The organism is Rudanella paleaurantiibacter (genome assembly GCF_009184635.1).
Classification (GTDB): Bacteria; Bacteroidota; Bacteroidia; order Cytophagales; family Spirosomataceae; genus Rudanella; species Rudanella paleaurantiibacter.
In genome coordinates this window covers 57,672-173,014 of sequence record NZ_WELI01000003.1, presented here as the reverse complement: position 1 = coordinate 173,014, position 115,343 = coordinate 57,672, and the positions used below count along the sequence as shown (strand labels likewise).

Genomic DNA, 115,343 nt, shown 5'->3' with positions numbered 1-115,343 from the left:
CCTACCTCCTGAAAAACATTGTAAATCAGCCCTGAACAGTCAATGCCCGACATCGTGTTGCCGCCCAGCCGGTACGGTACACCCGTGTACTTGCGCGCCACCCGCACCACCGTGGGCACGTAGGTGCGCTGGTAGGTTTTGGTATCGACAACTTTACCGGTCGGGGCGGCTGGTTTGCGGTTTGCGGTAGTTGGCCGTGAGGTAGGGGCGGGGCCCGACGACGGACCGAACAAACTACATGACGACAGGCTAAGTAACAAGGTAAGGCCAGTGAGGCCCGACGGGACAAGGGCCCGGATGGTGGTTGGCAGCATACGGGATACGAATAGTCAGTGGCACTGAACCGGACAAAGCCGAAAAGGGATGTGACTTCGTCCGGTTCAATGCTTCAAAAGAATCAAAATTTCATGGTCAACGCAATACGTTTGCGGGCTAAATCCACTTCTGTAACGCGGACTTTTACTTTCTGGTACACTTTTACCACCTCGCGCGGATCTTTTACGAACTGATTGGAGAGTTGCGAGATATGCACGAGGCCGTCCTGCTTCACCCCAATATCGACAAAGGCCCCGAACGCGGTCACGTTGGTTACCACACCGTCGAGGACCATGCCCTCGTGCAGATCCTCCATCGTTTTGATGCGCTCATCGAAACTGAACACCGACAATTGTTCGCGGGGGTCGCGGCCGGGTTTGTCGAGCTCGGCCACAATATCGCGCAGGGTAGGTAAGCCGGTGGTCGGAGTTACGTACCGTTCGGGCCGAATCTGCTTACGGAGTTCGGGTTTACGGATCAGGTCGGCAACGGTGGTGTTGAGGTCGGCGGCCATACGCTCCACAACGCCATAGCTTTCAGGATGAACAGCGCTGTTGTCGAGCGGGTGTTTGCCGCCCTCGATGCGTAAAAAGCCTGCGCATTGCTCGTAGGCTTTGGGCCCCAGCCGGGGTACTTTTTTCAGTTGATCGCGGCTTTTGAACGGACCATTCTGCGCCCGAAACTGCACGATATTCTGCGCCAGCTGCGGCCCCAGCCCCGACACGTACCGGAGCAAATGCGCACTCGCTGTATTGAGCGACACGCCCACGGAGTTTACGCAGCTCATGACCACATCGTCGAGGCTATTTTTAAGGGCCGACTGATCAACGTCGTGCTGGTATTGGCCCACCCCAATCGATTTTGGGTCGATTTTAACCAGTTCGGCCAGTGGGTCCATCAACCGGCGACCAATGCTGACGGCCCCGCGTACGGTCACATCCTTATCGGGAAACTCTTCGCGGGCTACGTCCGAAGCCGAATACACCGATGCGCCCTGTTCGCTCACCACAAAAATGGCGATGCTCGCATCGAGGCCGAGGCCCCGGATAAACGCTTCGGTTTCGCGGCCGCCGGTGCCATTACCAATCGCGACCGCTTCGATTTGATGCTGTTTGACCAGACGCCGGACCGTTTCGGTGGCCTGTTGCTTCTGATTGTCAGACAGAAACAGGTGGAGTAATGTATCGGCCATGAGGTTGCCCTGCGCATCGATCACTACGGTTTTGCAACCGGTTCGGTAGCCGGGGTCAATGGCCAGTACGCGTTTTTGGCCCAGCGGAGGGCTCAGGAGCAGTTGCCGGAGGTTATCAGCGAAAATCTTGATAGCCTCGCCGTCGGCTTTCTCCTTCGACTTGTTCCCAAATTCGGTTTCAATAGAGGGTTTGATCAGGCGTTTGTAGCTGTCGCGGATTGCTGTGGCTACCTGATCTTTGCTGGCTGGAAGCCCCCTCAGAAATTGCCGTTCGAGCCGTTCGATAGCGGCCTCTTCATCGGGGCTGATGCTGACACTCAGAAACCCTTCGGCTTCGCCCCGGCGGATGGCCAGCAACCGGTGCGAAGGTACCCGGCGCAGGGGCTCGGCAAAGTCGTAGTAGTCTTTGTATTTGACGCCTTCGACTTCTTTGTTCTTTTTGACCACCGACCGTACAATGGCTTCGCGCTCAAATAGGTTACGAACGCGTTGGCGGGCGTCGGCATCTTCGTTGATGCGTTCGGCGATAATGTCGCGGGCTCCCTGTAGGGCGTCGGCAATGGTCGGCACCTGATCGGTCAGGAATCGGCCGGCGGCCCGCTCGGGGTTAGCTTCGGTTTGGGCAAAAATGACGTTGGCCAGCGGTTCGAGGCCCCGCTCGATGGCGATGGTTGCGCGGGTTTTACGTTTCTGCTTGTAGGGTAGATACAAATCTTCCAACTCCGTCATGGAGTCGGCGGCTTCTATTTTTTTCTGGAGTTCGGGGGTAAGTTTCCCCTGTTCGTTGATGGATTTAAGAATGGCTTCCCGACGTTTGTCGAGTTCCTGCAAACGTCCGTAGGTGTCGCGGATGGCCGTGATCTGTACTTCATCCAGACCGTTGGTGGCTTCTTTCCGGTAACGGGCAATAAACGGCACGGTGGCTCCGCCGTCGAGGAGTTCAATCGTATTGGCAACCTGCCGGGTGTTCAGGTTCAGTAGGCCGGCAATGCGCCCTTCGTAATTTGTTGGGGTCATGCCGCAAAAATAGTCAGAAAGGGGCTTTGGTATATGCGGGTAGCGTCATTGAGGAGGATAGTCCGTTGCCGTTGATTTATTCAATAATAGCTATATGGCTGACGCACGGCCCTTCGACAGGCTCAGGGTGACCTCGACCTTGAATCAGAATGGCAGAGTCAAATAAGTCGTCACCCTGAGCCTGTCGAAGGGCCGTGCGTCAGCTTTTTTAAACGTCACTCACATAATCTGCTCTCAAACTCCTACTTCTTCTGCTCCGACAGGAAGGTGATGAGTGAGGCAAATTCTTCGTACGAAAGAGAGTTGGCTAAGCCAGAGGGCATCATCGACGAGTCTTGCTCTTTTCGTGAAAGAATGTCGCTTGCCCGGATGGTGTACACGTTGCCGGCAATATCGCGCAGTACAACGCGGTCGGCCGACTCTTCCGACACAAAGCCCACGTAGCTCTTGTTGCCTTTCGCTTTGATCTCAACCGTGGCAAAACCCTGTGAGATCGACGCGTTGGGCTTCAGAATCGACTCGGCAATCTGATCGCGGGTCATGATCGAGCCGATTTGGCCCATAAACGGCCCCTTCATTTTTTCGCTCTTGCTCAGGCTATGACAGGCCACACAGCCCTGTTGCATAAACAGCTCGCGGCCTTTGCGGGAGTCGCCTTTGATGCTGGCCATAGCGAGCATTACATCTTCAATGGAGGTGTTGCCAATCTGCCCTTTCTGGTTCTTGATTTTCTCCAGATCAATTTTGGTTTCGATTTTCGTTTCCTCCAGAGCAACGGGTTCGGCGCCTTTGAAGTCGGCAATGTCGAGCCGATAGCGCTCGTTCATGTCTGTAAAGGCCAATTTACCAGCTGCGTCGGCTTTGGCCCATTCAGCTTTCAGCAACGACTCAATGGCGGGTGAGCCCTCCCAGGTAATTGCTTTGTAGTACGGGCCGTGGGTGTCGGGCCGGGTGCTCCACCACCAGGAAGCATCGTACGGGGCTTCTTTTTTGTACAGACGCGCGGCCGTATGCAGAATCTGGCTTTTCAGTTGTGGGTCGGTTATGCGGCCGTAGGCGGCTACCAGGCCGTAGGCGGCTTCGGGCGTGTGCATGTACCGCAAGGCCCACAAAGCCAGTGTTGAATTAGACGAGCCGATGGCCCCCAAACAAGCGTCGACAGCGTTGAGCTTCACCAGTGACCGCACGGCCAGGTGAGCCGGTACCAACGATGCGTTGGGCGTAGCGTGTGGGCCTTCGGTGCCTTTGGCAGGTGCCACAAACGAACTCGGAACGGCTACCCGCAACAGGGCCGAAGCGGCTTCTTTACGCTCCAGACGGCCCAGGCCAATCAGTGCGGCCACCTGAACCCGTTCGGTTGGCGATTGGGCGGCTTGCAGGAATGGCTCCAACGGTACGTTGCTCACCACCGGTTTTCGGTCGGCGAGGGCACGAAGGGCAAACTCCTGCATGGGGGCATCGTTCGTGAGCTTGACCAGGTTCGCGATGCCTTCTTTACCGGTCAGTTGGGCGTAGGTGAACAGACCCGCTACCCGGCAGGCCAGAGGAAGGTTTGTGTCCGACGCTATTTTCCAGGCGGCTTTGGTGGCCTGCTTGGCGGGGCGGGTGAGCAACTCCTGCGAGGCATTCAGCCGGGCCACAGCACTTGGAGAGGCCAGGAGGTTCGCCAATTGTTTGACCGATGCTTTTTTCAGGTCGGGGAACGCTTTGTACGTCCAGTTCTGGGGCACTACCCGCACCACATAGCCCTTATTGGGGTTGCCCGTATAACCAGCTCCATTCCAGGCAGCTAAGTACAGGCGGCCGGAGCCGTCGACGTCCACGTCGGTGATTTGCGGCAGCTTGATAAATTCTTCTTCCTTCTGCGTAAAACTGGCTTTGTCGGGCGTCACGCGGTGAATGTAAAGTTGATTACGACCCCAGTCGGCCATCATCGGCACCTGATTGTATTTGGCGGGCCAGGTGGGTTCGTCCATGAACAACGAGCCTGTTCCAGAGCCGCCCCCCACATCGACCAGTGCGGGGATAATTTCATCCGTAAAATGCTTAAACAGAACCGGGTAGCCGTACTCGGCCGACTGAATCTGGTGGCTGAACCGGATGTTCCAGCCGCCCCCGTCGTTAGTGTTGTCGCGGGTGAAAATATTCATGTACGGGTCGATCGCCACGTCGTAGATGTTACGCATACCGTGCGAATACACCTCCATTTCGGTACCATCGGGCCGTACGCGCACAATACCTCCGCCGAGCATGGTGAGCTTCTTCCCTGACCGGTCGACGGCATCGTGGAAACCAAAGTCGCCCACGGCGATGTAAATCCAGCCATCGATACCCATCCGAATGCCGTTGGTGGCATGGTCGACACCCCGTTGCTGGATAAACTTCACGTTGCTGATGTGCTCAACCAGTGGTTTTGAGGGGCCATCGGCAACACCGTCCCCGTTTTTGTCATCAAACACAACCAGATCCATCCCGGTCGCTTTGCCATCGGGCGAGAACGTGGCATGGAGCACAAACACCCGGTCGCCGAGGGCAATAATGCCGCGCGGGTTATTGACTTTCGCGAACGTTGTGTGCGCGTCCATCGTCCCGTCGTTATCCTTGTCTATCAGCTTGATAATACTGCCCATGTCGGGCTTTTTCCCCAGCGATCCCTGCATGTCGACGCCCACAAATACCTCACCGGTTGGAGCAACCGCCAAACAGGCCGGACTGGGCGTGAGGTCGGGACCGGTGAACTGAGTTAGCTTGAGGTCGGCCGGGAAATCGTCTTTACGAACGGATGTCCGGGGCGTTTCTTTGGTCGGGCGAAGGTCGGTGTTGAGTTGGAAACCGAAGGCCAACAGAAAGGCTGTCAGGAAGCCAAAGGAGATTTTTAACATGGTTTAGCAGTAACCGTAAGGGTTTTTAACTAAACCAGTTTTCGGGCAAATCCTAACCTCGACTGGCCGATGTTTCTGTGGGTACAATACCTTAAACCCTTTCTGCGCGATTGCCTTGTCGTAGAAGAAAAAGGCTGACGCATAGGCCTTCGACAGGCTCAGGCTGACCTTCAAGTTGAGAGTATCCAGTCAGCCTGAGCCTGTCGAAGGCCTATGCGCCAGCAATAGTATTTACTTATTTCAGGGCTACTCCCGTTTTTCAACACGTTTCGTTACACTCCTGCCGCATCTCGAATGACGGTGCAGGCTTCATGAATCTGTTCTTCGGTGATGATGAGTGGCGGGGCAATGCGCATTGAGTTGTCGCAAAACAAAAACCAGTCGGTAATGACGCCCCGCTCGATGGCGCGGTCAATAACCGGTTTGAGCACCGCAAACGAATCGAACTCGGCCGCCAGCATCAGCCCTTTACCCCGAACGGCCCGAATCCCTGGCACGTCGGCGAGCAACTGTCGGAAAAGCTGCCCTTTCGCTTCGGCCTGCGCGTACAGTTTTTCGTTGCGAATCACGTTCAGCGTTGCCAACGAGGCCGCGCACGAAACCGGGTGCCCGCCAAACGTGGTGATATGCCCCAGAATCGGGTTGTTTTTAAACACCACCATAACCTCAGGCGAACTGATAAACGCACCGATGGGCATACCGCCCCCCATGCCTTTGGCGCACACCAGTACATCGGGCACCACGGGACCGAAGCCCTCAAACGCCCAAAACGTGCCCGTGCGGCCAAATCCTGTCTGGATTTCGTCGAAAATCAACAGAGTGCCGGTGTCGGTGCAACGTTGGCGAACGGCCTGTAGGTAGGCCGGGTCGGGCACGCGGATACCCGATTCGGCCGACACAACCTCGATGACAACGGCGGCCGTACGACGGGTGATGTGCTCCAGATGGGGCAGGTGTCCGTAGCGAATATGCCGAACGTCGGGTAGGAGGGGACGGTAATTGCGTTTGAAATTCTCGTCGCCTGAGAGCGAAAGAGCCCCCTGCGTAGCGCCGTGGTACGCGTTGAAACAGCTAATAATTTCGGTACGACCGGTAAACCGCTTGGCCAGTTTCATGGCTCCTTCAACGGCCTCGGTGCCTGAGTTGGTGAAATACACGTTGCTCAGCTTGCCATGTGGGCCTGTGTACGGGCTCAGTGTATCCGCGAGGGCCTGGGCGAGCTGCGTTTGGGGTGTCTGCACATACTCGCCGTAGACCATCAGGTGCAGGTATTTGTCCAGTTGGTGTCCAATGGCTTCCAGTACGTTCGGATGCCGGTGCCCTACATTGCTTACACCAATGCCCGAAATCAGGTCCATGTACCGTTGGCCAGAAGCGGTGTAGAGATACACACCCTCGGCGCGCTCAATTTCGAGGGCAAGCGGGAAATCAGAGGTTTGGGCAACGTGCTGGAAAAATAGCTGGCGATGGGTCATGTTGTTAATGAGTAATGCGTAATGAATAATGTATGGTGGGGGGGGACCCGGCATTATACATTATTCATCAGATGCGTTACAACCCTTTCGGGCCGATTAGACTCTTGTCTGTAACGAAACCTCAACACCTTCTTTCATGAAAACAGTTCTGCTTACCCTGTTGCTATCCGTACCTCTTTCCCTATCTGCCCAAAAAAACGCGGCCCCGCTTGATTCGAGCCGTACCACCTTTTCGATATTTCTGCGAGATGGGGGGCAGTATGTCGGTCGCATTATAAGCCGGGATAGCCTCAAGGTAGTGGTTCGGCGGCAGGGTGGGGGGCTGTCGTACCTGGCCCCGGCCGATATTACCCGGATTGAGCCGTACCAGTCTGCCGTGCGGAACCGGGGCCGTAACCTGTACGCCGTGACCCTGACCGATGGCACTATCTACACGGGGCAGATTCGGGAGCGGACCGAGAGTCGGGTGGTCATTCGTCGGCGCGGTGGAGAATCCATTCTGTCGCCCGCTGAAATTACCCGTATTGAACCCCTGAGCGAAACGGCTCCGGCCGATGTGGTTATCCCGACTGCAGGAGAGCCCAACCAAAACCCCTCGGCCCGTGGCGAGAACGCATACCCGTGGCTGCTCAACAGCCAAACGGCTATTCCGCTCAAGGCCGGGCAGGCCACCTACCGCAACATTTGGGTTTTGTACAACGAAGTGGCAGTGGGTTTGTTTAATTTTCTCACGCTTCGGGCGAGTGTGACGCCTTCGTTCGGTGGGTCAACTTTTTACAACAGCACCCTCTACACCCGACCGGCGGCCGGGCTTAAACTGAGTATTCCGCTGGGGTCGGTGCACCTGGGCGGAACCCTGGATTATCAGTTTTTTGAAGGGTGGCGATACGCCCAATTCAGCAGTCGACGGACGTATCGGCGGCAACGGACGTTGGGCGGGATGGTAACATTCGGTGGGACAAGCCGCAATCTGACCCTCGGGTACACGTCGGTCAAGGCCGATATTGGCGAGGCCGACCGACGTTCGCTCGATATTGGCTTCGTAGCTCCGCTCGGACGCCGGGTTTCTCTCATCTGCGACAACCGGGTGTTACTCACGCGGGAGAGTTACTGGGATGGCCATTTCAGTCAGGTATCGGCGGTTTTTCGGCTCAATCGGGCTCGGCATGCGTTTGATCTTGGCGCCCTGATTCCTATTCGCGACGAAGACCGGCTCCGCGTGTTCCCGTTGCCTTACCTGGGCTACAACCTGCGGTTATCACGCCGGTAGAGACGCAATATTTTGCGTCTTTGCCTCTCAGTTGATGAGGGAAACACGTTGGCTACAGGAGACGCAAAATATTGCGTCTCTACGGGAAGAAATGTTACGTCTCTACGGGAAGAAACAGACCGTTCCGCCGACCCAGTCTTTGTTTTTGTTAAAGTTGACCCCAATCATTTCACCCCGGCTCAGTCGGGCCAAATTTGTGGCCAGAATGGGCTTTTCGGCGGAGTCGGGCCACACCAGCAACATACGGATTTCGCACTTCACCAGTCCGTCGGGCGATTGAATGACGGGCTCGTATTGCACCTTCCGTTGCAACAGGAAGTTACCGCGTTGGTCGGCCGGAATGGCGTCGATGTCGGCGGGCGTCACGTGTATTTTGACGCCGGCCCCGGCAAACGAAAACAGGGGTTTTAGCACGTAATTCTCCAGATCGGCGGGGGGCGTCTCCAGATCGCTCAAAAAATAGCTTTGGGGAACAAATTGGCTCTCCAGCAAAGGGAGGGTGTACTTGCTGATGCGAAAAAACCAGTTGGGATGCCCCACCCACGTCACGTCTACGTCGTCGGTGAGGTTGAATTCGGTCTGGAGGTTGGGGTAATTTTGGAGGTCGTCGAAGATCAGCCGGTTGTAAATACGCTTGATGTCGATTCGCCGACCGTCTTTTTCGTAGTATAGTTTCCGGCCATCCTTGCGGATTCTGGTCAGGCAAACCGGCGCAACACCCAGATACTGGCGGGTGAGTTCGAAATCGATGCGGGTTTTCTGCTGTTCGGGGTAAATCTCAAGCAGAATCACTTGTTCGGGGTCACAATCGGCCACGATGGTCTGACGCAGCAAGTCGAGGTAAGCCGCCCGGTCGAGGCCGTTGAACAACGGCGACACCTCGTCGGGAATGGGGTAAAACTGCCGGAACTTCTCGGGCAGGTACGCCTGAAACCCGAAAAGCGACGGAAAGCCCTGTAATTCGATCAGTTGTGGTTCGAGTGAGCCATCGGCTGCCCGGCAAACGGCAAAGTCGACGGCCAGAAATGTGGTATGGCCGTTTTCGTTCGGTACACGCTGATCTGCCGGAATAGCTCCCTCAGTGCGGGCTTTAAAGTCGGGGGCGGTAATCACCTCGACAATATCGGCGCAGGCCTGTTTTAGCTTGTCGCCGAGGTCTTTCGGGACAAAAACAGGGGTTTCGGCCACCCTAAAATCGAGCAGGCCGGGCATATCGTTCTGAATCGACTCCAAAAAAGCCCCGTATTGCGCGGGGCTAAAGGCCTGATTGAATACCTGGCGAACGGGTTGCAGCATAGGAAATGAGCGGATAGGGCTAATACTCGAAGGTCGACTGGCGCTGGGTCTGGATAGCATGGCGCAAAAAGCCCGGCAGCACCACCGATTCGGTTAGCTCAATTTTGTTAGGGTCTTGTAAATAAGCGACCATTTCGTCGTACTTGGCCTGCCCGTGTACCGACACAATCTGGTCGCGTTTTTCGTCGGTCATGAAGTAACGTAGCATCCCCTCACCGTCGGCCTCCGGGTGAAACTGGGTCCCGAAAATTTCGGGTCCGAAGCGCACGGCCATCACGGCCCTGGGCAAATCGACGTGGGGCCGAATTTTTTCCAAACACAGAATCTGCGCGCCAATCTCATCGAATCGCTCCAGATTAGGCTCTGTGAGCTGGTAATCGCGGGAGTCGACGGCGTAAAATGGGTCGGGTAAGCCGCCGAAAAACGGTTCGGCGTACCCGTCGTCGGTTCGGTGCATCGGAAAAATACCGAACGAGGTCGACCGACGCTTGCTGATGGTGCCCAGTCCCAGGTGCCGGGCTACCAGTTGAAACGAGTGGCAGATCAGAAACAAGGGTTTTTTGGGTTCCTGCGTCCGATTCCACGTAAACAGCTCGTCGATCAGGTCGAAGTACGGTTCCTCCCAGGCTTCGTTGAGGGGTAGCGGGCTTCCGGGGCCACCAGTCGAAATGTACGCGTCGTAGTGGAGACCGGGCAGGTGCACCTGATCGGGGGTTTTCCCCGCCCGAACATTGAACACATCGAAGTGAAGCGGCACCCGCACCTGGCCTTCTACCATGCGGATAATCTGCTGAATACAACGCATGCCCTCGTTGGCATGGTTGTCGTACATATCAAGGATAGCGATTTTCATCTCACTTTTCCTAACTACCTCACGCCGAAGGAAGTTTCCGCAACAATGTAATCCACAACCTGTTTGAGGTCGCCGGTTTGGTTGAAAACAGCCAGCTGCCGGTCGGCACCCGTACCCATTTCGAGCATTTTAAGCACGTACTCGCACTCCTGTCGGCTACCTAGTTCATCTAGTACATCGTCGATAAAATCGAGCAATTCATGAATCAGGCTGTGCGTAGGCACTTCTTCCTGCTTACCGAAGTCGATGAGCTTGCCTTCGATGCCGTACCGGGCGGCCCGCCACTTGTTTTCGCTAATCAGAATGCGCCGATAGGGCCTGAAATTGAGGTTTTGCCGGTGGAGTTTAGAAATTTTAGCCACCAGCGCCTGCATGATCGCAGCCAGGCAAACCGTTTCATCGACCCGCATCGGGACGTCGCAAATTCGGAACTCGATGGTGTCGAAGAACGGGTGCAACCGGATGTCCCACCAGATTTTCTTCCCGTTGTCGATACAACCCGTTTTCACCAGCAGGGCAATGTACTCGTCGTACTCGGCCGCCGACGAGAAAAAGTCGGGGATACCCGTGCGCGGAAATTTGTCGAACACCTTGGAGCGGTACGACTTGAAGCCGGTGTTGCGCCCGCGCCAGAACGGCGAGTTGGTCGACAGGGCGTAGATGTGGGGCAAAAAGTAACGGACCGCGTTCATGATCTGAATGCCTTCGTTGCGGCTGCTGATGCCCACGTGTACGTGCAAGCCAAAAATCAGGTTCGACCGGGCCACGTCGCGCATTTCCTCAATCAGCTGATCGTAGCGTTCGTTGGGCGTGATGAGTTGCGCCTGCCAGTCGGAGAAGGGGTGCGTGCCGGCGGCCGCCACCTTCAGGTTCTGCTTGTCGGCCAGCTCGATAATCTCGCGCCGGAGGTAGGTCACCTCCTGCCGGGCTTCGTGAATATTGTGGCAAATATTGGTGCCTACTTCCACTACGGCCTGGTGCATTTCGGCCTTTACGCGCTCCTGAAGCACTATTTTGCCTCCTTCAACGAGCTTCGACATGTGCGACCGAAGCTCGCGGGTTACGGGGTCAATGGTCTGGAATTCTTCCTCAATACCAAGCGTAAATACGTGCATTCAATGGGTTGGTTTAAAGGTCAGTTGATGGTAAGATTCTGGGGACTTAGCTGAATGGAATGTGTAATGAACAGTGTAAAATGTGTAACGAAAAAGTTGATTATCAGCTGATAAATCAATTATTCATTATGCATTTTACATTGTTCATTCACATAAACCCCAAACCTCTTTACTTTTTCGCCTTTTTAGGGGCGGCTTTCTCGGCTTTGGGGGCCTCGGCTTTTTTCGCCTTCGGTTTGGCTTCTTTGGCTGGTTCGCTGCTTGCGGCCGGGCTCTGAATACCAACCGGGCCGGTACCCGTTACCGAGCCCCGTACAAACGTACCCCAGGTGAGGTTGTCTTTGCCCGCCTGCACCCGCTTGGCACGCTCAATAGCCATATTAGCAGCAGCCTCTACCACCCACTCAAAGTTTTCCTGACCTACCGAGTTTACGTCGGCATCGGGCGCAGGGTTGCAGAAATCGATGGCAATGGGCACCCCGTTGCGTACGGCAAACTCCACCGTGTTGAAGTCGTACCCGAGGGCGTGGTTGAGCTTCAGCACATAGTCGGTCATGGTTTCGAGGAGCTTCTTGCCCGCATCGCCCGTGGTTTTCATCTCGGCGGCATAGCGCAGGTGATGGGGGTTGCGCGGCTCGTAGGGCATAATCCGGACGTCTTTGCCGCCAATGCAGTAGCACCGGAAGTAGTCTTCAAAGTCGATAGCTTCCTGATAGAGCATCACGAGTTGCCCGGTTTCGTCGTAGGCCCGGAACATCTGCTCCGGGTTGTCTACCTTGTACACGCTTTTCCAGCCACCGCCCGCGTGGGGTTTCATAAACGCCGGGAAGCCGATATGCTCGAAAATGGCGTCCCAGTTCATGTGGCCGAGGTTCCGAAACGAGTTGTGGTTCGTGTCGTCGGGGCGCTCTTTAGAAGGCAGCAGAATGGTTTTGGGTACCGGAACACCCAGCTGAACGGCCAGGGCATTGTTGAAAAACTTCTCGTCGGCAGCCCACCAGAACGGGTTGTTGATAACGGCTGTGCCGGTGAGGGCGGCATTTTTCAGGAACGCCTTGTAAAACGGAACGTCCTGCGAAATGCGGTCGATGATAACGGCGTAGTCGGTTGGGACGCTTTGCTCCACACGGTCGATAAAGACAAACTCGGCCTTGAAATCGCTTTGTTTTTCGTTGACGCGCTCGACAAAGGCTTGCGGGAACGTGTTTTCCTGGCCGAACAGTATGCCTATTTTTTTCATAGTTCGTAGCAGACGGGTGTGTCTGATTGTTTTTAGGTTGTTTGTGTGTAACCTTAATTATACTCATGCCCGAAGGCGGGGCAAAAATGCCGTTTTTGTCGCGTTACCACAACCCCCAGAATAACTTGGCGGTAGGTTGAGGGTAGCGGTAGGGAATTAAAGCAACTTTTGCAGGTGATGCTCCATGTGCCCCACGTAGTCTTCGATAAGCCACGACAGGGTACGCGGAGGGCCATCACTGCCTTTTACCTGTACCTTGCGCTGCCGGGTGGCTTCGGGTAAGTCGCTGATAACGTGCACGATTTGCCGGTTCAGGGCTTGCCAGAGCGTAAGCAGATGATCGAGCGGGAGGTTCTGGTAATGGTTCGTAACGACCAGCTCGTTTTGCCGGTAGGAGGCAAACGTGTATGGCTCCGGCCCAAACTGAGCCTCGTTGAATCGTTTCAGGTTGTTCAGAGCCGAGTCGATCAGGTGGCCCAGCAGTTGTTTCCGCGACCATTTGCCGGGTTTCATGTCCAGCAGCGTTTCTTCGGGCAGGGCCGAGAGTTGCGCCGGAACCTCCTGAATATACCCGGTAAGCCGCGAGAGAGCCCCTTCGAGCGTTGAGTCGGCAGCGGTATAATGCTGATTTGGCCACATAGCAGGGTACGTTTAAGGTGTAAGGTTTAGTGTAAGGTGTTGGGGAGGCTGAACGGCAGCGGTTCAAAACTGTCGGCCCGGACCTCGGTCAAATCATGTTCAGATAGCGCGGAAACATGCTCCGCCAGACGGGCCAGTCGTGCTCACCCCAGGGCACTACGTCGAGCCAGTGGGGAATGTTCTTACGGCCCAGAATACCGGCCATTTCGAAGTTTGAGCCTTTGCAGAAATCATGCTCCGACGTACCCAGTACGATGTTCATCTTGTAAAACTCGTCGTTGTGGGCGTTCGGAATAAAGTCGGGCGGGTTGTTGAAATACACATTGTCGTCGTAGTACCCATCCATAAACGACCGAATGTCGAATTTGGCCCCCATCGAAAAGAGGTGTCCTACCTGATCGGGGTGCCGAAACGCGAAGTTCAGGGCCTGAAACCCGCCGAAGCTGCACCCGGCTACCCCAATTTTGCCCGTGTTGGTTTCGCGCTGAATATACGGCACCAGTTCTTCGCTCAGGAAGCGGTCGTACAGCACGTGGTTCCAGATACGGGCACCGGGATGCAGGTGTTTGGCGTACCAGCTATCGCGGTCAACGCTGTCGATACAGTATAGTTTGACCCGACCCGAGTTGATATGCGCGCTCACCGCGTCGATCAGTTTAAAGTCGCTCGCTTCGTAGAAACGGCCCATAGTGGTCGGGAACACCAGAATAGGGTAGCCCCAGTTGCCATAAACGAGCATTTCGAGGGTCCGATTGAGGTGGTGCGAGTAGTAAGTACGGTATTCCTGATGCAAAACGATGATAAGTTATGTTGTGATGAAATACGCCGAAAAGCCGGAGATCCGGGCTGGGTTTGGCGTGTGGTTTGCGATTGGAATTTAGTTAAAATCCTTACATGCAGCGCTACCGGGTCCGTTTACGTCTAAAAAAGCCCTTATTTTGCCGGTTGTGCGTAGCTTATTTTTGTTTATCTGTTTCTTTATGGCCGATCCCACCCCGGCATTTTCGACGACTTTAGTGACTGTCGTTCGTGACCAATCGCTGTACTCGGTGCCCCTCAATCGGAGTGTGCAACTCGATATTATTTTACCCCCTGCGTACGACGCCCACGCGCCCGAACCGTACCCGGTGCTGTATCTCAACGACGGGCAGGACCTCCCCCGGTTGCGGCTGCCCCAGGTGCTCGATTCGCTCTATGCCCAACAGGCCGTCCGGCCGTTTGTGCTGGTGGCCATTCATACGCATGCCGACCGGATTCAGGAGTACGGCACAGCGGCCCAGCCCGACTACATGAAGCGCGGCAGCAAAGCCGGGCTCTACACCGACTTTGTACTGACCGAACTGCTGCCCCACATCCATAAACAGTACCAGGTGAGTGCAGCACCAGCACAGGCCGCCTTTGCGGGGTTCTCGCTCGGTGGGCTATCGGCGTTCGATATTGTCTTTCACCATCCCGAACACTTCAGCCGGGCGGGGGTGTTTTCGGGGTCGTTCTGGTGGCGGAGCAAGGCGTTTAGCAGTGCCTACGACGATGATACCGACCGGATTATGCATACCCTCGTGCGGCAGGGAAGCTACCGTTCCGGCTTGCAATTCTGGCTGCAAACCGGCACCCTCGACGAAACCAGTGACCGTAACAATAACGGAGTTATCGACTCCATCGACGATACCCTCGACCTGATTGCGGAGCTGGAAAAAATAGGGTATCAGCGCGAGAAGCCCGGTATGGCGGGGAATGTGCGGTACGTAGAGGTCGAAGGGGGGCACCACAACCCCGAAACCTGGGGAGCTATTATGCCCGACTTTCTGACGTGGGCCTTTGGGCGGTAAGTCTCGTTGGTAGCCTGTTGGCCTGTTTATTTGTAGGGCCGAAACGGTGTTCTACATTCCGAAAAACGTCCGATTTTTACCACTAATGGGCCTTAGGTTAGGCCCATTTTTGCATAACACAATCTAAACGAGTTCGTTATGCAACGTCGTACGTTTTTATGGACAGCCGTGGCCGCTACTGCCACAAATGCACTCGCCCACACAATGGCCGCTTCGGTTCCGGCTAAGTCATTCGTAGTCAAGGCCGGTAAGGGGCGCTTTGGGGAACAAACCCGCCTGGGGGGCGTCAACCCCAACGATATTAAAGTGTCGGTCGACGATACCGGAGGGCAGTTGAGTGTGCTTGAGTACACGGGCCATCAAAAAGGTGGGCCGCCCCTGCACATTCATCCGCATCAGGACGAGATTTTCTACGTGCTGGACGGACAGTATCTGTTTCAGGTGGGCAATGAGCAGCAGACACTTACGGCAGGCGACCTGATTTTTTTGCCCCGAAACGTGCCCCACACCTTTGCCCAGCTATCCGATGCGGGCCGGTTACTGTTCTTTTTTCAACCGGCCGGAAAAATGGAAAACTATTTCCGTACTTTAGGTAAGTTATCGGGGCCGCCGTCTCCGCCGGAAGGAGCCAAAATCTTTGCCGATCACGATATGCAGGTGGTAGGGCCACCGCTGGCGATTCACTAAACCGTCTGGAACCGATATGGAAGGCATTTTCGATTACCGGCCCCCGCAACCGCTGCTACGCGATTACGTCAGGATGCTCAAAATCGTCGGCTGTTCGTTTCCGGCTTCCATGACGTCGCTGCCCGTGAAAGCTTACTGGCCCCGTGCCGAAAACTGCCTGTCGTTTTATCCGAAAGACCCGGAGCGCCAGCAGTTCGGCTACACCGAGGCAACCGTAATCAAGCCCCGGTCTATTGTGAATGGGCAGTATTCGATGGTGACCAACCGGCACGTAGGGCGCGATTTTATGGTGTTTCAGGTGCAGTTTCAGCCGGGGGCTTTGTATCGGCTCACGGGGCTCCCATCCGGCGAGCTCACGAACGCGTTTGTAGATGCCGAAGCCGTGTTTTCGAGCGAAATGAACCGGGTCGATGAGCGGCTGAGTTACTGCCGGCACTACACGGAGATGATTACCGTGGTCGAAGATTTTCTGCTGTACCTGGTGAGCCGGGCGCGGCACCCGCATCTGCACCCAATTGACCGGGCTACGCGCTACCTGCTGGAGCGCCCCGGCTCGGTTTCGCTCGACTGGCTGGCCGATCAGGCGTGTCTGAGTCAGTGGCAGTTTTACCGGTGCTTTGTCGACCGGGAAGGGGTCAGCCCTAAGTTCTACGCCCGCATTGCCCGCTTTGAACAGGCAATGAAGCTAAAAAATACGTGTCCCGACAAAGACTGGCTGAGTGTAGCACTCGAGCTGGGTTACCACGACTATCAGCATCTGGTTCGCGATTTTCGGGAGTTTACGACCCTGACACCCAACGCGTTTTTGTTGCGCGATGGTCGGTCGCCGGAGCGTACGTTTGGGGTAGCCGAAACATAAGAACAGGCCATTTAACAAGTTGTGTTATGGTGTTTATGCCCAACCTTCAGCCGCATCCGGCATTGCGGCCTTACGTGCGGCATTATCTGCTGCTGCATGCGTCGATGGCCGGTATTCCGCCGGAGCAACGCATCAAGCCCATGCCGCCCGATGCCGATCAGTCGCTTTATTTCTATCCCCGCAGCGAGGTCAAAGTCATCACCAACCGTACGTCCGAAACGCGTACATCGGCCCGGAGCATATTTGTAGCCCGTCAAACGTCGCGCATCAATATTGGGTTTGGCAATGATCACCTCATTATTCAGGTCTGTTTCCGGCCGGGCTTTCTGTATCAGTTTCTGGGTAAAGCGCCTTTTCATACCTGGCGGGATGAGGAACTGAGTGCCGAAGACTTGACCGATCGGACCATGCAGGAACTGAACGAACGGCTGGGCGAAGAAACCGATTATGGACGCATGATTGCCCTGATTGAAACCTGGCTCCTGAACAGATGCGCCCGCCTTTCGATCGATGTGCAGCCAATCGACCGGGTGATTGCGGCCCTGAGGCAGTCGGAAATGCCCCGTTCGCTCGATTGGCTGGCCGATCAGGCTTGTTTGAGCAGTCGGCAACTGGAGCGCAAATTTCAGGAGCGAATGGGCATGAGCCCCAAGTTTTATGCTCGCATTGCCCGCTTCGACCGGGCCTTCAAACTGAAAACACAGCAGCCTCAGCTCGACTGGCTTGATGTAGCGTACCAGTGTGGGTATTTCGATTTTTCGCACCTGATGCGCGATTTTCGGCAGTTTGCCGAGGTGACCCCCTCGTTGTTGCTGGCTCAGGAGATGGCTTCGCCCGATTGGTGGCGCACCGGGTAAAGTTGTCGTTTTTTTACATGTAAGCGTTCGCCGTTGGCCGGTAGGTTTGTGTCAGAAATCAAATCTATCGAACCATGAAATACCTACTCTGTGTGGGGCTGACCGTAGCCCTGTTGAACACCGCCTTCGGGCAATCGGCCGACAAAAAGGCTGACGAAGTGGCTATCCGGGCTACCATCGACGCGATGGGGAAGAGCTGGGCCAACCACAACTATGCAGATATTGCCAACTGGGCCACGCCCGACATCGACTGGGTGAATATTGTTGGTATGTGGTGGAAAGGTCGCGAAGAAGTACGCCTGGCGCATCAGGCGTTTCACGACACATTTTTCAAGAATACCCCCTGGACGCTGAAAAACGTAACCGTTCGGTTTGTGACGCCCGATGTGGCCATTGCGCACGTCCTGTCGCACATCGGGACGTACTTTCCGCCCGACGGCATCGATCACGGTACCAACAAACGCCCGGAAACCGACGATATGGCCACGCTGGTTTTGGTGAAACAAAGCGGAAAATGGCTCATTACCGCCGGGGAGAATGTCGAGATTAATGAGCAGGCTGCGGCCGATAATCCGGTAAACAGAGCCCGGCACTGAGGTGACCTACAGCCTTAATCGGAATTAAGATCAAGGTAGCACGGGTTGACTCTCGCCCGGTACTCTGTCGGGATTTGCGTAACATTGCGGTTGTAAAGCTCTTCCAACTGATTATGATGCGTCATTCTGTTTATGTGCTGAGTCTGCTCGGCTTTTCGCTCGCTTGCCGGGGGCAGCAGGCCCCTGCGCCAGCTCGATCACAAGCTATCAACACGCAACTGGTTTGGTTCGACGAATTTGATGGGAGTACCCTCGGCCGACCCGATGTGCCACGCCCCGATGCTACCCGCCCCGACACCGCCCGGTGGGCCTACGATGTGGGCGGGAGCGGTTTTGGCAACAACGAACTCCAGTTTTACACGCGCAATCGGCCCGAAAATAGCCGGATTGAAAACGGCGTTCTGATTATCGAGGCCCGCAAAGAGAGCTGGGAGAACCGGAACTATACCTCGGCCAAGTTGCGCACCAAAGGCAAGGTAGAGTGGAAACACGGCCGGGTAGAGGTGCGGGCCAAGTTACCGCCGGGTCGGGGGACGTGGCCGGCCATCTGGATGCTGGCTGCCAAAGAGCCGCTGGTGTGGCCCAACGACGGTGAAATCGACATTATGGAACACGTGGGCTATGACCCCGGCGTGGTGCACGGCACAGTACATACGCAGGCGTACAACCACGTGAAGAAAACCCAGCAGGGCAATCAGATAACGGTTCCTGATTTCAGCACGGCCTTTCATGTGTATGCTATCGACTGGACTACCGACAAAATTGACTTCCTTGTCGACGGCAAAACGTACTTCACCTTCGACAAGGAATCATACGGCAAACGGTACGAGCAGTGGCCGTTCGATCAGCCTTTTTACCTCATTCTCAATCTGGCCATCGGCGGTAACTGGGGTGGGCAGAAAGGCGTCGACGACGCTATTTTCCCCCAGCGTATGGAGGTAGATTGGGTGCGGGTGTATCAATAAAAGGAGGAAGGGGGAAAGGAGGCTATTGCCGTGGTAGTTTCGGTAAACTGTCAGGGAGTCAGGCTATTGATCCAGGCTTCTATCAGGGCTACGCCTTCCGTATGGATACTCACTCGCCCTACTTCGGGCATCATAATACCGGGGTGTACGGAGTTCATTCGGTACGTCATGATGGACGCTCGGCCCTGACCGGGGTTCACGTCGAACCGAAACGAACCTGCTCCTATGCCAGCCGCTACAGGCGATTTTCGCACGCCCCAGTGGAAGGGGTTGCGCTCTTCATGGTTCAGATACAGGCCCGACGTTGCGGCAGGCCCTTTAGGATTGTGACAATGCCCGCAGTTCACATCCAGGTATGAACGGGCGCGGCTATTGAGCGATGCGTGTTCGTTGGTCATACTCACCAATGGCGAGATACGTTCTATATCGGTTTTGGTCGCTTTGAGGTAGCCCATTTTTACCCAGCGCTCCAACTGGTTTTCGGTACCATCGGCGTAGGCTATGGGGTGGTTCAGCTGTTTCACCTTCGGGCCAATGGGCATAAATACCTCATTGCGATTGTGGCAGCTTTTGCATTGATTTTTGTTGGGCATTGCATACTGAATCTGGTGGGCCTGTCCGTATTCGTCGGTCCAGCTTACCGGAATGCGCTCACCCGTTACTTTGTAGTCGGCATCGGTCTGTTCGGCGTTCCAGCGGTAGGGATAGGCTTTCCAGGTGCCTTGGTGCTTTACCAGCAGGCGGGTTTCGAGAATGCGCCTTTCGGCGGCAGGCTTTCGGAAGTCAGCTGGATAGTAAAAATTCTTCACCAGGATAGCCTTGTCGGGGAAGTCGAGCGGTTCATCGGGAGCAGCGGGATCAAACGTAGCGGAGGTGCCTTGTGCCATCCAAACAAACCGCTTCTTAAACGCATAGTCGGTAAAAAGAGGAGCAATGGGTTCATAAACCAGCACCCGCTCGTTAGGTTGAAGGGCGTTCAGGTTACCTTTGAAGAAGCCATATTCCGACAGCCTTTTCAGTGGAAACGTTTCAAAGTCAAGTTCTCCGGGATTTGTTTGGGCGTTGTTTGGTCCCAAACAGGCATAGAAGACCGCACCGCTAAAGAGAAGCATGGCCAAGCTTAGTAATCGGAAATTTTTCATACCCAAAAAGCAGCTATTGATAGTCGCTTTACAGCACAGGAGGGGTTGTTTTGACAGGAACCGTACAGGCGTTGAACGGAGTTGCGTCCGGAAAAGCCTCAATGTCCGATAGCTTGCCACTGGCCGGTAAGCTAAACCGGGTAAAACGTAGGTCGGGGGTTTTTTCGCGGATGCAAATGGTCATTGGGTTTTTCTGCACATCGCGCCCACGGCTTTCGTCCACAATACCATCATAGACAATATCCTGGGCTTTTAAGCACTTGGTAGCAATGAGTTTGCCCATATCTTTGGTTAGGTCAGGCATACCAAACTCCCGTTCGTAGGTGTTATCATGAACGAATACGTTGGTGGTATAGGGCGACCAGCCGGGGTGTTTGGGAATTGGCAACTGCGTGATATGATAGCTGGCAATAGAAATAGCCGCTGTTTTCTGGTTGATGAGCTTATTGCCTGTAATCTCAACCTCATTGCCCGCCAGAATGACAATGCCACTGCCGGGCGGAATCATCGTGATAGCGTTGCCGTTGGCCACAGGCCCCGAATCAGCAAAGTTTTCGTGGTTGTTGTTGCGGATTGTGTTGTTGAAGACCCGCGTCCGTGAGCCAAACGCCTTTGGTAAACCCGGTAAATTGAAGACCAGAATTCCACCTGTGTTGTTTTCGGCTACGTTGTCATACACCTCGGCATTATCCGAATTTTCAATCTCGATACCTGCTACGTTTTCAAAAACTACGTTGTTCCGTACAATGATATTTTCTGATTGCCCAACGTAGATACCGGCATCCCGTGAGCGTGATACTTCGCAGCGTTCGATCAGCACGTTTTTACACTGCACCGGATAAATGCCGTACGTGCCACGCTTACCAAGGTCGCTATAGGACCAGGTTGTATTAACAGCCCTGAACGTGAGGTTTTCGCAGTGCTGTGTTTTGATGCAGTCGCCGGGGGCATCCATTACGGTAAACCCTTCTAATACCACATCGTTACCCGCAATTTTCATTCCCTCGCCCCCAGCCGGTAGGGTTTTGAACGATAGCACGGTGTTGTACATGCCTGCTCCTTTGATGGTCACATGGTTCACCTTGTCGAGAATTAGCTGGGTATTCATTTCAAAATAGCCCTCGGGGAGCTGAATGGTTTCACCCTCTTTGGCCTCAATGAACTGCTCTACCAGTTTCTCAACCTGTTCGGGTGTGGCTTTAGGTAGCTTGGTTACATCGAGTTGGGTAAGTTGTGTAGCAGACGGCTGACAGGCACACAGGCTAAAACCAGTTAGAGCGATTAACTGCCAGCGATAAATCATTTTTATCATGATCAATGCGTAGTAAGATTTAAGGGTAGGTTAGCACAATACTGAGAATTAAGTACGTACTATTTGTTCGGAACTGGAACAAGATTACAGAAAAACAGGAATATGTAGTACTTCAGAATCGGTGTACAGCCCGGTGATTTTTGTTAGAATTGAGTTGAAGTGACGTAGTACCCAGGCTATAGTGCCTCATTTTTGAGTCAATGGTCGTACGAATGAGTCAATTAGCCCGTTCTTTGTACAGAGCTATCCTCAAAGAAGTACCAGCCCATGTTACGAAACGTTGTTGTCAGTCTGTCCCGACGGGGCCTTATTCGCTTGCTCGTTGTCGGGCTGTTGTTTACGGTTTCGGCCTGTGTGCCCGATTTTCTGGTGAAAGATCCTGAGTGGGTGGTCATCGAAAAAGGCATGTACGAACCCGTTTTGAAACGGAAGGGCGGTATGCTCGTTAGCCCGCGTGAGGTGTCGGCTACGGTAAGATTTGACAGTAGCTGCATGTACGACGTGACGCAGGTGGATGAGTTCGACTACAACAAGATTTTCGGGTTAGGCTTTGTCGGGTCCGAAAACCAGCACATGGGACAGGCTCCGCATCAGGTAGACGGAGCGCGGGTGGCCTGGCGCTGGAACCCCAAACAGAACCGGATCGACCTTGGCGCGTATGTGTACGTGGAAGGCAAGCGCATCACGCAGGATCTGGGTAGCATGAAAATCAATGAGGAGCGCCGGTTGAGTATCAAAATCGACTACGAGAAAAAGACCTATCAGGTGCTCGACGGAGACCCGATTCCGTTTACGCACAAAAAAACAATTGCGTACCGGAATGGACTTTACTTCGGCGGCAACCAACCCGCTCCGCAGACGATCCGGGTTATGATTAAATATTGAGAGCGTTTCGTTCAGCATAAAGGTCAGAGATGTGCCGCTACCGGCCATCCTGACCTTTTTTTATGGTCTCAGCCCGGCAGAAAGGGCCCCGAACCCGGTAAACAGTGGGGTGTAGGTTGCCGAAAAATTCGGTGCTTACGGGCTTGATAACCAACACCAATCTCCTGATTCTTGCCTTTTGTCGAACACAAAATCCGTTGATTTCAGTACTGGACATTCGGACTTCAGACACTGGACCTTAGACTTGCTACCTTTAGATATGGAGGTCTAACGTCTAATGTCCAACATCTAATTTCCTGTACTGAGTCCTTTGTATCGCGTTTTTTTGTAAATAGCAGTAAGACAAGACTTTATCGTATGAAAACAACTATATTTAATTCGCTCGCCGGCTTTGTTCTGTTTGTGCTTCTGGGCGGGTTGCTCGTGGGCTGCGAAGGCCCTCAGGGTCCCGAAGGTCCGGCCGGCCCGGCTGGCCCCACGGGGCCTCAGGGGGTATCGGGCGTAGCTGGAGCTACCGGACTAGCAGGCCCGGCTGGCCCAACTGGTCCCGCTGGTCCGGCAGGCCCTCAAGGGCCGGTAGGAACGGCTAACGTGATTTACTCGCCCTGGGTCTCGGTCAATTTTTCGGGGAGCGCGGCCCCCTTTACGGCCAACATCAACGCTCCGCAGATCACCCAAACTGTGCTCGACCGGGCCGATATTCGGGTATATTGGCAGGAAAACGGTCGGGTAATCCCGTTGCCGTACGCTGAGGTAGTCGGTAATGTGACCTATACGGTGCATCAGCGGTTTTTTGTGGGACGCATTGAGCTAAGGGCCAGTTATCCGATCAACGCGACGCAGCAAATGCGCTACGTCATTATCCCCGGTGGTGTCTCGACCGGCGGCCGCCTGGCCTCCATCGACTGGACCGACTACGCCCGCGTAAAAGCAGCCCTCAACCTCCCCGACTAACTGTTTGACTGAGGTACGGTCAGTTCCCAGAGATGACATCTTGTTTGGAAAGATCGGGGACGCCCAGCGGTCATTTCTATTGCACCACCAGCATGCGGGTACTTTTTTGTAAGTTGGGCTGCATTTCAAGCCCAACATTCTATGCGTTACCTCTATTGTTTTCTGTTTAGCTTGCTCACGGCTCTGGTGGCGCAGGCGCAACCCCTTTTTTCGGTATCGTTCCCCGCTTCGGCTACTTCCACGGCCCTCGATGGGCGCGTACTCCTTTTGCTGGCTAAAGACGCCAAAACCGAACCGCGTTTTCAGATTAGCGATGAGGCCGACACCCAACTGGTGTTTGGCGTCGATGTCGACGGGCTGAAACCGGGGCAGGCCGCTACGGTCAATAGTTCGGCGTTTGGGTACCCGCGCAAAAGCCTGGCCGATGTACCGGCGGGCGAGTATTATGTGCAGGCCGTGCTGCACCGGTACGAAACGTTTCGGCTCAAAACAGGCCATACCGTAAAGTTGCCCATGGATCGGGGCGAGGGGCAGCACTGGAATCTGGCGCCGGGTAATCTGTACAGCAAACCCGTCAAGATTCGGTACAACCCGCGCACCAAACAGGTGATTCCGGTGGTGATGGATCAGGTAATTCCGCCCATCGAGGAGCCCAAAGACACCAAATACATCAAGCACATCAAGGTGTTGAGCAAGCGACTCACCGAGTTTTGGGGTCGGCCTATGTACCTGGGGGCGCATGTGCTGCTGCCGTACGGATTCGATGAGCACCCCAACGCCCGGTTTCCACTCTGCGTATTTCACGGCCATTTTCCGGCCGATTTCGACGGGTTCAGTGAGACGCCACCACCGGCCGACATGGACACGAGCGATTACGTGCCTCGGTTTGGTATTTACGGCTATAAAAAGCGGGTAACGCAGGAAGCCCACGATTTTTACAAACAGTGGACAAGCAAGGATTTTCCCCGAATGCTGATCGTAGAAATTCAGCACCCAACCCCGTATTACGATGATTCCTATGCGGTTAACTCGGCCAGTATGGGGCCCTGGGGCGATGCCATTATGTACGAGCTGATTCCCGAAATCGAACGGCAGTTTCGGGGGATTGGTCAAGGCTGGGCTCGCTTCACCTACGGGGGCAGCACGGGCGGCTGGGAGGCTTTGGCGGTACAGGTAATGTACCCCGATGAGTTCAACGGCTGTTTTGCGGCCTGCCCCGACCCCATCACGTTTCAGGCGTACACCGTGGTCGATATTTACAAAGATCAGAACGCCTATTACCTCGACAGCCCGCACAAGCGCACGCCCCGGCCCGGCAAACGCGACTATCTGGGGCATGTGAAATGTACGGTTGAGGACATGAATCACCGCGAACTGGCGCTGGGAACCAACTCCCGTTCCGGCGATCAGTGGGACATCTGGCAGGCGGTGTTTTCGCCACAAGGCCCCGACGGCTACCCCAAACCGATCTGGGACAAGCGCACGGGTGTAATCGACAAGCAGGTGGCGGCTTACTGGCGCGAAAACTACGATTTACTCCATATCCTGAAGCGCGACTGGAAAACGCTGGGCCCTAAACTGGCGGGTAAAATCCGGATTTACTGTGGCGATATGGACAACTTCTACCTCAACAATGCGGTGTATTTGATGGAGGATTTTCTGAAGCAAACCCGCAACCCGCACTACGGGGGCGAGGTGGCCTATGGCGACCGGGCCGAACACTGCTGGAACGGTGACCCTACGCAGCCCAACTACATCAGCCGGTTGCGGTACAACTCTATGTACGTGCCCAAAATTCTGAAGCGAATTGAAGAATCGGCCCCCAAGGGCGCGGATCTCACGAGTTGGAGGTATTAAAAATAGGGGAGAAAGGAGGAGGGAGGAAAGGAGAAAGGGAAGACCTCACTCGTTTCTTTCCTCCTTTTCTCCCTTCCTCCCTTCCTCCTCCCTTCGCCCACTCTTCGGATGTGCCTGTTCGTAGGTTTTGCGGAGTTGTTCGAGGCTGGTGTGGGTGTACACCTGCGTGGCGGCAAGGCTGCTGTGGCCAAGTAAATCTTTGATCGCGTTGAGGTCGGCACCCCGGTTGAGCAGGTGCGTAGCGAAGGTATGGCGCAATACGTGCGGGCTCTTTTTCTCCAGCGTGGTTACGAGTGTCAGGTTACGTTGTACAATACGCTGAATCAGAACGGGGTACGCCTGAATACCCTTGTCGCTCACAATCAGATACACCGAATCGGCCTCGTTACCAAAGGTTTCGGTTTTCAGACGAATGTACGTTTCCACCAGTTCGGCGAGGGAGGGTGGCATGGGCACTACCCGGTGCTTGTTTCGCTTGCCCAGTACCGTAATGGTGCGTTCGTACCGGTTAATATCGGCTACTTTCAGGCCAATCAGCTCGCTCAGGCGGATACCCGTTCCATAGAGCAGTTCAAGCACCAGCTTGTCGCGTTGACTCGCAAAGTCGAGCGGAAACTCGATTTCGTCGAGTAAGGTTTCCATTGGCTTTTCTTCCACAAAATGAGGCAGTTTCTTGCTCGTTTTGAGGGCCTGAATCTTGAGCATCGGGTCGGCCTGAATGGTTTTTCGGCGCAGCTGATACCCAAAGAAACTCCGCAGGGTGGCAATTTTCCGATTCACCGATGTACGGTCCATTTCGGCCTCTACCAACGACACAATCCAGGCCCGCACCTGCCGAAAGTCGGCCGTGAGGGGCGTTTCGAGCCCAAACTGATCGGTCAGAAATTGGCTAAACTGCTGAAGGTCTTTGCTGTAGGCCGTCAGGGTATGGTGGCTCAGGCGTTTCTCGAAACGGATGTGGTGCAGAAAATCGTCGATAGGGTTCATAAAGCGGGCGCAGAGTCGGGTACGAAGTTAATTGAGCTGGACAAAAATTGACCAACTAACAGAAAAAGAGTGTTTTGTTTAATATTTGATAGGTAAGTGTTAAACAGTTTTTAATCAATGTCCGTTTATTAACCGTAATCGCATTTGGTAGCGGTTATGCTATCTACATACAACCAAACCAATTCAAACTATCTTTCCAATGATTAGAACATCGCTTTTTCGTCGGATGGGATTTCTGATGACCGTACTCCTTTTGGGTATCGCCACGAGCTGTAAGGAAGACGAAGGCACCACGCCCCAAACCGTAACCGATTTAGTTGTTGCCGACAGCCGGTTCAGTCTGCTTGAGGCCGCTGTGTTGCGCGCCGGGCTGGGCGATGCACTCCGTACCACAAACAACATTACCGTATTTGCCCCCACCGACGAGGCTTTCCGGGCGGCTGGCTTTGCCGACGCGGCTGCCATCAATGCGGCTCCGGTAGCTACCCTGGCGGCCATTTTGCAATACCACGTGTTGCCCACGCGTGTCGCGTCGAGCGCGATCAACGTTGGCGACAATGCTCCGCAGGCCAGTCTGCTTTCGACCAACGGCACAGTGTACGTTACGCGTAACTCAGGTGGTGTTTCGGTTAATGGCGCGCGGGTAACTTCGGCAGATATTGCCGCTTCTAATGGCGTTATCCATGCCATCGACAAGGTATTACTTCCACCAGCGGGTAACCTGCTTGAAGCTGTTGTAGCGCTCAACACGGCCAATAACAACCAATACTCACTCGTGATTGCGGCCGTTCAGCGGGCCGGTGCCGCGGTAGTGGGTGCTCTGAGCACCGCAGCAGGTCCGTTTACGTTGTTTTTACCAAACAACACGGCTTTCACGGCGGCTGGTTTGGGCACCGAAGCGGCTATCAATGCGGCTAACCCGGCAACCCTTCAGGGTATTCTGCTGAACCACGTTGTACCGGCGCGGGTATTCTCTACGAACCTCGCAGCTGGTACCGTACCTATGGCTGGTGGGTCGGCTTCGACGGTAGCTATCAATGGTAACTCCGTAACTATCACCGGCCGGGGCAACGGAACGTCAGCGTCTAACGTAACCCGTACCGACATTGTCGCTACGAATGGTGTGGTACACCTGATCGACCGGGTATTGCTGCCGTAATCAGCTCCTCACCCACTTTCATAACGGGGTGTCGGCCGCTAAAAACGGTTTGGCGCCCCGTTTTGGCATAATATGTGTTGAGCTATCTGACGTTATGAACACAACACGTATCCAATCTGCCCAATCGTGGTCGTTGCTGACCTGTGCCCTGGCTGGAGCCATCTGGCTAACCAGTTGTAGCCGAGGCACTGACGTTGGGCCTGATCCCGAGCCTACACTGCCCAGTACGACCGTTACGATGCCCTCGACGGTAACGGCTACGGGCTCGCTGACCGATATTGTAAGCCGGACACCCCACCTGAGTCTGCTCAATGCCGCCTTGACCCGGGCAGGCCTGGCTGAGAGTTTCCGAACGGGGTCTCGCACCTTGTTTGCCCCCACCGACGAGGCTTTCCGGGCGGCAGGATACGCCAAATCGACGCTCGATTCGCTGTCGCCCGCGCAGGTGCAGCGGATTTTACAATACCATGTGCTCAACAGTCGGCTGGCGGTCTCGACCTTGCCAGTCAACACGCCAACGCCGGTACCTACGGCTCTGGTTACGGCTTCGATGACCTTGTTTAAAGCTTCTGACGGTCGGCTGTTTGCCAATGCTGCCCGCATTGTACAGGCCGATATTGGAGCAATGAACTCGGTCATGTTTGTGATTGATCGGCTGATGCCGGTGCCATCGCTATCGACGCTGGAACTGATTCGGGCCAACCCCGAGCTGTCCCTGTTTCGGCAAGCAATCGACCGGGCTGGGGCTACCGTACTGACGGCCTTGCAGTCGTCGGCCGAGGGGGGGATTACGGTGTTTGCACCGACCAACGCGGCTTTTCGGGCTGCGGGCTACGCTGATGCCGATGCCGTACGCAGCGCTGAACCTGCACGGTTGGCCGAGGTGTTACGGTATCATGTTGTAAACCGGCGGACATTCAGCCCCATGCTGCTGTCGGGCGATGTAGCTACCGTACAGGGTACGCCCCTGAGTATCGCGGTAAGTGAGCAGGGGGCTACCCTGACCGGGAGAGGAAACCCGGTAACAGGCGCTACATTGCTACAAACCGACCTGACAGCCACCAACGGAGTCGTACACCTTATCGACCGGGTTTTGCTGCCCACGGCGGTGAATAACTGATTTGCCTAACGGGTAAGTTAACCTGAATTATGCATATTGGCTGACGCAAGGGCCTTCGACAGGCTCAGGCTGACTGGGGGCTCTCAAGCTTCTGGTCAGACTGAGCCTGTCGAAGGCCCTTGCCGCATCGGAGGAACGGTCAGCAACCACCTGTAAGGCAAAATGATTTATTCTCTTTGAGGTAATTGCCTGAATTGTAGGTTTTTAGATAAGCTGCTTCAAAACAGTTTTAGTCGCAAATGATTATACAAAAGGTCCATCACGATTATAACCACATAATAGTGTAGTCTCCGAAAAGGGATAAACGGGAGAAATAGACAACCGTACGTGACGCCCCGCCCGACTAAATGACGCTGCGGAAGAGCAACCATGTCGGACCAGTGGTGGACGTAGAAATAATAAAACGAGCAGGAGATAACAGCCAACAACGGAAACAACACCCAGAATAGGGTGGAGTTGATCGAAAGCGCGTGCTGTACATAGCGCTCATGCCACGCGGAGATGGCTGCAAGACGGTCCTTCATACGTAATCGGTAGCGGGTATTTGGGAGCTTTACTTCGGCAGATGTGTTATCTTTACACGACATAAAGATAGGCTTTCCTGCATGGCAAAACCACAAAACAAACTGTTTCTGCTCGACGCCCTGGCGTTGATCTACCGCGCCCATTTTGCGTTTAATAAAAACCCCCGTATCACCTCAAGGGGCTTGAATACCAGCGCCATATTTGGTTTTATGAACGCCATGCTGGAGGTGCTGCAAAAAGAGAAACCGACGCATATCGGGGTCGCGTTTGATCACTCCAAAAAAACGTTTCGGCACGAACAGTTTCCGATGTACAAAGCCACCCGGCAGTCGCAGCCCGAAGATATCAGCGTGGCTACGCCGTACATCAAACAGATTGTCGAAGCCATGAATATCCCCATCCTGATTATGGAGGGCTTCGAGGCCGACGACATTATCGGGACTATTGCCAAACGGGCCTGCGCTACGGGTGAGTTTGAGGTGTACATGATGACCCCCGATAAAGACTACGGGCAACTGGTGGATGAGTGCATCCATATTTACAAACCTGCTTTTATGGGTAAAGCGGCCGAAAAACAGGGGGTAAAAGAGGTGTGCGAACGCTGGGGAATCGAACGCATCGAGCAGGTGACCGATATGCTTGGCCTCATTGGCGATGCGGTCGACAACATTCCCGGAATTCCGGGTATTGGCGAGAAAACAGCGCAAAAACTGATTACTGAATTTGGCTCGGTCGAAAACCTCATTGCTAATGCCGATCAGCTGAAGGGGAAGCTGAAAGAAAACGTGGTTCAATACGCCGATCAGGGATTGTTGTCGAAACAACTGGCGACCATTCACCTCGATGTCCCCGTGCCCTTCGATGCGGAGGCCCTGCGCCTGACCGAGTACGACAAACCCCGGCTGACGGCCCTGATGGACGAGCTGGAGTTCCGGCAGATGAAAGGCCGACTGGGTCTCGATTCGCCTGCCGACCAACCATTACCTCCAGCGTTTAAAGCGGCCGGAAACGGGCAGATGGACCTCTTTGCCGCACCTGCCCCGGCCCCATCGGGTACGGCCGACCTGCCGTTTGGCTTTGAGCCGGGCGACGCGGCCGTTGCTGATACGCCAACTCCCAAAACCCGCAAAAAAGCAGCTGCAACCGAAGCAACCCCGACCGACGCCGATGCCCCCGCGTTTCTGGACGTTTACCCCGATGCCGAAATCGAGACGGGCGCCAGCAAACCGCGCAAAACCATTCAGTCGGTCCGGCATGACTACCGGCTTGTTGATACACCCGAACTTCGCGCCAGTCTGGCGTATTTCCTGAGTAGTCAAACGGCTATTTGCTTTGATTCTGAAACCACCGCCATCGACCCCGTCGAGGCTGATTTGGTTGGTTTAGCGTTTGCGTACCGGACAGGCGAGGCTTTTTACGTGCCCGTTCCGGCCGACCGGGCCGAGGCTCAGGCAGTTGTCGATGTGTTTAAGCCCGTGTTACAGGACCCGGCGATTACCAAGATCGGGCAAAACCTGAAGTACGACCTGCTGATGCTCAAAAAGTACGGCGTAGAGGTGCAGGGAAAGCTGTTCGATACCATGATTGCCCATTACCTGATTGAGCCCGAGCAGCGGCACAACATGGACATTATGGCCATGACGTACCTGGACTACCACCCGGTTGAGATCGAAGCCCTGATTGGTAAAAAAGGCAAAGGGCAGTTGACCATGCGTGAGGTCGACGTGGAGAAAATTGTGGAGTATGCCGGCGAAGATGCCGACATTACCCTGCAATTGAAGCAAACGTTTGAGCCGTTGCTCGAAAAAGATAACCTCTTCAAGCTGTTCGATCAGGTCGAAATGCCGCTCGTGCAGGTGCTGGCCGATCTAGAGCTGGAAGGTATTCGGATTGATACCAACGCTTTGGCTGAGCTGTCGGCCACGCTCGATACCGATGTGAAGCAGGTGCAGCAGGAGATTTACGAACTGGCCGGGGAGTCGTTCAACATCGGGTCGCCAAAGCAGTTGGGCGAGGTTTTGTTTGATAAGCTCAAGCTGGATAAAAACGCCAAGAAAACCCGGACAGGGCAGTACGCTACAGGCGAGGAAATTCTGTCGAAACTGGAAGCTGAGCACGAAATTGCCCGCAAGATTCTCGACTACCGGGAGCTGATCAAGCTCAAAAATACATACGTCGACGCCCTTCCGTTGCTTATTAGCCCGCGCACGGGTCGTATTCATACCTCGTTCAATCAGGCGGTGGCGGCTACGGGGCGGCTCAGCTCAACCAACCCGAACCTGCAAAATATCCCTATCCGGACCCCGCGCGGGCAGGAAATTCGGAAGGCGTTTGTGCCCAGGTCGGAGGAGTTCCTGATTATGTCGGCCGACTATTCGCAGATCGAATTGCGGATTATGGCCGCTTTCAGTGGCGACGAAACCATGACCAACGCCTTCAACAACAACATCGACATTCATACCCAAACGGCCAGCAAGGTGTTTCATGTGGGCCTGGGTGAGGTAACGAGCGAGATGCGCCGGAAGGCCAAGACCATCAACTTCGGGATCATCTACGGGATTTCGTCGTTCGGGCTGGCGCAACGGCTGAAAATTCCGCGCAAAGAAGCGGCTCAGATTATCGAGGAGTATTTCGCGGAGTTTCCGGCTGTGAAAGCGTACATGGAACAGAGCGTTGAAAAGGCCCGTGGTTTTGGGTATGCCGAAACGATTCTGGGTCGTCGGCGGTACCTGCGCGACATCAACTCCCGCAACGTAACCGATCGGATGTTTGCCGAGCGTAACGCCATCAACGCCCCCATTCAGGGGAGTGCGGCCGATATGCTCAAGATTGCCATGATTCAGATTCACGATATGATGCGCCGGGAGCGAATGCAGTCGAAAATGATTCTAACCGTACACGATGAATTGGTGTTCGACGCCCACCGCGATGAGTTGGATATACTACGCGAACGGGTGGACCATATCATGAAAAACGCCATACCGATGGCCGTCAAGATGGATACCGGTATTGGCGTGGGTGAAAACTGGCTTGTAGCTCATTAATTCTCTTGAAACGTAAGACCTTTCTTAAACGGGCAGCCGGGTTAGCCGGGCTGCCCGTTGTCTCGCTGCCGGGGGCCAACCCCGAGGCCGACCGAATCCGGCAGGAATTGCTTGACGCCTGGCGGGCTTCCGAAAAAATATCGATTGCTACGGCGGAGCAGATGCCCGACGCCGGGTATGCGTTCCGGTACACGCCCGAGGCCATGACCTTTGCCGAGCAATGGCGGCATTGTCTATTGTACACGGTAGGGCAGTTGCAGGCCGACTTTGAGCAACCCAACCTGTACGCGGGTAAACGCCTGCCCCTCAACATGACCAAGGCCGAGGTGATGGCCGAACTGCCCCGCATGTACGCGCATGTGCGCCGGGCTATCGAAACCATCCCGGCCGAAAAATTGCTGGCCACTGTAGAGTACGGGGAGCACAAAATACCGGGTTGGCGGCTGCTGTATGTGCTCGAAAACCATATTATCCATCACCGGGGGCAGTGCGTTGTTTACCTCCGGCTCAAGGGTATAACGCCCGAAAGCTATTACGGCTGGTAAAACAGGCCGCTCTATTTTGGGGTTAGTTTGAAAACTACAATACCATGAAAACCATCCTTTTCCCGACCGATTTCACCGCATCGACCCAACATGCTTTAGACTGGGCTCTGTATTTTGCCCGCCAATACAAGGCCACGCTGGTGGTTTTGCATGTGTATCAGCCCCCCATCCCGGATGCCACCCTCCCTACCATGGGCGACCTCGGCGTGGGCGTTATGGCAACCGCCGACCTCGAACAGATTGGTCGCGAGAACCTGCAAAAGCTGGTGCAAAAACTCCAGCCGGAGGGTGTTGCCATTGAATCAGAATGGCGGATCGGGGCTGTAGAAGACGAAATTGTGGCCGTGGCCAATGAGCGCGATATTGATTTGGTTGTAACGGGCCGTAGCGCCCAAACCGGCTTTTTCGACCGGCTCGTGGGGAGTGCCGCTGCCGATGTAGCGCGGGCCGCCACCTGCCCGGTGCTGGTGGTTCCTAACTTGCCCGACGATGCGCCTGCGGCCCCTGTGCAGGTGAAACAGGTGGTGTACGCTACCCAACTGGAGTTCGAGGAACGCGACATGCTCGCGCAGACAATGGCCGTAGCACGGGTGTTTGGGGCGAGTCTGCAACTGGTGAAAGTCGACGCGGCCAACCAGCCCAACCTCTACGACGACCATCAGCTTCTCATGGAGCTACAGCGTCAGCACGGCGACCTGCCCCTCGACCTGGAAAAAGTGAAAGCCCGGTCGGTTACGCAGGGGCTTACTGAGTATCTGGAGTCGCACCCCGCCGATTTGTTGGTGATGACCACTCGTGAGCGCACCTTTTTCCAGAACCTAATCAACCCGAGTGAAACCGAACGGATGGTTGCACAGACCGACGTGCCGGTGCTGGTATTGCATGGATAGGGATGGAGGGAAAAAGGAGAAGGGAGAAAGGAAAACGACATGCTTTCTCTTTCTCCTTTTTCCCTTTTCCTTTTTCTTAATTTCCAACCATAAACACAGCGTTGGCAAACAGAAGCTTGCCGCTGTACCAGAAGCCCCGGAACAACGGGTTGTCGGCTAAGTAAACCACCGAGCCACGACCCAGCGACTGTACACCCATCGACAGGGTATTTTTCAGTTTCTCTTTGGCGTTGCTACCGGCAAAACCCGCTACGTAATTGTCGTCTTTGAGGTAGCCCACATTCCAGCCGTCTTTAAGTAACTCGAAGTTGTGCGCATCCTGCACAATGGCGTAGTAGCTGTTGCCCAGACCAAACGCAAGCGGATGGGTCGCGTCGAGCGTAATGCGATAGATACTGCCGGGTGTCTCGTCCGACACGGCATCACGCTCGCGGTCAGCATAGGTTTTCACCGAATCCGTGGCCGATTTTTTGGTTTTATCGTCTTTTTTGGCGTCTTTTTCCTTATCGGGTTTCTCTTTCAGTTCGAAGCCATCTTTACCCGCCAGGGCGTCGGCAGCCCGCTCCAGTGCAATCAGTTTGCCGCCTGCCTGCACCCATGTTTTCAGGGCCGACAGGGTTTTGTCGTTCAGAATCCGGCCGTAGGTATAGCCCGTTGGCATCACCAGTACATCGAGTTTGCTCAGGTCAATCGACGCCAGATCATTGCCTGTAATGAGCGTAGAGGGGTATTGGAGTTCCTGATCGAAATAATGCCATACCTCCCCCGACGCCGTGGGCGACATGCCTTCGCCTACCACGACACCTACGCGGGGGGCTTTCAGAGCCATCACAAAATCAGACCCAAAATCGGAGCCTTTGGTTACGAAGCCAGTTTGCACCGGGGTCAAGGTAACATTTGCTTTCTGGGCTTCGGCCTGCACAATCTGATCGAAACGGGCGCCCAGGCGCTCGTTGCCCGCCCGTGTAATCAGCAGCGTGCCCGCCGGGTACGATTGCCCGCCCAGTTCGAATGGTTTCTCGGCGGCCCGTACTTTAAGCTTTTGTTTCAGCAAACCCGCCAGCAGTTGCGCTGAGGGCATCGACTGCCAGCGCACCAGATACGCGTAGGGCGTGGCACCGGTAGTTTGCGATGTAGAGGCCGGCACCGACGCCGGGGCCACCGTACTGGCGGGCTCCAGGCGGGTGGTCAGGCCGTAGGTAGTCAGGCCAAAAGCGTAAGGCAACGACCAGGCCGTAATGTCGTACGTAACCGAATCTTCGAGGGCTGATTTTGGCTCAAACAGAATCTTGAGCAACGTTGACTTAGGTTGGTACGCACTGATAACCAGATCCTCAGGGGCCACCGCGACACCCGATTCGGTTTTCTGGGTGAAGTAATTGAAACCGCTCAGCCCGCCCGCGTTGGTATTCCCGCGCGATTTTCCGGTGGTGGCTGCTGCGGCCGCCCGTCCGTACCCGTACCGAATCTGATTTTTGTCGAGTAATTGCCGTAGCGCGTTCATCCGTCCGGCATCGCCATTGGCCTTAATTACATAGCTTTTGTAGGCCCCAATCGGGCTGGTTCGGGCTTTGTCGTAAAACTCACCAAAGGCTTTCACAATGTCGGTGCCCCGATCGGCTACCGATTCCAGCGTAGCGATACTGGCGGCCGTGTGGTGGTCGATGCGTTGCCGGAGCGTCAGCGTGTCGCCGTCGGCTTTCGTAATGGCCAAGCCAGCGCGGGTGTTGCCGCCCTGCTCGTAAGTCATGGCAATGGCGCCGTTGTACGTTGGCCAGGTGTCGCCGTAGCTGGGGTAGAACAAATCGAACCGCTCGCGGGTGTAGTAGAGCCAGCCGTTGCGGTCGAAATAGCGGCTACAATACTGCCCGATTACGTTCTGGAAATCGCGCTGAAACGGCGTAATATCCTCGTGGTAAGGTTTGGCCGAGGGCGCAAAGTAATACGGGCTTTCTACGCCCATTTCGTGAAAGTCGCCGTGTACGTGGGGCATCCAGCGGTGGTACATGGCCATACGCTGCTGGGTTACCTCCTGCGTTTGCCATGCCCAGTCGCGGTTAGGGTCGAAATAGTAGTGTGTGTACCGTCCGCCGGGCCAGGGTTCATTGTGTTCGCGGGCGAAGGGCGTAGGGTCGGCCACACGGCCCTGCATCTGATTATACCAGTTTACGTACCGGTCGTGCCCATCGGGGTTCAGATCAGGATCGAGAATCACTACCGTCGAGTTCAGGATTTTCTGCATCACGGCGGGTTGGTCGCTTCCTTTTTGTGGATCAACCAGGCCGTACAGTACCTCCATAAATGTTTCGGAGCTGACGGCCTCATTCCCGTGTACATTGTAGCTAAGCCACGCAATAGGCGTTTGGGTCGCCGATGCCGGATTTCCCTCGGCCATCCCGATTCGTTTGAGGTTATCGGTCCGAATTTCTTCGAGCCGATTCATATTGGCTTCCGAAGCGACCACGACAATCGCCAGCGGCCGACCTTCGTAGGTGGTGCCGTACGGAATAACCCGCACCCGGCCCGGCACTTGTCGGGCCACCTGTTCGGCGTAGGCCAGCACCCGATGGTGGGGCGTGTAGCGCTCACCGATTCGGTAGCCTAAAAATTCCTGGGGGGATGTTACTGTGTTTGTTGAAGTCGGTTGGGCATTGCTAAAAAAATTTAAGCAACAGAGGCCCACGACCAAAAGAGACCGAAGCATGCAGATAATGAAGTAGATGACTAAAAAAATGAATCCATCAAAAGTAGGTTTAAAACGCGCAGAAGAGAATTTTTTAAAATTTTTTTGCCCGAAATGTTGCGCGTGAAGATTTTCGCCGTACTTTTGCATCACGATTCGCTGACGCAGTCGCAGAAAAATCTGAAACACGTCAGGTCTGGTTCTTCAGACGGCCGATTCGTCTAGCGGTTAGGACATCGCCCTTTCACGGCGGTAACACGGGTTCGATTCCCGTATCGGTCACAACCAAGTGAAAAGCCCCTCCGAAAGAGGGGCTTTTTCGTTTTACCCCATTGGTCATTCGGTTTTGACGTTTCAAGGGTGTAACGCTGAGACATTTTCGTTTTTAAGCGTCTATGGACAAATTGAGACAAAATCCCCTAATTTTGACCCGCAATAAGATGAACCAGAACGGGGAATCAAATCCACTGATTTTCCGGTTCCTTTTATAAATAGGTTGTTTTTATAACTCGTTACCCCTTTTTGCTATGGCTTTTGATGTTGACATGATTCAACGTGTGTACGCCCGCCTTGGCGAACGCGTTGAAGCGGCCCGCCAGGCCGTCGGTCGTCCACTGACCCTGTCTGAGAAAATTTTATATGCCCACCTGTCGGCTGGAAACGCCACGCAGGCCCACGAGCGCGGCAAAGCCTATGTTGACTTTGCTCCCGACCGGGTTGCCATGCAGGATGCTACCGCTCAGATGGCCCTGTTGCAGTTTATGCAGGCTGGTCGGCCAAAGGTTGCCGTACCTTCAACGGTACACTGCGACCACCTGATTCAGGCTGAAGTGGGTGCCGATAAAGACCTGGACGTAGCCAAGAGCAAAAACAAAGAAGTTTACGACTTTCTGGCGTCGATTTCGAATAAATACGGTATTGGTTTCTGGAAGCCCGGTGCGGGTATCATTCACCAGGTGGTGATAGAAAACTACGCGTTTCCGGGTGGTATGATGATCGGTACGGATTCGCACACGCCCAATGCCGGTGGTCTGGGTATGATTGCAATTGGTGTAGGTGGTGCCGATGCCTGCGACGTAATGGCTGGTCTGCCCTGGGAGTTGAAAATGCCCAAACTGATTGGCGTTAAACTGACCGGCAAACTGTCGGGCTGGGCGTCGGCCAAAGACGTGATTCTGCGCGTAGCGGGTATCCTGACCGTAAAAGGGGGTACTGGCTGCATTGTGGAGTACTTTGGCGAAGGTGCCGAAAGCCTCTCGGCAACGGGTAAAGGAACCATCTGTAACATGGGTGCTGAAATTGGCGCTACCACGTCGATTTTTGCGTACGATGAGAAGATGGCCGATTACCTCCGTGCTACTAACCGGGCCGATATTGCCGATGCCGCCAGTGCGGTAGCCGCACATCTGCGTTCGGACGATGAGGTGTATGCCGACCCCGCTACGTACTACGATCAACTGATCGAAATCGACCTGAACACGCTGGAGCCGCATATCAATGGTCCATTTACGCCCGACCTTGCATGGCCGCTGTCGAACTTCGCTAAAGCGGTGAAAGAAAACGGCTGGCCCGAGAAGCTGGAAGTGGGTCTGATTGGCTCATGCACCAACTCAAGCTACGAGGACATGACCCGTTCGGCCTCGGTAGCGGCTCAGGCGGCTGCCAAAAACCTCAAAACGAAGGCAGAGTTTACCATTACGCCGGGTTCGGAGCTGGTTCGGTTCACGGCCGAGCGCGATGGTATCCTGAACACGTTTGAAGGTATCGGTGGGGTAGTACTGGCCAACGCCTGTGGACCCTGTATTGGTCAGTGGGCCCGTCATATGGACGACCCAACCCGTAAAAACTCAATTATCACGTCGTTCAACCGGAACTTCGCCAAGCGGAACGACGGTAACGCCAGCACCCACGCGTTTGTGGCATCGCCCGAAATCGTAACGGCGTTTGCCATTGCCGGTGATCTGACGTTTAACCCCATGACCGATACCCTGACCAACGAAAACGGCGAGCAGGTTATGCTCGACGAGCCGCAGGGTATTGAGCAGCCGATCAAAGGCTATGCCGTAGAAGATGCAGGCTATCAGGCTCCGGCCGAAGATGGCTCAGGCGTGGAGGTGATTGTATCGCCCACGTCGGATCGTCTGCAGCTGCTGGCTCCGTTTGCGGCCTGGGAAGGCACTGACCTGAGCGGTCTGAAGCTGCTCATTAAAGCAAAAGGGAAGTGCACAACCGACCACATCTCGATGGCGGGTCCGTGGTTGAAGTACCGGGGTCACCTCGACAATATCTCGAACAACATGCTCATTGGGGCGGTGAACTTCTACAATGAGAAAACCAACTCAGTGAAGAACCAACTGACGGGTGAGTACGGCGAAGTACCGGCCGTACAGCGGGCGTACAAAGCCGCTGGTGTAGGTTCGGTTGTTGTGGGCGACGAGAACTACGGTGAAGGCTCATCGCGCGAGCACGCGGCTATGGAACCCCGTTTCCTGGGTGTTCGGGCTATTCTGGTGCGGTCGTTTGCCCGTATCCACGAAACGAACCTGAAAAAGCAGGGCATGCTGGCTCTGACGTTTGCTAACCCCGCCGACTACGACAAGGTGCAGGAAGACGATAGCATCGACATCCTGGGCCTGACTACGTTTGCGCCGGGTGTACCGCTGACGGTTCGGCTGACCCACGCTGATGGCTCAGTGGATGAGTTCCCGGTAAACCATACCTACAACGAAGGTCAGATCGAGTGGTTCAAGGCGGGCGCTGCCCTGAACATCATTCGGATGAAGCAGGGTGCGTAAGTCGCATCCCGTATAGATTGACAAAAACTCGCTCTTCGGGGCGAGTTTTTTGTTTTCGGGTTAGCGGGTCCGAATTACCGTAAGTTGGTCGAGTAGCGCTTTGCGGGTGCCTGCCGGTAAGCTGACGGCATGTGGGCCAAGCTGAATCTGGTATTCATCGATGCGGTGTATGTTCGATAAGTTGACCAGAAGCGACTTGGAAAGCCGGTAGAATAGGGTGGGCGATAAATGTTTCTCCCAGTATTTGAGGTTTCCGGTCAGCACCAGGGGTTCGTCTGGTTTCCGGGCCGGGTTTAGTTGGTTCAGGGTGCTGTTGTTCAGGTAAAGCAGGGTATAACTCCGGGCCGCTTCCAGGTAAAAAATGTCGGGCTGGGCAACGCGTACAAAGCCATAATCGGTAGGTAGATAAATGGGGCCATCGTGCGGATTCGGATGGAGCCGATGGGGGTTGTCGAGGGCAAGTTCAATCTGTTGCAGCACCTCTCTGATGCGCAACGGTTTGTTCAGAAAAGCGGCTGGCCCGGTTGCTTTTGCCCGTTCAAAGGTGGCATCGTCGGTGGTGCCGGTCAGGTAAATAATGGTGGAGCCACACTGACGCTGAAGTACGCGCGCAGCGGCAATGCCATCGGTATGGTTGGCAAGGTGAATATCAACAATCGCCAAAGCAATCGGAGCACGTTCGATATAGCGCAACACGTCGTCGTAGGTGCGGGCAATACCAGCCACTATTCGCCCGGCGGAGCGGAGGGTCTCTTCCAGGGCAACGGCAATAGCCAGATCATCTTCAACAATCAAAACAGAATCAGGCATAGGATTCAGGCGTTTCCGGGAATGGATAGGTCAAAGGTAAGGCCGGGCGGTTGGCTAAAGCTCGCTTCGGCCCATAGTTGCTCGGTTTGCAACGCAATCAACCGCCTGCCAAACCCCGTCCGGGCGGTGCCGGGGCGGATACCCGGCCCGTTGTCCTGCACGCGCAACCGGATGCGACCGCTCTCGTGCCAGCACCGAACGGTAAGCTCAGGGGCCGGGTGGTTTGGGAAAGCGTATTTGCAGGCATTGGTCACTAACTCGTTTAGGATCAGTACAACCGGGAGTATTTGTTCGACTGAGATGGGTACCGGCTCAACCTGGCAGGTAACGGCAACGGGTTGGGGGCCGTAGCTGCGCAAAATCATCTGAATTATCTCCGGAATGATTTCGGGTAGCCTTTGCTGCTGTACAGGTGCATGGCTCAGTTTCCGATTCAGCAGGGTCATGGCCTGAATACGTATCTGACTCTCTTCGACGGCGCGCTTGGCATCTTCGTCGGTTAGCTGACTCGCCTGTAGGCTCAACAAGCCCGATATAGCCTGCAAATGGTTTTTGGTGCGGTGGCTTTGTTCGGCTAGTAATTGCTCATTTTGCTGACGGGTACGCTTGTTTTGCTGCCAAAGGTGGTAGAAAAACGCACCAGCAAGTAAAGCCACGGCCGAGAACCCCAGGGCCCCATACGTGTAATTTTGTTGGGCGGTTAGTACCGCTTTGTTAATCTTCAGTTCGGCTTCGCGTTGCTGGAGAAGCTTGTCGCGCCGACTGGTTTCGTACCCCACATTTAGTTGGGCAATTACGGCTCGTTGTTCTCTCGTCAGCTGGCGTTTTCGCAGCGAATCCGCCGTGCGGAGCCGTTGGTATGCCTGCGGCCATTGCCGGGTGGCCGCGTACCATTTTGCCCAGGCGTAATGCCCATCCGTGATCAGTTTAAGGTTTGCGTCATTAATATGGCGCATCAGGCTATCGGCTACCAGGAGGTACGTATACGCTTTAGCCGGATTGTTTACGGCCAGATAGGCGGTACTCAACGTATAGTGCAGTCCGACGATTCCGACGCCCTGCTTTGTCTTCTTGTACTCGCCGAGTGTATACTCCCGGAGTTTTATGGCCCTGAATGGGTCAGAATCAGCCAGTAACTCAGCCTGGCTTTCACGGATGCCGGCAATGTCGATTGCTCGACCGATTCTCAGCGCTATCGTTTCGGCCTGTTGCAGGTACCGGGCTGCACTGTCGAGGTCTGTTTTTTGGCGGACAGTCGGTGTATCGAGGCCGTTTTGGGCTCGTTTAAGGTGGAGGGTTCCCAGCATCCAGTAGGCACTCATCAGGCTATGCGGGTGGTTGAGCTGACGGCTGTTGGCGAGGGCACGGTTGGCATACACAAACGCTTCGGGGAAGTTGCCCATTACGGACTCATCGCTCGAGAGTTGAATAAGCACTTTGTTTAGTTGGATCGAAGGGCCCCGTTTTTCCCAGATTCGCAGCGCGAAGAGAAACCAGTTTCGGCCGCCCACAAAATCATTGGGTTCACGGGTATACTTGCCCATCAGGTAAGCGGCTTCGGCCATTGCCAGCGTATCGCGACGTTGGGAGGCCACCCGAAAGTCGGCCTTTGCTTGAGCCAGTTTAGGATGCTGCGGTGGCAGAGCCAGCCCCCGAACCGAGAAGCAAATGAATAAGATGGTGAGCAAAAAATAGCGCATACGTCACGGTGGGATTACCTACAAACTTATGTGTTAGACAGGCCTGGTGCAAGCCTAATAAGGTTTGGTGGAGAAAAAGCCCGGGTTCATAGAGTAGCCGGAGGGCATTTTGTAGCGGTGCTGTATGCTTGTGAATTAATGGCTAATTGTTGGCTTGAGCAAATGCAGGTTGTAAGCCCTAATCCGGCACTTCATTAGCCATTCGATTTACTACTCACTTTGGCTTGTTCTATGAAAATTGTCTATCTCATTATCGTGTATGTTTTAACAGGTTACGTACAGGTCAATGCGCAGGAGGTACTTACCAACGGGAGTGTTATAGCGCTCAATACGGCCAAGGTATCACGTAAACTGATTGAGGAAAAAATTAACCGCAGCACCACGCGCTTTGACGTGAGTGTGAATGGGTTGCTTGCACTGAAAACGGCCAAAGTGCCCGAGCCCCTGGCTGAGTTGATGCTTTCGCTGACTCAGTCTACGGATATCATCCAGAACAAAGACATTATCGAGTTGCACCGTGCCGGGTATGGCCGGAAATTCATTGTTCAGAAAATTCAGGCCAGCCGGTCGGCGTTTGATACCTCTACCGACGGCATGATTGAGCTGAAAACTGCCAAACTGCCCGATGCCCTGATTGAAGCCATGATGGTGGGAGGAGTCCCCCAATCTGCCCCTTCGGCTAAGCCGGTTGTAGCCAGTACCAAAACCGATACCCCCGCCAGCTCTACGAAGTCGGCCACCAAATCGCCTACGCAAACCACACCCTTCAAAGATCCACTGTACGCCAATCAGAGTAGCAGAGAGGCTGCCGCTCGTACGAAGACATCGGACGGCAAAACGGTTTTGCCAACCCAGTGCAACGCATGGTTCGACAAGTTTACCAAGAAGAACGTAAAGGCCTCCCAGGCAACCCTGCGCGGGTCCAAATTGGGGGCAAAAATCATTGTGGGTGTACTTACGGGCGGTAATCCAGGTGATGTAGGCATCGAAGATCTGGAAGTTGACCTGATTTTCCGACGGGATGGCAGCGACCTGTCGCTTGTTCTGTACGCCCGAAAACCGGGCTTAAACTTACTGGTTGTGGACAGTGACAAGCCCCTGATGTTTTTGATGCAGGATGAATCGGTGATGCAGTTCATGCCCGCCGAAAACTCCGAGAGCAGCTTTGACTGGAGTGGGGGAGGCTCCTATGAAACCGACCTGCTGATGTATTACAAACTAACCCCGCAGCAGGCGCAAACGCTGTCGAAGAAGCTCATCAAAGGCTACCGGCTCAACCTGTACAACCGAAAGTTTGTGGAAGACTCGGTCAATGAAAAACGGGCCATTCAGGTAACCATGTCGGCATCCTGTGTGCTGAACTAATTCTCAAACCCAATCACTAACGCATGAAGATCAATCTACTTATCCTCGGCCTGATGCTGGCTACCACCCTTACGTTTGCCCAGAATGTGATTCGGGTGCAAAATGGGCAGAGCCTCCAGACTATTATCGACGACCCTGCCTTTGTAGCAGGCTCGGTATTGTTACTCGACCCCGGCTCGTATGGCGATGTTATCGTCCGAAAGCGGGTTAGTATCATTGGTAGTGGGTACTTCAACGGAACAAACGAAGCCCAGTTAGAGGACGTTACGTTCAGTAGCAACAACCTCACTACTTCAGACGGGTCTTTAATTACAGGTTGCTCAATGCGCACAATTACGATCAGCAGAAGCAACATAACCGTGCAACGGTGCAGAATATATCCGTCTGGGTTCTCAACTTCGGTTGACATCGGTAATGTAAACAATGCCAGACTGGTTCAGTGCTTCATTGAGGGTGGGATTGCAATTCAGTGGGGGGCAACCAACTTCCTGATCAAGAACTCAATAATCAACGGCCGGATAGGTACAAATTTCTCATCCGTGCAGTACACAGGTGTTATCGCTTACAATACAATGACGTATGAGGCCTGTGATGTGATTTCGCTGGGTACCACAAACGTCAATGTCACGGTAGCCAATAATATCCTTGTTACGCCAGCTACCTGCAACAACGCTAACGCCCAACAGAATTACCGGACGGATATGTTTGCCTCATTCAACAATAACATTGTTCGGTTGGGCAATTACCAAAGTACCAATCCGAGCAACGTGTTTCTGAATGTGGCCAACATGGCTGGTACATTATTTACGCCCGCTGGAACATCACTGGAAGGGAAATACATGCTCTCGGTCAGCTCGCCGGCAAAAGGCGCAGGTGAGGGCGGGACCGATTGCGGGGCTTTCGGCGGGGCAGATCCCTACGTGCTGACCGGTTCGCCCGTTGGGCCCGTGATTCAGGATTTGCAGGTGCCAGCTACCGCCCGGCAAAACGAAACCATTCAGATTCGGCTGCGGGCCAAAATCCAAAACTGACCCTCGCATGAAAAGCTGGATTCTTATTGCGGGCTTATGCCTGTTGGCGGGTGCATTGCAGGCCAAAAACGGAGTATCGCAACAGGCAGTGAGTACAACACTGGTTGCGGCTGAGTACTTCTGGAACACCGATCCCGGTGTTGGAGCGGCTACTGCTCTGCCCTTACCACCGGGGGTACATGTAGATGCATTGCTTTCCATACCGACTGGGACGTTGCCGCAGGGGGTTAATTTTCTGGGCGTTCGGGTGCGGGCTGCCAATGGGCAATGGTCGCCGACCCGCCTGAATATGGTCTACATACATGCCCCTGGCACCTCAGGTGACCAAACGGTGCTCACCGACATTGAATACTTTATCAACACCGATCAGGGCTTGGGCAACAATACCATCCTGCCAATATCGCCCACGTCGGGCAGTACGCCGGTCGTGGTGAGTATTCCGTTGCCTGCTACACTCGCCGTGGGTACGCACCAGATGGGGGTACGAACTCGCACAGGGCGTGGGCAATGGTCGCAAACTATGCTGAGTCCTTTCGTGATTTTTGCAGGACAGACCGCCAATGCCATCAGCCGCGTCGAGTATTTTATCGATACTGACCCCGGCTATGGGCAGGCTACCGCCTTGCCGTTTACACCCGCCAATGGGCAGGATGTAGCCGTAACGGGCAGTACCAGTCTGAGCGCATTGGGTAGCTACAGTTTCTTTTTCCGCGCCCGCGATACCAACAACCGTTGGTCGGCACTTTACTACGTCCCGGTTAATAGTACGCTGACGGGGTGCCCGATGCAACAAACCCTCCGTTCGGGCAACTGGAACGACCCCACCATTTGGTCGTGTGGCTCGGTACCAACCGGTACGCAGGATGTACTGATCAGAACAGGGCATACGGTTACGGTGCTGAGCCCGATGGGGCGGCAGGTGTGCCGAAACCTGCGCTTTGAGGCTGGTGGAAAGCTGATGAACGGAGGAGTTTTGGGGTTTGGGCAGCCATGATAGTGACTGTATGAATCAGCTTCTCAAACGTTTAGAGAACCTAATCAGGCTAAAGCTATTAACCGTTGCAAACCATGAAAAACGTATACTTACTTCTGCTGTGTACACTGGGCTATGTCAATAGTCAGGCTCAAAAACTGACCCTACGTGACCTGGAGTTATTGCACCAATGCGATGATTCCCCTGATTGTATTACCAATTACCTTCAACCGCTTGGTTACTCACTCACCGACAGCCGTTTAGATAAAGAAAAGAGCCGTGTTGTCAGAATCTATGAAGCTACTAAAGGGAAGTTTCGAGTGGTGTTAGTCTTTCATCCTGAAAACATGACAGTGATGTACACCCCCTCAGAAAATGCGGCCTTGCAGGAGTTGACCAAAGAGCTCGAAAAGCGGGGGGTAAACTTACCAGGTCCTGATGGCGAGTCTCCAAATTACCGAATGGAAGGGATTTCATACATAGTAGGAGCATCCTACAACGGTAAGAAACTTTCTACCATACGTTTATCCTCCTTCACTGACCCTCCTCCTCAATTATTAAAAGGAGAGTCTGCCGACCATGTTCGTTTTGCTGACGCCGACGGTAAGCTGCACTATTTGAGTGAGTTTAAAGGAAAGGTAATTTACATCAATATGTGGGCGAGTTGGTGTAAATATTGTCTGGCGGAGGTTCCCGAAGTCAAAAAGATGATTAATCAATTAAAGCCCGAAGAGAGAAAAAAAGTCGTGTTTCTTTTTCTGAATGGGGAAACCGAACAAGCCCCGTGGCTGTCGGCGGTCAGAAGGTACGAGTACGACAAATACGGCCCTAATTTCCAAATTCTCCCAAAACCTTTTGGAGACCCCAAAGTCGCTTTTGTTTTGAGGGCATATCCCAGCTATACAATTATAGATAAGCAAGGGAATTTATGGAAAAACTGGGCAGAGCACCCTGGCCCGCAGGCCATTGCTGAAATTCGGAAACTCATCAGCCAATAGCTTGTATGAAGAAACTTATCCTTTATCTGGGATTGCTCAGCTATGGGGCGTTGGCACAAGTACCCGCCATACAATTTTCGCCCACGGTCAAAACAATTGATGCCGATGCACTACAGCCGTTCAGCGAAGGCTACGCTGTGGTTGTTAAGGGGGCATCGCACGCCATGATTGATACCCAGGGCAGTTTCTTTATTCCCTACAACAAATACCTCTTTGGCAGTGTGTTCAACGATAACTATTGGGCAAAAGGCAGTCTGAAAAAATTTCGGACTGGTTTTAATAACGGTCGATGTCTGATTATTGACCCGCAAAGCAGAAACACAGCTGTGATGGATAGAACGCAAAAACTGGTGGTTCCTTTTCAGTATGGTGCGTTGTATATCCTCGACAATTACATACTGCAGTTTGAGTTGGCCGGTAGCAGGAAACAACACTACCTGTGGGACGGTACTCCCATTTATGTGCCGCAAAGCAGCGCAGATACCGACGCCCGGCGTCCTCAGCTTCCCAGAGGATTTACCTTTCAAACGGCAGACATAGAGAGCCAGCGACTCTGGGCGTATGAGAATTACTACACGGGCCATAAACCTTTGTTCGCACTGACAGACTATGCAGGCCGGTTTATCACACAACCCATTTTTGAAGAAGTGATGAATTTTTCGGAGGGGTTGGCGGTGGTCATGAAACGCAACGAATTTAAGGAGGAAAAATGGGGCGTTATTGACACCAACGGCAAAAGGGTACTTAATTTTATGTATTCATACCCACCAAGCGACTTTCACGATGGGCTGTCTATCGTAATACCCAAAGACAATGATTCAGGCTTTCAGTATGCCTACATAAATCGGGAAGGCGAGCTGGTTTTCAACGTAAAAAATAACCCCAATGGCCCCAAAACCGGCCAACGCAACTACAACTGGTTTAAAGAGTTGTTTTTCAGCGATGGGTATCTTCTGCTAAAAATACCCAAAAGCTACCAGGACATTCCACCTTTACAGCGCTATGACAAAGCTGGCAATATGACTGATCTGGCACAGGCCGCCAGAGAGGCAATCAAAAAATGGGGACTCGACAAGGTTTTTAAAGACAGCTTCAACCGAAACTATACATACAGGTTAAGTTCTCTCGATCATCAGGATGGCATCCTGTATTATTCTATTTATGCGCCTGATGCGTCTTTTGATGGCCCTGGTTTTCACTATGAGGGCGGAACAGGCATGATTGATATTGCGAACGGTGAGTTTAGCCTACCACCCATATACAGTTCTTTGAAAGATTTCGACGGAACGTCGGGTCTGACATGGGCAAAGGCAAAAGTGAATGGTAAAGAGATAGAGGGCTACATCAACACGAAAGGTGTCTTTGAAATGGTGAAAAAAACAGCTCCAAAATGGTGAAACCGGTACCATGAAAACGCTCATCATCAGCCTTATTCTGTGTTTTTACTTTTCAGCAGCAAGTCAGGCGCAGACGGCCCCTTCAGGAAGTGTTGCCCGGATCAAACAACAGATAAACCGTATTTGGGACACGCATAAAGTAGAGCCGTTTGACCATGAAAAGAATGCCCGCCTTCGCGAAAGAGACCCCGATCGTGCAACCCGCGAGGCAAGTGGGTTTATTGACCGGGAACGGGTTGCCAAAGCCAAAATCCGGACTGAATTGCTGAACCTGGCGCAATCTATTGCGCAGACGAGGTCGGCAGAAACAATAGCTTATGAGTTAGGCATCCTGATGGAGATAAATCTAATTGATGATCCACTATACGGACGTGCCGAAAACGTAGTGAACCTGATCCGCACCCTGGGCAAGGTCGGCAACCAACCCTATCGAAGAGTTTCAGGAGAAGCCGAATACGTTGGCTGGACACACGCCGAGTTTTTCGACGCGGACCCCCGGCTTACCCGCATTCCTACCGAAGAGTTGGATGGAGAAACGTATTACGCCAGTGCGAGCATTCCCGCTTATTTGTCAGTGATAGGTCAAATGCTGCGCGAATACGAAACCCTCGAACACGGCAGCACCGACAGGAACGCAAACAAAGTCTATGGCGGCTACTACGGCGATAATCTTTTCAGCCACATTACCGTCCACATAAACAGCAGCGATTTCCAGAAGACCGTCAGACCCTGGTTGGCGACGACCATTCAGCAGATGAAAACACACTCATTGCGGGGAAAAATGCTCTACCATACCGGACAGTATGCGTCGGCGGCCCGCGAACTTGAGCTGGCCCTCACCGAACACCGGCAAAAAGGCTGGCGAACCGACGACCTGGAACTATATCGGTTTGCAGCCCATAGCGGGGAGTTGCTGTTACGAAACCCCGCTCTCCGTAGCGGATTGCCTGGCAAAGGGTATCCAGTGGGCTGGCAGCAACCTAAACATAAAAATGCCCGGTTGTTTGTCGTAGCTGATTTCAACGAAGATGGATTGCTTGATGAGGCTATCCTGTTGACTAACAAAGACGTAGGGTTGAATAGCGGCATGGCTATTTTTGTGTATATCAATCAACCGGATAAGAAGTATCGTGTCCAGAAAATTACAACGACTGATCTGAAGTCGGTAGGAAACCGGGTTTTTAGACTAACCCTGAAACAGGAAGGGGCCGGCAATGAGCCCATAAATGGCTTAGGGGCCACCCTGATCGGGAAGGATGAAGATTGTTGTGAAGGCCATCAGGTGGAGATACGCTGGGATAAGGCGCGTCAGCAGCTAACTTATTCCAACCTATAGACGGCTCTGAATAAACGAGTTCACTCCACCAATTCCCGCATTTGATAAAATGTTCTGTTTTACGAACGATTACTATAATTCTTGTGCCCGGCCTGACGGTGTCAATCATACCTGATTGCTCCCAAAAAAGGACATAGCGTTGGGTCAACAAACACACGGAATTGTTTGTGGCTGGGTGGGCCTATCCATGACTGTCTGGATTATGGCTGAGTAGAGAGACAGTGAATACGAAAATAGAGTATAAACTCCGAAAGCCGAATCAATGCATTGATTCAACTTTCTTTTGGGTAAGTATCTAGTTACAAATATACATCAATACAAAGAGTGTTTAGTCTATTAGATTATGGATTAAGTGGCTGATAATCATAGGCATGATTTTTGTCACTTTTCCAGAAACTTCTTGACTTGAGTGTAGGAGATACAACCACTTCAAGTGTAGTTTTAGCTGCCTGTTCATCTGTAAATATACAAGCCGCTACCACTATGAATAGACTATACTACCGACAACTGTACTATTTCTTGATTTGCGTTGGTTTGTGGCTGCCGGCTCAGGCGCAACGCAATAAATCTACCCGGCCCGTATTAACCTGTACCGTGCCCGAGTTGACTCCTGAACAGCGCAAGGCTTTGGAGAGTGAAGCTGCGTTTGCGCTACAGCTCAAACGAGCCAAGGGCAACAAAGCAACAGGGATCACCTACATACCCATCCGGCCGCATATCCTGCGTAACAGTACGGGTACGGGTGGGTTACCGCTCGACCGGTTAAACAATATTCTGGCCCGTGCTAACCGGTACTATCTGGTCAATGGCAACGGAATCCAGTTTTATTTCTGCGGTACAACGCCCGATTATATTGACAATGGCACGCTTTTCTCCAACTATGCAATTGCCAATGAGAGTACGCTGACGAGCGGACGCGACGTGAATAATGCGCTGAATATGTACTTTGTGAATACCACAAATGAGGGTTTTTCGGGGTACGCGTATTATCCGTCTAATACAGTACAAAGCACCCGGGCGATTATCGTGGGGTCACTAACGGATGCGCAACTGGGCGACCGTACCGTACCCCACGAGTTAGGCCATAATTTCAATCTGGTTCATACGCACGGGACGGGCAACTCATCTAACGAGTTGGTGACGCGTGGGGCCGGGGCCAACTGTACCACCGAAGGCGATTTTCTGTGCGACACCCCCGCCGATCCGTACGGGCGGCCGGGTCATTCAACTACGTTTGGTCCCGATGGCTGCTTGATCTATACCGGCACGGCGACCGATGCCAACGGGGCTACCTACACCCCGCCCATGAACAACCTGATGTCGTATTATGACCCCTGCCGGTATGAATTTACAGCGGGTCAGTATGCCCGGATGGATGCCGGTCTGGCTTTGCGTCAGTCGCACACAGCGTACACACTTACCTGTGCGCCCACGGTAGTGAACGCCCCGACCAACCTGCTGGCTTCCAATATTCCTACCGGGGTTGTGCTCACCTGGACTGATAATGGCACCAACGAGATGGGGTACTTTATTGAGCGGGCTACGTCGGCTGCGGGGCCGTTTATGTCCATTGGCGGGGTGGGTCCCAACACCACTACCTACACCGACCCGAATCCGCCATCGAATACGCTGGTGTATTATCGGGTTCGGCCGTCGAATAGTACCACCGGTGGAATCAGTACAGCCGCCAGTATTCAGACACTGGCCTGTCGGCCAACGTTTAGCGTGGGTTGTGTGGAAGATGATGGTCTCAACCGGTTAGTGGTCAACTCGGTTCAGTTGAGCCAGAACACCGGTTGTGCCAGTGGGGCTACCGGGTATAGCCAATATACCACCGTAACCACCAGTCTGACGCCCGGAACTGCCTTCGCCGTATCGGGTACACTCATTAGCAGTAGTTTTCCAGAAGGCGTCAGTATCTGGCTTGACCTGAACCGAAACGGCGTGTTCGACGATGCTGGCGAACGTCTGTTTGCAACTCCCAGTCTGGTATTCGGCAGCTTTTCGGGGAATCTGACGATTCCGGCGAGTGTGACGGCCGGCCCGATGGCGATGCGCGTGATTGTTGCCTACAACGCCACGCCCGCTGACCCGTGTGGTAGTTATGAATACGGTGAAGCAGAAGATTATCAGATCAATATTGTGGTGCCTTCAGGCTGTGACCCGCTGGAACCCAATGATACGTATCAAACGGCAACCCCGTTGGCCGATGGAGCCAACTACGTAAGCCCGCCTATCTGCCTCAATTCAGGTACGGATGGGGACTGGTTCCGCTGGCGAACGGTCGGGGGCGGTCAAACCTACTACATCCGGGTGCGGCCCGCTACCAATACAACATCGGGGCCGTATGCCCTTTCGGTGACGGTTTCGGGTAGTCTGCTGACGGTAACAACAGGCCCGACCACGGGAGGGCAGTCGACGGATACGTACCTGGAACTATACGCGGCTGATGGTACTACGTTGCTGGTCCAAAACGACGATTATACGGGTGCCTTTTCGCAGTTAGTGTACGCCTTCAGCGGGCCACAACCCTGCCAGCCACCCCAATACCGCTTTCTGAATACGATAAGCAACACTTCGGCCGAGGTGGGCTGGACAGCCGTATCGGGGGCACAGTACCAAATTCGGCACCGGCCCGTGGGCAGTTCCACCTGGGTTACGTCGGCTCCGGTATCCGCGTCGGCGTATTCGATTACCGGGCTTACCACCGGCACGACCTACGAATGGCAAATCCAAACCGTATGCTCGGCCACGAGTGTATCGGGTTACATGGCCTCGCTGACGTTCGTGACGGGTTGTTACGCACCGGTTAGTCAGGGGGTTACCTACCGGACTTCGACCTCGGCACTGCTATTTTGGGAAAACAAAGGCAACGGGTTACAGTACGAACTGAACTACCGCGCGGTGGGAGCCGCCAACTGGACATCGGTAAGCAGCCTGACGGCCCCGGCCTATCTGCTCACAGGGTTGACCAATACTACGGCCTACGAGTTTGGGGTCCGAACACTTTGCGGAGCCGCTGGCACATCGGGCTACTCAACGCCTACCTCGTTTACCACGCTCTGTGCGGAGCCGCAAAACCTGCAAGGGTTCGGTAATGCGCAAAGCGGTACGCAGGCGGTGGTAAGCTGGATGGGTGTTTTGGACGGACAAACCCGGTACGAAGTGCGCTACCGACCCGTGGGCGCGGCTACGTACATTACCTGGCCTGCACCGGTGACCGCAACCGCGCTGAGCTTGAGCGGACTGGTACCCAATACGACCTACGAATTTGGCGTGCGTACCCTGTGCAGCGATGGACAAAACTCGACCTTTACGGCCCCGGCTACGTTTACGACAACGGCCTGTCAGATGCCGTTCAGCCTGTTTGCCGACTTACTCAATTTACAGGGGGCTCGCCTGAACTGGAGCACGCTGGAACCGGGCATGACCTATTTTGTGCGGTATCGCGAAACGGGCTCCATTAATTGGCTTACACCCACGCCTGCATCGACCTCGGCAACATCGTACTCGTTGGGCGGGCTCATGCCGGGCGTCACGTACGAGTGGCAGGTGTACACGGGTTGTGCGGGGGCGGTGAGTTCAAGCATAGCCACCGGAAGCCCCTTTACAACACTTAGCTGTCCGGCTCCGGCAAACCTCGTTTTGGGCAATCTGGGCAGCACATCGGTCACGCTCGGCTGGACGGTGAGTCAACCGGGTGTACCCGTACAGGTGCAATGGCGCGTAGCGGGTACGACGGTCTGGAGCAGTGCTACCACGGCAGCCGGGGCAACCAATTATCTCCTGACCGGCTTAAGCGGGCAAACCACCTACGAGTGGCGTATTCAGACGCTCTGCTCGGCGGTGTACGGCTCCGTATGGGTATCGGGCGCTTCGTTTACCACCACCGACCCGGTTTGCCGACCTACTTACCTGAATGGCTGCGGTGCTGGTGATGCCCTTGTTTCGCTGGCGCTCAATGGCGAGGTACTCAGCCTGAATACGGGTTGTAGTCCGGGTGGGTTTGCCTTCTATAACAGCCCGAATACGTTTGTGCCAGCCGGGGCGTCGGTACCAATTAGTGGTACGTTTGCCGCCAGTTACGGCGAGGGGGTGACTGTGTTTGCCGACCTGAACCGGGATGGCGTCTTTGGGACCTCAGAAAAACTATACCAAACCGAATTTACAGTCATGGATCAGTTTAACGGTATCATCACCGTACCGAGTGGTACTGCCAACGGTCCGCTTCGAATTCGGGTGATGGTGGTGTACGGCATCGCTAATCCCAATGACCCCTGCGGATCGTATGATGAAGGAGAGACCGAAGACTATGTTATTACGGTTGGCGTGCCCGCAACGTACAGCCCGCGTACCCAGAATATAACCCGTAACGAAGCACTGCTGCGTTGGAACCTGCTCACTCAGGGGCTTTCGTACGAGGTGCAGTGGCGGCCCGTAGGCGGTTCAACCTGGACTACCGTACCTGCCGGAACGGCAACCACCTTGAGCCTGACGGGGCTTGCCGCCGGTACGGCGTACGAGTGGCAGATGCGCCCCGTAGGCACTGCTTCCTGGAATGGCCCGGTGAGCTTTACCACGGTAGGCTGTAACCCGCCCGTCACGTATTCGGCGGGGTCCATTACGCCCAACTCGGCTGTGGTGAACTGGCAGGCCGGGTCGGTGAACCCTTCGGGTACGCTTTTCGACGTTCGGTTCCGGGCAGTAGCCGAGGCCACCTGGTCGACGGTGTCTGGCGTAATGACTACGTCACAATCGCTCACGGGGCTGAACCCGAGTACGGCTTACGTCTGGGAAGTACGCAGTGTGTGTACCCCCGGCGAATCGTCGACCTACACGCCCGGCCCCACGTTTACCACGTTGGCGTGCCCACTACCAACCGCCCTGAATGCCAATGCCGGTTTAACCACAGCGGCTCTAAGCTGGCAAGGCCCATCGACAACGCTTTATGAAGTGCAGTGGCAGGAGCAAGCCAACCCCACGAGCTGGAACTCGCTGACCGTGACAACCCGCTCGGCTTCACTGACGGGTCTGGTGGTGAATCGGGCGTATAACTGGCGGGTACGCACACTCTGTACGGCTTTCGAAAGCTCGGCATTCACGGCCCCCGCCAGTTTTACCACCCGCTGTGCCGTACCAACGGGGCTCAGCACCGACGGGATTAATGCGTACGCAGCCCGGTTGAACTGGACAGCCGTCGGTTCTAATGCGGTGTACACCATCTCGATGCGTCCATCGGGCGGTACCTGGACGACTGCCGCAACCGACTGGCCCGCGAGCCCGTACATACTCACCAACCTGACCAATGCCACCGGCTACGAATGGCGGGTAGAGGCTACTTGTGTGGCCTCGTCGCTCACCGTTTCGTCGGGGGTAAGTAATCCACAGGCGTTCACGAGCGTGTGCCCCACGCCATCGTCGGCCAATATTTACGTCAGCGGGTTGAGTTCAGCTACGGCCTTGGCCAACTGGCTCGGACAACCCAATGGGGCCTATCAGGCCCAATGGCGACCAATAGGGGCCACCAACTGGGTGAGCAGCCCAATTGTGAACGAAGCGACGCTGGCGGGGCAGAATTATACCACACCCCTAACGAGTTTATCGGCAGGGACCGGCTACGAATTACGGGTTCGGATGGAGTGTCCCAACGGCGTATCGTCGGGCTACTCATCGGCTATCACGTTTACCACCAGCCCGACGGTTGCCTGTTCGGCCGTAGCGCCATCGTTGCTTTACAGCGTACCCGGTGCTACGCAGGCAACGTTGCACTGGGGTAGCAGCGCGAGCCCGCAGGCAGAAGTGCGCTGGCGGGCTGTCGGAGAAACCGTTTGGTTGGTGGCTTCACGGCTGCCGGGGGGCGGTTCTGTAAGCTTTGTTGCCCAAAATCTGTTGCCCAACACGGCTTATGAGTGGCAGGCAGGCGGTATGTGCGCGGGGCAAGAGGCCGTATTTAGCTCGGTGCAGACGTTCACTACGTCAAGTTGCGTCATCCCGACCAACCTGGCGGCTGCCTGTGTGCAAGCAACCGGTGCCGTGCTAAACTGGAATGGCCCGGCCGGTGCAACCTACGAGTTGCGCTACCGAATTGGTGCCGGAAACCCTGTGTCCGTCACGGGCCTGACCACCAACAGCTACGCGCTTACCGGACTGGTAGCCGGTAACTCGGTCGGGTGGGAGGTTCGGTCGGTATGTAGTGCCTCGGTCAGCTCGTCGTTTAGTGCGCCCGCGTCGGTGTCAACGGTTTGTGTAGCTCCGGCGGTTTTATCGGTGGTGCAACTGATGGCGGCCGATTCGTGCGGATATGCCCGAATCAATTGGGCGGGTTGTACGGCTGGTTTGGCGCAGTACGATCTGCAATACCGGCAGCAGGGAGCTGGTACATGGACATCAGTAGGCAGCCTTGGCAGCACCCGGTTCACCCTCGGTGGTTTGTTGCCGGGCACCGCTTACGAGTACCGGATCAATACCGCTTGCGGAGGAGGAAATAGCTCGGCGTATACGGTGGGCTCGTTTACCACGATAGCCTGCGCGTGTGTCCCCATGACCAATACCAATGGCTTGTCGGCTATCGATATTACCGCTTCGGCGGCAACGGTGCAGTGGTATGCCAATACGCCCAGTAATACCTACCGGGTTCGCTGGCGAGCCGCCGGGGCTACGGTATGGAGTACGTCGGTTGTGACAGGTACGGCACTCCGGCTTACCGACCTCACCGACAACACGACTTACGATTGGCAGATTCAGTACCTGTGCGCGAGTGGTCAATACGCCGACTATTCGCCCATTAGCTACTTCAGAACGCTCTGCAACGCCCCCCTCTCCCTGTTGGCAACGACGGTACTGGCTAACTCGGCCGAACTGAGTTGGAACGGCTTCGGGAGCGGTGTAACGTACTCGGTTCAATATCGTTTACAGGGCGTGGGTAGCTGGACAACCCTGAGTGGCATCAGCAGCGAAACGTACAGCCTGACCGGTTTGCAGGTGGGCGGCACCTACGAAGCCCAGGTAGCTACTCAGTGCGTGAGTGGCAGTATTACTACGTATGGGCCACCCATCACGTTTCAGACTATCTGCGCCGGGCCTACCTTCCTGCGTGTAGGTGACCTGACCGCTAATTCGGCCCTGCTGCAATGGCGTGGTTCCATCGACGAAACCTACGAGGTACAATGGCGAGCCGTGGGCAACACTGCGTGGAACACGGTTAGTGTTGGGCCTTTGTCGAGTACGGTCGGTTCGTTTACGCTCATTGCCCTCGATGGCGGTACGGCCTACGAATGGCGAGTGCTGAACAGGTGCGGAGCTGGCTTCTCGGAATGGGCAGGGCAGCCACTGACGTTCAAAACGCTTGCCGGTGGCCCCGGCTGTACCGGTCCGCTGACCACCGTCAAAAACGGGGACTGGAACGACCCAACCGTATGGTCGTGCGGGCGGGTGCCCACCTCGGCCGATGCCGTATTGGTGAACCATGCCGTCACGGTTTCGGCCGGAGCAACGGGGTATGCCGCCCGATTAACGTACGGGGCCGCTGCCCGGCTGACGTTTGGCGTGGGTAGTAGGCTTCGGTTGGGGCAGTAGGGGCTCTGGCGTTGTTTGGGAGTCTATTAGTTTACCAGGTTAATGCTTCGGGAGCCTGTCCGAAAAGGCGGGTTAGTTCGGGAGTGTGGGCGTGCTGACGAACCATCTCCTGCCAAACCGTCTGGTGACTTTCGTCGCGCAGGTTTTGGCGGAGCGTATCGAGGTGAGATTGTGGTAAACCGGCATCGCGGTCGTGGATGTACTCGCGTAGCCGGGCCCGGAAATTAGTGTACGCAAGCCGCCGGGATTTGATCAGATCGGCCCGGACGTTGAGCCGGAGCACATCGATGGTGTAAATGGCACGCTGGTAAGCCCCGGTAACTGGCTCGGCGAGCGGCACAAACTGGAAACTATTGGTAATGTCGAGAAACAGATAGTCGAGTGGGTTATCAATCCGTGGATTAATAAGTACTTCCGGGCCGGGCGGGGGCGGTACCAGTTGGACCACCTGCCCGGCCCGGACGTTTGGGTGGGGAGGAATCTCGAAAAAAGCTCCCTGTTCATCGGCCCGGAAAACAGCGTACCGGTTGTTTTTGGGGCCGTTGCAGGGGCCGCAGGCGTAGCAATAATTATCCCAGCTAAAGCAACGATCGGGGTAGAGGTCTTTAGGGGCAATGTGCTCGACCTCATCGGCTACGCTGTCTTCGCAATACTGGCACCGCCTGGCCCCCACGCACATCTGGGCCAGGCGGGCTTTGACTTCTGTAAACGTTGGATTGCTATTGGTGTTGTACTGTTTGAAACGCTTTTTTGCCTCGGCTACCTGTGCTGTGTACGCCCCTGCGTTTAGTACGGTCTGTTGATAATGAGCCAGTTGGGTGCTGGCCTTTGCCGATAGGGCAGGGGCCGTCAGACGAATCATTCCACGGTCGGCATTTTGGCCCGGAGAGTGTAAAGCTCCTGCCGCTCCGACTCCGAAATAGTGCCCTTGAACGACTTCATGTTGAGGTGCGCCACACGAGCCCCCATTGCCTGCCCTCGTTCAGATTGGGTAACCTCGTTCCCGAAAATTTCGGTGCCAAACGCATCGAGTACGTTGCCGTAAATCAGTCGGTCGCGCTCCTGTCCGGTTATCTCACCCGAGGGCTCGGGGTTGCCGGGAGCCGCCAATCGCCAGATACTACCTCGCTCACAAGCCCGGCAGATGAGCGGACTGTGGGTGGTCACGATAAACTGAATGCGCGGGAAACACCGCAAAAACCAGTCGCCAATACGGGTTTGCCAGGTTGGGTGCAGGTGCGTATCAATTTCATCGATCATGACCACACCCGGTACATCGATGTTCATCAGGCCCGTCCGTACGTTGGCAAACACGGTATCGGGGCCATACGCCCGAATCAGTTGCTGGATCAGCTCAAAAATGAGGCTGAGCATAGAGCGGTACCCGTCCGATAATTGCAGAGCCGTGATCCGATTGCCGTTGCCGTCGCGGAAGTAAACTCCGCTTAGCTCTACCCGGTCGATGGTGGTGCCGTGGGGGAGAAGGCCCGCTTCGTTGACAAACGTTTTGAGATCCTGAATCACCGAGGGTTGCGATATCGCCGGGTCCGTTACGGGGGCGTCTGATGATCGGTGCAGTTGGGTTTCCAACTCGCGGGCGTAGGTGTCGCGCAGAAACGTCAGCGCTTCGGTCAGGGCTACACCTTCACTGAACACCGACAGGTGCATGCCCAGCCGGGGATTTGACCGAAACACCGACTCAAATTCGGGCGAGCCCCCCGAAAATCGGCGATACGGTCCATACCCGGCCGAAAACCAAGCCGGGTACCCACTCGATGAGGAGCTGGATACGGGGTTGTTTGCACTCGGAAACGACGAATAGGTGCGGTATTCGGGTACGCCCGACGGTGTGTTGCGGAAATAGCTCGGACGCCCCCGAAAAATTACCTGCGACAGCAGGGCGGGTGCCTGTGGAGTTTCGTTTTCGCGGGTAAACGTAATCCGGCTCTCGACCGGGTCAGTTGCACCGTCAAACGATTCGTGGGGCTGTAGCACAGCTTCGATGCTGCCGGTTGTAGCCTGTTGGCTCAGCCAGTCGTTCCAGTTTTGCCGGGCTCCGTTAATATCGTCTACATCGAGCATAACCAAAGCCGCCGATCGCACAATCGTTGACTTCCCCGCGCCATTATCGCCAATGAGTACGTGCCAGCCCTCTGGTTGGTCGAACGTCATTTCGAAGTGCCCGATGGAGCGGATGTTATGGAGTGTCAGCTTCGCAATGTGCATGATGCCCGAAAGGTACAAAAAGCCTGTGCATTCTGGTCGGTTGGTACTAAGGTTCGAGTTATGGGGCTTCTATCGGTCTATCTGGTTATCAATTACCAGATAGATGGTAGTTTAAATGTTGTTTACTAATTATTGTAGGAGAGTAAATACACAGAGGTAGGAAAAACTATATTTGTTCGTTAACGTCCACATTATTATGAAATATTGCTACCTACTACTGGTGTGGTTTTGGTATGAAAGTGTGCTCGGGGCAACACCGGCTCCTTCACAGGTAATGTCAACAACGTGTCCTTCGCGAGCTGGGTATATCAGTCAATCGTATACCCCTCGGTTATCATATAACTGGGCTGAAGTTTTATTTGCTGGGTGTTTAAATATGCCTTCTGTGGCAAGATATCGTACTGTAAATAGTAACTGGAAACAAAGTACAAAAATTGTTGCCAGTGGTGCTGTTTATGCTACTTTCGATAAACTTGAACCAGCCACTGTTTATGAGTGGCAAGTGGCTTGTGTTTGTGCGCCCGGTGATACGTCGGCATACACGACTCCAATTTCATTCACCACTTTACCTTGCCCAGCGGGTGGTAGTTATTCACTGCCAACTGTCATTACACCTACTTCTGTTACGTTAGGAGGGTTGTCGAATCCGGAACGTTATGTGTTTCAATGGCGCGAGGAGAATGAGCCAGGCTGGAATACCCTTAATTCTTTGCCTGTAGGCCCCATTTCGCTAACGGGTCTGACCGACCGAACGTCCTACGAATGGCGTGTTGGTGAGGTGTGCTCGGCAACAGCGATTGGTTATTCCAAAATCACTTCGTTCACCACTGGCTGCGTAGCCCCAACTGAACCAGTTACTTCAGATATTGGCTACACTTCGGCCCGGCTGAACTGGCAGAACCAACCCGGAGCAGTAACTGAAATTCAGCTGCAACCCCAGGGGGCTACCAGTTGGAGTGCTCTGGCGACTAATTTTACAGGCAATTCCTACGAATTAGCCATTTCCAAAGGTCACTATAACTGGCGTGTGCGGACCGTCTGCGGTTTGAACCGGCACTCCGGTTTTACAGAACCCCAGTCGTTTACCACAGGCCCTTGTCCGAATATAGATTTGTGGTTATCTGATCTTGGATCTGTTAGCGGTTATTCAGCTATAATTCAGGTATATGGAGCGGTGCAGGATCAGTATAGTATTCGATGGCGGGAACAGGGCAATAGTGAATGGCATTTCGTAGATGATAATTCGGGAGGAATATTCAGATTGACAGGTTTACGGAATAAGGTGAGGTATGAGCTACAGGGCCAAAGACAGTGTTCGGCCACAGACCGTAGTGCTTTTTCTGAGCCTATAGTGTTTACCGCTACTTGCTTAACTCCTTTTCTAACAGAGCTGGATTCGTATGGGTTATTATCGATCCGTGGCCTATTTGAGGCCAGTGGTCTGGTCGAGTGGCGCGAAAAAGGAACGGGTCTATGGCACCAGTCACCGCTATTAAACGAGTTAAATGGTTTTGCAAATACCGTTTGGTATCAGTTTGGAGGTAAGCCACAAACTGCCTACGAAATTCGGTCAAAAGCGGTTTGTGCGGATGGTTCTTCATCGGATTATTCACCTGTTAGAAGTTACACGCTCGGGTCCAAAATCAGCAGTGGATTTGAACCCCTCGCTCACTCGCTACGAGTAATGTGTATCGGATGGCGTAGTGCGCAGGTGAGCTGGCTATCGAATACGGTTTATTATGGTAATGTCACGGTACAGTGGCGACAGAAGAATACCGATTGCTGGAACACACAAATTGTAACAGATAGTATTCAAAGCCCCCATTATGGCACTTTTACAGTGCCAAATGGTAAGTGTATTCTGAACGGGTTGCAACCCAAAACCGAATATGAATTTCGGATAGGTAAGTTGTTGTCAGAAAGTAGCGAACCGGTTTTTACACAACCAGAAACCTTCACAACGACTGATGGGGCAGTTGTTATGTATAGGAATATAAACTGCCCGGTGATTGGCCCTGACCGTGTTCAAATTTACTTTGGAACGAGCGTTTGCAATAGTGAATTGGATCAGTACGAGTGCCGTTATCGCCCTGTTGGTAGTGATATCTGGCAATCAGTTCGGTTTATAACTGGGCAGGAACGTTTACTGACAAATCTGCGCCCTAACACAACCTATGAGTATCAGGTTCGGTTATCTGTACCCAATGGCTATACAGGGCCTTTCTCGAATACAGAAACAGTTACAACGGCTTATGCAGATGTGGGGGCGTTAGTCAAAATCCGGGTAAATGGTGATAATTGCCGGGATTTAACAGTTGGGTGGAATTATTGCTTTACACAAGGGGCTACTTATCAGATCTCTTATCGTCGGTTAGATGATTCGGATGATCGTACAGTTGAGGCAACAACTTCGGTGCACTACTACACCCTGAAAAATCTCCCTTCTAATACCCCCTATCTGGTTCAGGTGCGAGCTGTTTATGCCGATGGGACGTTAGCGCCCTTTGTTTCGGGAACATTTACATCCGGCTGTTCCTCCATTCCTTATATACAGCCTCGTAATCTCTGTCAGTATAACTTGACGGAGACCACAGCTCAATTGCAATGGAGTAGCTATGGAGGAATTAGCGATTTTGAACTACAGTGGCGTAAGGGCTATACAACTTCCTGGAATTCTTTGACCGTAACAGGTAATGCCAATGACTTTTATCCATTAAAATACAAATTGACTGGCCTCCAACCCGAAACAGTCTACGAATGGAAAGTCCGGGATCTCAGGGGTGAACCCAGTTATTTTACACCCGTTCAATTCTTCCGAACGGTTTGTAATGCCCCGGTCTATGCACGTATGATGACTACAGGAACGACATCGGCATCGTTGAACTGGACAATGAATGACGAAAACCAATTTGTGACTCTTCACTGGCGAATTAAGGGAGACTCTGCCTGGCAACAAATGCAGAACATAGGCCGCTCCGGCTATCAATTGACAAGTTTGAAGCGTAACACGGTTTACGAATGGCGTGTAGCTACTCAGTGTGCCGCGCCATCAACCTTGGCCCACGGACCCATACAAACGTTCAAAACCTTGCTTTACAATCAGTTGATTTACACGGTTCAGGCGGGTAATTGGACTGACCCGTCTGTATGGTTCTGTAATCGACTTCCTACCGATGAAGATGGTGTACTAATCCTACATAGGGTGAATATCCCCCACTACCAAACCGGTAAAGCGGTGTTAATCCGGTATGGTAGTGGAGGAACCCTTTCGTTTGAGGAGAAAGCACGTTTGCAGTTAAGTTTTTAACCTCTCATCTTCACAATCGTCACACCAGCTCCGCCCCGGTCGGCGTGTTCGTCTTCCATACGGGCAACTTGCTTATACCGGCGGAGGTGCGTCCTGACGAGGTTGCGCAGAATACCGTCGCCTTTACCGTGCACAATGCGGAGTTCGGGGTAGCCGAGCATGAGGGCGTTGTCGAAAAACTGATCGACTTCCACAATGGCCTCTTCGCCCCGCTTGCCGCGAATGTCGAGGTTGAAGCTGAAGTTCATCATTTTCTCGTTCAGGTCCATGCCCTGCATCCGGGGTTTTTCGGTCTCGCCCACGGCTTCTTTAAACACTCTCCGGCTCACCTTTTCGAGCCGGTTTAGTTTTACGTTCGATTTGAGGTCGCCAATGCTGATTTCGGCGTCTTTGCCCCGAATGGCCAGTACCTGACCCACGGCTGTTTGCCCCTGAATCCGGACGTAGTCGCCCGCGCCGATTGGCCCCGTTGCCGACTCATACTCCTCCTTGGGTTTAGCCGGGGCGGCCACCACCTCGGGTTTAAGGGCTTTCTGCTCAAATTGCTGAAGCTCCTGCCTGATTTCACGGGTGATTTCCTTATCAGCCTTCACCTCCCGAATCTCCCGGATCGTGTTCTCAATCCGTTGGTTAGCCTCCTGCACCAGCGCCTTCGCTTTCTGCTTGGCGTCGTTGAGTAGTTGCTTTTGCTCGTTGTCGAGCTTGGTTTTCAGGGCGGTGTATTCAGCGAGTTGCTGCGCCAGTTTGCGCTGGTTGATGCCAACTTCAATGTTTTTCTCGGCAAAGACCTTTTTCTCAATGTCGAGCTCCTTGATGAGTTTCTCGAAGTTGACCTGCTGCGTCCCCAGTTTCTCTTTCGCCCGGTTGATTACGCCTTTGGGGAGCCCGATTTTCTGGGCAATCTCAAGCGCAAACGAGGAGCCCGGCCGCCCAATTTCGAGCTGGTAAAGCGGCTCCAGATGCTCACTGTCGAACCGCATCGCGCCGTTGACGAGGCCGTCGGTTTTGTCAGCAAATACCTTCAGATTGGTGTAGTGGGTGTTGATGACCCCGTACGCCCCCGACTTGTTGAGGTCTTCCAGAATAGCCTCGGCAATAGCACCTCCCAAACCCGGCTCGGTACCGGTACCAAACTCGTCGATGAGGAAAAGGGTGCGTTTGTTGGCCCCCACCATAAACTGCTTCATGGCCGTCAGGTGCGAGCTGTACGTGCTGAGGTCGTTCTCGAGCGACTGCTCGTCGCCAATGTCGATAAACAGATTCTGGAAAACGCCCATCTCCGAAAAATCGGCCATAGGCACCAGCAGGCCGCATTGTAGCATGTATTGCACCAGCCCGAATGTTTTAAGCGCAATGGATTTACCCCCGGCATTGGGCCCCGAAATAATCAGAATCCGTCCGTTTTCGTCGAGCCGGGCCGTGAGCGGTACCACTTTTTTGCCTTCTGTTTTCTGGAGAGACAAAAAGAGTAGCGGGTGCCGAACGTCGGTCCAGTTCACAAACGGGCGGTTGTGCAACGTAGGCATTTCGGCCCCAATCTGAAGGGCCAACCGTGCCTTGGCCCGGATGAAGTCGATCTGAGCCAGAAAGTTAAGGGCCTTTTTCAGCCCCTCCAGATGCGGTCGGAGTGTGTTGGTCAGCTCCAGCAGAATCCGGAATATTTCGCGCCGTTCGGCGTATTCCAATTCCCGAATCTCGTTGTTCGCGTCGAATACCTCGGCAGGTTCGAGAAACACGGTTTGGCCCGTGTTCGATTCGTCGTGAACAATACCCTTGATTTTACGCTTGTGCTCGGCCGAAACCGGAATGACCAGCCGCCCTTCGCGCACGGTCAGGCTCATGTCGTCGGGAATCCAGCCGTTTTGGCGGGCCTGCCGCAGTATTGAGTCCAGTTGCTTGCGCAGGTGAGCCTGCTCGGCAATGATCTGTTTCCGAATGCGCGCCAGTTCGGGAGAGGCCGAATCGCGCACGCGACCCCGGTCGTCGATAATGCGGTCGAGTAAATTAACGAGGTGCGGGTCGAGGGCCACCGGACCGGCGAGTTCTTTCAAAAACGGAAACTGTCCGTCGCCGGTCCGACCCTCGTCGCGCTTGGCCAGAAACGTAAGGCAGGCCTGTACGGTTTTCAGGGTCAGTTTCAGATCGAAAAAGTCTTCTTCCGTAAGCGCCAGTCCTTCAATCCGGGCCTTGGTCAATTGCTCCCGAACGTCAATGTAGTTCGACTGCGGAAACTCGGTTTCGTACTGAACAATCTGCTTGAACTCGGCCGTTTGGCGGAGCAGTTTGTCGATAAGCGAGTAATTGTCGGTGAAGCGAATTTTGTCCACGTAGTCCTGACCGAGCGGGCTGATACACGCCTGTTTAAGGAGTTCGCGGATTTTATCAAATCCAAGTTTTTGTTCGAGGGTATTGGGGTACAGCATTCAGGGCTGATCGATAAATGGGGTTAATGGGGCAGATGACCCCTCAGGATAACACATTATCGATTCGGGTGGTTCTGATGCCGGCCACTCCGGCTCGCCCTCACCGTCGTTTATCGCTGACGGCGAGCCGAATCAGGTCGGCGGTGTTTTTGACACCTGCCTTTCGGATAATACTGGCTCGCTGATTGGCCACCGTATTCGCACTGACACCGAAATGCCGGGCTATCTCCGTACTGCTCATTCCATCCATCAGGCAGTTGAGCACCTGAGCTTCGCGCGGGGTAATCCGATTCCAAACGGTTGGGGCCTTGGGGGCTGGGGTGTCAGGCTCTACCGCACCCGGTTGCTGGCGTACCAACTGCTTGATAATGACGTTTGATGCGCTTGGCGGATAATATAACTCGCCGATGCTCACCGTTCGGATGGCTTTCAGGATTTCGGCCTGACCGGTGTCTTTGAGCAGGTAACCGGCCGCCCCGTGTTGCACAGCTTTCAGAATATAATCGGGGTTGCTGTGCATACTAAACACAAGGGTGTACACCCGGTGCGACTGCCGCGAAAGCGTTTTAAGCACCTCAAGGCCCGACATGCGGGGCATGGTCAGGTCGAGCAGCAGAATGTCGGGGTCTAATTGCCCAATCAGATCAACGGCTTCGTCGCCATCGGCGGCTTCGCCCACAACCTGCATATCGGGTTCATCTTCAAGGAGCATTCGGATGCCTTTTCGTACTACGGCGTGATCGTCGGCAATGAGAAGTCGTATAGCCATGAGGAAGGAGATTTGTGGAAGGGGCAATTTACGGCCCTGTCGCGAATTGCGGTAGTGTTCGGGTCGTTAAACTCGTTCAGTGGGTATACTTACCATAATCTCAGTTCCATTGCCGGGTGAGGTTTGGAGGCTTAGCTCACCATGCAACAGGCGAGCCCGGGTGCGCATATTTTCGAGCCCGCTGAGTACGGGTAGGGGGTCGCTGTTGGGGGGGCGCTGGTCGGGCCGAAACCCCTGCCCATTGTCCCGAACGCTCAGGACCACCCGATTGGCCTCGTGATGCAGGTGAATGGTAATCTGTAGAGCGCGGGCGTACTTGACGGCATTATGCAGGGCCTCCTGGGCAATCCGGTACAGGCCAATTTCCTGGGCGGGGCTCAGGGAGATGCTCTCGCGGGGGCCTTCGTACACCACCTCAATGCCCGACGAGCGGGTGGTTTGCTCAGCCAGCAGGTTAAGCGTAGCACCCAGCCCAAAATCACTCAGGGTAGAGGGCATGAGGTTGTACGATACCTGCCGGGTTGTCTGGATGGTTTCGTAAATAAGATCGCAGAGTTCGGCGAAGCGGGCCCGCTGCTTGTCGTCGAGCGTAGCCGTCGATTGTAGCTTTTCGGCATGGAGTTTCAGACCGGTAAGCATCTGCCCGATACCGTCGTGCAGCTCGCGGGCAAACCGTCGGCGTTCTTCTTCCTGGCCTTCGAGTAAGGCGGCTGAGCGTACGGTTGTTTCAGCAAGCTGCAACCGGTATTTCTCCTCGGTAGCGTGCAGCAGTTCGGTTTGCGTGGCCAGTAACTCGCGGTTGGTCTCGGCCAGGTTCTCGTTGGCAGCCGCCAGCGCTGTGTTGGCCCCCTCCAGTTGTCGGTTGGTTTCCTGTAACGCCTGTTCCGACTGATCCAGTTGCCGGATCACGTTGCGCGTGTGTGCCACCACCGGTCTGAACACAAAGAGTCCCTCAATCAGCAGGACCAGCAAGGTAGCCCCCGTCAGAAACCATTCAATGCGCGAGAGCGACTGTACCCGCTCAAAACTTTCCCGGTCAAACTGAAACACAAACGTGTTCATGCCCTCCACAAACGTCAGTTCATTTTGCAGAATAACTTCGAGGGCGGCCTGCCGTTCTTGGGCGGTAGCGCCGGGGGCACTGAACTGCCGGAAACTGCGGTACATAATCTGAAACGACGGTTCGATCTGCGCCATCATGCTGTCGAGGGTGGCGCTTGGCCGTACCGTGTACCGTTTCTCCATCTGTAAGACCCCTTCGCGGAGCTGTCGGTGCGTTTGGGCCCAGGTATTCAGCAACGAATCGAACGCAACACGGTCGGCCGAGCGCTGATCGAGTGTGCGCAACAGGGCGAGTTTGGTGAGCCGTTGGCTAAGCATCCGTTGCCGACCGGCAATGTTGACCACCCGACTATCGTCGTTATGCGCCCGGATGGTACAATGAATAAACAGGAGCCCGGCTACCGACAGTAAGGCAATAACGGTCAGAGCCAGACTATAAAACCGCGTCAGTCGGCGGGCTACCTGTTGATGGAGTTGAGTCATACGCAAAACGCAGTGGGCGGTGGCTTAGTCCTGCCAAACCGTATGCAAAGTAACCTTATTTGCTAAACTCCTACGTACACGATACCCGCACTGACCCGCACGGGGTAGGTTTGAATAGGCGAACAGCCCTCATCGTTAAGGCATTGGCCGGTTTTGAGCGAAAACGTCCGTTTATGAAACGGGCAGGCCACTTTGGGCTCCTCGGCATGGCTACCAATCATCCCACGACCAAGGGCCATTTGCCGTCGGTGGGGGCACTCGTTATCGGTAGCAAACCATTGCCCCCGGCGGGTAAAGTTGAAAATGGCGATCTGCCGACCGTCGATCAGGGCGCAGGCTCCGCCGTTTTGGGGAATATCATCGACCCGGCAGGCCACGTGCCAGGTAAGAGGTTGGTTATCAATGGCAATTGATTCCATAGTCGGTTGGTTTTGAGGGATCTTCAGAGGTTGCACAGGTCTCGCGGAGTGGGTAGTCCCACGCCTTTAGGCCCATTCGCGGGCCCGGATCTGATCGCGCATGGGCGCAAACTGCACCGTAGGGTCTTTCACGGCCGGTGCATTCACGAAGTGCGTAAATCGTTGCCGTAACTCGGGTGTCTCGACAACCTCTTTCCATTCGCAGGCGTACGTATCAACCAGAAGCTGCATCTCGTTTTCGAGCTGATTGGCTATGCCCAGCACGTCGTCGACCACAACGGCTTTGAGGTAATTCAGGCCGCCTTCCAGTTTATTGAGCCAGGTAGCGGTACGGGTGAGCGGGTCGGCTGTTTTGATGTAGAACATCAGAAACCGGTCGAGAAGCCGGATACAGGTCGTTTTGTCGACATCGGAAGCCAGCAGTTGGGCGTGCTGGGGCTTAATTCCCCCGTTGCCGCATACGTACACGTTCCAACCTTTTTCGGTAGCGATAATACCGAAGTCCTTGCTCTGGGCTTCGGCGCACTCGCGGGTACACCCCGACACGGCCGATTTTAGCTTGTGCGGAGCGCGTATGCCTTTATACCGGTTTTCGAGTTCGATGGCAAACGAGACAGAGTCCTGCACACCGAACCGGCACCAGGTAGTACCCACGCAACTTTTGACCGTCCGCAGCGATTTGCCGTAAGCGTGGCCACTCTCAAAACCGGCTCTGATCAACTCCTCCCATATGCTGGGCAGGTCGCCGACGTGCGCGCCAAACAGATCGATGCGCTGCCCGCCGGTAATTTTGGTGTAGAGGCCGTATTTCTGCGCCACCTGCCCAATCACGATTAGTTTTTCGGGCGTGATTTCACCTCCTGGTATGCGCGGCACAACCGAGTAGGTGCCTCCCCGCTGAATGTTGGCCAGAAACCGATCGTTGGAATCCTGAATGGTGGCCCGGTCTTGCCGGAGAATATTTTCGTTCCAGAGGCTGGCCAAAATCGACGCGACGGCCGGTTTACACACCTCGCAGCCATCGCCCCGCCCAAAGGCATCGAGCACAGCCGCGTATGTTTTCTGATGGTTCATCTTCACCAGATCGAGCAACTCCTGCCGGGTGTACTCGAAATGCTCGCAGAGGGTGTTGCGCACGTAAACGCCCTGCTGGTTCAAAACGGCTCCAACCAGGTCTTTTACCATGGCCGTGCAGCCCCCGCAGCCCGTACAGGCTTTGGTCGCTTTTTTGAGCGCGTCGACGGACGTATGGCCGTTGTTGGCGATCTCGTGACAGAGCTGCCCTTTTGTGATGGCTTCGCACGAACAGATCAGGGCCTCGTCGGGAAGGCTCAGCACCCCGCCAAGTCCGGTTTCTTCACCCCCGCGTGATCCCAGGATAATGTCTTCGGGGTCGGGGGGGAGCACCGTCTGATTCTTGCAGGTTTGCAGGAGCATATTGTATTGGCTCGCATCGCCGACCAGAATCCCGCCGAGCAACTGTTTGCCATCGGCCGAAATGTTGATGCGCTTGTAAATACCCTTGGCTTTGTTTTCGTAGACGATGGTGCGGCATTCGGGTTCGCTCGCAAACGGGTCGCCGAAGCTACCCACGTCGGTGCCAATCAGCTTTAACTTGGTCGACATATCGAATGGTTTGAACTGGCTGGTTGCGCCCAGTAGTTGGGTAGCTACCACCTCGGCCATTTCGTACCCCGGTGCCACCAGCCCATACACCATCTGATGCACCACGGCACATTCGCCAACCGCGAAAATGGCCGGGTCGGAGGTCTGTAGCTGCTCATTGACCAGGATGCCCCCGCGCGGGTGGGTGTCGAGCCCGGCCGCACGGGCCAGTTCGTCGCGGGGCCGGATACCCGCCGAAATCACGAGCAGATTCACGTTCAGGTGGGACCCATCCGCAAATTGAAGGCCCGTAATCACCGCGTCGCCTGTGATACTCTGCGTGTTTTTGTTCAGATGGACCGAGAGCCCCAGCGATTCGAGTTGCCGCTGAAGCACCTGCGAACCGGCATCGTCGATTTGCCGGGGCATCAGCCGGGGGGCAAACTCAACAACGTGGGCTTCGTCGACGCCCAGATCGAGGAGGGCTTTGGCCGCTTCGAGGCCCAGCAGACCACCTCCCAGCACAGCTCCCCGAAAGGTACCCGACCCCTCCTGACGTACGGTGTGCGCGTACGACTGAATCAGGTCGAGGTCTTCGAGTGTGCGGTACACAAATACCCCATCTTTCTCCACACCCGCTACGGGTGGGACAAATGCGCCCGACCCGGTAGCCAGAACCAGATAGTCATAAGCCACTATGCGGCCCTGGTGCGACCGTACCTCTCGGCTGGTGCGGTCAATCTCAACCACCGGGTCGCCGAGGTAGAGCTGAATACCCTGCTGTGCGTACCAGTCGGCGGGGGCAAGGGTCAGATCGTCAGCCGTTTTGCAGGACAGATACGAACTTAAATGAACCCGGTCGTAAGCCGCCCGTGCTTCTTCACCGAAAACCGTCAGTGAGAAGGATTGCCCTTTTTTTTCTTTGGCCACAAATTTTTCGCAGAATTTGTAGCCAACCATGCCGTTGCCAATAACGACAATGCGCGTGTTTGTGTGAACGCTCATAGTTGATAGTAACTACGTTGTTATAAAAACCCTGTTTAATTATTGAACTAATTCAAGAATGCAGTTGGATTTCTCCAAATTCAACTGTGTCAAATTTATAAGGTGTTTTTGCTAAATCCTAATCTTAAATTCGGTAAAGAGCTTTTTATAAAACATATTTTTTTGAAAAACACTTGTTTTTACGAATTGTCTATCTACTTTTGAACCATGTTTTGTAGATATTTGCAAATCTAATTAATAGTACATTTTTACTATAGATGCTCTTTCGGGAGTATGCGTATGCAGCCAAAGCTTACACTCGTGGGGGCGGGTCCCGGCAACGGCGAATTGATCACACTAAAAGGGATCAGAGCGCTCAGAAAGGCTGACGTTGTTTTGTACGACGATCTGGCCAACGCTTCCTTACTCGATTTTGCGCCGGGGGGCATTTTGACACTGTACGTCGGCAAGCGAGCCGGCAAACCATCGTTCCGGCAGGAGGAAATCAACACACTCGTGGTGCGGCTGGCGCAGGAACACGGGCACGTGGTTCGGCTCAAAGGGGGTGACCCGTACGTATTTGGGCGTGGTTACGAAGAGTACGAGTACGCGCTACAGCACGGGATCGACTGCGAGGTGGTGCCGGGTGTATCGAGTTGTATTGCCGTACCGGCCTCGCAGGGGATACCCGTTACGAGCCGGGGGGTGAGTCAGAGTTTCTGGGTCATCACGGGCACCACGCAGACCGGTGATCTCTCCGACGATCTACGGCTGGCGGTTCAATCCAAGGCTACGGTCGTGGTGCTGATGGGCCTACGAAAAATCGACCAGATCTGTGCGCTGTACGTGGAGGCCGGGCGCGGGCATTTGCCCATGGCGGTAATTCAGAACGGCACCCGCCCCGACGAGCAGCAGGTTATTGGTCAGGTCTGGAATATGCCCCAACGAGTTGCAGAACAGGGTGTGGGGGCACCCGCTGTGCTGGTCATTGGGGAGGTGGTAGCCTTGCACCCGTCGTATCTGGCCGAGTGCCTGCGAGGGGTAGGGGCTGCTGTTTAGGGGGTTAGGCAGGGGTTGGAGCGGAGCGTACGTCATGCACCAGCCGGGAGCCGTACATCCTTAGAAGCTATTTGAGTTAATCCCTTTGGCCCGTAAGGGCATCTTTTGGTCGCTGTCTGTGCCACTTTTTTGGGCCGTAGCAACCGCTACGACCGGCAAAAATTGGCTTGTCAGCAACCAAAATCTGCTCCCTACGGTCTCAAATCGCTAACTCAAACAGCTTCTAGAGCAAAAAAAAGCCGATCCGGTGTGGGGGCACCTTGTGGATCGGCTTAACAGGGTTTGTCTATGCGAAAAACACAAACGCTTCAAAGAAAATGAAAAAGTACAAGTAACGCAAGTTCGCTCACCCGACCGGGGCGCCCGCATATCTGTTGCCGGGCCTCTTCTGCCCCGTGTGCTTTGTCTCTGCTTCTGGCCGATTGATGCTGTGTACCAACTCTGGGTACACCCGGCTACCGCATGGCGTTTCCGCCCACATTGTCCATCACACTTACTGTACATTCATGAATTGGTCATTACATAAACTGGCCCTGACCCTTGTGGTGGTTGGAGGGGCTCAAACGGGCCTTTGGGCACAGCTGTCGCTTGTGGGGCAGGTACGCACCCGCACCGAATACCGCGATGGGCTGGGTAATCTGGCTCCTCTGAATAGCCGACCGGCTCTGTTTACATCGCAGCGCACCCGCCTGACATTCAACTATAAAGGAGATCGGGTAGCGGTTCAAGCAGCCGTGCAGGATGTGCGCGTTTGGGGGCAGGACGCGTCGACCATCAGCCTGGCCGATGGCAACCGGCTCATGGTCCATGAAGCCTGGGCCGAGCTGACGCTGGCCAATCGGGCCGATTCATCCATCCGGTTCCGCGCTGTGGAGAATATGTCGCTTAGGGTAGGGCGGCAGGAACTGGTGTACGATGACGTTCGGTTGCTGGGAAACCTCGACTGGTTGCAGCAGGGCCGTCGGTTCGATGCTGCCCTGCTGAAAACGCAACACCAGGGCTGGACCCTCGACCTCGGAGCGGGTTTCAACCAGAATACCGATGCCTTCGGTGTGACAGGTACGTACTACACACCGGGCAATGCCCCATCGTCGGCCTTGTCGACCCGAAACGTTACCCTCCCGATACCCGCCGGTTTTCTGCCTACAAGCGGTCGGGGAGGGGCGCCTTTGTCCACTGGTCCCGTGAGTACCAACGGGCAGAATCAGCAGTTCAAAGCGTTTCAGATGGCGTATCTGGCCCGGCAGTTCCGGCGGGCCCGGCTGTCGGCGCTGGTGTTCAAAGACGACTTCCAGAAGTACCGGCTCGATTCACTCGGCACCCCGGCACAGGGTTACGTATATGGCCGACGGTACGACGTATCAGGCACCCGTGCGCGCATCACCTACGGGGTTATGCTCACGGGAAACAGGGCGGGCCGAATTGCCACGGTGCAGGGACAGGTCTTTGCTTACGGGCAACGCGGGCACGACCGCGACGGTCTGCGCCTGCGGCAGGCCTACCACTACGGCGCAAACTTCACCCTGCAGAAAGGGCCGCTGAGCGTTGGCTCGGGTTACGAGGTTCTGTCGGGCAACGATGCCACAAAAATGAGCGAGGGCGAAACGGGCCGGTTTGATCCGTTGTATGGCACCCCGCACCGGCACTGGGGGTATATGGATTATTTCTACGTCGGAACGGGGTCGCCTGCTGCTGGCTTAAAAGATGCCTTTCTGAAATTTAAATACACGGGCACACGGCTCGGGGCGGGTCTCGATCTGCACTATTTCGCGCTGGCGGCCCCTGCCTACAATCGGATGCCCGATGCGCCCACGGGTGCCCGTCTGGATGCCAAACTGGGGGTGGAGTATGATCTCATAGCCACCTACGCCTTCAACAAGTTCACGACGCTCGAGCTGGGCTACTGCCTCATGCAGGGAACCAACACGCTCGAATACACCAAGCAGGGTACTATGAATCAGAAAGACAAGCTGGGTACATGGGCGTACCTGATGCTCAACATCCGGCCCACGTTTCTGGCCGCCCGCTGACGTACGTAGTCAGACTGAATTAAATGAATAATGAACAAGGTAGAATGTGTAATGAAAGGGCTGATTATCAGACAATAATGCAATTGTTCAGTACGCATTTTACATGGTTCATTCACTTACTGCCTGATTAAATCAAACGGATTGACAACGCTTAAAACGCATACAACCATGAGTCTGATCTCGAATAAACCACTCGAATCATTACCGATTTTTAGTATCAAAGGCGTTCAGATGCGCACGTTCCATATCACGTGGTTATCCTTTTTTGTCTGCTTTTTTGGCTGGTTCGGGCTGGCCCCGCTCATGAAGGTGGTGAAAGATGACCTCGGCCTGACCAAAAGCCAAATTGGCAACATCATTATTGCCTCGGTGGCTGTAACGGTGGTGGCCCGCATTATCATCGGGAAACTCTGCGACACCTGGGGGCCGCGCAAAACCTACACAGCACTGCTGGTGCTTTGCTCGGTACCAGTCATGACGGTGGGCCTGGCGCACAGCTACGAATCGTTTTTGCTGTTTCGGCTGGCCATCGGCGTCATTGGGGCTTCGTTTGTCATTACGCAGTACCACACCTCGGTCATGTTCGACAAGCGCATTGTGGGAACGGCCAATGCGGTGGCAGGCGGTTGGGGAAACCTCGGCGGTGGTATCACCAATATGGTAATGCCCCTGATTTTTGCCGGGTTTGTGGGGCTGGGCTACCTGCCAACGTCGGCCTGGCGGCTGGCCATGATTGTGCCGGGCGTTGGGTTGTTGCTGATGGCGGTGCTGTACTGGACGTATACGAAGGATACCCCCGCCGGTAATTTCGACGAGCTGCCCGGTCGGCAGAAAGTTGCCAAAGAGGGCAGCCTGGCCGATGCCGCCAAAGATTACCGCACCTGGATTCTGTTTCTGGCCTACGGGGCCTGCTTTGGCATTGAGGTCACGTTTGACAATGTGGCTGCCTTGTTTTTTGCCGAGAAGTTTGGCGCCAGCTTAACCACGGCGGGGTTGCTGGCGGGTTCGTTCGGGTTTATGAACCTCTTTGCCCGGGCGCTGGGTGGCATTGTGGCCGACCGGGTAGGCCGTCAGTTTGGGATGCGGGGTAAGGGGTTGTTACTGGCTGTACTCCTGTTGCTGGAGGGGGCCGGTATCGTGTATTTCGGCCTGACCGGCAACCTGACAGGGGCCATTGTGGCGATGGTTGTGTTTGCCTTATTTCTCAAAATGGCCAACGGGACTACCTACGCTATGGTACCTTTTATCAACCGTAAAGCGCTTGGGTCGGTGAGCGGAATTGTCGGGGCTGGGGGCAATGTAGGGGCTGTACTGGCGGGTTTTCTGTTCAAATCGTCGGCCATCAGCTATTCAGAAGCCTTCGTATATATCGGCCTTGCCGTGGCTGTAGTTGGGGGTGTTGTGGCCCTCACGCGTTTCGCTAAAGTGGAGGTAACAGCGCCCGAGCCGGGTCTTGCCGTTGCCTGATTCTGGGCCTTTCTGCTACCTGTAAATCAACTGAGCCATGAATACTCAGCCCTCTCAACACCGAACCACCTGCTGCTACTGTGGCGTAGGTTGTGGCATTGTCGTCAACCAGGATGCTACCGGTCGCCTGACGGTGACTGGCGACAAACAGCACCCGGTCAATCGGGGGATGCTCTGCTCGAAAGGCATGAACCTGCATTACACCGTCATGGATCAGTCGGATCGGCTGCTGTACCCACAGATGCGGCTCAACCGGTCGATGCCATTACAACGGGTAAGCTGGGATGCCGCCCTCGAACGCACGGCGGCTGTGTTTCGGACGCTCATTCAGAAATACGGCCCGGATTCGGTTGCCTTTTACGTGTCGGGGCAGTGCCTGACGGAGGAGTACTATCTGGTCAATAAGCTGATTAAGGGGTTTATTGGGTCAAACAACATCGACACCAACTCGCGGTTGTGTATGAGTTCGGCCGTGGTGGGCTACAAACTGTCTCTGGGCGAAGACTCGGTGCCGGTTTGTTACGACGACATCGAAGAGGCCGACCTGTTTCTGGTCGCAGGGGCCAACCCGGCCTGGTGCCACCCGATTTTGTGGCGTCGGCTCGAAGCGCACAAACTGGCTAACCCGGAAGTCCGAATCATTTGCGTTGATCCCCGGCGCACCGATACGGCACGTTCGGCTGATTTACATCTGCCGCTTCGGCCCGGCACCGACATTGTCCTTAACCATGCAATAGGCCGGTTGCTGATCGAATCCGGGCAGATCGCCCCTGATTTTATCCGGGCGCATACCGATGGCTTCGAGGCTTACCGGGCGTTGTTGATGCAGCGCACCCTTGCCGAATCGGCCGAGCTGTGCGGGGTGGAGGCCGATGATATTCGAAAAGCCGCCGACTGGATTGGGCGTTCAAAAGGGTTTCTGTCGCTCTGGACTATGGGGCTCAATCAGTCGGTGGTGGGGGTCAACAAAAACCTGTCGCTCATTAACCTGCACCTGATTACAGGCCGTATTGGCAAGCCCGGAAACGGGCCGTTCTCGCTCACGGGCCAACCCAATGCTATGGGAGGCCGCGAGGTAGGGGGGCTGGCCAATCTGTTGCCCGGTCACCGCGAGGTGGTCAATGCCGCGCACCGGGCCGAGATGGAAGCATTTTGGAACAGTCCCGTTCGGATTGCCGATACCCCCGGCCTGACGGCTACTGAAATGTTTGATGCCCTAGCCGATAGTGATTCACTCAAGGCTATCTGGATTATCAATACCAATCCGCTGGTCAGTATGCCCGACCTGAACCGGGCCGAAAAAGCCCTTAAAAATGCCCGCTTTGTGGTGGTGCAGGACGTGTCGGATCGGGCAGATACGGTGGCATTTGCCGATGTGGTGCTGCCGGCTGCGGCCTGGCTTGAAAAAGAGGGCACCATGACCAATGCCGAACGTCGGATCAGTTACCTGCCCAGGGTAATCGACGCCCCCGGCGAAGCCCTGCCCGATGCCGAAATCATCTGGCGATTTGCGCAAAAAATGGGCTTCGGCGAAGCATTCGCGTACCAAAACGCGCAAGAAGTGTATGCCGAGTACGCACAAAGTACGGCGCGCACCCGCATTGATGTCACGGGCGTTGATTACCCATTACTCCAAACCTACCGGAGTGTACAGTGGCCGGTTGCAAAGGAGGAAGGGAAGAAAGGAGGAACGCAGGCAGGGAAGAATGGAGGTGCGCGTGTAGAGTCTTTGGGGACGAAGCGGTTATTTACCGACCACATTTTCTATACATCGAACGGCCGGGCGCAGATTCACGCCGTACCCGATGGTAATAATTCAGAACCCACAGATGCCCACTTTCCGCTGGTACTCACCACCGGCCGCATCCGTGATCAGTGGCATACCATGACCAAAACGGGGCGGGTGGCCAAGCTGAACCAGCACAGCCCACAACCTCTGTTGGAAATTCATCCCGATGATGCGCGGGTACGGGGTATTCGGGAGGGTCAGTTGGTGGAGGTGCGTGGCCGCCGGGGCGAAGTCCGCGTAAAGGCTCGCCTGACGGATGCCGTGCGGCCGGGGCTTTGTTTTTTGCCGATGCACTGGGGCAAACAGCCGGGGAATCTGAACCATAACCGAGCCAATAACCTGACCCATGCGCTCATTGATCCCCGGTCTAAAGAGCCTGATTTTAAGTTTACGGCCGTAGAGGTACAGCCTTACCGAAAGCCATCCGAAAAAATTGTCATTATCGGGGCTGGGTCGGCGGGGCTGGGCTTTATCAACGCGTACCGAGCGTTACAAACGGGGCCGATCCGTGACGAAATTCATGTTTTCTCCAAAGAGATTTACCCGTTTTATAACCGCGTGTTGCTGCCCGACTATATCAGTGGAGCGCAATCGTGGGAGCAGTTGGTAAAACTGCGCGAAGATCAGTTTGCTGAAGCCGGTATTGTGGTGCATAAAGGCGTTGGTATTGCGCATATCGACCGTACCGCCAAAGTACTTACCGATACCAACGGCCACGAACATAGCTACGACAAGCTCCTGTTGGGTACCGGGAGCCGGGCATTTATGCCACGTGGGGTACCTCGGCTGCCGGGTATTTTTAACATGCGCTCGCGGCTCGATGCCGACGCATTGCTCCCCTTTTTGAAGCCTTCGCCCGCCGGGGCCGAACCCCACGCGGTCATTGTAGGCGGGGGACTGCTGGGCCTCGAACTGGCCGCGTCGCTCCGGCAACTGGACGTACGGGTAACGGTTGTGCAGCGGGGTGGCCGTTTCATGGAGCGCCAACTCGATTCGCTGGCGGGTGAACTGCTGTATCTGGAATTGCTCGACCGGGGTATAGAGGTGTATTTCAACGAGGAGGTCCTCACTTTTGCCGGTATCGACCGGCTGGAGGGTATTCAGCTCAAATCGGGGGTGAAGCTCCCTTGTCAGGTTGTGGTGATGGCCATTGGTACAGAGCCCAACATTGAGCTGGCCCGCGAAGCGGGTCTGCACTGCAATCGGGGCGTGGTGGTAAACGACTACCTGCAAACCTCGGACCCCGACATTTTTGCGGCTGGCGAGGTGGCCCAGTGGAATGGGCAGATGTGGGGCGTCACACTGGCTGCTGAGCAACAGGCCGAAACGGCAGCCCGGTTCATAGCGGGCGATGTATCGCAGCCGTACCGGGGCAGTTTGTCGATGAATATTCTCAAAATGGAAGGTCTGCACCTGTGCAGTATGGGGCTGGCAGAGGTTCCGGTAGGGGCTCCTACGGGCGAATACGAGGAAATTATTTTTATGGACAAGGCCCGGCGTTATTACAAGAAGTGCATTGTGCATAACGACAAACTAGTGGGAGCTATTCTGGTGGGCGACAAAAACGAGTTTGCCGAGTTCCGGGACCTGATTGCTAACGGCGTCGAACTGTCGGAAAAACGGCTGCAACTGCTGCGGGCCAGCAAAAAAGTAGACCCCGTACAGGGTAAGCTGGTGTGCTCGTGTAATACGGTGGGGCAGGGCAATTTGGAACAGGCCATACGGGCGGGATGCACCGATTTCGGGCAGCTCTGTCAGCAAACCGGCGCTGGTACAGGTTGCGGGTCTTGCCGCCCCGAAATTCGGAGTATTCTGGAGGCTGCGCGCGAACGTGAGGCCGTGCGCGAGTCGGCAACCCGTTACGATGGGGTCATTTAAACGGTATCAGACACCATGCGCGATTATTATACCCTGAAAGTCAATTTGCCCGCCGGCATTGTGTCGCCGGGCACGTTGCAGACTATCCTTCGTCTGGCCTACGCGGCCAACGTGCGGAAGGTGCAGTTTGGTGCCCGGCAGCAGTTGCTCATGACTGTGCATTATGAGGAGATGCGGTTTCTGGAAAAAGACCTGCAGCGGCACGGCATCGTGTACGAAACCAATCCCGAAGAATACCCCAATATCATCAGTTCCTACTGTGGAGAAGATGTGTTTCATACGGGAGCCTGGCTGCGTGAGAGCGAGTATCATACCATTCTGGATCAGTTTGAGTACCGCCCGAGGCTCAAAATAAACCTCTCCGATTCCCGGCAGAGTTTCACCCCTTTTTTTACGGGCAATCTGAATTTTATAGCCTCGCCGGAGCCTCATTTCTGGTACCTGTACGTTCGGCCGAAGCGGAGCAATTCGCTGTTCTGCTGGCCTCAGCTGGTTTACACGAATGACATTGGTCGGATGGCCCGCGCCGTTGAAATAGCTATGCTCGACGGTAAGTATCACGACGGGCAGGAGCTGGCTCGGGCGGTAACAGACGCGCAGTCGTTTATAACGCAACCGGTGGGGCAAGAGGTCGATTTGCCCCAGTTTTCGTTACCGTATTACGAAGGGTTCAACCGGTACGGCCAACGGTCGTGGTTGGGTTTGTACCGGCCCGACGAGCAGTTTTCGGTGGCGTTTTTGCTGGATATCTGTACGCTTTGCCTTCAGACCCGCATTGGTGAGTTATGTGCAACGCCCTGGAAGTCGCTTATCATCAAAAGCATCGAAGAGAAAGACCGGGCAGCCTGGTCGTTTGTGTTGGGCAAACATAACATCAACGTGCGGCATGCGGCTAATGGATTGGCGTGGCAGACGGAGGATCATTCCGACGAAGGGAGTCGCCTGAAAAACCATATTCTACGCTACTTCGAACGCGACGATACCCGCACGTTTGGCCTGTGTTTTGGTATTCAAACCCGCCCCAAAACGGAAGTGTTTGGTTCTGTGCTGATTCGCAAACGGCCGATCTTGCGGATTGGGCAACTGGCCCTGTTCAGCGTGTACGACCTGTTTTATACGGAAAACTTCAACCCAAATAGTCGTGTGTATCATCTCTTTGAGAAGGGCTTACTGCGGCTGCATCTCCCTAATCAGCTGAACCGACTTTGCCGGACGTTCAATGCGCGTTGGCTGGCGCAAACGCCCGATACCATCCGCCCCGAACCCGATAAGACTGATACAACGCTGGTAGCTGTGGTGCCCCTGTACGAGTGTCCGCACTGCCTGACGGTGTACGACCAACAGTACGGCGACTGTCTCAACGGAATTGCCCCCGGTGTTTCGTTTGCGAGTCTGCCGGCCGAGTATGCCTGCCCTACCTGCGATGCGCCCCGGTCCGAATTTCGGCCCCTTACGCACGAGATGGCATAAAAAAGCGGCCACCCTATTGGAGTGGCCGCTTCTGTTTAGAAACTGCAAACGTGTTATTGCTTCACAATTTTCACGGTTTTGCTCTGCGTGGGTGTGCTCAGCTGGAGCAGGTAGATACCCGGAGTTGAGCCAAGTTCAACTCGCTGCCGGATTACAGGCTGGCTCGACTGGGCACTTACCTGGTGTACCAGGCGACCTCCGATGCTGAGTACGGCAAACTGAACGGGCTGGTTACCGGCCCCGCGAACCTCAATCTCTACAAAATCCTGCGCGGTGGGGTTACCCAGAACGGTTACGTTCAGGTCGGCGGCACCTTCGTTAGCGATACGAGCCGTACCCGTACAGAACCCTTTGAAATTAAAGGTAAATGTGTTGCTGGTGGTCGCTCCCTGAGTCACGCGCAACTGGAACGGGGAAATGTCTGAGGTAGCGGTGTTAATAGCCCGTAACTGCTCGGGGTTATCAACCATCCGCACGCAGTTGTTGGGGTCGGTGTTGCTCAGACCAATAATATTCTGGTAGTTAATAGCTGAGCCGTCGCCACCGCTGGTCAGGATTCGGAAGGTCCCCGTCTGACAGTTGACATCCGTTACCCCGGTTATCTGCAACGTTTGGCCGATGGTACTGGCTGAACTACCACACGTAGCGGTGCCTGGTGTGGTGGTACCTGAGCCTGGTGTTGTGGTGCCCGAACCGGGTGGAGTAGTACCTGAGCCTGGGTTTGCGCAGAATGCCCCGAAATCAAAGGTAATACTAACCGTCACACCGCTTTGCGTAGCCGTGATGTTCAGCGGCTTTGGGTCTGCTCGTAACCCAGCTTCAACAACACCGGTATTGTTGGTAGCCGACGACCGTTGTACGCCCACTGCCGAGTAGGTGATGGTGGTGCCGTCTCCGCCCGCTGTGTTGAAGGTAATTGCACCGGTAGCGCAGTCGTAAGTTGGGGTCAGCAACGTGAGGGCACTGCCCGATGGTGGGGTAGTGGTGGTACCGCTCGTTGCCGCGCTAACCGTAATCTGGAAGCTGGTACTGGTTGCGAGGTTACCCGGGTCAGTGGCGATCAGTGTCACAGTGCTCACTCCCGATGCAGACGGGGTACCACTGATGGTGGTTCCTGCAAGGCTAAGGCCAGCTGGTAAGTTGCCCGCCGAGAGTACCAGTTGCGTTGGTGTCTGGGCATCGGAGAACACGCTGCCCACGTTCAGGCTAAAGGCAGAACCGACTACAGCAGTTTGAGGGGTTACTGGGTTCACAACAAACGGAGCGGTGTTTCCGGTTGATCCGCCCGCACACGCTGCGAGTGCATTCCAGGTGTAGCTTACAGTTACGCCGTTTTGCGTCGCGAAAATGGTAAACGGCTGTACGTTGGGTCGCCCATTGCGGATGTCTTCGGCTACTTGCGTGTCGACCAGATCGGTACAGCTACTGGTTGGACTCGTAATACCAATGGCTGCGTACGTAATGGGTGAGCCATCACCACCAACCGTGTTGAACTGAATCAGGCCGGTTTGGCAATTGTACGTCGGAGCTACCAGGGCAAACGGCTGCCCAATCGTGTTAGCTGGGCTTCCGCAGGTGCTCGATACTGGCGGAGCTACGGGGCTGGTTACGGTGATTGTGACCGTAGCCGAAGCGGAGCATCCATTGGCCGAAACCCCCGTAACTGAGTAGGTGGTGCTTCCGGTAGCGCTTGTGGGCGGGTTAATGCTCGCCGTAGTAGCGCCTGTGCTCCAGGTGTAGTTGGCCGCACCGCTGGCTGTTAGCGTAACGCTTTGTCCAACCGTAACGCTTGTACCGGGCTGTGCGTTGATTGATGCCGTGGGAACAGAGTTGTCGCTGCTAACGGTAGCCGAAGCGGTAGCGGTACAGCCGTTTGCGTTCGAAACCGTCACGGAATAAGGACCAGCTGCATTAACGGTGAAGATACCGGTCGTATTGGTTTGTCCATTGCTCAGCGTATAGTTGGTACCGCCAGTAGCCGTCAGCGTGACGGTTGTTTGTGAACAGGTCAGCGTACCCCCAACAGCTAATGTAGCCGTTGGTGTTGAATTGTCACTGCTGACGTTTGTGGAGGCAACAGCCTTACACCCGTTTGCACTTAATACGGTAACTGAACATGGACCTACAGTGCTAACAACAAAAGTTCCCGTTGTATTCGTCTGTCCATCACTAAGAATGAATCGAGTACCGCCAGTAGCCGTGAGCGTAACGGTAGGTTGAGCACAGGTGATTATACCGTTAGCGGTCAGCGTAGCCGTAGGGGTACTGTTGTCACTGCTTACATTGGTCGATGCCGAAGCTGTACAACCATTGGCGGCTGTCACGGTCACAGAGAAGGCGCCCCCTGTTCCCACCGTGAAGATGCCAGTGGTGTTAGTTTGCCCGTCGCTCAGTTTGTAGCTTGTACCACCGGTCGCCGTAAGGGTGGCTGTTGGTTGGTCGCAGGTAATGGTACCACTGGCGGCCAAGGTGGCCGTTGGTGGTGTATTGTCCACACTCATATTGGTAGACGCTGTAGCGGTACAACCGTTGGCGGCCGTTACCGTCACCGAGTAGGCTCCACCGGTGGCTACAGTGAAGATACCGGTGGTGTTGGTTTGCCCATCGCTCAGCTTGTAGCCTATGCCGCCGGTTGCGGTGAGGGTTGCGGTGGGTTGCGCGCAGGTGATAGTACCACTGGCAGCCAAGGTAGCCGTTGGTGGCGTGTTATCGCTGCTTACAGTTACCGAACTGGTAGCTTTACAACCATTTGTATTTGAAACCGTGACAGAATAGGCTCCAGCAACATTCACCGTAAAAATACCGTTGGTATTGATCTGGCCATCGCTCAAGGTGTAGCTTGTACCACCCGTTGCCGTCAGGGTAATGCTTGGCTGGGTGCAGGTGATGATTCCGCTGGCGGCCAGTGTGGCCGTTGGCGTTGTATTATCACTCTCTAGGTTGGCAGACGCGGTTGCTGTACAACCGTTCGCAGCTGTTACGGTCACACTAAATGCTCCGGCGGTCCCTACGGTGAAAATACCGGTAGTGTTAGTTTGTCCATCGCTTAGTTTGTAGCCTGTGCCGCCAGTCGCGGTCAGGGTTGCTGTCGGTTGGGCGCAGGTGATGGTACCGCTGGCAGCGAGTGTCGCTGTTGGGGCCGTGTTGTCTACATTGATAGTAGCCGAAGCCGTAGCGGTACAACCATTGGCCGCTGTCACCGTCACGCTAAATGCTCCGCCTGTTCCCACCGTGAAGATGCCGGTGGTGTTAGTTTGCCCATCGCTCAGTTTGTAGTTTGCACCACCGGTCGCCGTTAGGGTCGCCGTAGTCTGTGCACAAGTGATGGGCCCGCTGGCGGCCAGCGTCGCTATGGGTGCAGTATTGTCTACACTCACATTGGTAGACGCTGTAGCGGTACAACCGTTGGCGGCCGTTACCGTCACCGAATAGGCTCCACCGGTGGCTACAGTGAAAATACCCGTCGTGTTGGTTTGTCCGTCGCTCAGTTTGTAGCTGGTACCGCCCGTTGCCGTTAGGGTCGCGGTGGGTTGGGCGCAGGTGATAGTACCACTGGCAGCCAACGTGGCTGTAGGGACGGTACTGTCACTGCTGACATTCGTAGATGCTGTAGCGGTACAACCGTTAGCGGCCGTCACCGTCACGCTAAACGCTCCGCCAGCGTTAACGGTGAAGATACCGGTGGTGTTGGTTTGCCCATCGCTCAGCTTGTAGCTCGTGCCGCCGGTTGCTGTTAGGGTAGCTGAAGGCTGCGCACACGTGATGGTTCCACTGGCAGCGAGTGTCGCTGTTGGGGCCGTGTTGTCTACGCTTACGTTGGTAGACGCTGTAGCGGTACAACCGTTGGCGGCTGTTACAGTTACCGAGAAAGCTCCGCCGGTGGCTACTGTGAAGATACCGGTGGTGTTGGTCTGTCCGTCGCTCAGTTTGTAGCTTGCTCCACCAGTGGCTGTCAAGGTTGCTGTAGGTTGGGCACAAGTGATGGGCCCGCTGGCAGCCAAGGTAGCCGTTGGAGGTGTGTTGTCTACAGTTACATTGGTCGATGCTGTAGCGGTACAACCGGTAGCATTTGCAACAGTTACTGTATATGAGCCACCCGTATTTACACTAAAGATGCCCGTTGTATTCGTCTGTCCATTGCTGAGCGTGTAGCTGGTGCCACCCGTTGCCGTCAAGGTTGCGGTAGGCTGCGTACAGGTGATGGGTCCGCTGGCTGCAAGTGTCGCTGTTGGGGTACTCACCCCCGTCACATTCACCGTACTGGTTCCCCGCCGGCCAAAGTTGTCGGCCACTGTAACAGTAAACGTTTGCGTACCAGCTGCTGTAATGGTGGCTAAAACAGCAGCGCTCGAGGTCGAACTCAGTGACCCTCCGGCAGGTGCGCTCCAGGTGTAGCTATAGGGCGCTGTACCGCCCGCAGGTGAGACCGACAGGTTCGAGGTACCGCCTACGCAGACACTCGGGTTTGAATTGCCAACCGATAACGTCAGGGATGGAAGTGCTATATACCCGGTATTGGTAAACATTATCGGGCCGCTAACGGGCGTATTGTTGAACGCGTTATAGGTCCAGACCGTTGGACTACTTCCAATGGTGATTGATGAGTTGGCGCTGCCTCCCCCCACCACATTGCCTGTACCAAACAGGTTGATAATCGACGAATTGTTCGATAGGGTGAGCGTGCGGTTTGGGTCAATCTGGAGTGTGCCACTGTTGCCGATGTTAATCGATGTTGATCCAGAAATGCTTACGTTGATATCCAGTGTCAACGTACCGAGTACGTTGATGCTTCCGGTGAATGTACCTGAGGGAGGGGCGGTTGCTCCGGTACATGTCCAGGAGGTTGCACTAGACCAGTTGCCGCCGTTGGTAGTGCATTGCTGGGCATTTGCCTGTTGAGTAGTTGAGATAAGCAGGGCAACCAAAAAAGCAAGCAGAAATTTGCAGAGCTGGATGGGAATCGGGCTTTTTAGGTGTGGGCCAAAACGAACCTGAATTGGCTCAGAGAGTAATAGTTTGGACATAGTCTGTAAAATGAATTGGATTTGGTGTCGAGTCTGAAATTTCAGCCTGAGCCTAAGACGGAAGGCTCAATACTTTGTAACACATCGGGTGAACTTAAAGTAGCTCACGGATGCGGCCTTCGGGAAGGAGCGAAGCATGAATGGGAGTTTTGTGCTCTGGCAGAAAACAGAAAGAATAAGCTTCAGCCTAACGAGGGAAGAAGGGTGGCTGAGGGACGAAAGGCTTTGTTCTGATCATGTGTGGCAAGACGTTAAATTAGGGTGTGCAAACTTATTTTGTTACGAATAGGTGTGTACTACCCAATTAAGTAGTTTTAGGCGGCTGGTTCCAAACTACCCATTAGGGTAGTACCTACTAAATGATAAGTTTGAATGAAAAGGGCCTTTTTTGCTAAAAATATGATCATAACGATTTTAAAGTGAAAATTTGGATACATACAGCAAATGTGTAGTTATTTCTTGTAGTCGAAAAAGGTTTAGTTGGCTATTTATTAAGTGGTCTGTTTTAGTGATAAAACTTTACTTATGAGCTCAATTAGGTTAAAATATTATATTGATGTATAGTCATAAATACGCAAAAAGGCCCGACTAGAAAGTCGGGCCTTTTTGCGTATTTATAATTGGTTGTTTACTCCAGCACCGGCACTACCTTATCCAGGTTGTAGAAGATGATATCTTCTTTGCCGGTTTCGTCTTCGTTGAGCATCATACCCACGATAGCGTTTTTCTGAATCCGACCCGACAGGATCTCTTTCGAGAGAGCGTTCAGGATCCGGCGTTGCAGAACCCTCTTCAGCGGCCGGGCACCAAACTGCGGGTCGAAGCCTTCGCGGGCGATAAAATCGAGCACCTCGTTATCGGCTTCGAGCGTAATACCCTGCTCGGCCAGCCGGTGCTGAATTTGCCGGAACTGAATGTCCATAATTTTGCGGACCTCGCGCTTGCTCAGAGGCTGGAACATCACCAGTTCGTCGATCCGGTTCAGAAACTCGGGCCGAACTGTCTGCTTCAGCAACTCGAACACCTCATCTTTGGTGCTTTCAATCACCTGATCGGCGTTGCGGTCGTTGATCTCCGCAAAGCGCTCGCGGATAATGTGCGAGCCGATGTTCGACGTCATGATGATGATCGTGTTCTTGAAGTTGGCCACGCGCCCTTTGTTGTCGGTCAGGCGGCCATCGTCGAGCACTTGCAGCAGGATGTTGAACACGTCGGGGTGCGCTTTCTCGATCTCGTCGAGCAGTACCACCGAGTAGGGTTTCCGGCGCACGGCCTCGGTCAGCTGACCTCCTTCGTCGTAACCCACATAGCCCGGAGGGGCCCCGATGAGTCGGCTTACGGCATGGCGTTCCTGAAACTCGCTCATGTCGATGCGGACCAGCGCGTTTTCGTCGTTGAACAAAAACTCAGCCAGGGCCTTGGCCAGCTCGGTTTTACCAACCCCGGTGGTGCCGAGGAAGATAAACGAACCAATGGGCCGTTTGGGGTCCTGCATGCCCGCGCGGCTCCGGCGTACGGCATCGGCCACTACGCCAATAGCTTCTTCCTGACCGGCTACCCGCTTGCCCAGTTCGGCTTCGAGGAACAGCAGTTTGTCGCGTTCCGACTGCAACATCCGGCTTACCGGAATACCTGTCCATTTGGCTACCACTTCGGCAATATCTTCCGAGGTTACTTCCTCCTGAAGCATCCGGTCGGCACCGTCGGCGGGTTGGCCGTCGCTCGTAAGTGTCTTAAGTCGGTTTTCGATTTCGGGAATGCGGCCGTACCGAATCTCGGCTACTTTGCCGTAGTCGCCTGCCCGTTCGGCCTGCTCGGCTTCGATGCGCAGGGTATCGAGTTGCTCTTTCAGCGTCCGGCTTTCGTTGACCGATTGTTTTTCGGTTTCCCAGCGGGCCTTTAGCTCATTACGCTGCTCGTTGAGGTCGGCAATCTGCTTGCTCAGCAGCGTTTCTTTGTCTTTATCGTTTTCGCGCCGAATGGCCTCGCGCTCAATTTCGAGCTGCATAATGCGCCGGTTCAGTTCGTCCAGCTCTTCGGGCACGGAGTCGATTTCGAGCCGGAGTTTAGCGGCCGCTTCGTCCATGAGGTCAATGGCTTTGTCGGGCAAAAACCGGTCAGAAATGTAGCGGTTCGAGAGTTCGACGGCGGCAATCACGGCATCGTCTTTGATGCGTACACCGTGGTGCAGCTCGTAGCGTTCCTTAATCCCGCGCAGAATGGAGATGGCATCCTGTACGTCGGGCTCGTCGACCATGACGGCCTGAAACCGGCGTTCGAGGGCTTTGTCTTTCTCAATGTACCTCTGGTATTCCTTGAGCGTAGTGGCCCCAATGGCGTGCAGTTCGCCACGAGCCAGGGCGGGTTTCAGCAGGTTAGCGGCATCCATCGCGCCTTCGCCACCACCGCCTGCGCCGATAAGCGTGTGAATCTCGTCGATAAAGAGCACGATTTCGCCCTCAGAGTCGGTCACTTCTTTGATAACCGCTTTCAGCCGCTCTTCAAACTCGCCTTTGTATTTAGCACCGGCCACGAGCAAACCCATATCGAGCGACATGATGATCTTCGATTTGAGGTTTTCGGGAACGTCGCCCTGCACAATGCGCTGGGCCAGCCCTTCTACAATGGCGGTTTTACCAACGCCGGGCTCGCCCAGTAGCATCGGGTTGTTCTTGGTCCGGCGGCTCAGAATCTGGAGCACCCGCCGAATTTCTTCGTCGCGGCCGATTACGGGGTCAATTTTGCCCTCGCTGGCGCGTTTATTCAGGTTAATGCCGTACCGTTCGAGTGATTGGTACGTGGCTTCTGCATTTTGGTCTTTCACAGGGTTGTTTTTGCCTCGCAGTTCGCGAATGGCATCTTTTAAGGTCTTTTCGGTAAAACCAATATCTTTCAGGAGGGTAGCGACGGCGTCTTTACCGCCAACGAGGCCCAGCAGCATCATTTCGACGCTGACGTACTCATCGCCAAAGTCTTTCATCTGCGTCTGTGCGCGTTGCAAAGCCGCATTTAACTCATTGCCGAGGTAAATGCCCTGCTGAGCGCCACCACTGAAGGATACTTTCGGGTAACCGTTTACGATAGCGTCGAGTGCCAGGGTCAGTTGTTTCGTGTCAGAGCCGAGTTTCTTCGCCAGAAACCCGACCGTGTTGGGGTCTTCTTCCAGAATGGCTTTGAGCACATGACCGGTTTCGACGGTCTGTTGCCCATTGCCCTGCGCCATCTGAGCCGCGTGTTGTACGACTTCCTGCGCCTTAATCGTATAGTTGTTAAAGTTCATGGCAGTATTCAGTTAACAGAGATCAACGAACAACGAATAAGCAACCGTTCTCCAATAACTGCTCGTTGTTCACTGTTGGTTGCTCGTTGTTGGTTGTTCACTGTCGGTTGCTCCCTGTTAACAACAAATGATGGGCCGAGGTCTTATTTAAGACATTTTGGCGTGATGTATCGCGTTTTTTGGTGATTTCCGGCCAAAACGTCATTGATTGCTAACGGGAATTATGCATACTGGCTGACGCAAGGGCCCTCGACAGGCTCAGGCTGACTATAAACTTGAGAGCCGCCAGTCAGCCTGAGCCTGTCGAAGGCCCTTGCGTCAGCAATCTGTTAAACAGCTAGTTGTAATACAAATTATCCATGATTCACGTTATTGCTACGTATTACTGACGCGAGTGAGACCGGTCCGCCGTGGCGGCAAAATATTGCGTCTCTACAAAAGATGGTTCAACGTAGAGACGCAACATCTTGCCGCCACGGCGGACCGGTCTCATCATGCGTCAGGCATTCCCATAAAAAAATGCCGTAGCGTGAACAGATTGAAGACCCGTCCACACTACGGCATTTTCCATTTTAGCATCCGTTAGCTAAGCCCGCATAGGTTGCACTTTCCCGTACGTGAGAGACCGCCAGAGCCATTCGAGCGGGCCGTACCGGAACCGGGCTAACCACCACTGACTGAACAGGATCTGCACAAACAGAATGGGGAACGTGAGCAATGCCGCCTGCCAAAGTTCGGTTTTGCCGAGTAGCCCCAGGCCGTACCCAAAAAATAGCAGACTCCCGATTACGGTTTGTAGTATGTAGCTGGTCAGGGCCATTTTGCCGACGGATGCAAGCGGCCGTACAATTTTTTGCCAGTTAGCGCGCTGAAACAATAAGGTCAGGCCCGTGATGTAAAAGATCGTCATGGCGGAGTTACCGATGTCGTAAAGGAAGCCAAGCGTTAGATCAATGGCTTTGGGAGGCTGGTTGTTTTGGCCAATGATGGCAATGGCGGTCAGGAACAGAAGAATAATGGCCAACACGCCAAATCCGCAGGCTCGGGTTAGCTGGCGGAACAGCCGCTTGTTTTCACCTATTTTTTGAAACAGTCTCCGACGACCCGCGTACAGGCCCAGCAGAAAAAAGCCCAGCGTAATGTAAATGCGGCCACTACCGATCTGAAACTGCATTTTGTCGTCGAAGGCGTTCAGGTTCGATTCCGCAACAGCCGCGTAGCTGCCTTTCGTTAGCAGATCGTAATAGGCCTGCGCTTCTTTCTCGAAATTCTGACCCGGCTGCCCAGTTTGGGTCTTGGCGGGTGGTTCTGCAAAGGCATTGTACACGGCCTGCACCCGATTAGGCAGATTGGCTACGAGCAACAAACCGACTACCAGAACAACCTTGTTAGAGAGTCGGCCGAACGGGAGCATCAGAAAGCCCAGCATCGCGTAAATGGACAGAATATCCCCCCGCCATTGGATGTGGTGTAACAGACCGATAGCACCGAGGATTACCAATCGCCAGGCAAAGCGGGCGTAAAAACGACCCGGCGACTCGGTGGAGCGGGTGAGCATGAGCGCAAAGCTCAGACCGAATAGAAACGAGAAAAAGGTGTAGAATTTACCATCGAAAAAAATGCCGACAATCGTTTGGGTAATCGTGTTACCCACGCCACTCGCGTGCGCCTGATATACGCTACCCGGCAGTGGGCCGGCCGCAAACCATTGTGCGGCATGAACGAGCAGAATCCCAAAAAGAGCAGCCCCGCGCAGGGCGTCGACCGTTTCGATGCGCGTTGCCCTGGGAGTAACAACGGTCGGAGAAAGGGTAAGGGGAGCAGAAGTGGTCATGTTCAGAAGTAGTGTTGTTTGGTTCAATCTACGACCACTTCGCCCCGGCCGTCAACCGGATTAGGATGAAGTCGCAGAAATCGGACTTGAACGGGGCAAGCTGCGTTGCCAAATGAGCCTGGCGAAACGGTCGGAGTTCGGGGTATACGCGACAACTTTGTTTGATAGACCACTTTTACCAAATGCTGCGACAACAATGCGGTACGAAAATGCTTCTTTTGTCAAAATGGTGTAAAGCTTACATGAGACGAATAGGTGTCGGATTGGTTTGAGCCTGCTGCTTGGTGTAGGGGCTTGTCAGACGGTCAAAAATGGGTTGTACAAAACGCGTAGCTACGTTTGGGTTGGTAAGCATTTAAAGCGTGATTGGCCCTACATCATTGACGTACAAAACGGTCGTAAGCGACTGGTATTTATTGGGTGTGACCATATTACGGATACTACACATCGGCAGTTTGCGACGATTGAGCAATACATGGCAGATATCAAACCGCAGGTTGCTCTTCATGAGGGTGGGCAAGTGACCGAACGCTACATAAGCCGCAATGAAGCCATTCGCAAAGATGGAGAAACGGGCTGCCTCGCTTATTTATGCGATAAAGCCAACATTCCGCTTATTAATGGCGACATGTCCGATACACTGGAGTATCAACTGATGTTAGGCCGGTATCCAAAATCGAAGTTGTTTCTATACTATATCATGGAGCGGACAGTTATTCCGCACCTGACCGGGGCGAATGGTACTCAACCCTTTGAAGAGGTTTATCGGTACGAAATCCCGGTTTATTTTGTCAATCGGGGGTTTCCGTTATCTGAAAACGAGCGTAGTTATGCCTATTTCAAGGAACTGTACGAGAGGCATATCGGGCGGCCGTTCAAACTGGAGCTAACCGCCGACGTGGAATTGTTTGATTATGTCAATGGGAAAGGCTGCGAATTTTGCGCACTTGGCCGTGCTTCCAAAATGGTTCGTGACAGCGTATTGCTTACCAAGATAGACAGAGCTCTCGATCAGTACGACCGTGTCCTTGTAACGTTCGGAGGGGGCCATGCACTGGCTCTCGAACCCGCTCTAAAGCAACTGATTCGCCGGAAACGACAGCCTTAGCGGGTTTCTGTCGGTGGCTATTCTCTGGTTAGTAGCTTTAGCCACTTCGGTGCTTCAATTTGTACTGAATAGGCAGAAAAGCTGGGAAAATACCCGTTTATGAAAGATAGTGCTTTCGCGCGGGCTGGAATGGTTGCCTTGTTTTCTGTTATCTTGCCCCTCTATGAAAAAACTCCTCACTAACCTTACTTTTTGGGTACTCACCGCCATTACGGCCGGTATTCTGCTTGGCCATCTCCGGCCCGATCTGGCCCTGATGCCCGTTCTCGACGAACCGATCAAAGGCCGGTTTATGGGTCAGGAGCTGACCATCGGGGCTACCGTCAGTGAGTTTCTGAGCGGCATTTTTATCAGCACGGTCAAGCTGTTTATCAATCCGATCATCTTCCTGACCATCACGCTCGGTATCGTGAGCATGGGTGATCTGAAAAAGGTGGGTAAGGTGGGAGCCAAAGCCCTCTTGTATTTTGAGGTAGTCACGACGTTGGCCCTGCTGATTGGTATTGGAGTCGCTCACGTTATTCAGCCGGGGGTTGGGGTAAGCACAGCGGCCGTCAAAGGGGGCGACATCAGCAAATACACCAAAAGTGCGGAAGCCTTCAGTTGGCTCAAGTTTTTGGGTGATAATTCAACGTTGCAGGTGCTGATTGTGGCTATTCTGACCGGCGTTGTCCTGAGCCGATACAGTGGGCGCGAACGGGTTATCCCGGTTCTGAACCGGGTGGCTAAGGTAGTTTTTACAGCTCTGCATCGGGTTATGCTGCTGGCTCCGATTGGGGCATTCGGCGGTATGGCGTTTACTATTGGTAAATATGGCCTGGCCACCCTGTTGCCGCTGGGTAAATTGATGCTGACAGTGTACATCACCATGGCCCTGTTCATTTTTGTGGTGCTGTGGTTCATTCTGCGCCATGCGGGCGTCCGGCTGTGGCCGTTTCTGCGGTATATCCGGGAGGAGTTGCTGATTGTATTGGGCACCTCATCGTCGGAAGCGGGCTTGCCGAGCCTGATGGAAAAATTGGAGCGCATGGGCTGCGCCCGGTCGGTGGTGGGGCTGGTGGTACCGGCTGGCTACTCGTTTAACCTCGATGGCACCACGATTTACCTCTCCATGGCGACGCTCTTTCTGGCGCAGGTGTTTGGTGTTGAGCTGACGTGGGCCCAGATGCTCACGATTATTGGCATCCTGATGGTCACGTCGAAGGGGGCGGCTGGTGTTACGGGCAGCGGCTTTGTGGTACTGGCGAGCACGCTGACGGCTATCAAAGTGATACCGGTGGAGGGCCTGGCCCTGTTGCTGGGTGTCGATCGGTTTATGTCGGAGGCCCGGAGCATCACCAACTTCATTGGCAATGGTGTGGCAACCATCTGGCTGGCTAAGAACGAGGGGGCTTTTGACCCTCAGAAGATGGAGTGGGCCTTCGCCCGGGTCGATGTGACGGAAGATATTCTGACGGATAACCTGGATCAGAAACCAGTTGCTAAGTAGGTTGGTGTGCAAAGTGGGGGTAAAACAGGTCTCTTTTGTCATTCCGACGAAGCGCCCTCAACTATCTGCCTATGTTGAACCTGCCTTACACTCAATAAAATCCGCAACTTTTCGTAATTTCCAGAAACGAAACAGCCAACGCCATGTCAGCACGAGAACTAAAAGCTGAACTTCACCAACGCATTGAAGACCTGACCGACGAGCAACTGTTGCAGGTTTATGCCTTTGTGAATGAGCAATATGGAGGAGGGGAAGGCGACTTTGATCCTAACACACCTGAAGTATTGGCTAAAATTGAAAAGTCACTAGCAAGCGTAGGCGAACAAAAAACATACACTACGGATGATATTCTTACGCTAATCAAGCAATGCAATACACGATAGCCTGGACCGAAAATGCCAGAGATGAGATTCGGGCGATTCTGGATTACATGTTGGATCATTGGGAAGATGGTGTCACAAATCGTCTGGCGGATGAAATACAAAAGGTTGCCGATCAACTCAGTGCTTTTCCGTATTTGGGTATTCAGCACGAACGATACTCCAGTCTACGGCTAATACGGGTTAAGCCTTATTACAGGTTGCTATATACCGTAGTTGAAGAAAAGAAAGAGGTGCTAATCCTGAACGTACTGGATACCCGTCAACAATAAAAACACCCCGATCTGCGCAAATCCAGACCGGGGTGTTTTTTACGGGGCACTTACTTTATTTCTTCAACACTTTCAGGCTCTGTTGCTGACCGTTGCTCACGGCGCCCAGCACATACACACCAGCTGAGCCGCTCATGCGTAGCGTTTCAATTTGCTCTTCTGTTTGCATCTGCACCGCCCGCTCCGTCACGATTCGGCCCGTGGCATCGCTCATCCGAAGTACAACCGTTTGGCCCCTTGTCCCTGTCAAACGTACCTGCACCTGATCCTCAACGGGATTCCCCAATAGCGTCATCTGCCAGCTCCGGCTCGTTTCGGTATGGGCCAAACGCGCGTTGGTGGGGCAGTTGGCCGTAAACGTCGTACTCACCTCGCTGCCACTTTGGCGAGCGTACAAGGTGAACGTGGTGTTTTGCCGCTGGTAAGTGGGCACCGTAAAGTCGGTCGGGCCCCAGTCGCGCAGGCCGGGGATGCGGTACTCCACCAGCGTACCATCGCCCCCGCTCGTGATGAGCCGCAACAGACCCGTCTCGCAGTAGAACGCAGGCGTTTCGAACCGCAACGCCGTTCCCGCAGGAGGTGTTACCGGTGGCTGAATACTCCCGCAGGTTGTGGTGAAGTCGGTGCTGGCGTAGGCTCCCAGGCTGGTGCGAGCCTCAATCTTAAAGGTGGTGTTGGTACGCTGCCAGGCGGGTACGGTGAAGGTGCTGCTACTGGCCCAGTCGCGCAGGCCGAGGATACGGAACTCAACGCTACCATTTGCATTATTGGCCACTGTGTTTAGCTGCCCGGTAGTGCAATCGTAGCCGGCTATCCGTACGGCAAAGCTATTGGCGGGTGGATTAACGGGTGGAGTGGTGGTAGTGCTGGGTGGCGGGGTGGTAGTGCCACAGGCGGTGGTGAACCCCACCGAAATCATTTGCCCATTCTGGCGGGCCTCCAGGTTGAAGGTGGTGCCGTTGCGTTGGTGGGCGGGTACGGAAAAGCTGTTGCTGCTTGCCCAGTCGCGCAGGCCAACGATGCGGAACTCGATAGGTGAGCCGTTGCCGCCCGTTGTGTTGAGGGTCAGCTGGCCCGTGTTGCAGTCGTAGTTGGGGGACGTCAGAGCAAAATTACTGGTGGTTTGTTCGGGGCTGAACTTGATGAACCGGGGGGTATTGGTAGCCACGATATACCCGCCATCAGATGCTTTCAAGAGGTCGGAGGGGCCTCCGTCTGTCACATCAACCTGCCAGAGCGGGGTGCCTGACAGGCTCAGCTTTTGCAACACCACTCTGCCCGCGCTAAAGGCTACGAAGGTTACGCCGTTGGGTTCTGCCAGTAATTTATATGGGTTGGAAATTCCAATATCGGCCTGATTGACCGACCAGACTTCATAACCGCTGGGGTTTATTTTGCTGATTTTCTGGCTGCTCGCTACATAGTAACCATCACGGGCAACCGTAGGCGTAATTGCCCGTGTCCAATTGTTGGGGTATGGGTCGGGGTAGCCGGGCAGGGCAAAACTGGTATCGGTATCGGTGATTTTTCTGAGGTTTGTAAATCCATTTCCAAATCCGACAAGAATCCCCCCATCGACGGCTTCGGCAAGGTCGCTCACAAATTCCGTTGAAGCTGCGTAAGCCAAAGTATTATCGACCGGTGTTCGTCTGAATGTAAGCTCTCGGCCATTTTTGTCAAAGTGCTGGCGAAACGCACTTGAAACAATCCCTCTTCCAATGTTTGTGAACTTTACGTAGTAATTGGAACGCTCCAGCAGAAATGTATTTCTGTAACTCGTAGGGCGTATGCCGGGCACCAACGGAAGCGGGTCCGGAACCGTATTCCAAACGGTATTTCCGTGTACATCTAACTTGGTGATAAAGCCTCGATCATTGAATCCGTCACGGTTGACGTTACCGCTAATCAAAAAGCCGCCATCCTGTGTTCTGATAAGCTGGTTGGCCTCATAGGTATCAGGTGAGTTAGGCAGGGTGCGAATAGGCTGATACTGCCCGTCAGCCGTTAACCGTGCCAACGTTGAGCTACCAAATCGAGGGGTGAGAAGAACGAAATACTCTCCTCCCGGTGCGTTAACGACCTTCGCTACCGTGGGGGGCTGCCCCAGATCAACGCGCCATTGTACCGTTGGCGCGCTTTGCGCCCATACTGATGCTACGCTCAGCAGCACCAACAACATCCCGAAAAGGGTGGATTTGGAAAGGTTTGTCATACAAAAAGATAGGAGTGTGTTTGTCTATCTGGACAAATGATTCTTAAACTAACCAAAGGGTTGTGATGCAACTCGCTATTTTTTTGCGTTCAAGCTGATGCGTTGATAATCAGAGGTAATTGAGCTACGAGTTTGTCGAACGGTAACTTCTGCATACAGGTAGCGAGCCCGTACAAAACCAAAAGCCGGTATAACGGTCTGGTATCGACGTTACACCGGCTTTGCGGGATGAAGCAAGAACTCCTACTTCTTGTTTTTCTTTTTCTTTCTGCCGTTTTCTTCAAACTCGGCCACTTCTTTCAGTAAGGCTTTGAGGTTGAAACTGGCTTCGGGGCTAATGTCGCGGGTAAGCTGTCGCTCGTGGTCGGAGAAAATAACCCGGTCGATAGGCCCGCCGATATACGCTTCAATATCGGCCAGAAGAGGATTTTCTTCGGGACTGCAAAACGATACCGCCCTGCCTTTGTTGGTGCCCCGGCCCGTGCGCCCAATGCGGTGCACGTAGTTTTCGGGCTGCTCAGGCAGGTCATAATTGACCACATAATCTACGTTCGGGATGTCGATACCGCGTGCGCTCACATCGGTAGCAATGAGCACTTTTACTACGCCATCGCGGAACTCACGCATCACCTGCAGGCGGTCTTGCTGATCTTTGTCGCCGTGGATGGTTTGGCTACGTAGCCCCACCCGTTCGAGCGCCTTTAATACCCGCTCGGCCCGCACTTTGGTTCGGACAAATACAAGCAGTTTGCTTTCGGGCTGCTCGTTAATGAGTCGCTCCAGAAAAAAACGCTTGTCGTCCATTTCCATAAAGGCAATGGCGTGATCAATGTTTTTGTTGACCGGATTGTCGGGTGAAATCTGGATTCGGATCGGGTTGTGAACGAGCGAATACGCCAGCTTTTTGATCGTTTCGTCGATGGTTGCCGAGAAAAAGAGCGTTTGCCGCTGCCGGGGCAAATGCCGGATCAGATCGCGGATATCCTTGATAAAACCCAGATCGAGCATGTGGTCGGCTTCGTCGAGCACGAGCATCTCGACCCGGTTGAGCCGCAGGTGGCCCTGATGCACCAGATCAAAGACCCGGCCGGGCGTAGCCACCAGAATATCAAACCCTTTTTCGAGCCGCGCAATCTGCGGGTCCTGGTCTACTCCGCCCGTTACGGCATAAATCCGCACCTTCGTATGGCGCGCCAGCTCGGTGAAAGCCTCGGCAATCTGAATCGCCAGTTCGCGGGTGGGTACCATCACCACGCACCGGATTCCTTCGGACCGCGACGAGGTTTTGCGCACGTGCAACTGGCTGATAATCGGGATGGCAAAGGCCGCTGTTTTGCCGGTACCCGTTTGGGCAATGGCCAGCACATCTTCGCCTTTCAAAATAGGCGGAATGGCCTTGTACTGAATATCAGTAGGACGCTTGAAACCCAACGTTTCCAGGTTTTGCTTCACTTCGGGGGCAATGTTGTAATCGCTGAACTTCATAGTACAAAAGTACAGATTTTAAACAGAATCACCGGAGTGATGGTTTTCATAGCAAGTAGTAACTTTGCATAACGTTAAGGGCACTTTGCTCTTATCATGTACCACCACAGCTACATCCTGAATCAAGTGAACCAAATTTCTACCTTACTTCTCCGTACGGTTGTTATTATCATAGGGCTATCGCAGGCCCTTTACGCGCAGGTCACCGTTACCTTTCCTACCTCCCGCTTCGTTTTTCAGCGCAGCAACGCCAATAGGGCAACCATCTATATCACCGGCCGATGCCCGGCCAACTCTACCCAGATTCAGGCCCGGCTCAGTGCCCGGCAGGGTGGCACGTCAACCCCATGGTTTGTGCTCGATAGTGCGCCGGGCAATGGTACATTTCAGGGAGCCGCACTCAACATCACAGGGGGCTGGTACGATCTGGATGTCAAGGCGTTCAACGACGCTACCGAGATCGGGGCCGCTTACGTAGGCCGTGTGGGCGTGGGCGAAGTATTTGTGGTGTCGGGCCAGTCGAACTCCTGGGGCGGCAGTTTTGTACAGGGGCAGGCGCTCGAAGATCGGGTGTCGATGGTGCTGCAACCCAATGCATATTACAATGGAGCAGGTAACTTTGAAGAGCACGAACTCACCCTCAATGCGGTAGCTGCTACGCTGGGAGCTGATGGCCAGAACGGCATGGCACCGGCCGCCCCTGTGTTTATGTGGGGGGCGCTGGGCGACCGATTGGTGCAACGTTTAGGGGTACCAGTTATGTTTTTTGGTGGGTCGCATCCGGGGTCCCGCTCAACCGACTGGTTTGCGGCTGCGTCGGGCGAGCAAAATGTTGGCAACGGCTACTATAACCGGAATGCCCCATACCGCGCCCTGGGGTCGACTATGCTGCATTACCTGAAGCGGACGGGTGTACGGGCGGTGCTCTGGCATCAGGGCGAGAGTGACAACTATTACCGCACCCGTGATGAGTACGTTTCGCAGATCGGTTTTGTGATCAACCGTACCCGGCAGCAGTCGGGTTATAGCCAACTGGGTTGGGTGGTATCGCGGGTGTCGTATTTGCACGCTTCGTTTGGGGCCGAATATGTCAATCACGAAACTGATCCCAATATTATTGAGGCTCAGAATATCCTGGCTTCGCAACCCAACAACTGGCCCGGCCCGGCAACCGACGGGCTGATTTATCCCGACTACCGGGTCGAAGATGCATTCCATGTCCATTTTGGAGGTCAGGACTGTATTCGCCTGGCCGACATCTGGAGCCAGACCCTGAGCGACGCTTTTTTCACCAGTGTACAACCCTCGTTGCCTACGCGCCCCATCCTGCTCACAACGGGCTACGTGTTCCCGTTTGTTACCTCGCCCGGTCAGTCGGTCAATGTACCCTTGCTATCGGCGGTACCCACGCGTACCGACAACACCTACGAGGTTGATCTGGTGAGCGAGTCGGGTTGTGCCCTGGCTACGGTGGGTAGTGGTACGGGTAATCTGATTCCGGTCACGTTGCCATCGTGGGCTAACGGACGGTATCGGCTCCGGGTGCGGTCGACCTCGCCCGCGGTAGTGGGCGAACTGGGCGAGCTGATTACGGTCAATGGCTCAGGGGCGGGCGTACCACCGGGTTACAGCCCCGGCCCGCTTACGACCCTACGTGCCGGCCGCTGGGACGACCCTACCATCTGGTCGTGTACGCGCATCCCCGACGCAACCGATGCTGTGTACATCAATCACTCCGTGACGGTACCGGCCAATGGTCTGTATCGGGCGCAGAAAGTAATTCTGAACGCGGGCAGTAAACTCCTGTACGAACCCAATGGCCGACTGGCGCTGGGGCAATAAGGAAGATTTTGACCCGGTGCTCAAATGGGGCGGCTGTGGGTCAACGCCCTGCCCTGAATCAACACCCTGACTTGAATTGGTCGTGTAGGGCTACAATCTGCGGAAGCAGGAGGGTGGTTTCGTCGTTGGTCAGGATATAGTCGGCGAGGGCTGCCCGGTCCTCGTCCGACATCTGATTCTGCATAATGCCGCGAATCTGGGCTTCGGAGCGTTGTGGGTCGCGGAGTCGAATCCGGGCAATGCGCAGGTCCATAGGGGCCTGCACCACCACTACTTTGTCGAGGGTGTTGTGGTCGCCCGCCCGCTTCATAATGGCTGCTTCTTTCACCACGTACGGATGGTGAGTGTGTTGCTCTACCCACTGGGCGGTATCGGCCATCACGCGCGGATGTACCAGTTGGTTAAGTTGCCCGAGGAGGTCGGGGTTCTGAAATACCTGACTTGCCACCCACTGTCGGTTGTACTGCCCCACGGGGGTGTAGGCTTCCGCCCCGAGTAGCCGAACAATATCGGCTTTCAGAATCGGGTCATGCTCGGTAAGCCACTTGGCCCGGTCGTCGGCGGCATACACCGGTACGCCCAACGCCCGAAATACCGCGCAAATAAGGCTTTTCCCGGAGCCAATGCCGCCCGTAACGCCGATTTGCAGGGGTGTTTTCATTGCGTAGACAGCAATTCGCCGACCTCAAAACTGACCGATACTCGGTTGGCGCTCGCCTTGAGCAGGGGGTGACGGAAGTGATTGATCGGTATTTCTTCGTCGTAATTATCAGCGATGCGCTTGCCCGGAATACGCACCATCAGCGTATCCGAAAGGCCCTGAATGAGTCGGCGGGGGCCTTCTACCGTGATCGTTTCGGGCCGGATATTAATCAGACTCGTGACCACAAACCGGGGGGCCATATCGAGGTGCAGGCTATCGGGCACGAGGTGTATGGTGCGGCTCATACGTTGCTCAAAGCCCAGTTCGAGCGTATCGGCAATGACGTAGTTAACGCGCAGGTTTTTGATCTGCTCCGACAGCGAAGCCGTCATGGCCGAGGTGTTCAGCGTCGACTCGCGCAGGGGGCTTCTGACCACATAATCGACCGAGGGCGTGCGAAACGATAACCAGGCGTGTCCGAGCAGGTTCCAGCCATTACCCGACACGTTCACCATCACCGTTTTGGGGAGTGGAGAGGTTGGCACGTACATCGAATCGTTGTACACAAAACGAACCGGAAACTCCACGTTGAGCGAGTATCCGTCTTTGTTCAGTGCATTAAGGAGCCAGAACAAACCGGCTACCAGTACGCAGGCCAGCAGTTTAATGGGCTGAAACGTACGGGTTGAAGCGTTGGGAGAAGCCACAGACGTAGTAAAAACAGGCATTGGTAGTCGCTGCCTGCCAACGTTGCCGGAGCGGCCCGTATGGAGCAATGACTACCAATGCGAACGAATGAAATTCGATGCTAGGCGGTTTTTTCCGGCGATTTAGCCGTGGCCTCGCGCGAAACGGCCGTTTTCTCAAACACGATCTTGATACCCCGGTCTACTTCGAGCGTCACGGTGGTGTCTTCAACCGAAACCACCCGGCCATGCAGCCCACCAATGGTTACGACTGCATCGCCTTTTTTGAGGTTTTCAATGAACGACTGCTGCTCTTTCCGCTTTTTTTGCTGCGGCCGGATCATAAAGAACCAGAATACGCCAATGATACCGGCATACAGCAGTACCGTAAATACAGTTTGGTTAGGAGCCGCCTGAGCGAGAATTGTGTGCATGGTAGATTTCAGACTTAATTAGGATTTGGTGGAATCGGCACCTGCTTTGGCGTTGACCATCACCCGGAACTGCAAGTCCGACATGGCCGGCTCGGTATTGGCAAAAACCGTGACGGTTTTGTTTTGCGCACCTACTTTGCCCTTGCTGTCGAACCGAACCCGGATCGACGATTTTTGGCCGGGCGCAATGGGTTCGCGGGGCCATTCGGGCGTGGTACACCCGCACGAAGCCGTAATGTTATTGATGATGAGCGGAAACTCACCAGTGTTGGTAAAGGCAAAGTTGTGCTCCACGGTGTCGCCTTCGGTAATGGTGCCAAAGTCGTACACGCCTTGATCGGCAAACTCCATTTTGGGCATTTTGCCGGTGGTAGCCTGTTGCGACGCTTCGCCTTGTTTGCGGTTGTCGCAGGCAACCTGCCCCAGACACAAGCCTGCCAGCATGACCAGATACGCTACCTGTTTCATGCGTTTTGCTGCTTGATTTGGGCCATCAGCCGGTCTACGTCTTCCAGCAGCCGCTCGGCTTTCTCGCGGGCGTCGTTCACTACCCGCTGTCCTTCGCTTTTCTGGAAGTTTTCGGGCAGGTCGGCTGAGTTGAGCAAGTCCTGCACCAGCTGCTGAAGCTGATCGCGGTACTTGGTCAGCCGGTACGAGAGCCGGTCGCGGGTTACTTCCCCTTTGTCGGGGGCATATAAAAGTCCAAGAATGGCACCCGTAGCGGCACCGGTCAGGAAGAGGGCTAAGTCACGGCCAGTTTTGTTCATTATGAAAATGAGTTTACAGTTTTCGGTTTACAGTTTTCAGTTCAGTCAGTAGAATAACTGAAAACTGAAGACAGAAAACTGTAAACTTTATTTATTGTCCAAAAGTCCCCGTCCGCTCTTGCGAAGTTTGCCTTCGTTCTGGAGTTTGGTGGACAGGTTGTCTAAGATTCCGTTTACAAATTTACCGCTTTTCGGTGTACTGTAGGCTTTGGCCAATTCAATATATTCATTGATAGTCACCTTCACCGGAATGCCGGGAAAGCTCATCAGTTCACACACAGCGAGTTTGAGAATAATCCGGTCGAGCATGGCCACCCGCTCTACATCCCAGTTTTTAAGCTGATCGGCTAGTAATTGTTCGTATTGGCCGTCGTTGTCGAGCACATTGTTGAAGAGAGTGTTCAAAAACAGCAGGTCTTCTTCCCAGTCGTCGGTGAGGGGTTCGAGCTTAAGGCCTTCCATCGTTTGCACCGACTTGAGGGTTTTGATGGCCATGCCGCGTACGACCTCGCTGTTTTCGGTCCAGCTCAGGTCAATTTCAGCCAGAAAATCCCGGATTAGCTCGTGCTTGAAAACAAGCGTCCGCAGCACGTACTGCACCAGGGCCTGATCTTCGTCGGGGGTGTGGGTTTTTTGTTCGCAGTAAGCGCGGTAGGTGGCATCCTGTTTGAGCGATTCTTTCAGGGCCTTGCGTACAAACAGCAGGTCGTCGGTCCAGTTCACATTCCGCCGAACAGCCTCGTTGGTCAGCGGCTGATGGCTCGCCAGGGCTTTCACCACCGAGTTGTCGTACAGGGTCGATTCGAACGGGAAGGGCTCCTCGTCTACATCGCGGTACTGGCGCTCCCTATCAATCTGGGCCGCGTGTCCCAGCTCAACCAGCAACAATAATACCCGGAGATAATCGTCGTAGATACCCTGCACCTCGTCAATCATCATTTGGGCGAGGTGGGTGCGGTCTTTCTTGCCACGATTTCGGTAGTACACCAGTCCATCATTGGCGGCTTTGAGTACCTTGGTGGGAGCGTCTTCATCCTCAGCGGGTTGGTTCGCTTTGATGGCCTCTTCAAATAGCACCGAGGCCAGTTTTCGGTGTCCTTCCAGCTGACGTTTGTCCTGGGGCTGCATCGAATTCAGGTCGGGCTGGAAGTTTTCAGCAATCCCGTCGAGGGCTATTTGCTGGTTGGAAAGTTCAGCCTGCCGTAGGGCGTACACCGCCTGCATGACCTTAATTCGGAGCAATCGTCTATTAATCATCCCGCCTAAATCCTATTAACTCTACCGATAAGAAAAAGAACTATTACAAAATCGTTGCAAAATTAGGGCGCTTTTGGTAGTTTTCCCAACGAAAACCGTCTTGTATACTAACCTATTGTAAAACTATACTTCTGCATGCTTTCCTTTCCTGCTCTTGCCCGCATGGCTACATGTCTGGCAACGATCGGCCTTGGCATGATCGCGGTGGGCTGCCGACCAACCCACTACGCCCTGATTCAGCATGAGCGCGTGGCCCATAGCCGACTGCCAGCGGAGCGGCAAGAAGCCGGGCTAATTGCGGCCGACACCCTGCCCGGTACCGCCCAACCTGCCCAAGCCTCCCCGGCTGTTGTGGCCGTAGCTCCGTCAGCAAACGAAGGCCCTGCCAATCCGATGGCCTACCACCCTAAAGCGCATCATGTACGCAACCCCGAGGCCCGCGAGCCGAAACGGGCGGCCTGGCTTCGGGAGTGGAGCGTGAAAAGCAACCCGACGGTTACGGAGTTTGCCCCCCGACATGAAGTGCCCGTGCCCACCGCCAAACGTCGGGTGCCGGGCTTAGCCAAAGCCTCGGTTGTGGGCGGCATCCTGTCGCAGGGGCTGGTGCTGTTCGGTACGGCGTCGGGGTTTGTGTGGGTTTTGGCTATAATGGTGCCGCTGGCATCCATTCTGCTGGGTGTGGCTGGGCTGGCCAAACTAACCCGCCGACGCGACGAGTTTCGGGGGAAAGGGTGGGCTATGAGCGGTATTCTACTTGCCACAGGGGCTATTGGCCTGGCCCTGATGGCTGCGGCTGCGCTGGCAACGTCGGAGGTGATCTGGAAATAGGTGGGGTACAATAGAGTGTGTACCTCAGTGCTGGACAGTCAATAGCACGCGGATAACGCGGATCGGGCAGATACACACTGATTACTTTGATTGATCTGCGAAGATCAGCTTAATCTGTGCCATCCGCGCGCTAATTAATTATCGGCTTGCCCATTATTCATCCTGCACTGTCCATTATCCATTCTATTACCACTCAATCCTTCACCTACGCCAGTGCCAGAAAGCAAACGGCTGCAACGTGAAACCAGATACCAAACAGGCAGGAGGCCGGTGTGCTGACAAACGGTTGCGAATGGCCGGCTGGGCTGGGTAGCATCCAGATCAGTCGGCGGTCTAAAGCAAAAACGGTGAAAAGAGTGGTCAGGCTGATGGCCAACATGCTATACACCCGCAAGTGACTCAGGTGCATCAGGGGCGAGTGGGGCCAGTTTTCCATAAACGGAATCAGAAGCATGCCCCCGCCACTCAGTGCCCGGATGGCAAGTGAGCCAACCGTAAGGGTAACCAGCAGATGCACAAACACTTCGAAAAAGGCCCGCCCTCGCGTTTGCAGCCACGGAACCACCAGGCTGGCGAAAGCAGATACGATCAGAACAGAGGTTTCCATACGTAGAGTTTGGTTGACACAAAGCCAACCCGACTCCAAATCTCTATACTAACCTTTAAATGGATATTAAGGGTGAGTTAAAAGCGGGTTAAAGGGAGGGAAGGGTAGGATATCACAACAACACAATGTCATTGGCATGGGCAACTTCCACGTTTTGTTGCTGTAGGTTTTGAACGAGTACCTCTGATGATAAGCGGGCTTTGGCTACGGCAACAACCTGCCCCTCGGGGTCGAGAATTTCAACTACTTCACCCGCTTCAAATTCGCCCCGGACCTGACCCACACCCACCGCCAGTAGGCTACTCCGACGTTGGAGCGCCCGCACGGCCCCCGCATCGACCTGAAGCTGACCCACCGCAAGGCTACCACTACCGAGCCACCGGTTGCGGGCCGATAAACCAGCCGGTTGCGCATCGAACCGCGTCCCGATTTGCCCCGCTACGGCTTTCTGAATTCCGTCGGGCTCGTTCAACCCAAAAATAACCACGGGCACGCCGAGTCGGGTGGCGAGTTTGGCAAACGTTAGCTTCGACGACATACCACCCAGACCCAACGACGACTTGTCGGTGCGGACAACCCGGAACACCGATTCGTCGAGGGTGGGTACGTGCCGTATAATCTGCCCCTCGGTATCGAGCAAGCCCCCGACGGAGGTGCAGAGCAGCAATGCCTGTGCTCCGAACCCAACGGCGAGCAGGGTGGCCAGTTCGTCGTTGTCCGAAAACTTCAGTTCCCGGCTGCTCACCACGTCATTTTCGTTCGCAATCGGGATAATATCGTTGGCCCACAGCTCGTCGTAGGTTTGTTTCAGTTGCAGAAACTGATCGCGGTGGGCAAAGTGATGACGTTCGCAGAGGCTCTGGGCAATCCGCACGCCGTAAACCCCGAAAAAGCGACTGTAAATATTGAGCAAAAGCAGGTTGCCCACGGCTGCGGCTGCCTTACGCTGGGTAATGTCGCCCTGATAATTGCGGATAAACGATTTGCCCGCACCCACCGCGCCCGACGAGACCAGTACAATGCGGTAATGGGGGGTAAGGGCAGCTACCTGCCGGGCAATGTCGACCATGACGGGCTCGTTGAGCTCGCCCGTGGGTTTGGTAATGGACGCGGTTCCGAATTTTAAAACAAGTACTGGTTTCGTCATGCCCGCAAATATACGGCTTCGTGCGTGAGCAGCCGGGCAAAAAATGGTTTTAGACGCTGAATGGCCCATACAGGCCCGTAAACGGAACGGGGTTGCTCACCGACGGCGGGCTTTCATCCAGCGGGTATCGCCCCCAAACACGGCCTTCGGTCGGTACCCATCCGCTTCGGCGGAGGTCAGTTGTTTCGTCCACGGGGTCCGTTGCTGCGGGGTGGCACCCGGCCCTTTGGAGTTGTACTCGGCGTAAACGGTTGTCTTCTCGGCCTCGGGTTTGTTCCAGTTATGCCAGCCCGCCGGGTGGATATGCTCGCCCAATTGGCTGTTGATGAATACCGTTTTGGCAAAGTTGCGCCACGGACGGCCCAGATATACGGTGCCCGTTGGGGCATTGCCGGTGAGAGTACAGTTCACAAACACATACCCAACCGGCTGGTTTTCGGGCGTCGATGCGGCTGTCACATACTGACCCCCTTTTTTGCTGAAAATGGTGCAATGGTCGAAGATCGCTGTAGCCGAACCGAAGATAAAATCGGTGGTGCCTTCGATATAGCAATCCTTGTAATACTGCCGCCCCCAGTGGCGCGGGCTGCCCGTGTACAGCGTATCCTGAAAGCCCAGAAAGCGGCAGTTGACAAACACCACCCGGTCGCCGGTAACGAAGGCCGCAACCGCTTGCCCCACGGGCCCGGCGGTATTTTCGAACGTGAGGTTTTCGGCCCGAAAATCGTTGCCGAAGATGTAAAACGAGCCCGAGGTGGAGGTCGTCAGCTTTTGTGAAACCCCCGACGGCAGGGTGACGGTACGGCCCGAAAAATCGTCGTAGGTGAGAATGGTGCTCTGCTTGTCTTCCCCAATCAGCGTGACAAAATGCTGGGTGGAGTCGAGGGTGAGTTTCTCTTTGTAAACGCCCTTTTTGATCAAAATGGTGATCGGGCTTCGGTTGTTGGCCGGCACGGTGCTAAGGGCTTCCTGCACGGTGCGGTAGTCGCCAGAGCCATCCTGTGCTACCGTGATCCGTTTTTTCTGGGCATAGCTGACCGATGCGAGCAGCAGGCTCAGACCTAAAATCCAGATTGCGCCAGGCAGGCGGTTACGTATCAATTTCCCCATTTTTTCACCCAGTTTGGGTAGTCTTTGGCCAGCAATCGGGCGGGCCAGGTTCCATACCAGCCGTAGCCAACGCGTCGTTCGTTCTCGATGTCGGCCAGTTTATATTTTTTCACACTGTCGCGGCCTGTAAAAAACGGCCGGTTTGTGTCCAGATCGTAGAAACGGGCCCAAAGTGTTGAGCCCGAATCAGGGACAACAACCTGATCGCGGCCCGACGGCTGGTTTGGATCACTGACCGTTTTTACGGCGATGCCTACCAGCTTAACTTGCTCAAACCAGGCCACCGCCGACCGAATGGCCGTTTTGACGTCGGGTGAGGGGTTGTCTTGCTGCATCAGAAACTGCACAATCCCGACCGACTCGCTACCGCTCAGCGAAGGGAGTTCAAACGCCCGGGCTTTGGTCGGCAGAAGGGTCCGGCGGTCGTGTTGCGCGCACCAGACCGTGAGTTTGTTCCCCTGCCGGTATTGGGTGTTCAGAATGCATGAAATTCCCCGGTCTATGGCTGCTTTGGCCTGAGGCACAAACCGGGGCGAGACCCGGTCGAAGCCATGCTGACCGGTCGCGGTGCGGTGCATCACCCAGAGCACATCAATCATCGCCCCATCGTTGTAGGTAATCTGCCCCCGGTACTTACTCGAATCAGGATAAAACTGGGGCCACCCACCCGCCCGGTTCTGAGCCGAAAGCAGAAAGGCGATACCCCGTTCGGCCGCCTGTAGGTAGGCTGTGTTTCCCGTTTTCGCGTAGGCACTCACGAGGTAGTTTATCTCGCGGGTAGTAGCGCCGTCGTCAATGGTCGTGTCGAGCTGGTCGCGTTCGGCAGTCAGGGCTTTCCGGGCCGCTTCGCTCAACGGTTTGTCGTAGTCGATCCGGTTACCTCCCGGTTGTGGCCATCCGCCGTTGGCTCGCTGGTAAAGGAGCATCCGCTCAGCCACCGTATCTACAGTGGGCTGGGCAGATGCTCCTCTGGGCAGACAACAGCCTAAGAGAAACAAGGGACCGAGAAAGACCAGCCACGAGGTACGCCAGAAACGCCCGGTTTCCAACCTCCCTACTGTTGCCCCACGCGTTTGGCGATTTCGTGTGCTGTTCATCCCGGTTCCCTGTTTTCCCGAATCAATACCCATAATCCTGTTTCAGATTGGGGTTGGCATCGAGTGCCTGCTGATTAATCGGAAACAACTCAGTCTTGTTGGGGGTAAAATACTGCGCAATGGAAGTGATGTACGTAGCGGTTACGTTCTGCCGCCAGTCGACGCGGGTCCAGCCGGTAATCTGACCGGTCGATGGGCTGGGCCGGTAAAGCGAGCTGAGTAATTGATACTCCTCTCCGTTTTGCCGCCAGTAGATGTATTGCGGCACGTTGGCGTACCGGCCCCGGGCGTTTTGCAGATCGGTCAGGTTGGCCTTGGCCTCGTCGATTTTGGTCTTGAGCAGGTTCCACCGGATAAGGTCATACTTACGGATACCTTCGCCCCCAAACTCCAGATAGCGCTCATTCACGATGGCGTCGAAAAAGGCCGCTTTGGTGGTGGGCGTGGTGCCTACCCGGTTGAGGTTGCCCCGGAATGCCCGCTTGCGTACTTCCTCAAAGGCGGCAATGGCCTCGGCGGTCGGGCCGTTTTTAAGCTCGTTTTCGGCTTCAGCAAACATCAGCAGTACGTCGGCAAACCGGATAATGGGCCAGTTGTAGCCGAGGTTCTGGGCCGTGCCGGGCAGCAGCGTACCCCGCCAGTCGCGCCGGAATTTACCGTCGGTGATGGTGGTTAGGCGTTGGGGGCTTTTGTTGTTGTTAGCCGCTACCTGGTACAGCGTGATGGTCACGTCACGGCGGGTGTCGGTCGAGTCGAAGGCGTAGAAGTACGTCGGCAAGGGGTTAATTCCCCCGCCACCCTGACCGAAGCGCGAAGCGGCATCGAGCCGGGGGCCATTGTAATACCCAAGCTTACTGTCCGACTGAGCCGACCCACCAGCCGAGCCTACCTCGAACATAATTTCACCGGCTGGGTCGGGTTGCATCCCGTTGACGAACTGCTTGAACAGGGTTTCAAAGTTGGCATTGAGCGTATGCTGATCCCGGCGCTGCATGATAGCAAACGTTTCGTCGCGGGCAATCTGGTAGTATTTCGCAAAGTCGGCCCGGCGTTCCATCTGCTTGGTGTCGCGTCGAAGCGAGAAACCACCCCGGTAGAGGGCCATGCGGGCACGCAGCGCCTTGGCGGCTCCTTTGGTAATGCGCTCGTTGCGGGCACCGGCCTCGGTACGCCAGGGCAACATGTCGGCGGCTACGCGGAGGTCTTCGAGCAGGTTATCGTACACCTTGTCGCGGTCTTCTTTGGCCAGAAACAGGTCCGTTTGGGTGTACGAGGGCGTCATCGGCGCGGGTACGTCGCCCCAGGTCCGAATCAGTTCGAGGTAGTACTGCGCCCGCAGCGTAAGGGCCTCGCCGTGCAACCGCCGGAGTTCACGTTGTTCGGTAGCGGTACCGTTGGTGTACTGGGCCATTTTCGGGATTTGAGCAATGCAGAGGTTGGCTCGCTCAATACCCTGATAGAGGGCATTCCACGAACTGGCCAACTCCGTGTTACCAGCCAGCAGGTTGTAGCGGGCAATGCCCCGCCGACCGTTGTCGAGCGAGCCGCTTGTCATCATCTCGTCGGTATCGTACGGGTAATACATACTGATACGAATCCCGTAGGTTGGGTCGCCTGAGAGTAGGTCATAGGCACCCAGTACCGCAAGCGTGGCGTTGCTTACGTCGGAGAAAACGGCCTCGTTGTCGAACTGCGAAATGGGTGCTACGTCGAGGTATTTCTGGCAGGCAGTGAGGCCACCAACGGCAAGAGCCGTAGCCAGGGCAATGGATTTATAGAAAGATGTCTTTTTCATGTCGGAACAGAACGTAAACGGAAAACGGCTGAATGAGTGCGGGTGCGGCCGCCAATGCAAACGGGTTACTTCATAGGTTGGGAAGACGCGTTTCGGCTACAGCCCGCACTCGTTCAATCGCTCGTTCGTTGGTTAAAAAGATAAGTTGACACCAAACACGTACGTCCGGGCGCGGGGGTAGGCCGCAAAGTCGACGCCCGGTGTCAGCGGATTAAACCGGCGGGCGTTTACCTCGGGGTCGAAGCCCGAGTAACGGGTCAGCGTGGCCAGGTTGTTCACTGTGGCGTAGAAACGGGCGTTTTGCAGACGCACCTTGGTCAAAATCACTTTGGGTACGGTGTAGCCCAACGTGACGTTGTTGACCCGCAGGAACGAACCATCTTCAACCGCCCATGAGTGCAGGTACGGCCGGTTGTTGGTGATGGGCTGCCAGATGGTCGCGTTGGCGTTCAGGGCTGCCAGTTCGGTGGGGTCGGTGACTACGGCACCCCGGTCGTTGACGGTGCGCCAGCGGCCCGCCATCACATCGAGCATGTTCACGTTGCGGTAAAAGCCCGAGGTCAGCTCAATCTTGTTGGCGTTGTAAATGTCGTTGCCAAATACCCAGTTCACGAAGATGCTTGCGTCGAAGTTCTTGTAGCTAAACTGGTTGTTGAAACCGCCGAAGTGTTTCGGGTTGGCGTCGCCAATCACCGTCCGGTCGTCTTCGAGCCGAATCTGACCGTCGCCGTTCAGGTCGCGGAGCTTGATCGTGCCGGGTTGGGGCGTTCCAAAAATAGCGGTGCCGTTGGGTACGCCTTCCTTGAGCGTGTAGGTACGGGTGGTTGCGTTGTAGTTGAAGTCCTCAACTTTGTAAAAACCGTCCGTGATAAAACCGTACATCTGCCCCACGGGCTGCCCCACTTGCAACACATAGTCGTCGGCACCGTCGGAACCCTGCCAGCCCGACGAGGTGGTTTGCCGCTGTACGGGGCCGAGGTCTTCGATCCGGTTCTTGTTGAACGATACGTTGAAGTTGGCCGACCAGTTGAAGTCCTTAGTCCGCAGCACGGTCGAGCTCAGCTGAAACTCAACCCCCCGGTTTGAGGTAGCGCCCACGTTTTTGATCTGGGTGGTGTAGCCCGACGTCGACGGGATGGGCAGGTTAACGAGCAGGTTGTTCGTTCGGTTGTTGTACACATCGGCCGAGAACTGAAGCCGACCACCCCACAGACCCAGGTCAAGACCAATATTGCGCGAGTGCGTTGTCTCCCAGGTCAGGTTGGGTTGAGCCAGTGAGGCCGGTGCAAAGCCTGGCAGTACCGACTCGCCCAGGGCGTACTGCGCCGAGGTGTTGAACAACTGCGCGTAGAGGAAGTCGGCAATCCGGTTGTTACCCGCTACCCCGTAGCTCACGCGGAACTTACCGTCGTTGATGAACTTGAGCGACTCCATGAACTTCTCCTGCGAGAACCGCCACGCCAGCGAGCCTGATGGGAAATAGCCCCATTGCTGCCCCGTCGCAAATTTCGATGAGCCATCGGCCCGCATTGTCACGGTAGCCAGGTATTTATCGCCCATCGAGTAATTGGCCCGCCCGAAAAACGAGAGCAGCGTACTGCGCGACTCCGAGCTGGTAGGCAGTGGCTGAATAGCCCCCGCTGGAGCCGAGCCCAGGTTGATGTTGGCGAGGGCTTTCTGCGCCTGAATGTCGGACGGGAAATAGCGCGTTTCGATGCCGGTGGCCCGGTCGCGTACTTCAAAAATCTCCTGACCTACCAGCAGGTCGAGGTCGTGCCGCCCACCCAGACCTTTGCGCGAGTACGTCAGTACGTTTGAGTTGTTTAGCGTCACGCGGTTGGAGGTTCCGATGGATGCTACCGGCAGAGCGGCATAGTTGCGGGCCGTGGCTGTAATCTTGCTGAAGAAACGGTCGTCGCGGCTGTTGTTGTTATCGTATCCGGCCGTTACGCGCAGGGTCAGCCCTTTGATAAACTGGTAGCTGAAATAGCCGCTCAGGTTGGTTGCGTTCTGGTTCCGACGCTGGTACTCGGCCTGGGTCAGCAGCACGGGGTTGCTCAGTCGGGTCGAGTTGTAGTAGTCTTCGTCGAACTCGTTGATGTCGACGCCCGTCCGGGGCAAATCGAGCGGCTGGTACTGGATACTGTGCCGGAGCCGGTTGGTGCTCGCTGTACCACTGCTGGTGGTGCCGGCCCCGTCGATGCGCTGGCCGAGGTAACGGGCCACAAAACCGACTTTAAACTTGTCCGACACGGTATGGTCGAGCTTGAAGTTGACCAGCTTCCGGTCAAACGCAGATTCGAGCAGGATACCATCTTCGGTATTGCTTGTCAGGCTGAGGTTGTAATTGGTGGTGCGGTTGCCGCCATTCACCGAAATGTTGTGGTTCTGGTACATGGCTTTCCGGCCAAATACCCGGTCCTGCCAGTCGATGAACGGGGCGTTGCGGTAGTTGCTCAGCGTGTCGAAGCTGGAGCCAAACTGGTTAGCAAAGCTCGTGCTGTCCTGGGCGTTGCCCCGCGTGCGCTCGTACTGGTAAAGTACATAGTCGTAGGGTTGCAGAGCGCCCAGTTTCTTGAGGTTTTCGCGGAAACCAAACGAGCCATTGTAGCTGACCGTGGTGCGGCCGGTGCGCCCCGACTTGGTGGTGATGATAATGACCCCGTTGGCCCCACGAGCGCCGTAGATGGCCGTGGCACTGGCGTCTTTCAACACATCGATGGTTTCAATGTCCTGCGGGTTGAGGGTATTGAGGGCGTTGTCGAGCTGAATACCATCAACCACATAGATGGGCGAGTTATCCTGCGTGATCGAGTTGCCGCCCCGTACCCGGATTCGGATGTCGGCACCGGGGCCGCCTTCGGCAGTAGTGACCTGCACCCCCGCGAGCCGCCCTGTGATAGCCTCGGCTGCGTTGGTGATCGGAATATCTTTAATCTGCTTGCTGCCAACCGACGAAACCGAGCCCGTCAAATCGCGCCGGTTTACGGTGCCGTACCCAATCACGACCACCTCATTCAGGGTTTTCTGGTCGGGTTCGAGCGTAACGTCGAGAGAGGTGCGGTTGCCGAGGGCAACTTCTTGAGTGGTGTAGCCGATGAAGCTGAAGGTAAGGGTAGCCGCGCCGGTATCGGGCACCCGCACCGAGAATTTGCCATCGCCATCGGTGGTGGTGCCGGTCGAGGTGCCTTTGAGCATGACGCTTACGCCGGGTAATGGGCTGTTGGCTCCACCGTCTTTAACCTGTCCCGATACGAGCCGGGTTTGCTGAGCGTAGCCGACCGAGATCAGCCCAAACAGCAGTAAGGTGAGCGTTAGAAGTTTATGCATGGGAGTTGTTTTGAAACTACGGGTTGCCCGACACCAACAAGTATCGCTATCTTGAGAACAACCCTAATTGTATAATTTGAATAAAGAAGGACCTGAAATCAGAACCTATTCACTCGTATACCTCCCTGATTTTATACCCCCTGGTTGGACCTGCCAACTATTTAATTGGCTTTTTTTACGCAATCGTTGCCGGGAACGTTGCCAAAAAGACACTTTCAAAGACGGATTTGGAATAATCCGCTCAGGGCTTGCTCCGCTAACGCAGCAGACCTTGCCGAAACGATGCTTAGTGACCCTGAGTAAATTGTATAATTCCCATAAGCAAACGGGGCACCACCCCGTAGAGTAGCGCCCCGATCTAAGGACTGAAATCGTCTTATTTATCTTACACCCACTGGCTCGGCTGCTGAGAGGTTGACCGGCTCCATGCGTGGGGCGAAGAAGTGCATGCACAACCAACCCGCGAGGTACGCAAAGCCGCAGATGATAAACAGAACGTTGTAGCCGCCGGTGAGGTTACCGGCCTCTTTGTAGCTATCCAGCAACGCCCCGACCAGAATCGGGAACAGAATGCCGCCTACCGAACCGGCCATGCCGCCGATACCGACTACCGAGCTAACGGCCCGCTTCGGGAACATATCCGATGCCGTGGTGAAAATGTTGGCGCTCCAGGCCTGATGCGCGGCTGCCGCCAGACTAATCAGGGCAACGGCCTGCCAGATGTTGGTAGCAAACTGAGCCAGCGTAATCGGAATTACGAGCAGGGCAAAAATGAACATGGCTGTTTTACGGGCCCGGAAAATAGGCATACCGCGCTTAATAAAATACCCTGACAGATACCCCCCGCCAATGCTACCAATCGTTGTGGCAGTATACACCACCACGAGTGGCAACGACGGTTTTTTGAGATCCAGGTTAAACGTAGAAGCGAAGTAGCTGGGCAACCAGAACAGGAAGAACCACCAGATCGGGTCGGTGAGGAACTTGCCCAGAATAAAGGCCCACGTTTGACGGATTCGGAAGAGTTGTCCCCAGCTGACCGACTCGCCGGTGGTTACCTCCTCATCGTTATCACTGTGAATATACGCGTATTCTTCCTGACCGAGCCGGGGCTGTTTGGCGGGCGATTCGTAGTAAATCCACCAGAAAATAAGCCAGATAAAACCAATGGCACCGGTAATGATAAACGCTTCCTGCCAGCCGTAAGCCCCCAGAATCCAGGGAACCATAACCGGCGCTACCACCGCCCCAATATTGGCTCCCGAGTTGAAGATACCCGTTGCGAGGGCTCGCTCACGCTTGGGAAACCACTCAGCTACCGACTTGATGGCGGCCGGGAAGTTGCCCGACTCACCCAGACCCAGTACGGCCCGCCAAACCCCAAACCCAATGGTGCTGGTGGCTACGGCGTGCAGCATGGCGGCAATACTCCAGACGATGATCGAAATGATATAGCCCATTTTTGAGCCAATCTTGTCAATCACCCGGCCGAACAGGAGCAGACCCAGCGCGTACGAGGCCGAGAAGGCCATTACAATGCGGCTGTAGTCGGTTTCTGTCCAGCTAAATTCGGACTCCAGAGCCGGTTTGAGCAGGCCGATAACCTGCCTGTCGAGGTAGTTGATCGTTGTGGCGAAAAAAAGCAGGGCCACAATGGTCCAGCGATAGCCGCCTTTGGGTTGATTCATAAAAGTTTGAAGGTAAGACGTTTAACGATAGGGGTGCCCGGTTGGGGCGGATAAGAAAGAGACTAGTAAACAAACAAATTAAGAGGTAGGCGCTGCCGATCGGCTATGTTGCAACCGCTGCCGAACGTCGGCCTCTGTCTGGGCCGAGGCATCACCGAACTCCTGTAACTTACCCACAGCAGCCGCAGCGGCAAAGTCGATAATGGCTTGTGGCTCGTGCCTGTTGTAATGCCCGTAAATAAGGCCCGCCATAAAGCAGTCGCCACTGCCTACCTTGTCGACGACCGAATTGAGCAGAAATTCGGGGGCCACGTACGTTTGCCCGTTGGTATGCAGGGTGGCGTAGTACCGGATGCCCCCCGGCGGGTTATCGAACCGGAAGGTGTTGGCCACGATCCGGCAACGCCCGAACCGCTCGCGGATGGCGTCGGCTGTTTGGGCCGCATGGGCTACGTACTGTTCCGCCGTCCAGTCGTCGGTGATGTTCGGGTCGAGCGGCATATCCAGTAAGGTGTGTGCGGCCCAGATGTTACCCATTACCAGATCGCAGTGTTCTACCAGGGCGGGCATGATTTGGGACGGCCGCTTGCCATATTGCCAGAGTTTGGCGCGGTAATTCAAATCCATCGAAACGGTGATGCCTTTGGTGGAGGCTACGGTCAGCAGTTCGAGGCAGGCATCGGCTACGGCCTGGCTCAGAGCCGGACTAATGGCACTCACGTGCAGCCAGCTGATGCCGTCGAGTACGGCTTCCCAGTCTACCTTACCGGGAGCCAGCTCCGAAAAAGCCGAGTAGGCCCGGTCGTAGATGACACCCGCATTTTTGAGATCAGAACCCTGTGGTAGGTAGTAACTCCCCACCCGGCTCCCAAACCGGGTCATGCCTGCGGTGTCGATTCCCAGCGTTTGAATCTGGTTCAGCATATCGTCGGCCAGGGCGTTGTGGGGAAGCACGGTATTGTAACGAACCGGTACGTGCCAGTTTGCCAGAGCAGTAGCTACGTTTAGTTCGGCCCCGCCTACAAATACCGGCATGGTTGCCTGCCGAATCCATTCGCCATTGGCATGGGGCGAAAAGCGGAGTAACAACTCACCAAAACAACAAACTTTACTCATTCACAAGAAATGGTTAACTGAACCGGCGAACCGGATTATAGTGCAAAGAGCATTTATAAGCCATTACTTACCCTAACTCCTTGCTAAAAACCGGTTTTTGTGGGGTTTACCGTGTAGAAAGTGGGGGAAAGTAGTGATTTTTTGGTGGCTCGATCTTGGCTTTTTAAAGCGATACGCCCCGTTTCCAGGGAATAAAATCGTCTTGTCCGTGCCGCACGGCCGCTACGTCTGTTTCGCCACTCGCTACCCGGATCATGTAGTCGAGGAGCCGCTCGGCCACGGCTTCGATGGTTTCCTGCCCGTCGATGATGGTGCCGGTGTTAATGTCGATAATGTCGGGCATGCGGTTGGCCAGGGCGGTGTTGCTGGCCACCTTTACCACCGGGGCAATCGGGTTGCCCGTTGGGGTACCGAGCCCCGTTGTAAACAAGACGAGGGTAGCCCCGGAACCTACTTCCGCCGTGGTCGACTCCACATCGTTGCCGGGTGTGCAGAGCAGATTAAGCCCCGGTTTACGCACCAGTTCTGGGTAGTCGAGCACATCGACCACGGGCGAACTACCGCCTTTGCGGGCCGCCCCGGCCGATTTCATCGCGTCGGTGATGAGGCCGTCGCGGATGTTGCCGGGCGAGGGGTTCATGTCGAAGCCCGAGCCGGCTGCTTCGGCCCGCTGTGCGTAGGTGCGCATGAGCGACTGAAACCGGCCCGCCAGTTCGGGTTGTACGCAGCGGTCGCACAGTTCCTGTTCCACTCCGCACAGCTCGGGGAACT

78 protein-coding genes and 1 tRNA gene (2 of these 79 cut by a window edge) are annotated in these 115,343 nt (G+C 54.8%); 36 read left to right on the top strand and 43 right to left on the bottom strand.

The genetic code is table 11. The annotated features are described in order from the left end of the window. From F5984_RS09405 to F5984_RS09390, 4 genes are all read right to left on the bottom strand, one after another. Positions 1-314: the 5' portion of a C40 family peptidase gene (locus F5984_RS09405; RefSeq protein WP_246168889.1), read on the bottom strand. The gene continues 268 nt to the left of window position 1, outside the view; only the first 314 of its 582 coding nucleotides appear in the window; the start codon lies at positions 312-314; its stop codon lies off the left edge, out of view. A gap of 83 nt (positions 315-397) precedes the next feature. Further along, a complete protein-coding gene (locus F5984_RS09400) occupies positions 398-2,524 on the bottom strand; it encodes a Tex family protein (RefSeq protein ID WP_152124019.1) in 2,127 nt (708 codons plus the stop codon). A gap of 242 nt (positions 2,525-2,766) precedes the next feature. Beyond that, positions 2,767-5,406 (bottom strand): DUF7133 domain-containing protein, encoded by a 2,640-nt coding sequence (locus F5984_RS09395; RefSeq protein WP_152124018.1) that lies wholly within the window; start codon positions 5,404-5,406, stop codon positions 2,767-2,769. 272 nt (positions 5,407-5,678) lie between these two features. After that, a complete protein-coding gene (locus F5984_RS09390) occupies positions 5,679-6,881 on the bottom strand; it encodes an aspartate aminotransferase family protein (RefSeq protein ID WP_152124017.1) in 1,203 nt (400 codons plus the stop codon). A 136-nt stretch (positions 6,882-7,017) separates the two neighbouring features. Here F5984_RS09390 and F5984_RS09385 point away from each other — a divergent pair, with 136 nt between their 5' ends. Further along, positions 7,018-8,151, top strand: a complete 1,134-nt coding sequence (locus tag F5984_RS09385) for a hypothetical protein (RefSeq protein WP_152124016.1) — start codon at positions 7,018-7,020, stop codon at positions 8,149-8,151. 102 nt (positions 8,152-8,253) lie between these two features. Here the strand turns inward: F5984_RS09385 and F5984_RS09380 are convergent, their stop codons facing one another. From F5984_RS09380 to F5984_RS09355, 6 genes are all read right to left on the bottom strand, one after another. Next, entirely contained in the window at positions 8,254-9,447 is a 1,194-nt protein-coding gene (locus F5984_RS09380) for an ATP-grasp domain-containing protein (RefSeq protein WP_152124015.1), read from the bottom strand. Between the two features lie 19 nt (positions 9,448-9,466). Then, positions 9,467-10,300 carry a type 1 glutamine amidotransferase gene (locus F5984_RS09375; protein ID WP_152124014.1) on the bottom strand — a complete coding sequence of 278 codons (834 nt, stop codon included), beginning with the start codon at positions 10,298-10,300 and terminating at the stop codon, positions 9,467-9,469. A gap of 14 nt (positions 10,301-10,314) precedes the next feature. Further along, positions 10,315-11,415, bottom strand: coding sequence for a carboxylate-amine ligase (locus F5984_RS09370; protein ID WP_152124013.1), 1,101 nt, complete (start codon positions 11,413-11,415; stop codon positions 10,315-10,317). Between the two features lie 169 nt (positions 11,416-11,584). Continuing rightward, a complete protein-coding gene (locus F5984_RS09365) occupies positions 11,585-12,655 on the bottom strand; it encodes an ATP-grasp domain-containing protein (RefSeq protein ID WP_152124012.1) in 1,071 nt (356 codons plus the stop codon). 156 nt (positions 12,656-12,811) lie between these two features. After that, positions 12,812-13,294, bottom strand: coding sequence for a DinB family protein (locus tag F5984_RS09360; protein ID WP_152124011.1), 483 nt, complete (start codon positions 13,292-13,294; stop codon positions 12,812-12,814). Between the two features lie 88 nt (positions 13,295-13,382). Continuing rightward, entirely contained in the window at positions 13,383-14,033 is a 651-nt protein-coding gene (locus tag F5984_RS09355; RefSeq protein ID WP_019990569.1) for an esterase family protein, read from the bottom strand. A 241-nt stretch (positions 14,034-14,274) separates the two neighbouring features. Between F5984_RS09355 and F5984_RS09350 the strand changes: the two genes are divergently transcribed. The 6 genes from F5984_RS09350 to F5984_RS09325 all read left to right on the top strand — a co-directional run bounded on the left by F5984_RS09350 (position 14,275) and on the right by F5984_RS09325 (position 19,087). Continuing rightward, a complete protein-coding gene (locus F5984_RS09350; protein ID WP_152124010.1) occupies positions 14,275-15,123 on the top strand; it encodes an alpha/beta hydrolase in 849 nt (282 codons plus the stop codon). A 138-nt stretch (positions 15,124-15,261) separates the two neighbouring features. Then, complete coding sequence (locus F5984_RS09345) at positions 15,262-15,810, top strand: cupin domain-containing protein (RefSeq protein ID WP_152124009.1); 549 nt, start codon at positions 15,262-15,264, stop codon at positions 15,808-15,810. A 16-nt stretch (positions 15,811-15,826) separates the two neighbouring features. Beyond that, a complete protein-coding gene (locus F5984_RS09340; protein ID WP_152124008.1) occupies positions 15,827-16,669 on the top strand; it encodes a helix-turn-helix domain-containing protein in 843 nt (280 codons plus the stop codon). A 26-nt stretch (positions 16,670-16,695) separates the two neighbouring features. Next, a complete protein-coding gene (locus F5984_RS09335; protein ID WP_246168888.1) occupies positions 16,696-17,526 on the top strand; it encodes a helix-turn-helix domain-containing protein in 831 nt (276 codons plus the stop codon). Positions 17,527-17,600: 74 nt separating this feature from the next. Further along, a complete protein-coding gene (locus F5984_RS09330; protein WP_152124007.1) occupies positions 17,601-18,122 on the top strand; it encodes an SgcJ/EcaC family oxidoreductase in 522 nt (173 codons plus the stop codon). A 116-nt stretch (positions 18,123-18,238) separates the two neighbouring features. Beyond that, entirely contained in the window at positions 18,239-19,087 is an 849-nt protein-coding gene (locus tag F5984_RS09325) for a glycoside hydrolase family 16 protein (RefSeq protein ID WP_152124460.1), read from the top strand. Positions 19,088-19,137: 50 nt separating this feature from the next. Here F5984_RS09325 and F5984_RS09320 read toward each other — a convergent pair whose 3' ends face one another. Next, entirely contained in the window at positions 19,138-20,199 is a 1,062-nt protein-coding gene (locus F5984_RS09320; RefSeq protein WP_246168887.1) for an SO2930 family diheme c-type cytochrome, read from the bottom strand. A 58-nt stretch (positions 20,200-20,257) separates the two neighbouring features. Further along, positions 20,258-21,541 (bottom strand): parallel beta-helix domain-containing protein, encoded by a 1,284-nt coding sequence (locus F5984_RS09315; RefSeq protein WP_152124005.1) that lies wholly within the window; start codon positions 21,539-21,541, stop codon positions 20,258-20,260. 267 nt (positions 21,542-21,808) lie between these two features. Here F5984_RS09315 and F5984_RS09310 point away from each other — a divergent pair, with 267 nt between their 5' ends. The 3 genes from F5984_RS09310 (at position 21,809) to F5984_RS09300 (ending at position 25,237) form a co-directional block, all read left to right on the top strand. Next, on the top strand, positions 21,809-22,426 hold the full coding sequence (locus F5984_RS09310) for a hypothetical protein (protein WP_152124004.1): 618 nt from the start codon (positions 21,809-21,811) through the stop codon (positions 22,424-22,426). 357 nt (positions 22,427-22,783) lie between these two features. Continuing rightward, positions 22,784-23,380 carry a collagen-like protein gene (locus tag F5984_RS26905; RefSeq protein ID WP_152124003.1) on the top strand — a complete coding sequence of 199 codons (597 nt, stop codon included), beginning with the start codon at positions 22,784-22,786 and terminating at the stop codon, positions 23,378-23,380. Between the two features lie 141 nt (positions 23,381-23,521). Then, complete coding sequence (locus F5984_RS09300; protein WP_152124002.1) at positions 23,522-25,237, top strand: hypothetical protein; 1,716 nt, start codon at positions 23,522-23,524, stop codon at positions 25,235-25,237. A 45-nt stretch (positions 25,238-25,282) separates the two neighbouring features. Here the strand turns inward: F5984_RS09300 and F5984_RS09295 are convergent, their stop codons facing one another. Next, positions 25,283-26,224 carry a tyrosine-type recombinase/integrase gene (locus tag F5984_RS09295; protein WP_152124001.1) on the bottom strand — a complete coding sequence of 314 codons (942 nt, stop codon included), beginning with the start codon at positions 26,222-26,224 and terminating at the stop codon, positions 25,283-25,285. 199 nt (positions 26,225-26,423) lie between these two features. Between F5984_RS09295 and F5984_RS09290 the strand changes: the two genes are divergently transcribed. From F5984_RS09290 to F5984_RS09270, 5 genes are all read left to right on the top strand, one after another. Beyond that, positions 26,424-27,383 carry a fasciclin domain-containing protein gene (locus F5984_RS09290; protein WP_246168886.1) on the top strand — a complete coding sequence of 320 codons (960 nt, stop codon included), beginning with the start codon at positions 26,424-26,426 and terminating at the stop codon, positions 27,381-27,383. Between the two features lie 94 nt (positions 27,384-27,477). Continuing rightward, positions 27,478-28,503 (top strand): fasciclin domain-containing protein, encoded by a 1,026-nt coding sequence (locus F5984_RS09285; protein ID WP_152124000.1) that lies wholly within the window; start codon positions 27,478-27,480, stop codon positions 28,501-28,503. 605 nt (positions 28,504-29,108) lie between these two features. Next, the gene (gene polA, locus F5984_RS09280; RefSeq protein ID WP_152123999.1) at positions 29,109-32,072 is read left to right on the top strand and encodes a DNA polymerase I; all 2,964 of its coding nucleotides are present in this window, start codon (positions 29,109-29,111) and stop codon (positions 32,070-32,072) included. A gap of 5 nt (positions 32,073-32,077) precedes the next feature. Then, positions 32,078-32,617: a DinB family protein gene (locus F5984_RS09275; RefSeq protein ID WP_152123998.1), complete on the top strand. Its 540-nt coding sequence runs from the start codon at positions 32,078-32,080 to the stop codon at positions 32,615-32,617. Between the two features lie 44 nt (positions 32,618-32,661). Continuing rightward, on the top strand, positions 32,662-33,507 hold the full coding sequence (locus F5984_RS09270) for a universal stress protein (protein WP_152123997.1): 846 nt from the start codon (positions 32,662-32,664) through the stop codon (positions 33,505-33,507). A gap of 76 nt (positions 33,508-33,583) precedes the next feature. Here the strand turns inward: F5984_RS09270 and F5984_RS09265 are convergent, their stop codons facing one another. Then, on the bottom strand, positions 33,584-36,211 hold the full coding sequence (locus tag F5984_RS09265) for a M14 family metallopeptidase (protein ID WP_185155465.1): 2,628 nt from the start codon (positions 36,209-36,211) through the stop codon (positions 33,584-33,586). A 189-nt stretch (positions 36,212-36,400) separates the two neighbouring features. On the opposite strand from F5984_RS09265, the gene F5984_RS09260 reads away from it, so the two are divergent. Further along, positions 36,401-36,472, top strand: a tRNA-Glu gene (locus F5984_RS09260). 245 nt (positions 36,473-36,717) lie between these two features. Continuing rightward, positions 36,718-38,985: an aconitate hydratase gene (locus F5984_RS09255; RefSeq protein ID WP_152123996.1), complete on the top strand. Its 2,268-nt coding sequence runs from the start codon at positions 36,718-36,720 to the stop codon at positions 38,983-38,985. 60 nt (positions 38,986-39,045) lie between these two features. On the opposite strand, the gene F5984_RS09250 is transcribed toward F5984_RS09255, so the two are convergent. Both F5984_RS09250 and F5984_RS09245 read right to left on the bottom strand, forming a co-directional pair. Beyond that, positions 39,046-39,795 carry a response regulator transcription factor gene (locus tag F5984_RS09250; protein WP_152123995.1) on the bottom strand — a complete coding sequence of 250 codons (750 nt, stop codon included), beginning with the start codon at positions 39,793-39,795 and terminating at the stop codon, positions 39,046-39,048. 5 nt (positions 39,796-39,800) lie between these two features. Continuing rightward, positions 39,801-41,495, bottom strand: coding sequence for a sensor histidine kinase (locus F5984_RS09245; RefSeq protein ID WP_152123994.1), 1,695 nt, complete (start codon positions 41,493-41,495; stop codon positions 39,801-39,803). Between the two features lie 231 nt (positions 41,496-41,726). On the opposite strand from F5984_RS09245, the gene F5984_RS09240 reads away from it, so the two are divergent. From F5984_RS09240 to F5984_RS09210, 7 genes are all read left to right on the top strand, one after another. Then, positions 41,727-42,860 carry a hypothetical protein gene (locus F5984_RS09240; protein ID WP_152123993.1) on the top strand — a complete coding sequence of 378 codons (1,134 nt, stop codon included), beginning with the start codon at positions 41,727-41,729 and terminating at the stop codon, positions 42,858-42,860. 23 nt (positions 42,861-42,883) lie between these two features. After that, positions 42,884-43,891 carry a right-handed parallel beta-helix repeat-containing protein gene (locus tag F5984_RS09235; protein ID WP_152123992.1) on the top strand — a complete coding sequence of 336 codons (1,008 nt, stop codon included), beginning with the start codon at positions 42,884-42,886 and terminating at the stop codon, positions 43,889-43,891. 7 nt (positions 43,892-43,898) lie between these two features. Beyond that, entirely contained in the window at positions 43,899-44,885 is a 987-nt protein-coding gene (locus tag F5984_RS09230) for a hypothetical protein (RefSeq protein WP_152123991.1), read from the top strand. 74 nt (positions 44,886-44,959) lie between these two features. Then, the gene (locus F5984_RS09225) at positions 44,960-45,862 is read left to right on the top strand and encodes a TlpA family protein disulfide reductase (protein WP_152123990.1); all 903 of its coding nucleotides are present in this window, start codon (positions 44,960-44,962) and stop codon (positions 45,860-45,862) included. A 5-nt stretch (positions 45,863-45,867) separates the two neighbouring features. Then, the gene (locus tag F5984_RS09220; protein ID WP_152123989.1) at positions 45,868-47,259 is read left to right on the top strand and encodes a WG repeat-containing protein; all 1,392 of its coding nucleotides are present in this window, start codon (positions 45,868-45,870) and stop codon (positions 47,257-47,259) included. A gap of 10 nt (positions 47,260-47,269) precedes the next feature. Further along, entirely contained in the window at positions 47,270-48,595 is a 1,326-nt protein-coding gene (locus F5984_RS09215; RefSeq protein WP_152123988.1) for a hypothetical protein, read from the top strand. A 483-nt stretch (positions 48,596-49,078) separates the two neighbouring features. Then, positions 49,079-56,170, top strand: a complete 7,092-nt coding sequence (locus tag F5984_RS09210) for a fibronectin type III domain-containing protein (protein ID WP_152123987.1) — start codon at positions 49,079-49,081, stop codon at positions 56,168-56,170. 31 nt (positions 56,171-56,201) lie between these two features. On the opposite strand, the gene F5984_RS09205 is transcribed toward F5984_RS09210, so the two are convergent. Next, positions 56,202-57,032, bottom strand: a complete 831-nt coding sequence (locus tag F5984_RS09205; protein WP_152123986.1) for an HNH endonuclease family protein — start codon at positions 57,030-57,032, stop codon at positions 56,202-56,204. Continuing rightward, a complete protein-coding gene (locus F5984_RS09200) occupies positions 57,029-58,396 on the bottom strand; it encodes an AAA family ATPase (RefSeq protein ID WP_152123985.1) in 1,368 nt (455 codons plus the stop codon). Before F5984_RS09200 ends, F5984_RS09205 begins: the two co-directional genes overlap by 4 nt. Positions 58,397-58,592: 196 nt before the next feature. On the opposite strand from F5984_RS09200, the gene F5984_RS09195 reads away from it, so the two are divergent. Continuing rightward, a complete protein-coding gene (locus F5984_RS09195) occupies positions 58,593-61,703 on the top strand; it encodes a fibronectin type III domain-containing protein (protein ID WP_152123984.1) in 3,111 nt (1,036 codons plus the stop codon). Here F5984_RS09195 and F5984_RS09190 read toward each other — a convergent pair. From F5984_RS09190 to nirB, 5 genes are all read right to left on the bottom strand, one after another. Beyond that, positions 61,700-64,126, bottom strand: coding sequence for an endonuclease MutS2 (locus F5984_RS09190; protein WP_152123983.1), 2,427 nt, complete (start codon positions 64,124-64,126; stop codon positions 61,700-61,702). The genes F5984_RS09195 and F5984_RS09190 overlap by 4 nt on opposite strands. 100 nt (positions 64,127-64,226) lie before the next feature. Then, on the bottom strand, positions 64,227-64,895 hold the full coding sequence (locus F5984_RS09185; protein ID WP_152123982.1) for a response regulator transcription factor: 669 nt from the start codon (positions 64,893-64,895) through the stop codon (positions 64,227-64,229). Positions 64,896-64,961: 66 nt separating this feature from the next. Then, positions 64,962-66,440, bottom strand: coding sequence for an ATP-binding protein (locus F5984_RS09180; protein ID WP_152123981.1), 1,479 nt, complete (start codon positions 66,438-66,440; stop codon positions 64,962-64,964). Between the two features lie 62 nt (positions 66,441-66,502). After that, the gene (gene nirD / locus F5984_RS09175) at positions 66,503-66,859 is read right to left on the bottom strand and encodes a nitrite reductase small subunit NirD (protein ID WP_152123980.1); all 357 of its coding nucleotides are present in this window, start codon (positions 66,857-66,859) and stop codon (positions 66,503-66,505) included. A gap of 66 nt (positions 66,860-66,925) precedes the next feature. Continuing rightward, positions 66,926-69,469 (bottom strand): nitrite reductase large subunit NirB, encoded by a 2,544-nt coding sequence (gene nirB / locus F5984_RS09170; RefSeq protein WP_152123979.1) that lies wholly within the window; start codon positions 69,467-69,469, stop codon positions 66,926-66,928. 279 nt (positions 69,470-69,748) lie between these two features. Here nirB and cobA point away from each other — a divergent pair, with 279 nt between their 5' ends. The 5 genes from cobA to F5984_RS09145 all read left to right on the top strand — a co-directional run bounded on the left by cobA (position 69,749) and on the right by F5984_RS09145 (position 79,141). Continuing rightward, positions 69,749-70,507 carry a uroporphyrinogen-III C-methyltransferase gene (cobA, locus tag F5984_RS09165; RefSeq protein ID WP_152123978.1) on the top strand — a complete coding sequence of 253 codons (759 nt, stop codon included), beginning with the start codon at positions 69,749-69,751 and terminating at the stop codon, positions 70,505-70,507. 506 nt (positions 70,508-71,013) lie between these two features. Continuing rightward, on the top strand, positions 71,014-72,537 hold the full coding sequence (locus F5984_RS09160) for an alginate export family protein (protein ID WP_185155464.1): 1,524 nt from the start codon (positions 71,014-71,016) through the stop codon (positions 72,535-72,537). 168 nt (positions 72,538-72,705) lie between these two features. Then, a complete protein-coding gene (locus tag F5984_RS09155) occupies positions 72,706-74,004 on the top strand; it encodes a NarK family nitrate/nitrite MFS transporter (protein ID WP_152123977.1) in 1,299 nt (432 codons plus the stop codon). 37 nt (positions 74,005-74,041) lie between these two features. Beyond that, a complete protein-coding gene (locus F5984_RS09150) occupies positions 74,042-77,671 on the top strand; it encodes a nitrate reductase (RefSeq protein ID WP_152123976.1) in 3,630 nt (1,209 codons plus the stop codon). A 15-nt stretch (positions 77,672-77,686) separates the two neighbouring features. Beyond that, positions 77,687-79,141 carry a rubredoxin gene (locus F5984_RS09145; RefSeq protein WP_152123975.1) on the top strand — a complete coding sequence of 485 codons (1,455 nt, stop codon included), beginning with the start codon at positions 77,687-77,689 and terminating at the stop codon, positions 79,139-79,141. A 53-nt stretch (positions 79,142-79,194) separates the two neighbouring features. Here F5984_RS09145 and F5984_RS09140 read toward each other — a convergent pair whose 3' ends face one another. The 3 genes from F5984_RS09140 to F5984_RS09130 form a co-directional block, all read right to left on the bottom strand. Continuing rightward, a complete protein-coding gene (locus tag F5984_RS09140) occupies positions 79,195-84,165 on the bottom strand; it encodes a T9SS type A sorting domain-containing protein (RefSeq protein WP_152123974.1) in 4,971 nt (1,656 codons plus the stop codon). A 628-nt stretch (positions 84,166-84,793) separates the two neighbouring features. Further along, entirely contained in the window at positions 84,794-87,445 is a 2,652-nt protein-coding gene (clpB, locus tag F5984_RS09135) for an ATP-dependent chaperone ClpB (protein WP_152123973.1), read from the bottom strand. A gap of 586 nt (positions 87,446-88,031) precedes the next feature. Next, positions 88,032-89,279, bottom strand: a complete 1,248-nt coding sequence (locus F5984_RS09130; RefSeq protein WP_152123972.1) for a DUF418 domain-containing protein — start codon at positions 89,277-89,279, stop codon at positions 88,032-88,034. Positions 89,280-89,754: 475 nt separating this feature from the next. Here F5984_RS09130 and F5984_RS09125 point away from each other — a divergent pair, with 475 nt between their 5' ends. The 4 genes from F5984_RS09125 to F5984_RS09110 all read left to right on the top strand — a co-directional run bounded on the left by F5984_RS09125 (position 89,755) and on the right by F5984_RS09110 (position 92,528). Then, positions 89,755-90,387, top strand: coding sequence for a hypothetical protein (locus F5984_RS09125; protein WP_152123971.1), 633 nt, complete (start codon positions 89,755-89,757; stop codon positions 90,385-90,387). Between the two features lie 163 nt (positions 90,388-90,550). Beyond that, on the top strand, positions 90,551-91,876 hold the full coding sequence (locus F5984_RS09120; protein ID WP_152123970.1) for a cation:dicarboxylate symporter family transporter: 1,326 nt from the start codon (positions 90,551-90,553) through the stop codon (positions 91,874-91,876). Positions 91,877-92,019: 143 nt separating this feature from the next. Further along, entirely contained in the window at positions 92,020-92,259 is a 240-nt protein-coding gene (locus F5984_RS09115) for a hypothetical protein (RefSeq protein WP_152123969.1), read from the top strand. Next, the gene (locus F5984_RS09110; protein WP_152123968.1) at positions 92,244-92,528 is read left to right on the top strand and encodes a type II toxin-antitoxin system RelE/ParE family toxin; all 285 of its coding nucleotides are present in this window, start codon (positions 92,244-92,246) and stop codon (positions 92,526-92,528) included. Before F5984_RS09115 ends, F5984_RS09110 begins: the two co-directional genes overlap by 16 nt. 55 nt (positions 92,529-92,583) lie before the next feature. On the opposite strand, the gene F5984_RS09105 is transcribed toward F5984_RS09110, so the two are convergent. After that, positions 92,584-94,740: a T9SS type A sorting domain-containing protein gene (locus F5984_RS09105; protein ID WP_152123967.1), complete on the bottom strand. Its 2,157-nt coding sequence runs from the start codon at positions 94,738-94,740 to the stop codon at positions 92,584-92,586. A gap of 243 nt (positions 94,741-94,983) precedes the next feature. Beyond that, positions 94,984-96,225 (bottom strand): DEAD/DEAH box helicase, encoded by a 1,242-nt coding sequence (locus tag F5984_RS09100; protein WP_152123966.1) that lies wholly within the window; start codon positions 96,223-96,225, stop codon positions 94,984-94,986. A gap of 126 nt (positions 96,226-96,351) precedes the next feature. Between F5984_RS09100 and F5984_RS09095 the strand changes: the two genes are divergently transcribed. After that, a complete protein-coding gene (locus F5984_RS09095) occupies positions 96,352-98,067 on the top strand; it encodes a sialate O-acetylesterase (protein ID WP_185155463.1) in 1,716 nt (571 codons plus the stop codon). A 58-nt stretch (positions 98,068-98,125) separates the two neighbouring features. Here the strand turns inward: F5984_RS09095 and coaE are convergent, their stop codons facing one another. From coaE to nusB, 6 genes are all read right to left on the bottom strand, one after another. After that, entirely contained in the window at positions 98,126-98,728 is a 603-nt protein-coding gene (gene coaE, locus F5984_RS09090; RefSeq protein ID WP_152123964.1) for a dephospho-CoA kinase, read from the bottom strand. Further along, complete coding sequence (locus tag F5984_RS09085) at positions 98,725-99,417, bottom strand: YbbR-like domain-containing protein (RefSeq protein WP_152123963.1); 693 nt, start codon at positions 99,415-99,417, stop codon at positions 98,725-98,727. The genes coaE and F5984_RS09085 overlap by 4 nt, the downstream gene beginning before the upstream one ends. Positions 99,418-99,518: 101 nt before the next feature. Next, positions 99,519-99,830, bottom strand: a complete 312-nt coding sequence (yajC, locus tag F5984_RS09080) for a preprotein translocase subunit YajC (RefSeq protein WP_019990615.1) — start codon at positions 99,828-99,830, stop codon at positions 99,519-99,521. 18 nt (positions 99,831-99,848) lie between these two features. Beyond that, positions 99,849-100,298, bottom strand: coding sequence for a DUF1573 domain-containing protein (locus F5984_RS09075; protein ID WP_152123962.1), 450 nt, complete (start codon positions 100,296-100,298; stop codon positions 99,849-99,851). Then, on the bottom strand, positions 100,295-100,597 hold the full coding sequence (locus F5984_RS09070; RefSeq protein WP_019990617.1) for a YtxH domain-containing protein: 303 nt from the start codon (positions 100,595-100,597) through the stop codon (positions 100,295-100,297). The genes F5984_RS09075 and F5984_RS09070 overlap by 4 nt, the downstream gene beginning before the upstream one ends. A gap of 87 nt (positions 100,598-100,684) precedes the next feature. Then, complete coding sequence (gene nusB / locus F5984_RS09065; protein ID WP_152124456.1) at positions 100,685-101,821, bottom strand: transcription antitermination factor NusB; 1,137 nt, start codon at positions 101,819-101,821, stop codon at positions 100,685-100,687. 168 nt (positions 101,822-101,989) lie between these two features. Between nusB and F5984_RS09060 the strand changes: the two genes are divergently transcribed. Then, positions 101,990-102,682 carry a hypothetical protein gene (locus F5984_RS09060; protein WP_152123961.1) on the top strand — a complete coding sequence of 231 codons (693 nt, stop codon included), beginning with the start codon at positions 101,990-101,992 and terminating at the stop codon, positions 102,680-102,682. A gap of 205 nt (positions 102,683-102,887) precedes the next feature. On the opposite strand, the gene F5984_RS09055 is transcribed toward F5984_RS09060, so the two are convergent. The 9 genes from F5984_RS09055 to F5984_RS09015 form a co-directional block, all read right to left on the bottom strand. Further along, a complete protein-coding gene (locus F5984_RS09055) occupies positions 102,888-103,289 on the bottom strand; it encodes a hypothetical protein (protein ID WP_152123960.1) in 402 nt (133 codons plus the stop codon). A gap of 112 nt (positions 103,290-103,401) precedes the next feature. Then, on the bottom strand, positions 103,402-104,436 hold the full coding sequence (gene proB / locus F5984_RS09050; protein ID WP_152123959.1) for a glutamate 5-kinase: 1,035 nt from the start codon (positions 104,434-104,436) through the stop codon (positions 103,402-103,404). A 96-nt stretch (positions 104,437-104,532) separates the two neighbouring features. Then, complete coding sequence (locus F5984_RS09045) at positions 104,533-105,546, bottom strand: pectinesterase family protein (protein WP_152123958.1); 1,014 nt, start codon at positions 105,544-105,546, stop codon at positions 104,533-104,535. Then, positions 105,534-106,643, bottom strand: coding sequence for a pectate lyase (pelA, locus tag F5984_RS09040; protein WP_246168885.1), 1,110 nt, complete (start codon positions 106,641-106,643; stop codon positions 105,534-105,536). The genes F5984_RS09045 and pelA overlap by 13 nt, the downstream gene beginning before the upstream one ends. Positions 106,644-106,665: 22 nt before the next feature. Further along, entirely contained in the window at positions 106,666-108,438 is a 1,773-nt protein-coding gene (locus F5984_RS09035) for a RagB/SusD family nutrient uptake outer membrane protein (RefSeq protein WP_152123956.1), read from the bottom strand. A 132-nt stretch (positions 108,439-108,570) separates the two neighbouring features. After that, on the bottom strand, positions 108,571-111,768 hold the full coding sequence (locus F5984_RS09030) for a SusC/RagA family TonB-linked outer membrane protein (RefSeq protein ID WP_152123955.1): 3,198 nt from the start codon (positions 111,766-111,768) through the stop codon (positions 108,571-108,573). Positions 111,769-112,148: 380 nt separating this feature from the next. Beyond that, on the bottom strand, positions 112,149-113,456 hold the full coding sequence (locus tag F5984_RS09025) for an MFS transporter (RefSeq protein ID WP_152123954.1): 1,308 nt from the start codon (positions 113,454-113,456) through the stop codon (positions 112,149-112,151). A gap of 78 nt (positions 113,457-113,534) precedes the next feature. Next, on the bottom strand, positions 113,535-114,572 hold the full coding sequence (locus tag F5984_RS09020) for a sugar kinase (RefSeq protein ID WP_152123953.1): 1,038 nt from the start codon (positions 114,570-114,572) through the stop codon (positions 113,535-113,537). A 163-nt stretch (positions 114,573-114,735) separates the two neighbouring features. Then, a protein-coding gene (locus F5984_RS09015; RefSeq protein WP_152123952.1) for a UxaA family hydrolase crosses the window boundary here: on the bottom strand, positions 114,736-115,343 show its final stretch. Its footprint extends 1,072 nt past the window's final position; 608 of the gene's 1,680 nt are visible here — the last part of the coding sequence; the start codon falls outside the window, past its right edge — the gene reads right to left on this strand; the stop codon is at positions 114,736-114,738.

Bases quoted from the DNA above. Each gene is read 5' to 3' on its own strand.
- F5984_RS09315 (WP_152124005.1), bottom strand. From the start codon at position 21,541: ATGATAAAAATGATTTATCGCTGGCAGTTAATCGCTCTAACTGGTTTT.
- F5984_RS09295 (WP_152124001.1), bottom strand. From the start codon at position 26,224: ATGAACCCTATCGACGATTTTCTGCACCACATCCGTTTCGAGAAACGC.
- F5984_RS09155 (WP_152123977.1), top strand. From the start codon at position 72,706: ATGAGTCTGATCTCGAATAAACCACTCGAATCATTACCGATTTTTAGT.
- F5984_RS09220 (WP_152123989.1), top strand. From the start codon at position 45,868: ATGAAGAAACTTATCCTTTATCTGGGATTGCTCAGCTATGGGGCGTTG.
- F5984_RS09160 (WP_185155464.1), top strand. From the start codon at position 71,014: ATGAATTGGTCATTACATAAACTGGCCCTGACCCTTGTGGTGGTTGGA.
- F5984_RS09340 (WP_152124008.1), top strand. From the start codon at position 15,827: ATGGAAGGCATTTTCGATTACCGGCCCCCGCAACCGCTGCTACGCGAT.
- cobA (WP_152123978.1), top strand. From the start codon at position 69,749: ATGCAGCCAAAGCTTACACTCGTGGGGGCGGGTCCCGGCAACGGCGAA.
- F5984_RS09115 (WP_152123969.1), top strand. From the start codon at position 92,020: ATGTCAGCACGAGAACTAAAAGCTGAACTTCACCAACGCATTGAAGAC.
- F5984_RS09190 (WP_152123983.1), bottom strand. From the start codon at position 64,126: ATGCTGTACCCCAATACCCTCGAACAAAAACTTGGATTTGATAAAATC.
- F5984_RS09235 (WP_152123992.1), top strand. From the start codon at position 42,884: ATGAAGATCAATCTACTTATCCTCGGCCTGATGCTGGCTACCACCCTT.
- coaE (WP_152123964.1), bottom strand. From the start codon at position 98,728: ATGAAAACACCCCTGCAAATCGGCGTTACGGGCGGCATTGGCTCCGGG.
- F5984_RS09055 (WP_152123960.1), bottom strand. From the start codon at position 103,289: ATGGAAACCTCTGTTCTGATCGTATCTGCTTTCGCCAGCCTGGTGGTT.
- F5984_RS09250 (WP_152123995.1), bottom strand. From the start codon at position 39,795: ATGCCTGATTCTGTTTTGATTGTTGAAGATGATCTGGCTATTGCCGTT.
- F5984_RS09225 (WP_152123990.1), top strand. From the start codon at position 44,960: ATGAAAAACGTATACTTACTTCTGCTGTGTACACTGGGCTATGTCAAT.
- F5984_RS09245 (WP_152123994.1), bottom strand. From the start codon at position 41,495: ATGCGCTATTTTTTGCTCACCATCTTATTCATTTGCTTCTCGGTTCGG.
- nirB (WP_152123979.1), bottom strand. From the start codon at position 69,469: ATGAGCGTTCACACAAACACGCGCATTGTCGTTATTGGCAACGGCATG.
- F5984_RS09230 (WP_152123991.1), top strand. From the start codon at position 43,899: ATGAAAAGCTGGATTCTTATTGCGGGCTTATGCCTGTTGGCGGGTGCA.
- F5984_RS09100 (WP_152123966.1), bottom strand. From the start codon at position 96,225: ATGAAGTTCAGCGATTACAACATTGCCCCCGAAGTGAAGCAAAACCTG.
- F5984_RS09385 (WP_152124016.1), top strand. From the start codon at position 7,018: ATGAAAACAGTTCTGCTTACCCTGTTGCTATCCGTACCTCTTTCCCTA.
- F5984_RS09070 (WP_019990617.1), bottom strand. From the start codon at position 100,597: ATGAACAAAACTGGCCGTGACTTAGCCCTCTTCCTGACCGGTGCCGCT.
- F5984_RS09020 (WP_152123953.1), bottom strand. From the start codon at position 114,572: ATGAGTAAAGTTTGTTGTTTTGGTGAGTTGTTACTCCGCTTTTCGCCC.
- F5984_RS26905 (WP_152124003.1), top strand. From the start codon at position 22,784: ATGAAAACAACTATATTTAATTCGCTCGCCGGCTTTGTTCTGTTTGTG.
- F5984_RS09335 (WP_246168888.1), top strand. From the start codon at position 16,696: ATGGTGTTTATGCCCAACCTTCAGCCGCATCCGGCATTGCGGCCTTAC.
- F5984_RS09270 (WP_152123997.1), top strand. From the start codon at position 32,662: ATGAAAACCATCCTTTTCCCGACCGATTTCACCGCATCGACCCAACAT.
- F5984_RS09350 (WP_152124010.1), top strand. From the start codon at position 14,275: ATGGCCGATCCCACCCCGGCATTTTCGACGACTTTAGTGACTGTCGTT.
- F5984_RS09255 (WP_152123996.1), top strand. From the start codon at position 36,718: ATGGCTTTTGATGTTGACATGATTCAACGTGTGTACGCCCGCCTTGGC.
- F5984_RS09180 (WP_152123981.1), bottom strand. From the start codon at position 66,440: ATGACTCAACTCCATCAACAGGTAGCCCGCCGACTGACGCGGTTTTAT.
- F5984_RS09300 (WP_152124002.1), top strand. From the start codon at position 23,522: ATGCGTTACCTCTATTGTTTTCTGTTTAGCTTGCTCACGGCTCTGGTG.
- F5984_RS09130 (WP_152123972.1), bottom strand. From the start codon at position 89,279: ATGACCACTTCTGCTCCCCTTACCCTTTCTCCGACCGTTGTTACTCCC.
- F5984_RS09265 (WP_185155465.1), bottom strand. From the start codon at position 36,211: ATGCTTCGGTCTCTTTTGGTCGTGGGCCTCTGTTGCTTAAATTTTTTT.
- F5984_RS09240 (WP_152123993.1), top strand. From the start codon at position 41,727: ATGAAAATTGTCTATCTCATTATCGTGTATGTTTTAACAGGTTACGTA.
- F5984_RS09215 (WP_152123988.1), top strand. From the start codon at position 47,270: ATGAAAACGCTCATCATCAGCCTTATTCTGTGTTTTTACTTTTCAGCA.
- F5984_RS09360 (WP_152124011.1), bottom strand. From the start codon at position 13,294: ATGTGGCCAAATCAGCATTATACCGCTGCCGACTCAACGCTCGAAGGG.
- F5984_RS09395 (WP_152124018.1), bottom strand. From the start codon at position 5,406: ATGTTAAAAATCTCCTTTGGCTTCCTGACAGCCTTTCTGTTGGCCTTC.
- F5984_RS09185 (WP_152123982.1), bottom strand. From the start codon at position 64,895: ATGGCTATACGACTTCTCATTGCCGACGATCACGCCGTAGTACGAAAA.
- F5984_RS09125 (WP_152123971.1), top strand. From the start codon at position 89,755: ATGGCAGATATCAAACCGCAGGTTGCTCTTCATGAGGGTGGGCAAGTG.
- F5984_RS09365 (WP_152124012.1), bottom strand. From the start codon at position 12,655: ATGAAAAAAATAGGCATACTGTTCGGCCAGGAAAACACGTTCCCGCAA.
- pelA (WP_246168885.1), bottom strand. From the start codon at position 106,643: ATGAACAGCACACGAAATCGCCAAACGCGTGGGGCAACAGTAGGGAGG.
- F5984_RS09195 (WP_152123984.1), top strand. From the start codon at position 58,593: ATGAAATATTGCTACCTACTACTGGTGTGGTTTTGGTATGAAAGTGTG.
- F5984_RS09140 (WP_152123974.1), bottom strand. From the start codon at position 84,165: ATGTCCAAACTATTACTCTCTGAGCCAATTCAGGTTCGTTTTGGCCCA.
- F5984_RS09145 (WP_152123975.1), top strand. From the start codon at position 77,687: ATGCGCGATTATTATACCCTGAAAGTCAATTTGCCCGCCGGCATTGTG.
- F5984_RS09400 (WP_152124019.1), bottom strand. From the start codon at position 2,524: ATGACCCCAACAAATTACGAAGGGCGCATTGCCGGCCTACTGAACCTG.
- F5984_RS09320 (WP_246168887.1), bottom strand. From the start codon at position 20,199: ATGCTTCTCTTTAGCGGTGCGGTCTTCTATGCCTGTTTGGGACCAAAC.
- F5984_RS09200 (WP_152123985.1), bottom strand. From the start codon at position 58,396: ATGCACATTGCGAAGCTGACACTCCATAACATCCGCTCCATCGGGCAC.
- nusB (WP_152124456.1), bottom strand. From the start codon at position 101,821: ATGCAGGCGGTGTACGCCCTACGGCAGGCTGAACTTTCCAACCAGCAA.
- yajC (WP_019990615.1), bottom strand. From the start codon at position 99,830: ATGCACACAATTCTCGCTCAGGCGGCTCCTAACCAAACTGTATTTACG.
- F5984_RS09030 (WP_152123955.1), bottom strand. From the start codon at position 111,768: ATGCATAAACTTCTAACGCTCACCTTACTGCTGTTTGGGCTGATCTCG.
- F5984_RS09060 (WP_152123961.1), top strand. From the start codon at position 101,990: ATGCTTTCCTTTCCTGCTCTTGCCCGCATGGCTACATGTCTGGCAACG.
- F5984_RS09210 (WP_152123987.1), top strand. From the start codon at position 49,079: ATGAATAGACTATACTACCGACAACTGTACTATTTCTTGATTTGCGTT.
- F5984_RS09035 (WP_152123956.1), bottom strand. From the start codon at position 108,438: ATGAAAAAGACATCTTTCTATAAATCCATTGCCCTGGCTACGGCTCTT.
- F5984_RS09075 (WP_152123962.1), bottom strand. From the start codon at position 100,298: ATGAAACAGGTAGCGTATCTGGTCATGCTGGCAGGCTTGTGTCTGGGG.
- F5984_RS09375 (WP_152124014.1), bottom strand. From the start codon at position 10,300: ATGAAAATCGCTATCCTTGATATGTACGACAACCATGCCAACGAGGGC.
- F5984_RS09345 (WP_152124009.1), top strand. From the start codon at position 15,262: ATGCAACGTCGTACGTTTTTATGGACAGCCGTGGCCGCTACTGCCACA.
- polA (WP_152123999.1), top strand. From the start codon at position 29,109: ATGGCAAAACCACAAAACAAACTGTTTCTGCTCGACGCCCTGGCGTTG.
- clpB (WP_152123973.1), bottom strand. From the start codon at position 87,445: ATGAACTTTAACAACTATACGATTAAGGCGCAGGAAGTCGTACAACAC.
- F5984_RS09355 (WP_019990569.1), bottom strand. From the start codon at position 14,033: ATGCTCGTTTATGGCAACTGGGGCTACCCTATTCTGGTGTTCCCGACC.
- F5984_RS09370 (WP_152124013.1), bottom strand. From the start codon at position 11,415: ATGCACGTATTTACGCTTGGTATTGAGGAAGAATTCCAGACCATTGAC.
- F5984_RS09120 (WP_152123970.1), top strand. From the start codon at position 90,551: ATGAAAAAACTCCTCACTAACCTTACTTTTTGGGTACTCACCGCCATT.
- F5984_RS09290 (WP_246168886.1), top strand. From the start codon at position 26,424: ATGATTAGAACATCGCTTTTTCGTCGGATGGGATTTCTGATGACCGTA.
- F5984_RS09330 (WP_152124007.1), top strand. From the start codon at position 17,601: ATGAAATACCTACTCTGTGTGGGGCTGACCGTAGCCCTGTTGAACACC.
- F5984_RS09310 (WP_152124004.1), top strand. From the start codon at position 21,809: ATGTTACGAAACGTTGTTGTCAGTCTGTCCCGACGGGGCCTTATTCGC.
- F5984_RS09205 (WP_152123986.1), bottom strand. From the start codon at position 57,032: ATGATTCGTCTGACGGCCCCTGCCCTATCGGCAAAGGCCAGCACCCAA.
- F5984_RS09325 (WP_152124460.1), top strand. From the start codon at position 18,239: ATGCGTCATTCTGTTTATGTGCTGAGTCTGCTCGGCTTTTCGCTCGCT.
- F5984_RS09390 (WP_152124017.1), bottom strand. From the start codon at position 6,881: ATGACCCATCGCCAGCTATTTTTCCAGCACGTTGCCCAAACCTCTGAT.
- proB (WP_152123959.1), bottom strand. From the start codon at position 104,436: ATGACGAAACCAGTACTTGTTTTAAAATTCGGAACCGCGTCCATTACC.
- F5984_RS09285 (WP_152124000.1), top strand. From the start codon at position 27,478: ATGAACACAACACGTATCCAATCTGCCCAATCGTGGTCGTTGCTGACC.
- nirD (WP_152123980.1), bottom strand. From the start codon at position 66,859: ATGGAATCAATTGCCATTGATAACCAACCTCTTACCTGGCACGTGGCC.
- F5984_RS09110 (WP_152123968.1), top strand. From the start codon at position 92,244: ATGCAATACACGATAGCCTGGACCGAAAATGCCAGAGATGAGATTCGG.
- F5984_RS09045 (WP_152123958.1), bottom strand. From the start codon at position 105,546: ATGGGGAAATTGATACGTAACCGCCTGCCTGGCGCAATCTGGATTTTA.
- F5984_RS09380 (WP_152124015.1), bottom strand. From the start codon at position 9,447: ATGCTGCAACCCGTTCGCCAGGTATTCAATCAGGCCTTTAGCCCCGCG.
- F5984_RS09025 (WP_152123954.1), bottom strand. From the start codon at position 113,456: ATGAATCAACCCAAAGGCGGCTATCGCTGGACCATTGTGGCCCTGCTT.
- F5984_RS09105 (WP_152123967.1), bottom strand. From the start codon at position 94,740: ATGACAAACCTTTCCAAATCCACCCTTTTCGGGATGTTGTTGGTGCTG.
- F5984_RS09150 (WP_152123976.1), top strand. From the start codon at position 74,042: ATGAATACTCAGCCCTCTCAACACCGAACCACCTGCTGCTACTGTGGC.